We start from the raw sequence: 115,343 nt of genomic DNA, 5'->3' as shown, positions 1-115,343 counted from the left end.
ATAAGATAGGCGCGGCTCCTGTCGTGGTCATGAGCTTCCGCACCTGGCAGCAGAAGTTCGGGCAGGATCCTTCGGTAATCGGCTCGAGCTTCATCATCAACGGCCAGCCCTACACCATGATCGGCGTGACCCCTCCGGGTTACTACGGCGAACGATTGACAAGCGATCCCGCGTCCTTCTGGTTCCCGATATCGAGCGAACCGCAGATCGATGGCGTCATGACGGTGCGCGACCGGCCCGATATGCAATGGCTCAACCTGATTGCTCGCGCCAATCCGGGCATCAACATCAAGCAGATCGAATCACGCATGCAGGTGCAGTTGCGACAGTTTCTGCTGAGCCCGCAGAGCAAGGTGGACGAGCGCGCCAAGCCGCTCGTTCCGAAACAGACACTGCACATCGTGCCCGGTGGCGGCGGCGTGCAGCGCATGCGCGATGAGTATCAGGATGGCCTGCATCTGCTGATGTGGATCTCGTCCTTCGTGCTGCTGATTGCCTGCGCGAATCTTGCAAACCTGATGCTGGTGCGCGCGGCCACTCGCAAGCTGCAGACCTCCGTGCGTTCAGCGCTCGGCGCACCCCGCACACGGTTAGTGCGGCAGGCGTTGACGGAAAGCGTTGTACTGGCCGTGCTTGGCGGCGCCGTCAGTCTCGCGTTTGCTTACGGCGGCACCAAACTGATCCTGCATCTCGCCTTCCAGAAGACGTATGTGCCCATCCATGCTTCACCTTCGTTGCCGGTGCTGGCCTTTGCTTTCGCTGTTTCGCTCGTGACCGGAATTGTCTTTGGCGTCGCTCCGGCGTGGATGACGGCGCATGCCAATCCGATTGAGGCTCTGCGCGGAGCGAATCGTTCAACAGGCAAGGGAAGCTCGATTACCCAGAAAACTCTGGTCGTGGTGCAGGCAGCGGTTTCACTCGTTCTGCTGTGTGCCGCCGGACTGCTGACGCAGAGCCTGCGCAATATGCAGCATCAGCAATTCGGCTTCGATACCAGCAACCGCTACATCCTGCATATCGATCCGCAAATGGCCGGTTACAAGCCGGAACAGATGGATGCGTTTTATCGCCAGCTGCACGACGGGCTGGCGGAGATTCCGGGAATGAAGAGCGTGGCCTATTCGCTGTACAGCCCGATGGAAGGCGACAACTGGGGTACCGGCGTCTACTTTGAAGGACAGCCGCCGCCGCAGCCCGGCAGCGATGAGAACAACGCTTCATGGGTACGCGCAAGCGCCGGCTATTTCGACACGATCGGAACGAAGCTGATTCAGGGCCGCGAATTTACCGATCAGGATACTTCCGCGACGCGTCCGGTTGCGGTGGTGAATAAAACATTCGCCAAAAAATTCTTCAAAGACGGCAATGCCATCGGCAAGCATTTCGGTATCGATCAGAAGACCTCTGGAACCTACGAGATCGTTGGTGTAACGGAAGACACGCAGTACTGGCAGCCGACGAGCAAGATCCGGCCCATGTTCTTTCTGTCTTCGCAGCAGTGGGTGAAATATCAGGACCCGGATATGGGAGTCTTCGAGAATGTCTCCCACACCAAGCTGAATGCGATTGAGCTGCACACAGCCGGTTTTGTGCCCGGCCTGGAGTCGCAGGTGAGACACGCGATCTCGCAGGTGAATCCGAATCTGACAGTGATTGATTTCGAAACTTTCGCCGAGCAGGTGCAGAACAATTTCAACCAGCAGGGAATGATCGCGCAGCTTACATCGCTCTTCGGATTGCTGGCGCTGGTGCTGGCATCGATCGGCCTCTACGGCGTGACGGCGTATTCGGTCGAGCGGCGCACGAGCGAGATCGGTATTCGCATGGCGCTCGGCGCGGATCGTACCGCAGTGCTGAAGCTGGTCCTGGCGGGCGCGTTCCTGCAGGTTGTCATCGGACTTGCTATCGGAATACCCGCAACGATTCTCGGTGGCCGCGCCATGGCGAATCAGCTGTATGGTATTAAGCCGTACGATCCGCTGATCATTGTCATCACGACGCTGGTTCTGCTTACGGCTGCGTTCATTGCTGCCGTTGTGCCCGCGCGCAGGGCTGCGAATACCGAGCCGATGCATGCATTGCGAACGGAGTAGAGCAATTGCCGAAAGCCTAACCCTCGCTCTTAAGAGAGGCTTAAGCTTCGGCGTGATACGCTCAACGTTTGCGTATGTTTCCGAGGTTCGCGGCAATTGTCCTATCTGTTTTCTGTGCAGGCAGATTGCTTGCGCAATCCGCGTCGAATGACGATTGCACCCTCCACTCCATCAAGCCCTGCATCACGCATGTCGCGCAGGATGAGGCCGGCATCGTCACCAGTCCCTTGCGCATCACCGCAAAGGACATGCTCTGGATCGCTCCCTTTGGCGTCGCTACCGGTTTCGCCATCGACTACGACGCGAACATGATGCGCAAGCTGGGCTCGCATCCCAGCCGCGAAGATAAATTCAAAAAGTTTTCCGATTATGTCGGCCTCTACGGACCATCCGCCGCGCCCGTTGTCGGCTATTTTGTTGCAGCCGCAACGCATAACGATTATCTGCAGGAATCGTCCGTGCTCGCAGGCGAGGCAACGCTTGACGCGCTGATCCTGAATGAAGGCTTGAAGTACGCCATCGATCGCGAGCGTCCTAATCAGGGTGACGGCACAGGCCGCTTCTGGCCGCATGGACCCAGCACCTGGCCAGATGGCCAATCGATGCCATCGAATCACTGCATGATCGCATGGTCGTTCGCCCGCGTCATTGCCGGTCAGTACGACACCACACCTACGAAGATCACAGTCTACTCGCTGGCGACAGCTGTCTCGGTGTCGCGTGTTCTTTCGCGCGAACACTTCCCCTCAGACGTGATCGTCGGCAGCACCTTCGGCTATCTCATCGGCGATTATGTCTTCCGCCACCGCTCAAGAGAAGCCAGCCTCTTTTCCCTTTCAGCCGTGAATACCTACAACGGCAAAGGCGTGCAGCTGGACATCAATCTGGGCCGCCGCTAAGGGATTTTTCGAATCTGACTTCTACTCCAATAGTTCGGATTCGAACTGTAGATAAATCTCTTTCTGATGGATCGGGTCGCGATCGGCGTGAAGCGCAGCGATCAGTGCGCTCAGACGCGGCGTCAGAACAATGAGATATCGAGCATCCACTTCGGCAGTGTAAGTATGGGCGACGCCTGCCGGAACGAATACTGTCGTTCCGGGACCCGCAGTCTCCGTCCGATCGGAATAGCGAAAAACCAGTTCGCCTTCCAGGACATGCCACGCTTCGTCGTCGCAATGGTGAACGTGCAGTGTGGCCGGACCACTGCCGCGCCACTCATGTATCTCGAACGACCCGCCGATTGCTGAGAAAGGAGATGATTGCATGACTGTCGATCTTAACCGCCCGGGTGCCCCATCCTGAGCGAATGCGAAGGGTGGGATTCTGCTGGGTGCCCCATCCTTTGCGCAGCAAAGGGTGGGATGCTGGATTCAGCGTGGAACAGTTACTTTGTCTTACGCGGAGCCGGCTTCGAGCTCCGCACACTCTTCTTCGCCGCAGGACGCCCGCGAAAATTATCAGCATGCTTCTTCGGCCTCGACACCGGCGCGGCAACGCTCTTAACAGCAGCCGCCCTCTTAGGCCGAACCGCTCTGCGCAACGCTTCTACTTCATCCGCCGAAAGCTCCCGTACCTCACCCGGAGGCACATCGAGCACCAGCGGCCCATATCCAACCCGCCGAATCTTCTCCACATGGTGCCCGATCTCTTCGAACATTTTGCGGATCTCGCGGTTGCGGCCCTCGATCAACGTCATCTCATACCAGGGATTCTCAGCGTCGCGGATCAGCTTGATCCTGGTCGGAGCCGTCATCACGCGGCCTGCGCGCTCTCCCGGCTTGCCGCGCTCAATCATGATGCCCGAGCGCAGCTGATCCAGCCCCGATTCAGGTGGCTTACCGCTGACCTTCACCAGGTAAACTTTCTCCACCTTCGCTGCAGCGCGTGTCAGAGCATTGGCCAGCTCGCCGTCGTTGGTCATCAGCAGCAGGCCTTCGCTCTGGTAATCGAGTCGGCCCACAGGAAAGACGCGCACCCCGGCACGCTCAACAAACTTCATGACGGTAGGGCGGCCTTCAGGATCGCTCGCCGTCGTGACGTAGCCCTTCGGCTTGTTCAGCATCAGGTAGCGCTGCTGCTGTGCGCCATGCAACAGCTTGCCGTCTACGCGGATATGGTCACGCTCCGGATCGGCCTTCGTGCCCAATTCGGTGATGATCTGCCCATTCACCTGTACGCGTCCGTCGAGAATCAGCTCCTCGGCTTTGCGACGCGAAACAATCCCTGCCTGGGCAATAATCTTCTGCAGCCGAACCGGTTCACTCATGGGTAGCTTCCGCCGCTTCCTCTGAAATAGCTTCGACGTTTACATCTGTCTCTTCCACTTCAATTTCAATCTCGGTTATCTCGACTGCCACTCCCGGAAGATCCGCCGCTTCCTCCGCCGTTTCATCGGTGACTTCGACAGCCGCCTGCGCACGGGCTGCTTCTTCAGCGTCGGCTTCTTCGTCTACCTCGTCCAGCTCGGCCTCTGCATGCGACGCCTGGTGTTGCTGGAACGGCAGATCTTCCGACTCCGCCAGCTCACCCGCCGCCATCTTCTCAAATTCCTCAATCGACGGCAGCTCGTTCAGGTCTTTCAATCCAAAGCGCAGCAGAAATTCCTTGGTCGTCTTATAGAGAATCGGCCTGCCGATTACCTGCTTGCGTCCCGCAGTCGTAATCAGCTTACGGCTGATCAACGATCCAATCACACCCGCCGAATCCACGCCGCGAATCTCGCCCACCTCAGGCGCCGTCACCGGCTGCTTGTAGGCAATCACCGCCAGCGTCTCCAGCGCCTGCAAAGACAGCTTCATCGGCGGCTTCAGACTCTTCACAAATCCGCGCACCGCATCGTGATACTCGGGCTTCGTACCAACCCGATACCCGCCCGCAATCTCGCGGACTTCCATGCCACGGTCGCTGTCCGCATAATCGGCAATCAGCTCGCCCACAGTGCGCCGCAATTCCTCGCGCACCTCGCGGTCCCGCTGCCGCGCCGCCTTCTTTTCGTCTTCCGGTGAAGAAACAGTTTCAGTCGCGGGAACCTCGTCTTCCGAAGCATGGCCACCCATCACCGCAGCTTCTTCCACCGTCAGCGGAGCCGACTCATCCGGAATCAGCCCATCCGCCAGTTCCACCGGCAGCACGCCATCATCCGGCGACACATTGCCTGCGCTGACGACGCCCTCAGGCTCGTTCGCAGGCTCAACCGACTGCGCTGCAGCCTCGCGTGCGCGTTTCTCTTCCAGCGCTTCATCGCCAAACAGCGCGGCAAGCTGCGCCAGCGTGACAGGTTCTTCCGCGGCGTAGATCACCGCCTCAATTTTCGCTTTTAGGCTCATGCTTTCAGGGGACAGGATACGCCCGAACGTAAAACGGCGCTCCGGTTCTCTTTGATACTACCGAAGCGCCGCAGATTACGTCAGGTGCAGGGTGGAAATCAGTGGATAAACTGCCGCAGCAGCCAGAAGAGACATCCGGCAAGCAGCGCCGCAGCGGGCAGTGTAAAGACCCATGCCAGCGCGATATTGCGGATCGTCGCCAGCTGCAGTCCCGATCCATTGGCCAGCATCGTTCCGGCAATGCCTGACGACAGCACATGCGTCGTCGATACCGGCATCTTGAACTGGTCGGCAGCGATGATCGTCACAGCAGCCACAATCTCCGCTGAAGCTCCCTGAGCATAGGTAAGGTGCTCTTTGCCGATCTTCTCGCCCACCGTGACGACAATGCGTTTCCAGCCGACCATGGTTCCCATCCCGAGGGCGAGAGCCACGGCAACCTTCACCCACGTGGGAATGAACTTTGTCGAATCATCAAGGTGCTTCTTGTAATTCACCAGCACGGCTGTTTCGGCCGGGGTATAGGCCGGCGTCTTGGCCTTGGCCATCAGCCGCAGAGTTTCGCTTTCCACATACATATCGTTGCGGACGTTCTGCTGCTGGTTAGCCGGCACTCCTGCCAGCGATTTGTATTGCTGTACTTCATGGCTGATATCGATAGCCAGCTGCCGCGCCGCCAGCGCAGTGTTCGGCGTGTACTGCTTGGTGCGGATGTAATCCGTCAGATCGCTGCGCGCATCGTCCATCACCGCGTCCTGCGATACGTATCCGCTCAGCACATGGGCCGCCTGCTCAGAAACAGCGGCAAAATCCGGCACCTGCGCGAAACCGATCGCGTGGTTGAGTGCATAAGCCGTAGGTACCGTACCGATCAGGATCAGCATGATCAGCCCCATGCCCTTCTGCCCGTCATTCGAGCCGTGCCCGAAGCTCACACCGGTGCAGGTCAGAATCAGCAATCCGCGAATCCAGAACGGCGGCGGTTCATTGCCTTTCGGCGACTCGTACAGCGCCGGATTCTTGACCAGAACCTTCAAGAGCAACAGCAGGAGTGCCGCCAGGCCGAAACCGACCACAGGCGAGATCAGCAGCACGCGAAAAACATTGGTTACCTGCGACCAGTCCACGCCGCTCGTGCCGTTATGGCCTCCGATCAGCTGGTTCGCCAGGCCCACGCCAATGATCGAACCGATCAGCGTGTGCGAACTCGACGCCGGCAGTCCCAGCGCCCATGTGCTCAGGTTCCAGATGATCGCCGAAATCAACAGCGCGAAGACCATGGCAAATCCCGCGCCCTTGCCGACCTGCAAAATCAATTCCACCGGCAGCAGTGACAGAATCGAAAACGCCACGCCACCCGACGACGTCAGCACGCCAATCAGGTTCCACATTCCCGACCAAACCACCGCAATATTCGGCTCAAGCGAATGCGTGTAAATCACCGTAGCTACGGCGTTCGCCGTGTCATGAAAACCGTTGACGAACTCGAAGCCCAGCGCAATCAGCAGCGCCACGCCCAGCAGCACATACGGCCACACACTTAAAAGGCGTGTGCCGGAGAGGTCGTTCGCCAGATGAAATCCGGCGTACCCAACACCGCCCAGCAGGACCGCGCCAAACACCAGCGAGCCAATCAGCCCGGGCGACTTCTTCATTTTTTGATCGAGAATACTTTTACCTGGTGCAGATGCAGGAGGAAGTGCGACAGACGAAACGTCGTTCATAAAAAATTGGCTCCGAATCAGATGCGTGCAAGCACCCTATCAGGGCCGATGGAGGCCATGTGTAAAAACGAACCCAAAAATTCTGTTAATTTTCGGTGAATACGGCTGGCTCACACCTTGTCATCCCGACCGGAGCGAAGCGAAGTGGAGGGACCTGCAGTTTGCATCAGGCAGCGCGAAAAACGGGTGCCCCACCTTCGCGAAGCTAAGGTGGGCTAGTTCTAGGTCCAGTCGTCCCGCATCTGGTTCATGCGCTCCGTAATCACGGCTTCAAAATCAGCGTGTTTTTTGACGAAAATATCGTCGAAAACGCGATCCTGGCGCAGCAAAATGGCCTGTAAACGCACCAATTCCAGCACCGCCAGAAACATCGCCACCAGCGTTTTCTCCGACCGGGCATTCCCCAGCAGCTTCCGCAGGGCTACCGGTTTATCCTCGGTAATCAGCCGCCGCCGCATGTAATCGATCATCTGCCCCACGGTGACCGAATCCTCTTCGAGATCGAGCACCGGACGCTGCTTCAACCGATCCAGAATTTCGCGGAAGACGCGGACCAGATCGACCGTATCCGCCGCAATCTCCTGTTCCGTGCCCTCGTCGTTGCGAAATTCCTTGAGCGACGGATTCGACCAGGTCGATTCCTCAATGAGCTGCTTCTGCGCCAGCATTTGCGCGGCGTTCTTGAAGCGCTCGTGCTCGAGCAGCCGTTCTACCAGCTCGCGACGTGGATCGTCGATCTCGCCCTCCGCGACTTCGATGGGCGAGCGCGGCAGCAGCATCTTGCTCTTGATATGAATCAGCAGCGAAGCGGTGTAGATAAACTCGCCCGCTGTGTCCACGTCAGAGGCTTTCAATTGTTCGACATACGCTAGAAACTGCGCCGTAATCTTGGCGATAGGAATGTCGTAGATGTCGATGTCCTGCTTCCGGATCAGGTCCAGCAGCAGGTCCAGCGGCCCGTCATACACCTTGGCGACAGTAATCGAGAAAGGAGACGCACTCTCTTCTTTAGGCTTTTCCTTCTTGCTTGTCTCCCGGTCTTTCGATTTACCTTGAGGATCGGTGTTCTGTGTAGAAGCCGGTGTAGTTGGCGTCTGGGTAGAAGGCTCAGCAGTTGGTGTTTCGGTAGAAGCCCCGGGCTTCAGCCCGGGGAATACAGTCTCAGCGTCCGAGGGCTTTAGCCCCGGGTCTGATTCAGGCTGTAATTCTGGACTTGCATCCTCGGGTTTCAATTCATCCATCATGACCACTCACCCGATCCCGACCGCAGACCGTACTTCCACCATCGTCTGCTCGGCACGCGCCGCCGCCCGGTTCTTACCGTCCTCTAAAATCTCGTCAACCAGCTTGGGATTCTGCTCATATCCGCTGCGCCGCTGCTGAATCGGCTCCAGCACCCGCACTACGGAGTCGGCGACCCATCCCTTGCATTCGATGCAGCCAATCGAAGCCGTCGTGCAGCCCTCGTAGACCTTCGCCAGCGTCTCCTGCGATGAGAAGACCTTATGCAGATCGCCGACCGGGCAGACATCCGGATTGCCGGGATCGGTCCGCCGCACGCGCGCCGGATCGGTGACCATGGGCTTCAGCTTCTGCCGCACCACCGGCTCCGGATCGGTCAGCATGATCGTATTCCCGTAGCTCTTCGACATCTTGCGGCCATCGGTACCGGGCAGCTTGGGCGATGGTGTCAGCAGAACCTGTGGCTCCGGCAGTATTTCCTTCTCGCGCACCTTGTAGAACTGGTTAAATCGCCGCGCCACTTCACGCGTCAGCTCCACGTGTGCCACCTGATCCTGGCCAACTGGGACAAAGAGTTCGACGATTCGACTGCTGGTGGTATCGCGGCCCCCATAGAGCAGAATATCCGCAGCCTGCAGCAGGGGATACCCAAGGAACCCATACGTCGACAGGTCTTTCCCCGAAATGTTCTCCTGCTGTTCTTTGTAGGTAGGCACGCGCTCCAACCAGCCCAGCGGCGTAATCATCGAGAAGAGCAGATGCAGTTCGGCGTGCTGTTTCACGTCACTTTGGACAAAGAGCACGCTCTTCGCCGGGTCCAGTCCTGCTCCCAGGAAGTCGAGAATCACCTCACGCGTATTGGCCTTGATCTGCGACGTATCGGCGTAATCGGTCGTCAGGGCATGCCAGTCGGCGATAAAGAAGAAGCAATCGTATTCATGCTGCAGCCGCACCCAGTTGTGCAGCGCGCCCATGTAATTGCCCAGATGCAGTTTGCCAGTCGGACGCATGCCGCTCAGCACGCGTTTCAGGGGAGCAGAAGTGGAAATCGACACCGTATCCTTCACGTAAGAAATTACTTTTGCCTATTGTACGGAAGTTTTCTCAGCATTGAGAAATGCACAATGGAGCCAAGCAAAACCGGGTGCCCCACCTTCGCGAAGCTAAGGTGGGTCTTTCAAAAGCTGTCAAGCCCTAAGACGTCTCCCATTCCCCACAAACAGTTCAAATTAAACTACTTAACCCATCAAGATAGTTGGCAGAGAATTACCGCTAAAATTGCTATCATAGAAACAGGAAAGAAAAAGCCCGCTTGAAGCGGGCTTTTTTCTTGGATACGAAACAGGACCCCCAGCTAAGTTATTGAAAACACTAGAGCGCATCTAACTCTATAAGAATCAGCAGGATAGCTGGGGATGATCCCCCGCGAAACCATTGAAAACAAAGGACACGGTGCAAGAGGGAGGGGGAGGGGTACCCCGGGGTCACAGGGCCAGCAGTACGTGGTTGAAGACCGCCCATGCTGGACTGACCATCAGGCTGATCACCGGACCGCCGAAGAAGAGAATCAGGATCAGGCTGATCATCCCCAGCGAGTCGTAAACGCGCAGGGCTTTATAGGGCAGCATGTGCCGGATGATGTGCGAACCGTCGAGCGGCGGCAGCGGAATTAGGTTGAAGGCCGCAAGCAGCAGATTGAGCCAGATGCCCATGTAGAACAGGATGATCATGGGCGAAACGATCGGGCTGGCAGCCATTAGCTGCGGGTCGATACCACCCATCACCGCCAGCTCCTTGATGGCAACCGCGCCCACCGGAGTCACTTTAGCTACAATGACAAGGGCCAGCAGCGAGGCCACGGCGGCAACAAGGTTGCTGGCCGGTCCGGCCAGCGTCGTCAGGATGTCGTCGCGCACAATGCGCTTGAAATTTCGGGTATTGACCGGAGTGGGCCGCGCCCAGCCGATGAGGAAGCCTCGGGAGCCGGGCAGAAAGAGCATGGCCAGCGGAATCAGGATGGTTCCGACCGGGTCGATGTGCTTGGTCGGGTTCAGCGTGACGCGCCCCAGCATGCGCGCCGTCTGGTCACCCAGGCGGGATGCCATCCACGCATGCGCCGCTTCATGCAGGCTCAATGCGAAGACGAGGATGACGAACTGAAAGATTTTGAGGACGATCTCTTGCTGGCTCATACCACCACAACGATCGTATCAGGTGCTGCGCGCACGGCGAAACGCCGCTTTGCCGCCATGGATTATGGTCTTGTTACGCTTCTCTTCTACTGGATCAATTTCCAGCGTCGGGCAAAAGAAGCGTCATTCTGAGCCGTAGGCAAAGAATCTCCAATCATCGTGGCTTGAGATTCTTCGTCGCTTCATTCCTCAGAATGACGAAGGTATTGGCATCAGGAGAACAGTACGTACTATTCGCAGTGTTCACCGGTCGAAGGCGGAGCTTTGTAGGTCTCGCGGTCCTCAAACTGGCGCGCGTCATCCTTGGTCTTGAGCTGTTTTGCCGGAACTCCGCCGACAATCGAGTGATCGGCGACATCTTTCGTAGCCACGCCCATGGCTCCGAGCATGGTGTTTTCGCCGACTTTGACGCCAGCCATGACGGCAGAATGGTAGGTCAGCCGCGCGCCCGGACCGATCTCGGTCTTCCGATTTTCGACGATGCCGGATTCGACCGGATCGTGCGCGTGCGAGTAGACGGCAGCGTAGTCGGAGATGGACGTGCCTTTGCGGATAATGAGCTCGCCACGGTCATCGAGCATGACGTACTTGTGGATGACGCAGTCGTCTTCGATGGTGAGGTTGTAGCCGAAGGTGAACTCGACGCCGTGGAAGATCTTTACGTTCTTCCCGATGTGCTTGAAGATGTGCCTGCCGAGCATGGCGCGGAAGCGGAAGCCGAGCCAGTGGTTCAGGCTTACCGGCGAACGATCGAACATCTGCCAGAAGTAGATGAGCGGCTTGATGCAGGCATATTTCTTCTCGTCGATGTCGCCGTAGTATTCCGGCTCAAGCGTGATGTTGGCTGAGTTGAAGGAGAGCTGCAGCACGTTAAAGGGCAGTTCGCTGGTCAACGTAAAGTTAAGCCTTCCGCCCTTGGGCTGGCCCAGCATCAACTGGTGCAGGTTGTCATGTACCAGCTCGGCGCGCAGCTCCGGCTTGCGGTGCTTGGTGAACTCTTCGTCCAGATACTTGAGCCAGCGCAGATAGACTTCTTCGGCTTCGCGTGTGGGATGCAGATCACGGTATTCATAACGAGGCATGATGGATTCCTAACTCGACTGACGTATCGTTGCTATTGAAGGTCTCATAAACTGGTAGAAGCGCCGGGCTTCAGCCCGGCGACCAAAGGTTGAAAGACAAGGGCTTTAGCCCTGGGCATTTCCGCAAAATGATGCCGGGGCTGAAGCCCCTTTTGAGTTTGCCGGGATTTCACTGGGCTAAAGCCCAGTGCTTCTACCCAAACCATGTTTACTCAATGGCGAAGACCGCGTAAACCGTGGCCGATTCTTCGATCTGTCGCCCAGTGATAGCCAGAGGAGCGACTTTGGCCGCAGACAACCTGCCGTGGACGGACATCGCCATCATCGGCATCGGCCGAACCGGACTCTCAGGCGCCTGATTGCTGGCATAGATCAGTCCGGCGAGCTTCACGTTGAGTCCTTGCGCCATCTGCTGTGCGATGACCTGCGCCTTGGCCAGAGCATTGGCTGCGGCTTTAGCCTGCAGATCATTCATGTCCTGGTATTTCCAGTCGATCTGCCCGCTTTGGTTTGCGCCCGCCTCGACAGCGAGGTGAAGCGTCTTGGCCGCATCGTCGGGCTTGGTCTTTACCGTCCAAGACTGGTTGAGCATGAACTGCTTCTTGGCGCGGTCCATCTGAGATTCCTGCGGATCGTGGAAGTTGTTCGGCTGCAGGTTCTGGTTTTCGCTCTCAATCGACTTCTCCGGAATTCCAGCCTTCTTGAGCGCGTCGATGATGGCGTTAGAGGTTGTCGATCCGGCTGCATACGTGGAGGTCTCATCGGCCCCATAAACCTGGAAGCCGATGTGTACGACGGCAAGATCGGCATCGGTGATGGCCTTGTCGCTGGCGGTGATTGCGATGGTGCGGTTGTTCTTATCGACCTGGATGGTCTGCGCGTGGATGAGTCCGGTGGTTGCGATGACGGCTGCCAGAAGCGATGTTGCATAACGTGCTACAAGCTGCATGCGTACTGGTCCTCCTGTTCGATCAGGCGCTGGCAAAGTATATCGCCAGCTTTGTTGCTGTGTCTGTCTTCAACCGATCTTCTTGGCGAAGTCGCGCAGCCTGCGGAGTGTGTGCTGCACCGCACCGGAGTCGATGGCTTCGGTTGCGCGCGCAACGCCTTCGCTAAGGTTGGCGGCGATGCGGCTCGTGACCAGCGCGGCAGCTGCGTTGAGTACGACGATGTCGCGTCGGGGACCGCGTTCGCCGCTGAAGATGCGCTCGAGGATGGCCGCATTATCGGCTGGATTTTCAGCTGCAGACAGCTCAGAGAGCGCTGCGCGTGGGAGGCCTGCATCCTCGGGAGTGATTTCGGAGAGCTGCACGCTGCTTGATAACTCCCGCACTTCGGCAACGTGACTTGGGCCGGAGATGGTCAGCTCGTCGAGGCCATCGCTGCCATGGACGACAAAGGCATGACGGACGCCGAGCCTTGTCATCGTCTCGGCGACAAGGCTGACGCGATCGCGGGCGAAAACGCCCATAATCTGTGCGGGTGCTCCGGCTGGATTGGTGAGCGGCCCGGCGATGTTGAAGATAGTGCGAAAGCCAAGCGCGCGCCGGATATGTGCGACGCGCTTCATCGCCGGATGCAGAGCCGGAGCGTAGAGGAACATGAAGCCGGTTTCGCGCAGCGATTCGACGGCCAGTTCCGGAGGCAGCGCAACGGCAACGCCGAGGGCCTCAAGCACATCGGCGGAGCCGCACTTCGAGGTGACGGCGCGATTGCCATGCTTGGCGACCCTGGCTCCCGCAGCAGCAGCGACCAGCGCAGCGCCGGTCGAGATGTTGAAAGTGCCGCGATCGTCGCCTCCCGTGCCGCAGGTATCGATAAGCTGGGCGCGCTCTTCGGCTGTGAGCGGAACCGGTATGGACAGCTCGCGCATGGTTTCGGCGAAGCCGGTCAGCTCGTCGATGGTTTCGCCGCGCCGTGCCATAGCGGTGAGAAGCGCTGCGATTTCGGCGTCATCTGCCGCGCCGGCAAGGATTTCGCGCAACGCTGTGCGTGCTTCTTCACGTGTGAGCGGGCGCGGTTCTGCGGCTGGTTCCGGAAGCAGTTCTTTCGGGCTTGCCATCTAGTGTCATCGTATCGAAGTTAAGTGCGTTTCGCAGCCGGGGATGGCGCGACCTGACAAGCGGGCATCGCGGACTGTACTATGAAGTGTCAGCCCCAATTCTCTTTGTAAACAGGCGTTGAAACCGTACTGGGAGAAATCTGCGGCGCATATAAGCTATGAAAATCCACGAGTATCAGGCGAAAGACATCCTTGCGAAACACGGCGTTGCCGTGCCGCGGGGTGAGGTGGCCAACACGCTCGACGAAGCGTTAGATGTGGCTAAGAAGCTCTTTACCGGCGGAGCGAACGGCGTCGTAGTCAAGGCGCAGATTCACGCCGGAGGCCGCGGCAAAGGCGGCGGCGTGAAGGTAGCGAAGAACATCGAAGAGGCCGAGCAGTACGCGAAGCAGATCCTCGGTATGCAGCTGATTACGCACCAGACGGGTCCGCAGGGCCAGAAAGTGCAGCGGCTGCTGATCGAAGAGACGGCGGCGATTGACCGCGAGCTGTATCTCGGCATCGTGCTCGACCGCGCGGTTTCGAAGCTGGCCTTCATGGCCTCGCAGGCGGGCGGCATGGAGATCGAAGAGGTCGCCGCGAAAGACCCGAGCGCGATTCATAAGGCTTATATTGATCCCGCCGTGGGCTTCCAGCCCTACCAGGCGCGCCAGCTTGCTTTTGCGCTGGGATTGAAGCCGACGCAGATCAACGAAGCGGTGAAGTTCATGCTGGGCCTCTACAAGGTCTATATCGATACGGATGCTTCGCTGCTTGAGATCAATCCTTTCATCACGACGAAGGACGACAAGCTCTTCGCGCTTGATTGCAAGATCAATTTCGACGACAACGCGATGTTCCGCCACAAGGAATTGAAGGAACTGCGCGATGTCGCGGAAGAAGATCCGCTGGAAGTCGAAGCTTCGAAGTATGCGCTGAACTACATCAAGCTCGACGGCAACATCGCCTGCATGGTGAACGGCGCTGGTCTGGCCATGGCGACGATGGACATCATCCAGTACGCAGGCGGTTCGCCCGCGAACTTCCTCGATGTAGGAGGCGGCGCGAACCAGCAGCAGATTGAGCACGCTTTTGAGATTTTGCTCTCTGACAAGAATGTAAAGGCTGTCTTCATCAATATCTTCGGCGGGATTCTGCGTGTGGATACATTGGCGCAAGGCGTTGTGGGCGCGGCGCAGAAGTTGAAGGTTGCGGTGCCGATTGTGCTTCGTCTTGAGGGCACGAACGTGGAAGAAGGCCGCAAGATCCTGGCGGATTCAGGACTGAATTTCCAGGTAGGCGCAACCATGCAGGAAGCGGCGGAAAAGGTTGTTGCCGCAGCCAAAGGAGGCAAGTAAACATGGCAGTTCTGGTCGATAAAAACACTCGCCTCATCGTGCAGGGCATCACCGGTAAAGAAGGCACCTTCCATGCGAAGGGCTGCGCCGAGTACGGCACCAAGGTTGTTGGTGGCGTAACGCCGGGCAAGGGCGGAACGATTCACGAAGGCTGGCCGGTATTCGACACGGTTGAGAAGGCTGTCGCTGAAACCGGTGCGAATGCGACGGTTATCTTTGTGCCGCCACCGTTTGCTGCGGATGCAATCCTTGAAGCGAATGAAGCCGGACTTCCGCTGATTATCTGCATCACGGAAGGTATTCCGGTCAACGATATGGTGAAGGTCTGGAGCGTGCTGAAGCACTCCAAATCTACGCTTGTGGGGCCGAACTGCCCCGGCGTGATCTCGCCTGGCAAGGCTAAGATCGGCATTATGCCTGGTCGCATTCACAAAGAAGGTAACATCGGCATCGTTTCGCGGTCTGGAACGCTGACGTATGAAGCCGTGTATCAGCTGACGCAGCGTGGCATCGGACAGTCGACTGCTATCGGCATTGGCGGCGATCCGATCATCGGCACAACTCACATCGATGCTTTGAAGCTGCTAAATGAAGATCCGGAGACGGAGGCGATCATTATGATCGGCGAAATCGGCGGCACGGCGGAAGAGACGGCTGCTGAGTACGTGAAGCAGCATGTCAAGAAGCCGGTGGTTGGATTCATCGCTGGTCAGACGGCGCCTCCGGGACGCCGCATGGGCCATGCCGGCGCGATCATCTCAGGCGGTCAGGGAACTGCTGCCGAGAAGATGAAAGCACTCACGGCTGCGGGAATTCATGTAGTGGAGAGTCCTGCGGCGATTGGCGAGACGGTTGCTCGAGTGATCGGAAAGTAAGAGGCAAAGACAAAATAAAAAGGCAGGGCTTTTTTTAGCCTGCCTTTTATTTTTGAGTGGAGATTATTATTCGGTAGCTGGAACGGTTGCCGTGTTGCGGGCGGTGGTGGTCTTCTGCGAGTCCGTTTTCATGGCTGTCTGTTCCAAGGTTGTAGCCTGTGGCATGTAGCCGAGTGCCTGGTTGATCATCGGGTCCCATGCGGCGCGGACCTTCAGGCCTTCGGCCTGACCGAATTGAGTGGTGAAGATTTCAGCCTTGATGTTTGCCTTCACCCAATCCATAACGGCATTCAGCTCCTGATCGGAGTAGGTGATCTGCTGCGATCCGAGAAACTGCTTGAAATCTGCCATGACGCCGTCATCTACCTGGAAGTCTTTTGTGACGGTGCGGTTCGCAAGATAGTGACCGGCAAAGTTAAAGAAGGCGTAGTGCGCAAGCAGAACTTCCTGGATATGGGTGGATTTCGGCGTGTCGACCTTGTAGTCCGGTGTGATACCGCCGCCACCATAGACTGTGCGGCCTGAGTCAGTCAGTTTGACTTCGCGGTCTTTGGAATCCTGCTGGATCTGGTCGTGGTTGTAGTAGTAGTCGTAGAGTGAAACACCACTATAGTTGCGCTGGATAAGGCGTCCGCTGGGCGTGAAGTAGTGATAAGTGGTGAGCGCCAGGCCGGTGTTGTCAGAGAGCGGATAGACCGTCTGGACCAAGCCCTTGCCGAAGGTTGTTTCGCCTACGACGATGGCGCGGTCATGATCCTGCATCGCGCCGCTGACAATCTCCGCCGCGGAAGCAGTTCCGTGATTGACGAGTATGACGATCGGATACGTCTTGCCGCCATTGCCGTGCATGGCGTGGTAGGATTGCTCCGGGAAAGCGCGACCGCGTTGCGAGACGATGAGCTGGCCCTTATTCAGGAACTTGTCGCAGGTGGCCACTGCTTCATTAAGCAGCCCGCCGGGATTTCCGCGCAGATCGAGCACGAGCCCTTTGATGCCGGGGCCGAAGGAGTCGAGAGCGTCACCAACTTCGCGGCCGGTCGATTCCTGAAACTGCGTGATATGGATGTAGCCAATACCTGGGCGAATCTCTTCTTTCAGGTCGATGCTGGGATGGGGGATTTCATCACGAACGAGGTCGAATGTCAGAGCCGCATTGGCGCCTTCACGCGATACGGTGAGGTGAACATGCGTGCCTTTCGGTCCCTTGAGCATGTTCGCAACCTGTTCGGAGTTCATATTATCGGTAGCCTTGCCATCGACAGAGACGATGACGTCCCCCGGACGAACGCCGGCCTTAAACGATGGCGTGCCTTCGTAGGGATAAAGCACCACAATCCGCTGTACGCCGCTGACGCTCTGCGGCTGGATGGTCATACCGACGCCGTAGTATTTGCCGTGCTGGTCTTCCTTCATGCGGGCGTAGGCTTTGGGATCGTAAAAATTCGAGTGTGGATCGAGCACGCGCAGCATGCCTGGAATCGCACCATCGTAGATGGCTCTGTCCTGTTTATCGCCATCAAGCGGCTCGGCGTAGTTCTGCGCCACCACGTCATAGACGCTGGTGAACGACTTCAGGCTGTCGCGGAACTGTGATTCGTCGGAGCTTGATTGTGCGCCAACCCGCTGGCTGACGACCATGCCCGCAATGCCGCAGGCGGTAAAAAAGACTGCTAAGGAGAAGACGGTGCGTCGAGTACGGGAAGGCATGATCGCTAAGGACCCTCTGGGCATCCTTGTGGAAAGTATAGCAAGGAGGCGGACGAAGAGACGTCGGACTACCGCTTTTTGCTATCCAGTGGCCGATAAAGGCGTCTTTCATTTAGTTCGATTCGCATTCGCCTGCCCGGAGTGTTTAGAATGACGGAAGCGCAATCCGATCTAAAACTGGTACTTGCAGAATTGGGGAGTGCGTTCAAGTTGAGACGTATAGACATGATTTATCGATCCTTATCGCTCCCGGCCGCGTTCGCTGCAGGCATCGTCTTTCTGGCAATTCCATCTGTCGCCCAGACTCCGGCCAAGGCGCCGACGGCTGCCGAGCAGCAATCGCCCTACCAGGGCGCTGTGGTGACCGAGATCGTAGCGCGCGTGAACGATCAGGTAATCAGCAATGCTGACTACAAGCGCGCCGAGCAGGAACTGGTTTCCCAGGGACAACAGCAGGGCTGGTCGCAGCAGCAGATTTTTGAAGCGAAGCACGATTTGCTTCGCGACCTGATCGATCAGCAGCTATTGCTTTCCAAGGGCAAGGAACTCGGGGTTACGGGCGAGAGCGAGACGATCAAGCGGCTCGACGATATTCGCAAGCAGAACCACCTGGACAGCATGGACGACCTGCAGAAAGCGGCCGAATCTCAGGGCGTTTCTTTTGAAGATTTCAAGCAGCACATCAAGGATGGCATTATCTCGTCGTCCGTGATCCGCGATGAGGTAGGACGGCATTTGAACCTCAGCCAGTCGGATGTGCAGAAGTATTACGACACGCACAAGGCAGATTTTGATAGTCCCGAGCAGGTGAAACTGAGCGAGATCCTGATTCCAACAGCGAATCCGGATGATGCGGCGCAGGTAGACGCGGCGCAAAAGAAGGCTGACGATGTTGCTTCGCAACTGAAATCGGGAGCCGATTTCGCGCAGGTGGCAAAGTCGCAGTCGGGCGGACCAACGGCGGCGCAGGGCGGGGAACTAGGAGAATTCAAGCGCGGACAGCTTGCGAAGGTTCTGGAAGATCAGACGTTCAACTTGAAAGCCGGTGAATTGACACAGCCGATTCGCACGAAACAGGGCTTTGTGATCCTGAAGGTGACAGACCATACGCCAGGCGGTGTACAGCCTTTGAAAGACGTGGAACCGCAGGTAGAAGATGCGCTCTACAGCCAGAAGATGGCTCCAGCGCTTCGACAGTATCTGACGAAGCTGCGTGAAGACTCATATGTCGTAGTGAAGCAGGGATACGAAGATTCTGCGGCTACTCCGAACGAAACAAATCCTACGACGACATATACCGCATATACGCCGCCAACGGGCAAGAAAAAACACGTCGAGCGCACACGTTATCGGCAGAAGTCTTCGCATCCAGCGACTACGACACAAACTGCGAGCGCCGCCGCCCCAGCTGCTGCTCCGGCGAATGTGCCCTCGTTAGCAGATATTCCACAGGCCAATGCCACACAAACTGGCGCTGCGACGGAAACGGCTGCAGCTGCTCCAGTTGCAACCACTACAGCACCGGCTGCGAGCGCCCCGGCGCAGAAATCGCAGGTTGCCAGCAATGCTGGTGTCGAGAAGCCGGGCAAGAAAGAGAAGATCCGCTTCGGGCAGGCTCCGCGTGAGACGCTGCCTTCTGCTCAGACAAAGACAGAAGATGCCGGCGCCACGGGCACACAGGTAGCAAGCAACAATGTGCCGCAGAATGTGCAGGTCGTAGGGCCGGATGGCACAGTCGAAAATCAGCACGTAGAAGAGAAGAAGGAAAAAACCCGTTACTCGGCACGGGCCAAGGAGCCGAAGCAGAAAAAGTCAAAGGATAAGACCGATCCATTCGCGCCTTCTCCCGAGAGCCAGGATGAGCTGGCAGCTCGGCAGGAGCAATCGACTCCACTTGGGTTGAATGGCGACACCGGGAAGCCCAAGAAAGCACCGAAGCCGGCAGAAAAGACGCGGCTTTCCGACAAGCCGAAGGAAGAACCAAAGCCCGAGCCAGTGCCAAATCCTGAGGGACCGCGCACCACGGAGCCTGCTACTCCTTCCGCGCCGACGCCCTCAACCGGGGCACCCGCTTCGCAGCCATAGAAACGACTACGATGAAAGACCTGTTCATCGCGGATTTGAACAAATTTGAAAATCAAGTGGTGACGGGCTTTTTTGCCGTCACCACAAAGCAAGTCCGCAGCCGGAAAGATGGCGCGCCCTACTTCGCTCTCACCCTGAGCGACTGCACCGGCCAGCTTGAGACCCGTATGTGGGAAGTTGCCGATGCTCAGGAGTTCGCATCAGGCGATGTTGTAAAGGCGCGCGGACAGGTTTCGCGCTACCAGGACAAGCTGCAGCTTACGCTCGATAGAATTCGCCGTGCGGAGGAAGCCGAGTACGATCTTGGCGATTTTGTTCCCAGGACTTTGCGCGATGTGGAAGAGCTATGGGCGGAACTGAACGGCTATGTCGCCACCTTTACCAATCCTCATTTGCAGGCGCTGGTGCGCGCTTTTCTGGATGATCCGGAGATTGCGGTACCGCTGAAGAATGCGCCAGCGGCCAAGAGTATGCATCATGCGTGGATTGGCGGCTTGCTGGAGCACATCGTTTCACTGCTTGGGATTGCTGATCCGGCGGCGCGCCACTATGCGGAGGTCAATCGCGATCTTCTGCTGACGGGCGTGATTCTGCATGATATTGGCAAACTGCAGGAGTTGCGGTGGGGAACGAGCTTCGACTATACGCTTGAAGGTCAGCTCATCGGGCATATCTCAATCGGCGTAGGAATGATCGAGACAAAGCTGGCGAGCCTGCCAGATTTTCCTGACAAGCTGCGCCTGCTGGTGAAGCACATGATTCTCAGCCATCATGGAAAATATGAATTCGGCTCGCCCAAGCTGCCCATGACTCCTGAGGCACTGCTGTTGCATTATCTCGATGACCTGGATGCGAAGATGCAGACGATGCGCAGCGAGTTTGCACGCGCCGCGACGCAGGGGCGAGCGCCGGGACAGGTGACGGAATGGGTACGCTCGATGGATCGTCCGCTGCTGAATACGGCGGGGTTTCTTGAGGAAGAACCGCCTGCTGTTGTGATAGAACCAGAGCCGGAGGAAGAAGCCAATGCCTTACCTGTTGAAGACCGAGCCATCGGTTTATTCGATGAGTGACCTCGAGCGCGACAAAGAGACCATCTGGGATGGCGTGACCAATCCTGCGGCGGTGAAGTTTCTTCGCGGCATGAAGCCGGGCGAAAAACTGGTGATCTATCACACGGGCGACGAGCGCTCGGCTGTAGGCACGGCGACAGTGGTTTCTGTGGATGCGACGGATGCGAAGCTTCCTCTTGTGCGCATCAAAGCTGGTAAGCCCGTCAAGTCGCCAAAGACGCTGACCGACATCAAGGCGCACAAGCTCTTCGCCGATTCGCCGTTGGTGAGCCAGGGAAGATTATCTGTGGTGCCACTGACTGGTGAACAGTACGCGTGGCTTGTGGAGTGAATATGACGCTCGCGGCTGCGCTACAATCAAAACTGGCACAGCACGCACATGTTACGTTTTTCTACTGCAGGTGAATCGCACGGCGAGAGTTTGATTGCCCTGGTTTCGGGGCTGCCCGCCGGAATCGAAGTCGACACAAATTTCATCAACCGTGAGCTATGGCGGCGGCAACAGGGCTATGGTCGCGGCGGACGCATGCGCATTGAACAAGACACGGCGCACATTCTTTCAGGTGTCCGGCATGGGAAGACCATCGGTTCGCCGGTTGCGATGGAGATTGAGAATCGCGACTGGAAGAATTGGGTGGATATTCTTCCGGTAGAAACTGGCGATCCGGGAAAGCATAAGGCGGTCGCTTCTCCGCGGCCGGGGCATGCGGATCTTGCCGGCGCTCTCAAGTATGATTTTCCCGATGCGCGGTACGTGCTGGAACGGGCTTCAGCCAGGGAATCGACCGCGCGCGTAGCTGCGGGCGCTCTGGCGAAGCTGCTGCTTTTACCGCTCGGCATCGATATTGCCAGCCACGTCATCCGAGTAGGTCAGGCTGAGCTTGATCGGGATGCGAGCTGGGATGAAGTGGCGGCATTGCGTGCGAAGAATGAAGTGCTGTTGGGCTGCGTCGACGAAGAAGCAGAAGCGCTCATGAAGGCTGAGGTCGACAAAGTGTTGCGCACGGGGGATACAGTCGGCGGTGTCTTCGAGGTGGTGATTCACGGTGCGCCTGCGGGTGTTGGCACCCATGTGAACTGGGATGAACGACTGGATGGCATCTTGGCGCAGGCTGTGATGTCGTTACAGGCAGTGAAGGCGGTCGAGATTGGCCGCGGTGTTACGGCTGCGGAGTCGTTCGGTTCGGAAGTGCACGACGCTATCGGCTACAGCAGCGAAGCTGTCGACGGCAGGGCAACGCGCTTTATCCGAGATCACAATAACGCGGGCGGCGTTGAGGGTGGCATTTCGAACGGCGAGGACGTGATTGTCCGGGGCTATTTGAAGCCCATATCGACGCTGCGCAGACCACTGCAGTCGGTGCGCTTCGATACGCGGGAAGAGACGAAGGCTGCTTACGAGCGCAGCGATGTGTGTGTGGTTCCGGCAGCAGGTGTAGCAGCGGAAGCGATGGTCGCCCTGGCATTTGCGCGCCTGGTTCTGGAGAAATTCGGCGGAGACTCGTTGAAGGAATTAAAACGTAACTATGATGGTTACGTGGAGCAGATTCGCGCCTATTGAGTTTTAAGAAGAATGATTCGAGAGATTGTTAAATACCCCGATCCGATTTTGCAGAAGCAAACCGAACTCGTGACTGAGTTCGATGACGAGCTGCGCACGCTTGTCGATGATATGTTCGAGTCCATGTATGCGGCTCATGGTATCGGTCTGGCTGCGCCGCAGGTAGGTGTCTCGAAGCGGTTGACCGTGATCGATCTCAGTTTCAAGAAGGATCCGAAAGACAAGATTGTTCTTATCAATCCTGAGGTCATCTATAAAGAAGGCAAGCAGAGCGAAGAGGAAGGGTGTCTGAGCTTGCCGGAAATTCGGGAAAAAGTTTCGCGGGCCGAGAAGGTGCGCGTTCGTGCGCAGGATGTCAATGGCAAGTGGTTTGAACTTGATGGCGACGAATTACTGGCGCGCGCCTTTCAACATGAAATCGACCATCTCGACGGAATTCTTTTTATCTTCCGTGTGAGCGCACTCAAACGCGATCTGTTGTTGCGCAAAATTCGCAAGATGCAGAAAAATGGCGAGTGGTAGACCATGCGCCTCGTCTTTTGTGGCACGCCGCAGTTTGCTGTTTCCACGCTGAAGGCGCTGCTGCATGCCGGGCATGATATCCAGCTTGTGGTAACGCAGCCGGATCGGCCAAGCGGGCGTGGTATGCAACTTGTGGCTCCCCCAGTGAAGCAAACGGCACTAGAGGTCGGTCTGCCGGCAGTGCAGCCGGAAAAGATCAAGAATAACCAGGAATTTCGTGCGCAGCTGGAGGCGATTCAACCAGAGGCCATCATTGTTGTCGCTTATGGCCGTATCATCCCGAAGTGGATGCTGGATCTGCCTCGCTTTGGCAACCTGAACCTGCATGCATCGCTGCTGCCGAAATACCGCGGCGCGGCCCCTATTCAATGGGCTGTAGCCAACGGCGAGCCGGTTACCGGCGCGACGACCATGCGCATTGACGAAGGGCTGGATACGGGCGACATGCTTCTGCAGCGCGAGATGCCGATCGCCCCCGATCAGACATCGGAGGATATCTTTCCGCTGCTTGCCGAGATGGGCGCGCCGCTGATGGTGGAAACGCTGGAACAGCTGACAGCAGGCACGATAGCGGCGAAGAAGCAGGATGATAAGCAAGCGACGCTCGCTCCTATTTTGAAAAGGGAAGACGGCTCGATTGATTTCACGCGTCCTGCGATGACGATTTACAACCGCTGGCGCGGCTTTCAGCCGTGGCCGGGGGTCTACACGTCTTTTCGCGGGAAAAAATTGTCGCTGCATCATATGCATCCGATGGAGTTGAGTGGAGAACAGAGTATTCCGGCCCAAGTGCGAGTGGATCGTGAGCGGCTTTTCGTCGATTGCGGCTCGAGCAGCCGACTGGAGATTTTTGAAGTCCAGATGGAAGGCAAGAAGCGCATGCCAGCTGCGGATTTTCTGCGCGGCTACCAGTTGAAAAACGGCGATCGACTGGGATGAAAGGCGTTGCTCCAGCGCGCGCGGCTGCTTTTGAAATATTGTTGGCGGTGGAACGCGGTTCGGGAAACAGCGACGAGCTGCTGTATCAACCAGCGATGGAAGATCTCTCGCCACAGGACCGCAATCTGACTATGAATCTCGTGATGGGCGTGCTTCGGTGGCAGATTGCACTGGATGCGCGTATTGCGGCTCTTCTTAGCCGTCCGAAAGCACAGCTCGATACAGCTGTGCGAGTCGCCATGCGTCTCGGTGCTTTCCAGTTGCTATATCTTGATCGTGTTCCCCCCTATGCCGCAATTGGAGAGAGCGTCGAGTTGGCTAAGAGCGACGGGAATAAATTTGCCGCTGGTATGGTGAATGCCATCCTGCGCAAAATTGCGGGCCAGGGTAAAACAAACGATACAGTAGAAGTTACAAATCTATCGACACTCGCCGATCTATCTGCGCATCCACGATGGCTGGTTGAGCGCTGGGGCAGAAATCTTGGATTTCAAGCGGCCAAACTTATCTGTGAATATGATCAGGAGCCTGCGCCTGCATTCGTCCGATTGCTAGCGCCGGATGCAGAAGAACGGCTGCTCGCTGAGGGCATCGAGCTTGCGCCCTCAAGTTATCTTGCAAATGTACGCAGAGTGCTATGGGGAGATATCTCAGCTTCGACCACGTTTCATGAAGGGGTGGCGCGTATTCAGGATGAGGGTTCACAGCTTGTCGCTGAACTCGCAGGCAGGGGACAGAAAATTCTTGATGCATGTGCCGCTCCTGGCGGCAAGACGGCAATCCTTGCGGAACGTAATCCAGGAGCGCAGATTACCGCTTGTGATGTTAGCAAGCGTCGTCTGGATGCAATGCAGCGGATGCTTAGGATAGAACGGTTTGACTGCTCTATAGAGTTTGTAACCGATGATGTTGCAAAAAGAGCGTTCCATCCGGAATTCGATCTTGTCTTGTGCGATGCTCCGTGCAGCGGAACGGGAACACTGGCGCGAAACCCGGAGATTCGCCATCGGCTCAACGAGGATGGACTGAAGCGTCAGCAGACGCGTCAGATAGAAATTCTGACTTCCCTGATGCGCAGTGTAAAACCGGGAGGGAAGCTGCTCTATTCAACGTGCTCTCTCGAGCCTGAGGAGAATGAGGCTGTGGTGCAGGCCGCTCTTCGCAGCCGCGAGGATTTTGAAATCGTTCCATTGGACGGAGAGATTGATCGACTGGAACAGGCTAGAGTCCTGCTACGTGAGGGAGCGCAGCAACTGCGCGATACGGCCGTGGTTGATGGCTGTTTGCGTACAATTCCCGGAGTCCACCAATGCGATGGATTCTTCGCTGCGCTGCTTACACGTCACAATTAGTGTGCAACCGTGAATTGTACCGGTGTGCTCGCATCGATGTGAGATCCGGGCGGTGGCGCTTGACTAATGACGGTGCCTGGGGGTACCGGCGTAGTGGGTGCTTGTCCTGCGTCGGTGGGCGTAATGGATGCAATCGGCATTCTCGCCTCAAGCGGCGGCCCTGTTTTTAAGCCGCTGTGTACGATGGTGGCCGCGGCGGTCGGAAAGAGCTGTCCGGTAAAGTCGGGCATCACGTAGGCCGGCGGTGCGGGTGTTGTTGCATCCGCAACGAGCAGGCTGAGGCTAGGGCGCTCGACCCCTTCCGCGTCTGGCGCAGGGTTCTGTGCAATTACTGTACCGCCAGCCACTCCGGGGTAAGGCATGTGGGCCACGTTGCCGAGGTCAAGGCCGCCTCGCCGAATGGAGATGGTTGCAGTGCGTTCGGGCTGTCCGATTACGTTCGGAATGGCCATGCGTTGCGGGCCGAGGCTTTGTGTGATGCGAACGCGCCACTCGCGACGAACGGTGACGCCGGATGCAGGTGTTTGCGTGAGCACGCGCCCTGAGGGCATTTCAGCGCTATAGAAGCGATTGTCAACGCTGAGGTTCAGATCAAGTGCAGCCGCTTTGCGCATCGCTTCTGCTACCGTCAGTCCGCGAAAATCGGGAACAGACACCTCCGCCCCGTGGATGGCGAAGTGCATGGTGGTGATCGCCGATAGCAGCGCCACCACGCATAGTAACAACGCCACCAGCCCGAGACGGAAGAAGCGGATCATTTGCCCTGCGCCTCGTCGGCATATTCGATGGCGAAGTCGATGGCTGCGCTCTTCTCGAGCATTTTGCTGATAGAACAGTATTTGTCTTTGGACAGCGCTACGGCATCTTCCATCGCTTTTTTTGATACTTTGCCGTCGACCCGATAAATCAGCCGTATGTGTGTAAAGACGCGAGGAGGCGCGGGGGCCTGTTGCGCTTCGGCTGATACGACGAGGCTGGTGAAGGATTCGCGCTTTTTTTGAAGAATGCTGACGACATCGACTGAAGTGCAACCGCAGAGCGCGGCCAGCACAGCTTCCATGGGAGTGGGACCAGCGGTGTGTGCCGGATCTGCGTCAAAGTGGATGGTGTGGCCACTTTCAGAGCGGCCGTCAAACTGCATGCCTGATTTCCATTCTGCGCTGGCGATCATGATCTTCCTTTTAGTGATGATGATTGTCGGTAGCTGGTTCCGGATGAATGAGCACGCGATTCGCTTCGGGGCACTCAACCTTAAAGCGGTCTTCAAGAGCAGTGATGACCTCATGGACGCGCTGCATTCGCATGTTGTCTGGCAAGGTGCAATGACAGGAAACCTGTACACCATCGCCGATGCGCCCGACGACGACTTCATGGATGTCGATAATTTCCGGGAGAATCGAAGCTGCATGGCGCAAATGCTTCTCGATCGTCTGGTCGGTTGCCACACTGAGCGGGCGCTCGATCGTCGCGGGCTCGCTCTCAATGTGCGTCAACACGGATTCGATCTGTGGCAGCTCGTCACGAATCTCCTGTTCAATGAGCTTGACGAAAGTATGAGCTTCACGCAGCGTCATCTTTTCAGCGACTTCAATATGTTGTTCTACTCTCAGCTTGTCGTTAAAAGATTGCACGCTGACATCGTGCAATACGACATTATTGCGCGCAGCGATTGCCCGTATCTTGTCGAAGATGCTTTCCGCAATGCCGGGTCTCGGCACAGTATGGATGACGACATCGGCGTCGGGCAGCACGCGCTGCACTGCTTCAGTGGCTTCTTTTACGAGCTGTTCGGTGTGTTGGAATGTTGATTGACGAGAGAGTGACAGCGTGAGGTCGGCGAAGTAAGAATTGCCGGACCGCCGCATGCGCGCCTGATCGACAGAGAGCACGCCTGGTGTATGCCGGACTTCGGTTAGAACTCGGTGCCGGGTTTCAACCGGAACCGTGTCCACCAATGCAGCAACGGTACGGTATGCCAGCTTGCCGCTGAAATAAAGAATCATCATCGAGACGCAAATTGCGGCGATGGGGTCGGCGAGCCTTAGCCATGAAATATGAAATTGTCCTCCAAGCCACGAGGCGCAGAGTCCGATAAAGACGGCCACGGTTGACCAGATATCTGAAGCAAAGTGCAGCGCATCTGCCTCCAGTGCCTGACTGCGATATTTGTTCGCGACCGCAAGGAGCTGGCGCGAGCGCCATAGATCGACGCCGATAGAAAGTAGCAGAACCAGCAGCGGCCAGAACGAATAGTGAATGGCGACTGAATGAACGAAGATGCGCCTGACGGCCTCGGATGTAATCCAGATGCTTGAGGCCAGCATGAGAAACGTTTCGACAAATGCAGAAACATTCTCGATTTTGCCGTGGCCGTAGGGATGGTCCTCGTCGGCGGGCTTATCGGAGACTCGTACGGAGAGAAATGTCAGCCCCGCGCCAGCCAGATCAATGCCGGAATGTGCGGCGTCAGAGAGCATGCCGAGGCTTCCGGTTAAAAGTCCAGTGATGAGTTTGAGTAGCGTCATCACGCTTGCCGCCAGCACCGAGACCATGGCAACAGAACGTTTTTCGCTCCGGGCGCGAGAAGATGTCGTTGCTGTTGTGGCGTGCATCATCACTGCTAACTAGGGTTTCACACCACGGTAGAGACCTGCAATGCCGAAGCTGTACGGCTGCCAGGAAACATCGACGAAACCGGCGCTGCGCATTTGGTCGAGCATTTCAGCTGGCGGCGGAAAATGATGCACGGAAGCCGGCAGATAGGCATAAGGTCCGGTCGTGCCAGAGATGCGTGACCCGATGGCTGGAAGAACGCGCCGGAAGTAAAAGGCGTAGAGCTTGCCGGTAATGCCGGAAGGCTCGCTGAAGTCGAGGATGCCGAACTCGCCGCCGGGCCGGAGAACGCGGTAAAACTCTGTGAGGCCTGCGAGGTAGTTCGACAGGTTGCGGAAGCCGAAGGCCGAGGTAACGAGGTCGATGGATGAGGATGCCAACGGCAGTTGCAGCGCGTCTGCTTCCACGGCAACGGCGTTGTGTCTTAAGAATTTGCTATTGCCGCGAATCAGCATCTGGTGGGAGAAATCGGCGGCAAGAACAGGCTTCGCGTTCGCAGGGCGATGGCGCAGCAAGGCCATCGTCATATCGCCTGTGCCGCAGCATATATCGAGGATAGTCGTTTCAGGGCGCGCGAGAATATTCTGGAATTTACGAGCAGTGCGCCACCACCACAGGCGATCGATATTCATCGAGAGCACATGGTTCAGCAGGTCGTAGCGTGGCGCGATGCTGTCGAACATGTCACGCACAGCGCGCGCAGCACTCTGCGGATCGGACGTCCCAGCTGGCTGTGCTCCCTGAGTCGGCATCATACCTCTCGAACGCGGGCGAGCATCCAGTCGATCGCCTCGATCAACTCGACGTCTTTTACATCTTCTACCACGGTTGCGCTGCCGATTCCTTCCGGCAGTATGAAACGACGTACTCCGGCACGATTCTTCTTGTCGCGCGAGGCAGCTTCAATCAATTTTTGCGCGGTGGCTTTGAATGGCGGCAGCGGCCCGTAGGCAAGGATGGTCCGTTGCACGCGATCGGCGTCTGCGGAAGAGATTGTGTTACGCGAACGGCCAAGCTGAAGGGCCGCCAGCATGCCCCAGGCTATCGCTTCGCCGTGCAGCAGCTTTCGGTAGTGAGTTGCAACCTCAATGGCATGTCCGACGGTGTGGCCCAGGTTCAGAATCATGCGCAAGCCTGACTCTCGCTCATCAATGCCAACTACTTCAGCCTTCATTTTGATCGAAACGGATATGACGTACTCGAGCGCTTTGCTATCCCGTCTGAGGATAGCTTCGACATTGCGCTCCATGAAGCGGAAAAGGCGCGCATCGCGAATGATACCGGCTTTGATACTTTCGAAAAGGCCCGCTCTCAGTTCGCGGTTGGAAAGCGTCTGCAACAGGTCGATATCTGCATACACCGCGAGCGGATGATGGAAGCTGCCGATTAGATTTTTGCCTGATGCGAGGTTAGCCCCCGTCTTGCCGCCTACGGATGAATCGACTTGTGCGAGCAGTGTCGATGGTATCTGGATGTAGTCGATGCCGCGCATGTATATGGCCGCCAGAAAACCACCCATGTCGCCTACGATGCCGCCACCGAAGGCGATCAGCAGCGAACTGCGATCGGCTCCCGCTGCGGACATTTCGGTGGCGAGCCGCTCCACCTGCGCCATGCGCTTGTGCTGCTCGCCTGCAGGCAAAAACAGGACGCATGGCTGATCCTGCTTCGGAAAAGAGGCGAGAAAACGCTTCGACCAGAGAGCCCAGATTTCCGGAGAAGTGAGGACGAAGATGCGGCTTCGCTTCGGCAGGCGACGGTAGAGAGTTGGAAGAATGCTGCTGCCCACGATCACGGGATATTGGGCCGATGCTGTTTTGACTTGTATCTTACGCACGCTCTTTTCATCGTATCGCAGGCGAGCTTGCTGAAGCTTTTGATGGCTAAAGCGAGTCTAAGAAAGTTGCACACAGGTGGTAGCCTCAAAGTTTATGGAGATTGCTAAACAAACGGACTATGTGATCGTGGGCGCCGGCATCGCAGGCCTGCGGGCCGCGATCGGATTGTCTGATGCGGGCCGGGTTCTAGTCATTACTAAGGAAAAACTGGGCGAATCGAATACCAGCTATGCGCAGGGTGGCATTGCCGTAGCAATGGGCGGTGATGAGGATGTGTCATTGCATCTGGAAGACACGCTGCAGGCGGGTGACGGGCTGGTGAATCGCGACGCTGCGAAGGTTCTGGTCGAAGAGGGGCCGCTGCGGGTCGAGGAGCTTCTGCAGTGGGGCACTGGCTTTGACCGTCATAATGGCGAGCTGATGCTCACGCGTGAGGGAGCGCACAGCCGGAACCGGATTCTACATGCAAACGGAGATGCGACCGGCGCTGAGATTGGTCGCTCGCTGCTGGCTCATGCCCGCGCGATAGAAAACATCACGCTGCTTGAGTGGACGATGTGCGTTGATCTGATCGTTCAAGCCGGGGAAGTGGTTGGTCTCACGGTCATGGATCGCGATGGGCGTCTGCACGATATTTATACGCGTGCCGTTCTGTTGGCCAGCGGTGGGGCAGGACAGGTATATAGCGATACTACGAATCCTGCTGTGGCTACCGGCGATGGCATCGCGATGGCGTACCGTGCCGGAGCGGAAATCTCGGATATGGAGTTTTATCAGTTTCATCCTACGGCGCTGAGTCTGCCGGGCGTTCCACGGTTTCTATTGTCGGAGGCGCTGCGGGGTGAGGGTGCATATCTGCGTAATGCCCAGGGAGAGCGCTTCATGGAGCGGTATCATCCGCTGCTGGAACTTGCTCCGCGCGATGTTGTGGCGCGTGCGATTACTCGCGAGGGAATCGGCGCGAATGGGGAGCAGCTACCGGTTCATCTCGACATGAGGCATGTGCAGGGCATGGATTTTCATAAGCGATTTCCCGGTATCTCTGCTTTCCTGGCGCGGCATGGGTTTGATCTCGGCCGCGACCTGATTCCGGTAAGACCTGCGGCGCACTATCTAATGGGCGGTGTGAAAACTGACGTGGATGGGAAGACATCTTTGAAGCGCCTGTATGCCGCTGGTGAGGCGGCTTGCACCGGCGTCCATGGCGCAAACCGGCTTGCCAGCAATTCGCTGCTCGAAGGTCTGGTCTTTGGTGCTCGCGCAGCGGAAAAGATGCAAGAAGAGCCTGTATTTGCTGCCAAAGACAATATGGCGTCTGATATGCGGACTGCTTCTGAAGGCAATACGGAGGATTTGCTGCGGCAGTTACAACAGATTATGTGGCAGAAAGCGGGGTTACTGCGCGATGCTTCGGCATTGCGGGAGGCTCAATCAGAGCTCAAATATATCTGCACTCTACTTCCAGCAAGCGTGAGCCGTTCTGCTCTGGAGTTGCGAAACCTGCAAGCGATCGCTGAACTGATTGTGCATGCAGCATTAGCCCGGGAAGAGAGCCGCGGAGCCCATTACCGCAACGATTTTCCACGGCGCGATGATGTGCGTTTCCAGAAACATTCGGTCTCGTGTAAGGATGAGGTGGCAGTGCAATTCGCTGCTGACTAGCTAAGCTTCTTTTCTGGAATGAGTTTGCTCGCGATCGCGAAGATTGCCAATGTCGTCAGGATGACAGCCAGGGATATCGTGACGGGAACTTCGATCCAGTGCGCGAGCAGCATTTTAAGAGCGACGAAGGCCAGAATTACTGCGAGGCCGTAGTGCAGCAGACGAAGGCTGTCGAGCATTCGGGCGAGCACGAAATACAGCGAGCGTAGCCCAAGAATCGCAAAAATATTGGATGTGTAGACGATGAACGGGTCACGTGAGATAGCCAGTACTGCCGGAACGGAGTCGAGCGCAAAGATCAGGTCCGTCGCTTCTACGGCCAGGATCACAAATAGCAATCCCGGCATCGCAAGCTTGATCCCAGCCTCGCCTTGATCTTGTACGCTGCGCAGGCAGCAACGCTGCAGCCAGCTCATGATGCCCGGTGCTGAGTCGTCTCCCTGCTTGTGGCGCAACAAGCGGATGGCTGCGATCAGCAGAAATGCGCCAAAGATGTAATTTACCCACGCAAAGCGGTTGAGCAGCGAGACACCGACAGCGATGAATAGCGCGCGCATGACTATCGCTCCGAGCACGCCCCACATCAGCACGCGGTGTTGCTCGTCGGTATTTAACCGGAGCGAGCGAAACATGAGAAGGAAAACGAACAGGTTGTCGATGCTGAGAGAGCCTTCGATCAGGTAGCCGGAGAAAAACTCGAGTCCCGGCTGGCGGCCTTGCGTTTTGGATAAAAAGAGTGCGAAGCCAGCAGCCAGAGTGGCGAGAAAAACTGTCCATGCCCAGGCATTACGTGCCTGGGTGGAGTGGCTTCCTCGTTGCAGAATAAAAAGATCGACCGCGAGCAATACGACCACCAGCACGTGGAATCCGATCCAGTACGAGATGGTCGCTCCGGCGATCATAGGCTAGCGTAGATTCAACAGGCGGATGGTTTCCAATATCGTGCTACCTACGATGGTCAGGCTCTTCGCGCTGATTTTGTCCATCGTATCCTGTGCCGTGTGGTGGTAAGCGTTCTGATAGCCGTAATCGAGATCAATCACGTCCGCCGTAGGGACCCCGCGTTTCACGAAGGCGAGGTGATCGTCTTCCACTTCCGTCTGTTGCTGATAGAAGTAGGACTGGTTGCCATCTTTCGCGGCTGCATGCTGGATCAGGTCGAGCAGCCAGCCTGTCGAGTTCCCATCGCGTTGGATATCGAGGTCCTTGTCACCGATCATGTCGAGCAGGATAAAAGCTTTGATGCGTTTGAGAGTGCCGTCGTTTTGCCATTTTGCCGCGAGATGGCGGCTTCCGTAGGTGCTGTCGGACGCTGACCACTCTTTGAAGGCTTCTTCGCCGTCGAAGAAGACGAGCCATACGCTGTAACCGTCGAGCGTGCGGCCACGGAGGTGGTTGGCCATCTCAATGAGAAAACCCGTTGTCGATCCGCCGTCGTTTGCACCGACGAAGTTGATGTTGCGGAGCGGATAGTTTGTCTCGTAATGCGATCCCAGCACGATCACGCCGTCTTTTTTGCCGGGGAAACGGACGATGAAGTTGTGCATCGTCTGGGGGCCGATGGCCGTGTTCATCGTGAAGGTGTCTTCTTCAAGATTGTCTTTCGCGAACTGCTTCTTGATGAAGTCTTCAGCTTTGACGTGCCCGGGACTGCCTACCCACCGGGGGCCGATGGAGACGAACTCGCGCGTATATTCGAGTGCCCGTGTTCCGTTGAAGCTGTCAGACGTGGCAGCGTACGAACTGTTGGCCTGAAAGAAACAAAAAACCAGGAGTAAAGCCAGCGAAAAGAATTGGGGGATCCCATCTTTTTGTCGAAAGGCACGACAAAAGGATGGCGCACCCTGAGTCTTTGTGAGCCGCGGCATCAGGAGGCGGCCTCTTCTCTCTTCCGTCTGCGGCGGGTGGGGTGGACCATGAAGGCAACGCCGATGCTGATGAGGTAGAGAACCAGCATGGGGGTGGCGAAGACGCACATGGTCAGGATGTCCGGTGTTGGGGTGATGATGGCCGCGATGATGAAGATGATGAGGATCGCGTAACGCAAATTTTTCCATAGAAAGCGTGCGTTGACGATCCCGAAGAGCGCCAGGAACATGACAAGGATCGGCAGCTCGAAGGTGACGCCCAAACCGAGGATGACGGTCAGAAAGAGATCGGTGTATTCATTGATCTCGATGAGCGGGTTGAAATCTTTGTTGAACGTGAATAGAAAGTCGAGGGAGCCGGGGAATACCCAGCGGTAGCCGAAGAAGGCTCCTGCTAGAAAGAGTCCCACCGTAGCCATCATGAACGGGGTAACGAAGCGCTTCTCGCTCTTATAAAGCCCCGGGGATATGAAGAGCCATACCTGATAGAGGATGAATGGCGCGGAGATGATGCAGCCGGCCATAAAGCTGATCTTCAGGTACATGTTGAAGCCGTCGATCGGGTTGTGATAATTCAGCAGCGCCGGCTGGTGATGCTTGGCGAGCGCGTACTTGATCGGCTTTTCCATGAAGCCGTAAATTTTTTCGTGAAAGCCGTAGGCGATGAAGAAGCCTGCCACGAGATAAATGACCGAGTGCACGAGGCGGCGGCGCAGCTCTTCGAGGTGCTCGAGGAGGCTCATGCCCGGCAATTCCGCGCGTTCTGTTACTGCATTTCGGGCGCGATCTAAGAGGTTTTCTTTCTCGCCATCAGCCATGGTGGATGGAGGCCTGCTCGCTTTCGGACGGTGTGGCGGGTGGGTTTGCCGCTTGTTCTTCTTTGGCTACCGCTTCCTGGTAGCCGGGATCGATCTCTGGGACGGGAAGGTCCTTGTTATAGGGCCATTCCGTGGCGCTGACGGGCTCGCCGGTGCTTGGCGGCATGATCGTCGGCTGGGTGGGGGCCGGGATTTCGGCGGGAAGCTGGCTGGCGGGCTGGGAGGCGGCCTGCTCGATCTGCTTTTGCCGTTCCTGCTGCTCCATGGTGCGCAACTCTTCGTCTATCTGCATCTTGAATTCGTTGCTGGCGCGCCGAAACTCGGCGAGAAGTTTGCCGATCTGGCGCCCTATTTCAGGGAGCCGCTTAGGGCCGAAGAGGATCAAGGCCAGCAGAAAGATGAAGATGGAGTCGCCGAAGTGCATCTGATTCCCATCATGATACCTGTCGCGGAGGACGGGTCACAAATATAGCTTTTTCGGCGTCAGACCTACCCCCTGGTCTTTTGTACGGAGATCGTTTATTTTCAATGGTTTACGAGTAAAATCCCGTACGGAGATCGTTTATTTTCAAGGGTTTAGCCTTGTGGCGATCTCTAAGATTTTTAAGATTTATGGTCTCTATATCTATTTATGTAATTACGCCATAAATCTGCCACGCCCTGTGAGCTGCTTGTAAGTCATTGGAATAGATAGATTTATTTTGATTTACGCCGTTTGGCATACTTGACAAGCGGTGAAGCTGAAGACGTTTTTGGCGCCCGGGACTCACTTCGAGCAGTTGTGTCGGATCAGCAAATGACCTTAATGGGGTGAATCTGGTTCCTTTGCGCTCAAAATACTGCACCCTCGTCTGGATTAAGCGCGGAAAAGCGACATTATCGGGAAAATCAGCGCAATCCTAAATGCTCTTTCCAGTACGACTCGGTTTTATCTATGGGTTGGTGCAATTTCGGTGTGGCGAAAGGTGTGACAAGCTGCGGCGAAATAAAGCCTACGCTGTTGTCGGTAAATGGCCCGGAGATTTCGCAATAACTGCGAACCAATCGGAGAATATTGACTCGCCAAACCTGAACCTTAGATACTGAAGCTGCCCCCATTGCTCGCTGATTGATTTGAATCCGAGGACTTCGCTCTACGCATGAAGAACGCGCTTCCGGCATTTTCGCATTCGTTCGCCTGCTCAACCTCATTACACACAATCCTTCTTCTAATTACTGTTGCTGCACTTTGCGGCTGCGGCATTCACGTCGGTCCCGGAGAAGCTACCGGCTCGCAACCAAAACCGCCAGGTGCGAACTTCAGTTTGTCGCTTTCACCGTCGAGCGTCACCATCGCTGGCGGTGCTTCCAAGTCCCTGTCGATTTCCGTTACCGGTTCTAATGGGTTCAACTCCCCCGTAGCGATTCAGATAGCGGGCTTACCCTCCGGCGTAACCATTTCTCCGTCTGGACCGTCGGTAACTCCTGGAATTTTGCAGCAGCTTACCATTACGGCCTCCAATTCTGTCACTGCGTCCACCGCGACGGTGACATTTACCGGCTCCTCCGGTTCCTTGCGGCATACGGCGCAGCTAAGCCTGACAACACAAGCTTCTCTTCCCGTCAGGACCTCCCTTACGCGCACGCGATATGTAAAGACAGATGCGGTGAACCCGTACGCTGTAATTTACGACTCCAACACAAACCGCTTCTTCATGAGTGATCCCGGGACCAACCAGATCATGGTGCTCGACGCCGGCACTCAGAAAGAGATCGGGGCTATTGCTGTTCCGGGCGCTTACGGAATGGACGAAACTCCAGATCATACGACACTCTATGCAGGCACCCAGTTGGGAGATATATATGCGATCGATCCGGTAGCCATGAAGGTCACACGTCGCTATATCGCATCCCAGATTGGCTCGAGCGGATACGATGCCTATTCCGTCAGGACACTCAGCAATGGCAAGCTTGCATTGTTGGGGGGGCAAGGAGGTATTCCAGGCGTCGATGGTTATGACGGCTTTGCTATCTGGAATCCATCCGATAATACGATCGCTGCGTACAGCGGATCCATTCCCAATTGCATTGCAGACGGGCATATCTTCGGATTCACCGTCACCGGCGATCGGGCGCTGGTGGTCATTTATGCTGGCAGTTCTCTTTGTACCTTTAACCCTGTTACGGGCCAATTCAACTCAGCGAATGTGATCGGATCGCAGATCACAACGACTCCCGATGGAAAATCCATCCTGATTATTCAGAACGGCAATCTGGCTTCTCAATTCGGTCAACCGACACAGATCTTTGTGTTTGACGCCCATACGCTTTCGCAAACAGCGTCCTTCCCAGTGACCGATGTCAACGGTCCGTTGCTACTTGTCAGCCTAGACTCAAAAACGCTTTACATCACGCCGGAATTTGGCTCTACTGCGTACGCGTATGACATTGCCAGAGGCAGCAATATCGGCTGGATACCGGATTTCTTTTATGGCCCTACATCCAGCCCGTGGATTCAGGCTGTCGATAACACGGGGCTACTCGCCGGACCGGTGACCGAAGGCATCGGCATGCTTGACACTGCGGCGCTGCGGACGGGTCCTGTCGGCACCCAGTTCGCGAATGCTTATCTCACCCCGCCCACCGGTCCCGTGACTGGGGGAACGCAAACGCAATGGAATGGTTCGGAAACAGGGGCGTTGAGCGCTGTTTATTTTGGGGGCAACAAGGCCTCGTCAATCTCGGGATCCGGAACCTTCTATGGGACAACACCGCCCGGTGCTCCCGGCCTGGTGGATGTTTATTCGCTGATGGCAGATGGCGGCATGCAGGTGATTCCCAATGCGTTTAGCTATGGGCCCACGATCCTCGAAGTAACTGGGGATTCATCGACGGCCGAGGGCGGCGGCATGGGCATGGTCTTCGGGTATGGCTTTGGATCGGTGGACTATGGTGCTGCTATTCCGACGGATCTGCAAATCAGTGTTGGCGGCAAACCAGTAAAAATCAGTCAGTACTTTCCAAATGCATATAACTCATCCAGCCCGCCATCTCTTTTGCAGGCTGCAGCATACACAATTCCTGCCGGCGTCGCAGGAGGATCCGCAGATGTCACTATCACCACTCCGTCAGGAGCGTCTGCTTTTCCCGCAGCCATCCATTATCTGCCACCGATCCAGCAATTCCCGCTGGCAGGCGCGGTGCTGGCGCAGGGTATCTATGATGCAAGACGGGATCTCTACTACTTCACTGACGCGGCGGAGATTCGAGTTTTCTCAAAAACACAGGGACAGTGGCTTACCCCTATCCAGGTTCCAGCTGCCCCCCAAAATACAACGCACCGCCTGTGGGGAATCGCACTCTCTCCTGATGGAAGCAAGCTCGCCGTCTCTGACGCCACCGCAGGAATGATTTATCTTATCGACCCGGATTCGACAAACTCAGTGCGATCCTTCCCCTTCAATGTGCCCTATTTTGCTGGCTTCCCTGAACCATATCAATCCGGGTTAATCACCAATCCAGCAGGTCTTGCTGTCAGCGATTCGGGAATGATTTACTTCGCTGCCTTTACTGTCGGCGGAGAGGGCTTCGATTACTTTTTCAAGCTCGACACAAACTCCGACAAGATCAAAGACTACGGCATTGATGGCTTCGGCGGTCCCTTGTACAAGGTGGCAATCAGTTCTGATAATTCTCGCGTTTTCTTTAACAACGATGGTTCCGTCTTCAGCATCGACACGGCAACGGATACGCTCAATTGGTCCACCGCAGGCCCCGGCTGCTGCTACGGCGACTATGATCTGGCCTTGTCGAGCGATAACAGCCGGGTAGAGGCCACCAGCTACCTATATGATCCTGCGCTGAACGCCGAGTCTTACCTTGTATTGAATGATCGGGAAGCAGATTACTTTGCCTACGTCTACGGCACGAAACTGAGCCCTGATGGAAGCCTGCTATTTCAGCCATCGATCAGCGGGATCGATGTCTTCGACGGTAGATTGGGAATCCTGCGTACAAGGATTTCCTTGCCGGTTCCAATGTCGCAGAACTACGACGCGCTGGTTAGCGACGGGAAAGATAACGTCCTCATTGCGATTACCGGGCAATATGGGAGCGGCATTGCAATCGTAGACCTCGGTTCTCTTCGCGAACCGTCTCACTCGCCATATCCGGGCGCTGATGACAAATCTTTACTGTCTGTCGGTAGTGCTCAGCGAGTGTCAAACCTAAGAAACGTGGTCGGTGCCAATAAAGCGGCCGCAGCAAACAATAGGCCCAACTCACTGATAAAACACGTCGTAAATACCGGCTTGCTGCCGAAACAGTAACGCGATTGTTCAACCATCCTCTTGTCTAAGAAGCAATTGGGAATAAAACACGCCAAGGCACAGTGAGGTATCTCGGATAAAGTGTGTTTCCTGTCGCCTTGGGACTCCAGGCCTTAGCGCTGTTTGACCTTTTAGACTGACGTATTCTCGGTAAGCTGCCGCGTGATGGGCAGCCTGGAGATCGGTCAATGTCGCAGGAAACATGAATCCAGACTGACCTGCCAAAAAAACAAATCAAGACACCGCCGGAACTGCTTTGTATTAAAATCGAATGAAATCGATTTGCCGGCAGAGGCGCATTTTCTGCGACGAATACCGTAACGGCACATCGAATTTACAGGGTTGCAACATCCCCGTGGGTTGAGCGGCTTAGGCCGCGGCGAATCCTCTGCAACCATGATTGCTTTCAACATCCCCGTCCAACGAATTGGACTGAAGGCGGAAAAAGAATTGAGCGTACTTACGGAAGAAGAAGTATTGTCGGCCCCTGCGATTGAGCAGGACGTTTGTTCCCTGGATAACTACCTGGCCCAGCCGGATCACGGCATGGACGAGCGCATTGCGGCGGCGCGCGCCAAACTGGGCAACACCACAATTCTGCTGGGGCACCACTACCAGCGGGACGAAGTGATCTGCTTTGCCGATTTCACGGGCGATTCCTACAAATTATCTAAAGTTGCTGCCGAAACCGAGGCAAAATATCTGGTTTTCTGCGGCGTGCACTTTATGGCCGAGAGCGCCGATGTGCTGGGGCGCGACGACCAGCAGGTGATTTTGCCTGACCTGAATGCCGGCTGTTCGATGGCGGACATGGCGGAGATCGGGCAGGTGGAAGATTGCTGGGATTCGTTGATGGCCGTAGGCCTGAACCCTGGCGACGTTCTGCCTATCACGTACATGAATTCGACGGCTGCTATCAAAGCATTCTGCGGCGAGCGCGGCGGGCTGGTTTGTACTTCGTCGAATGCGGGCAAGGCCTTTGACTGGGGTTTTGCGCGTGCGGAGAAGATTCTGTTTCTGCCCGATCAGCATCTGGGACGGAACACTGCGTTTGCGATGGGGATTCCGCTGAACGAGATGGTGGTGTGGGACCCGTACCAGATCAATGGCGGCCTGACGCCTGCCCGGCTGAAGGCGGCGAAGGTCATTCTGTGGAAGGGCCATTGCTCGGTACACCAGCGCTTTCTGCCGGAGCATGTCGATAAAGTTCGCGCGAAGTATCCGGGGATCCAGGTGATCGTGCATCCGGAGTGCCGCTGGGAGGTTTGCCAGAAGGCTGATGCGCTGGGCTCGACGGAGCGGCTGATTCAACTGGTGAACGATGCGCCTGATGGCACGATGTTTGCGATCGGCACGGAGATCCATCTGGTGAACCGGTTGGCGAAGGAGTTTGCGCCGAAGGGAAAGAAGATCATCACGCTCGACGACACGGGCTGCCTGTGCACGACGATGTACCGGATAAGTCCGCAGCACCTGGCCTGGGCGCTGGAGAACTTGATCGAGGGGAATGTGGTGAATCAGATCAAAGTGCGCGACGATGTGAAGCACTGGGCCCGGGTGGCTCTGGATCGGATGTTGGAGATTCGGGCTTGATGGCGGAGCGGCTCGGTTCTTAAGATTTTTCGGCTTTTAGGAGAAGGACCCAGGTTAGCTTCGCGAACCCTTCGGCTTCGCTCAGGGCAGGCTCTGGGGCACCCGTATTTGGCACCTCCATCACCCGCATTCGGGATGCCGCATTCTGTTACGGTTATTCTTTTCTGGAGAATTAGAATCATGGTATGAAGACGTTCACGCTGGATGAGGCGCAGTCGCTGCTACCGATACTGGAATCGCTGCTGAAGCGGGCGGTCGATGGCAAGCGGCTGGCTGAGGAGAAGGACGCGAGCCTGCAGGAGCTGCGGCAGCGTATCTTTCTTTCCGGTGGCATGCAGGTGAATGTGATAGCGGTAGCGCGCCAGCGGGCTGAAGTTGACAAGCTGGTGCAACAGGCTAAGGACGCTATTGCAGAGATCGACTCGATCGGCGTGCAGGTGAAGGATCTGGAGATGGGCCTGCTCGATTTTCCCTGCCTGATCGATAGTGAGATAGTGCTGTTGTGCTGGAGGATGGGCGAGTCGCGCATCGATTTCTGGCATACGATTGACGCAGGCTTTCGCGGCCGACAGCCGCTGGATGAGCGCTTTGGCCGAAACAGGTCGGAGAGGCCGAACTGAGCGGTCTAGGCTAACTCATCCTTGTTACGTTGAATTGCAGCGGAAAAGGGCAGAAAAATTGTAAAGACGGTACCGCTTTTGCCTTTTGCCTGACTGCTGCGGACACGAAGCTTGCCCTGATGCCGGTCGATAATTTCCTTCGTTACCCAGAGACCTAATCCTGTACCACCGAAGCCCTTTGTGGTGAAGAAGGGTTCGAAAAGTTTTGTGAGCGTCTGGCGGGTCATGCCGGTTCCGGAATCTGCGACGGTAAAGGTCATTCCTTTTTTGCCGGACTTCCAATCCGTGCCCGCGCGGCTGCGTAGAAGGAGACGCCCGCCTCCGGATGGCGCCATGGCATCAATGGCGTTGCTAACGAGATTGCTGATGATCTGTCGGATCTCTCCCTCAAAACACCGCACCGTTTTTTCCGCGCGAAGACGCGTTTCGACTTGCACATGCGCGTTGACGATGCGGCCCTGATAGATGGAGGTCACACTGTCGATGAGACTCTCTGACGAAACTTCCTGCGGGCTGGTGGATTGCTTGTGAAAGCGCAGAGTCTGGTTGCTGATGACGGAGACGCGGCGTAATTCTCGTTCCGCAGTGTCGAGGTATTCCTGAATTTTTGCAAGGTTGTTGCTGTGACGAGCGAGATAAAGAAGATTGGTAACGGACTCGAGCGGATTATTGATCTCATGAGCGATGGAGCTGGCTAAACGGCCTACGGCTACCAGCTTTTCGTTCTGGACGAGAGCCTGCTCTGCCTTTTTCTGCTGTGTTATTTCAAGCGATGCCGCAGTGATGGCCTGAACGGATCCATCGGCGGCATATACGGGGAAGTAGCTTACCGTCCAGTAGCGATACTGTTCCGGATCCGTGACGAGCGTGCCCTCGAGGGGATAGTTGATCACCGGCTCGCCAGATCGCACTTGTTCGAAAAGCTCGCGAAGGCCTTCGATGGGCGCCATTTCAGTGAGGGTTCGCCCGACAACCTGCTCTGGAGCGAGGCCGAAGAACTGCGCCTGGCGATCATTCAGGCGCAGATAGCGGAAATCTTTGACGTCGAATAATGCAAGTCCGATAGGGGCTGTGCGGTAGAGCGTTTCGATCTCGGAGATTTGGCGCTCGGCCTGTGCGCTCTTTTCAAGAAGGGCAATCTGGACCATTCTCTCCTGCGTGATGTCGCGAAAGAAGATCGTGATGCCGTCTTTCGCCGGATAACTTTGGATTCGCAGCCACAAGTTAAGAGACTCAGGGTAGAAGGCTTCGAATTCAGTCGCTAAGCCATCTTCCATGCTTTTGCGATAGTTTTCTATATAGGGCGAATTCTCGTAGACGGTGGCGGGGAAGCTCTCGAAAAGATTTTTCCCAAGCACTTTTCCGTCAGGAGAGATCAGTTCGCGGGCCTGGCGGTTGAGGAATGTAAAGTTATAACTGCGATCGAGAAAGATAATGGCGTCGGTCGTGGCGTCGAAAAACTGCGCCATCTGACTGCGAAGAAGGGCATCGTCCTTTTGATCGACATTGAGAGGATTGTTCAGCATCCACTTTCCTTTTTCAACTTATTTCTGAGATGCAACGCGTTGGCATTTTCTTATTCAAAACTTAAAGATAATGCAAGCCGGGATGGGTCGCAGAGGGTGGGAAGAGTGTAGGGCGGTCTTTGACAAACGATAATTATTATCGTTTAATAGAAATTGATGAGCGCACAGGAAATCAAAGAGTTTCGAGAGTTGTGCGAGCGTGCAGGGCTTGCTGCTACTCATCAGCGGCAGGTAATTTACGAAGTTCTCAAAAACATGCACGGGCACCCAAGCCCGGAAGAAGTGTATGCGCGGGTGAAGCGCAGAATACCTTCGATCTCGTTAGCAACTGTTTACAAAAACCTTCATCTATTTATAGAGAGCGGCGTTTTCCGCGAAGTGAGCCTGCATCACGGCTCGCTTCGGGTGGAGATAAATCATAAGCCGCATCATCATCTTGTTTGCACCTCCTGCAAATCGATCTCCGATATCGATGCGGAGGCTTTAGGACTGGCCACGCAATATGGCAAGCTGCCAGGCGGTTTTCTGGCGCAGCGTTTTGCCGTAGATGTGCTGGGATTGTGCGCCGATTGCCAGAAAAAAGCTGATTAATCTTCAACCTTTCATATCAATTTTCTTACTGAACCAACTTACTTAAAAGGAGTCATACATGCTGAGTGTAGGCGAGAAGTTCCCTAATTTTTCTGTGACCGCAACTGTGAGCCGCGACAAGAACAAGGCGTTTGAGACGATTACGAACGAGAGCTATCCGGGCAAGTGGAAGGTGTATTTCTTCTGGCCGAAGGACTTCACGTTTGTGTGTCCGACGGAAATTGCTGCATTCGGCAAGATCAACAATGAGTTTGCGGACCGTGATACGCAGGTGCTGGGCGGCAGCATCGATTCCGAATTCGTTCACCTGGCATGGCGCAATAACCATGACGATCTGAGGGACCTGCCTTCCCGATGCTCGCCGATGTGAAGCGCGACCTGACGGAGCAGCTTGGGATTCTTGATCCGGCAGCTGGCGTGGCGCAGCGCGCGACGTTCATCGTCGATCCGGAAGGCGTAATTCGCTTTGTATATGTGACGGATCTTTCGGTGGGCCGCAATCCGCAGGAAGTGTTGCGTGTGCTCGACGCGCTGCAAACCGATGAGCTTTGCCCCTGCAACTGGCAGAAGGGCGAAGAGACGCTGGCTGTCTAAGGACTGCTGTCCAGACGGAAATGGCGGGACGTTTGTCTCGCCATTTTTAGAACATTTGTGATGATTTGCTCCGATCGATGAGGAATTCCTAGCCAGATTGGTTTGAGATTCTTCCTCCCGTTGGTCGTCAGAATGACGGCCAGTCTGCAGGTAGTTGCAGATTGCGATTTTGGGGCATGAAGAAAGGATTTGAATATGCAATTGGATCAGTTGATTGATGGATTGCCGAGTCATGCGAAGGATTTGAAGCTGAATTATTCGAGCCTGGTGCGGCAGAATACGGAGCTTACGAAACAGCAGCTTTGGGGCACGGTGGTGGCGAGTGCGATTGCCACGCGCAAACCTGAGTTGACGGCAGCGGTGCTGGAGGAAGGTGCGAAGCAGCTTTCTGCACAGGAGTTTGACGCAGCGAAAGCGGCGGCTTCGGTGATGGGAATGAATAACATCTACTATCGCTTTCTGCATCTCACGTCGAATGAAAAGTACGGCACGATGCCGGCGCGTTTGCGAATGAATGCGATGCGTACGCATGGTGTCGATCACAACGACTTCGAGCTGTGGTCGCTAGCGGTTTCGGCGATCAACGGCTGCGGCAAGTGCGTCGATTCGCATGACAAGGTTGTACGCGACAAGGGTGTGAGCGAAGAAACGGTGCTGGCTGTGGTGCGTGTGGCTTCGATTATTCACGCGATTGGTACGGTGCTGGATGCGGAACGTGTGGCGCAGAGCGAAGCTGTTGCGGTCTAGATTTTCCGGTAGCTATAAACCGCCGTCATTCGGACGACCGAAGGAAAGTAAGAATCTCAAGTAGGCTGGTTGGGGATTCTTCTCCCGTGGCTCAGAATGATGACTTTCGTTCCTGGTCTATACCTAGGAATTTGCTATAGGTTTTTTCGGATGATTAAAGAGGGGGGATATTCCAATGAAATATCCCCCTTTTTTCTGACTGCCGGAATTAATTTTCAGGGAGGACGACGAAAGGCCCTGTTTCATCCGGACGTGCGTTCCGTAGAAACGCGGGCTGATGCAGAGGAGCCGGGAAGGAGAATTCCCATGCGGGAGATTTCAGGTCCGGCAGCGGCTTTGCATGGAAGAGCTTTTTGCATTGTCTTGCCGTCCATCGCGCCCATGATTTGGATTTTTTTCTGCGGGCGCTGTCGGTTGAAATTCCAGTTCCGGCGTACATCTGCCGGTAGAGTTTCGAAAGAAACATAAAAGCGATTCGGGCGCGCAGGGTTGGAGTGCATGCCGATCTCTGCCAGATTGCGGTCCAGTTATAAAACCTGTCCCAGACCTTTTGCGTGCGCTCCCGAATCTCATCGGAGCTCATGGATGGGTGAGGGGTGAACATTTTGGGACGAACTTCGGTCGGAATGAGCCAGTAGCGAGTAATCGGCACATCGCCGACCAGCGTTGGGCTTTTGGCCTGCTCTTTTTCCCATCGAGTAAAATCCACGGTTCCGGGAAATGGGGTCATCATGACGAACTGGGCAAAGGTTACGCCGGCCTTCAATGCCATCTCGACCGTTGCATCAAAGGTTGCGGGCTTATCGGTCGGTAGTCCGAAGATGAATGATCCGAGGACATGGACGCCGTGCTGTTTGAATGTTTGGAGCTGCTTCGCGAGTGCTTCGCCGGAGTAGTTGAAATCTTTGTAGACAGCCTTGAGTCCTTCCGGAGTGACGGCCTCCACTCCAACCAGAGCGCCCTTGATATTGGCTTTGCGCATCGCGTCCAGATATTCGCCGTCTTCGCCTGCTTCCATGGTGATCTGGGTAAAGAAGACCATGTCTTTTGGTAGCTTTGCGAGCTCTTCCATGAGTTGAAAACGCTCTGTGCGGATTGCTGTCAGCTCTTCAAGTTTGGCGAGATTGTTCTGCTGCCTGGCCAGGCGCAGATCGGTCAAGGTAACGGGATAGAAGTTGTCGTCGGCGAGGGCGATAAAGCGGAAGCCGATCTGGCGCAGATGGACGATTTCGTCGATCACGCTTTGGTAGCGTCGCTGACGGGGCTGCTGTCCATCGGTCCGCCAGACGCTGCAGAAGGAGCAGTGCTTCGGGCATCCGCGAATGGTCTGTACCGAGGCCCACATATATTTATCGCGCGGCATGAGGTCCCATCGAGCAGCCAGAAACTGGCTTCCTTCTATCCGTCCGCCCTCGTAGATGCTGGATGGATTGCCGGCCAGGCAATCGGTGACGACCTTGCCCCACGCGAGATCGCCGTCGCCCTTTACGACTGCATGAGCACGACCGCGTTCCAGCGCTTCTTCAGGGAAGAGCGTTGCATGGATGCCGCCGTACACGACCCATGCGCCACGTTCGCGCGCTATGCGTCCGACCTCATATCCGCGCAAAGCATTGCCCGTATGTACGCTGATGCCGACGATATCTCCCGGCAGGATACTTTCCGGGACAATCTGCTCCAGCGACTCATCGACGAGAATGGGGTCTCCCGCTGACCGGGGAGTTGCCGCTGCTAGGACAAACAGCCATCGTGGCGTAATGACGGCCGTGCCAAAAGAATTGTCGCTGGGATTTACTAGATGAACACTCATCGGATCCAACCTTTCCTCGTGCGAGTACGGTGGCATCAGAGAGTGTTTTCTCAATTGGATAAATCACTTGCCCAGGTTCATGTTGTGATTTCCGATCAGGACTTTTCCCACTGGACCTTGTTGCAATCATACATACCGTGAGCGACATTTAGCGCCATATCACGCCATATTTGTTTCTAAATTCACCGCCGGCCTGAAAATCGCAATTTCTTGTAGCAACCCGCCAATAGCGCTAGTGGGCCATATGCTGGTCGCGTCTTCGCTCTCGCCGCTATACCTTAGCGAAACTAATTCGGCAGATATTTTGATGGCGGGAAGCCATGCAGGTGGATGCGAAAACAGGTTCGGGCTTCTTTCCACTCGAGCTGCAGCTTTTTCGAAAGGCTGTATTCCGGAGGCCATTGCGCGGGGTGCGTTTTCCATTGCAGTTGCGGATAGTGATGGAGGATGAGTGCGGTGCGCGGCAGGTGATAGGGAGAGCTGATGACTTCCGTCGTGTGCCAGCCATGCGCTTCCATGATTTTGTTCGAGTAGTAGATGTTCTGGATGGTGTCGTGTGCCTCCACAAACTGATTATGAGCGGCGGTGCCGGTTATGATGATCTCGCTGCTGACGCCCTTTTGATATTCTCGAACGCCTTCCATGACGCGCTCACGCTGTTCCGGCGTGGGTGAGCCGTCGGCCTTTGTGGGGCAGCCGAGGACAATGAGGGCGTCTACTTTATTGAGATTTGCATTTTGACTTGAGGCGAAGAAGTAAAGGCCGAGAACGGTTGCCGGACAGATAAGGCACACAATGATGAGGACGATGAGTATTTTGAGCGTGGTCCGCATGAGCACAGGGTACATCGTGTGCCACACCGCGCCAAAAAGCTGTCTAAACGTGGCGAAGGCGAAGAAGCTCATCTACGGATTGTTTGAGATTCTTCGCTTCGTTCAGAATGACGTTTTATGTTGGTGTTAGTTTTTTCGAGAAAAAATGGCTGTCATGGCTAGGGCTTGCCGTTGGGATTCCAGGTTGGTTTCCAGTCAGTGTTGGCGAGCCAGGTGATGGGTTTCACCATGGATGAGATGACGGTGGTCATGTAGGGTATATCGAGCTTATCGATCTCGTCGCTGGGCTGGTGGTAGTCCTTGTGCAGGTTGAAGCTGGAGACGGTTTGCGCGATGATGCCTTTTTTCGCAAGGGCGTAATTGTCGGACCGGCGGAAGAACTGCTCCTTCGGATGCGGATCACCGGCGAGGTGCGCGCCATGTCCGGCGAGCGTGGGGCCGAGGTTCGAGCGCTCCCAACCGGTGAGCCAGAAATCGCCTGCGGGGACCGCGGGATCGGGGCGTCCGATCATTTCAAATTCGAGATTGGTGACGATGTGATCGAGCGGCACGGGCGGGTGATCGATGAAGTAGCGGTTGCCGAAGCCGCCGATTTCCTCTGAGCCGAATAATGCGAAGATGATGGTGCGTTTGGGGCGCTTGCCCTGGCTGAGCACGCGGGCGAGTTCGATGACGGCGGTGGTGCCGGAGGCGTCGTCGTCAGCTCCGTTGTAGATGGTGTCGCCATTGACGGCGGGGCCGATACCGAGGTGGTCGAGGTGCGCGGTGAGCAGAATGGCGTCCTGCTGCGTCTTTGAGTCGGAACCACGAAGGACGGCGACGGCGTTCCAGGTTTCAGTACGGGGGGTATCCTCGTATTTCGCAAGGCGCTGCTTCAGACGGTCGGGAAGCGGGTCGGGCAGAGGCGCTTTCTGAATGAAACTACCGTTGTCGCCTGCGGGTTCAAGGCCGAAGCTTTCGAATAGCGAGGCGGCCCAGGTGGCGGCGATGTGCTCATCGCGGGTGGCGCTGCCGCGTCCGTGGAGGGAGTCGGAGGCGAGGAAATTTTCATCGGCGCGAACGCACTGATTGCAGAAAGAGGGATGGCTGGCGGCGGCTGCGACGCGACAAAAGGGTACGAGCAGTGATATGACCAAGACTAGGCGGATGGATTTGTGCATAGTGTGTGAGCGCAGTATATCGAAGATAAAAGACACGGCGCGCTGTTCCGCGGGGTTAGTGCTTAGTGAGATGGGGCATGAGGACAAGAGAGTCGAACGAGTGAGATCTGGATTGAAGACGAGGCTTTTTCATTTCTTTTGCATGGCCGGATTGATGCTGCTGTGCTCATGCGGGGGTAAGTTTTTTCCGGATGAGACAGGCGGCGGCGGAAACACGAACAGCGGCAATTACTTGTACGTAGCGAATTCGTCGACCAGCGTGAGCTCTATTGCGGGATTCACGATTGCGAACAGCGCGGTGAGCGATCTTTCAAATTCGCCCTTTGCGACGGGACTGCCGCCGAATGCGATGGCGATTACGCCGAAAGATACGTTTCTCTATATGGGCAGCCTCTCCGGCGGCATCTATGCGTACACCATCAATTCCGATGGAACCCTCACGGTCGCGAACAGTGGCAGCCCGGTTGCGACAGGCGTGAGTCCGGTCACGATGAAGGTCGATCCTACGGGGCAATGGCTGATTGTGGCGGACCTGACACCGCAGGTCTATGTCTTCGGCATCAATGCCAGCACGGGAGCGCTGACGACGCAGGGTAATCCGCTGGCGCTGGACACAGGCACGACGGGCAACCTGTATATCACGCCGAATGGCCAGTATGTGTTTATCTCGCTGGGAACAGGCGGAGTGGATATTCTGACCTTTGCCTCCGCGACAGGCGTGATCAGCAAGAGCCAACTTTTAAGCCCCAAAGCATCGACGAATGCCGACATGGGGCTGGCCAGCGATCCGACCAGCAAGTATCTGTTTGTAACGGAGACAGGCATCAATGCAGTTCGCGTGTTGAGCATCAATACGACCGGGAGTTCCATACTCACGGAGTTAGCGACATCTCCGACGAAGACAGGGCTGGGCCCATCGCAGGTGGTGGTCACCGCGAGTGGAAGCTATGTATATGTGACCAACCGGACGGATGGCACGATCAGCGGCTTTGCGCTTTCCGCAAACGGAGCGCTGACGGCGCTTTCGGGATCACCTTACACGACGGGTTCAGCGCCGGTGGATATCGTGGAGGATAAGACGGGAGCGTACATCGCAGTGGCTTGCGTAGGCGGCAATCCGGATATGCAGGTGTTCACCATTGACACGACGACGCCGGGGAAGCTGGATGCCTTTTCGAGCAAGACAACCGGGACCGATCCTACGCTGGCGAGCGCCATTGTAGCGACGAAATAGACTACCCAAAAAATAGGGGTCGCAGATTTGCGGCCCCTTATTTGGTGCGTGGCTTCATTTCTATTTAATAGTTCCGTTCATTGCATTCGGGTAAAAGACGCCTCCGGTTCCGGCGGCACCTCCTCCGTAGACGATGCTCAACACCTGCGAAGTCGTGCGAGCATACGTCATTCCATTGGCATCGTTGTTGACGATGGTAGCGGCACCGTTGGTGATGCCGACGCCGATGTCGTCGTTGCCAGTTCCGTCGAGTTTGGCGCGCGTGGCGGCGATGGCCTGGGATGCTGATTGCGCTGCGGTTCCGGCCTGAAAGATACGGGTGCGGATGGCTGCGGCGTGATAGGCCTCGACGTTATGAATGCCGACGGCTTTATCGAGATAGGTTTTGCTGGAGATGAGTCCGGCCGCGCCTTGATAGGCAGTGACGCCGACATCCTCAAAGATAAAAGCTCCGAGCAGGAAATTGGTTTCGCTGGCGAAGGGATCGAATGTGGCTCCGAGACCTGCTGCCATGGCGAGCGTATTGAAGCTGGTCATGAGGTCGATGTTCGGCTGCGCTACCGCGTTGGTGGCGAGAGCAGACTGCAGAAACTTCACGTGATTCTGCTCGTCCATGGCGATTTCAGCGGCCAGCTGCGTGAGCAGAGGATCTTTGAAGGGAACCTTTGCATTCGCTTTAACGGTCACGGTGCCGCCGGCTGTGCCGTCTCCACCTTTGGTAGAAATGCCGGCCTGTTCGAGCGTCATGCCAGTTGTGGCAATGGTGTAGAACTGCGCCTCAAGGAATTCGAGATTTAGGGCGAAGTTGAGAATGTCGTTGTCAGTGACGGTGGTTGAGGCCTGGGCGAAGGCCCGGCTACGGCTGAGCGCCATGCCTGCTAAGGCAGCGCCGCCAAGAAGTATGGCGGAACGTCGCGATGACTTCTTTTCCTCAAGAAGAGCGGTGGTGCGATCTTTTTCTTCAATGAAGTCCATGTCCGTGTCTCCTTAGGAAGCCGAAGCTGTGATGTTGCCGTTGAGTCCGTTGGGAAAGAACCCGCCGCTCTTGACGACGCCAGCCGCTGGATTCAGATAGACGATATGCAGCACCTGGCTGGGCGTGCGGTCATAGGAGATGGAGTTGGAGTCAGAGGCCACGATCGTGCTGCCTGAAAGCTGCGTCTCGGCTCCGCCTCCCGCTGTAGCGCGCAGAGTGGAAATCTGGTTCGCGTAGGTCACATAGGGATCGCCAAGCTGGGTGATGAGGGTACGAATTTCGCCGGCGTGGTAGGCCTCGGTAGCGAGGATACCGGCAGCAGCGGCGAGATTATTCTTGTCGGTCAGCAGACTGGCGGCTCCGTGGTAGGCAGTGACGCCGACATCCTCAAAGGTAAATGCGCCGACGAGGAAGCTGTTTTCATCCGCAAAAGGATTGAAGGTAGATCCGATACCAGCGGCCATGGCTGCCGCATTGAAGCTGTTGGTGAGATCGATGGCCGGGCGGCTGACGGCGGCTGATCCCAGGGCCTTGCGGAGAAAGCGCACGTGGGCAAGCTCATCATTCGCAATCTCCATAGCGTATTGCTGGATGGCAAGCGTTTTGAACGCGACCTGCGAACCGCCAGTAACTGCGCCAGCGCTCGATCCGGCGTCGGTGTCAGATAAACCTGATCCGGTAGCGGCGCGGAGATAAAATTCGGCTTCGAGATATTCGAGGTTCAGAGCGAAGTTGAGATAATCTGCGTCGGTAAAGGTGGTGGGCGTGGGTGTTGGGTTTGGCGAGGGGCCGGATGAGGAACTGCTGTTATTGCCGCATCCGATGGCTAATGCAGTAGCCGCTGTTCCTGCGCTGATTCCTACTCCAGCTATGAAGGAACGGCGGGATACGCCTTTTTTAAAAAACTCATCGAGCTTCTTCACGTGAGTGCCTCCTATTTCAACGAAGATCAGGCATGTACATCGTCTGTACGTCTGGGATGGCTTCCCCGGATTTATGAGATCGAAGAATAAAAAATTTGTGTGCCGGATGAAAAATACTTCAAAGAAATTGTGAGGCGTGAACAAGCGAGGCGTGGCAGAGCGGTATTACTGCTTAGTTTCGCGGCAGCCGAAGACCGCAATTTTCAGTGCTATGCTCAAGGAATAAAAGGAAGAAGAGTGGGCTGTTGTCCTCTTGTTCTCCTTTCCTCCAAATGAGCATAGTTCCTCGCCAGTTTTTCTCTCCGTTTGCCCGTGTCCTACCTGCAATTGTGTTGCTTCTGACGATAGGCGGCTGCAATCGGCTGCGGCCCAAGCCTGCCAAGGAGTATGTGTATGTGGTGGCGAAGGAGACGTTTCTGCGTGACCGCATTGCTGCGGTTTCGAACCGCGTGGGCGATGTGGCGAATGGGCAGCGGCTCGAAGTTGTGGAGCACTCGCGCCGCTTTCTGAAGGTGAAGACGGAGAAGGGCGAGATTGGCTGGATCGAGGAACACGGCGTTATCGATCAGGCAACTTATCAACAGTTTGTCGACCTGACAAAGCAGCATGTCAACGATCCTGTGATTGCCACAGCGACGCTGCGGGATGACCTTTATCTGCATGTACGGCCAGGCCGAAAAGAAGACCGATTTTTTCTGCTTCCGGAGAACGACAAGCTGCAAATGCTGGTGCGCGCTTCCGTACCGAAAGACAACCCACCGCAGGCTATGCCTGTAGCGAAGCCCAAGAAGCCGAAAAGCGATAGTGCAAAGGCTAAGGCAGACGCCGCGAAGGTGAAATCGCCCGAAAAGCCGGATACTACTGCACCATCTACACCAACGCCAGTAGCTCCTGCCGTGCCGCCGGTGCTCGAAGACTGGTGGCTCGTGCGGGATAAGCAGGGACGCGTGGGCTGGATGCTGTCGAGGCGGCTGGATATCGATATTCCGGAGTCGATTGGGGGATATGCGGAGAGCCAGCGGATGATTGGTGCGTATCAACTGACGACGGTGAGCGATCCGGGATCGAATTTTCCGAATGGACAGGCGCCGGAGTATGTGACGGTTCTGGGACCGTATAAAGACGGACTTCCGTATGACTTTGACCAGGTGCGTATTTTTACCTGGAATTCACATAAGCATCGGTATGAGACGGCTTACCGGATGCGGAATCTGCAGGGATATCTGCCGGTGCACGTAGGTATGCAGACCTTTGACAAGATCGGCACGATACCGGTGTTTTCATTCAAGACCGCTTCGGACGACACGATATCGATCGACCCGGCCACGGGTGCGGCGCGGCCCGCGAACACGACTCTCCAGACCTACCGGCTGGAGGGGGTGATTGTGCGAAAGGTTGAGCCTCCGAGCGCGGCTCCTGCTCCGCAGACGCCTCAGCCACGGGCTACAACAGCCGCACCGGCGGCCGAAAAAGGGAAAAAGAGCAAGAAACGGCATGAGACGCATGCGAAGCGGCATTCGCATAAATGAGCTTGTTTTTTTGCCACAGAAAAGCTTTTTTTAACGATGATTTCATAAATACCTTTCATAAATACCCTCATACGTGGAATCATCGAAGAGCCAGGGATCCGAAAATTGGCGTAGTCTCTTCGAGTAACGAGGAATAATTGCTCGATCCATCGAAAGGTGGATGTAACGAACGAGCGCGGTGCGTCACTATTCAGGTGGGAAAGAAATTTCTGAAGGTTGTACATCCTTCAAAAATTTGTGGCATCAAACTACGTCTGAGGCGGAATAGGTCTCTCTTCGTCAGGCTGAACGGAATCAGGGCTTGCTAACGAGGCATTGCATGGTTCGGTTTATCCTCAGTATTGTTCTACAACCTTGTATAGCCTTCGGGTATTGAATGCAATTTTAAGTGTTGCAGTTGAATCTACGAGATATATATGACAGGAGATCGGCACATGGATAACAAGCCGGCACAGAACATCCAGGACACGTTTCTTAATACGGTCCGTAAAGACAAGACCCCCATTACGATCTACTTGGTCAGCGGAGTGAAACTGACAGGAAAGATCCGCTCCTTCGACAAATATTCTGTGCTGCTGGAGAACAACAGCCAGGAACAATTGATCTTCAAGCACGCCATCTCAACTGTGGTGAGCTCCCGGTCTGTGCTGCATGCTGACCACAGGCCGCCTGCGTCGCATTCTGCGACCGGCAGCCCGACGGGATCAGCGACCGCAGAACAGAGCGCCTAACTGCGGGAAGAATTTCAGGAACAACGTTTCGTGGGTGAGCTTCAACGCACAGGCACGGATGGCGCAGAAGACCGCGCGCTGCTGGTTGCGGTGGAGTTCGCCGCGCGACGCGCTCCTCTGCCCCCGACAGCGATTCTTGCCCGCGAAGCGGCGCGCATCGCAGCGGAAGGTGAGGCTGGGGAGCTATCCGCGGCTTCCTCGCATCTCGATCTGGATTCTTCTCTCATTGAATTTCGCGAGCTGGTGACAAGCGCCGGTGCGGAGATTGCCGGGGAAATCATTCAACGGCGGCCGAAGCCTGATCCGGCGACCCTGATAGGCAGCGGCAAGGTAGAAGAGCTGGCGGGTTTGGCGGCTTCGACCGAAGCCAGTGTCATTCTCTTCGATCACGATTTGACTCCTACACAGTTGCGGAACCTGGAAGATCGGCTGCCTTGCCGAGTTCTGGACCGGACCCAGCTCATTCTCGACATCTTTGCCCGACATGCGCGCACGCGCGAAGGTCAGCTGCAGGTGGAGCTGGCGCAGCTGGAGTATATGCTGCCGAGGCTGGCTGGGCGGGGTAAATCGATGTCGCAGTTGGGCGGCGGCATTGGTACGAGAGGTCCGGGCGAGACGCAGCTCGAGACGGACCGGCGCAAGATTCAGCGGCGCATTCTTCAGGTGAAGAGCGATCTGGAGGCAGTGCGGAGGGTGCGCGGCCAGCAACGGCAGCGGCGCGAGTCGGTTCCGGTGCCGACGGTGGCGCTGGTGGGCTACACCAATGCGGGAAAGAGCACACTCTTTAATGCGTTGACGAAGGCCGGAGTGCTGGAGTCGGCGCGGATGTTTGCCACGCTCGATCCAAAATTAAAAGCGATTCAGCTGCCGTCGCGCAGGAAAGTGCTGCTTTCCGATACGGTCGGGTTCATTCGCAACCTGCCGCATACGCTGGTGACTTCATTTCGCGCGACGCTTGAAGAGGTACAGAAGGCCGAGGTCCTGCTGCATGTTCGGGATGCTTCCAGTCCCACGCGGGAGGAGCAGAAGGCTGAAGTGGAGAAGGTTCTGGGCGAGCTTGGTGTGCTGAATAAGAGACGTCTCGAGGTGATGAACAAGGTGGACCTGCTTCCGGATGAGGAGCGTGCAGAGCTGGCGGCGAGCGGCGCGATTTTGACTTCAGGCAAGGCTGGGCTGGGGATTGATCCATTGCTGGCGCGGGTGGATGCAGAGCTGACAGCGGATCCGATCATCGAGCAGGCATTCATCATTCCCCAGGCCAAGGGCGAAGTATTGGCTGCCCTCGGAGCTGGTGCGGTGCTGCGTGACCGCAAGTTTATCGGGAACACGGTACGTATGACGGTGGCGGGTCCGGCTTCCTTGCTGGGACGGTATCGTGAGTTTCGGGTAGACGCAAGAACGGGTCGAATGAGTGGGAGCGGTGGAGATTCCCAGGCATTCGACCCGCTGGACCCTGAACCGGGTCATAGGTGATACTTTCAGTCTACCCCCGCTTTGGGGGGAGTCAAGTGTTAATCTGCATAAAATAACGGGTTGTGATACACGTATAAGGTAAGTGTCTGCCCCGCATTGACACTCGAATTTTCACTCTGTTACAACCAGTAGGTTCTGCAAGACCTTCCAGATCAGATTTCCAAGGGTTAAAAGGCAGCTCAAAAGCGCGCCGAAGCGAGTCGCAAAGGCGTTGGAAAAGGTGTGGATAGGGAGGGTAGAAGTGTAGGAGACAAGTTGCCGGACAGGTTTTTCGGCGGCTGAAGAGAACTGCGAAGCATGGATCAGATTCTGCACCAACTCGTTGATCTGTTTGTCGGTAGCATACCGACAGCGATCCTTTTTGTTCTCCTGGTGGTGGCTTACCGGGTGCTCCTGTTTGGCCCGCTGACGCGGACGCTTGCCGAGCGCCGGGAACGGACGCAGGGAGCGGTAGAGAAGGCCGCTGATGCCATAGCCGCGGCGGATGCCAAGACGCAGGAATATGAAGCCCGGCTGCGGGCGGCACGCATGGAAATTTTCCGGCACCGGGACCAGCTTTTGCAGCAGTGGAATACCGAGCGCGAGCATACGCTGGCCTCAGTCCGTTTGGCAGCCCAGGAGCGCGTACGCGTGGCACAGAAAGCGCTCGAGACGCAGACCTCTGAGGCGCGGCAGCAGATTGAAGGCTCGACCGAGCAGCTGGCCACCCAGATTCTTCAAGCCATTCTTCCCGCAGACCTGGCCCCCGTGGAGAGTGCCCGTTGAAGCGTAACTGGAAGATCAAATTTGCGATTTTTTTTGCCGCCATCGTCTTGATGGCTGGTGCGGTTTCCCACGGCTTCAGCCAGGAAAACACTGCGCCGGCACCACCTCCTGGGAACTTCCATTCTCAGTACGAGAAGATGGATGCGCCGGAGACGAATTCCGAGGAAGAGCATTACCGGCATTCGGCGGCTGTCCAGTGGATTGCCAAGTCGATACATACGGACACCGAGACCGCGGCGAAGATTTTTGAAGACTTCAATTCCGCAGTGATGATCATTGCGATCGTCTGGTTCCTGGTGAAGGCGCTGCCCAAGGCCTTCCGTTCACGGTCGGAAAAAATCCAGAAAGAACTGCTGGAGGCGCGCGCGGCTACCGAAGATGCGAGTAAACGCCTGAGTGCTGTAGAAGCGCGGCTGGCGAAGCTGGATACGGAAATCGATGCGATTCGGAAGCAGGCCGAGCATGACAGCCTGGAAGATGAAAAACACGTCAAGGCCACGCTCGAAGAAGAGCGCAAGCGGATTGTGGAATCTGCCGAGCAGGAGATTGAAGCGTTTGGCGCCGCAGCGCAGCGCGATTTGAAGCGCTTTGCGGCCGATCTTGCAGTTGAGCGGGCAGTACAGAAGATTCATCTGGGCGCGGATGCGGACCGGATTCTGGTGGAAAAGTTTACCGCTGATCTGGCCAGCACCCAGGGCAACGGAGGGAAGAACTGATGGCAGCGATTGCCGCTCCCTATGCGCGTGCCTTTGCCGCGGTTGTGTTTGAGGCGCATCTGAACCCAAATGAGGTCCAGCAGCAGCTCGATGATTTTGTTGCCACGTGGAAGGAAGGCGCAGACCTGCGCGAGATTTTTCTCGACCCTTCGTTTGCAGCGGACCAGAAGGTTGGAATTCTGGACAAGCTGAATACGCGACTGGGAATGTCGCAGCTGGTAAGGAATTTTATTGCCGTGCTGATTCAGCATGACCGGCTCAATTTGCTGGACGAAGTGCTGGCTGAGTACCGCAAGGAAGTGAACCGGCGGCTTGGAATTTCAGAGGTACAGGTAACAACCGCGCGGCCATTGGCTGATGATGAGCGCAAGAGCATCGAGCAGAAGGTTGCCGAGATGACTGGAACGCAGGTGCAGGCGACGTATCACGAAGATAAGTCGCTGCTCGGAGGCGTGGTGGTGCGGGTAGGCAGTACGGTGTATGACGGCTCAGTGAAGGGAAAGCTGGACCAGTTGAAGGAACAGCTCGCCAGCTAGCGCGAGTTGCCGAAAGACAAGATTCCGTTGGGAAAGTGAAGCATGGCTCAGATTAAAGCAGACGAGATTACACAGCTCCTGAAAGAGCAGATTCAGAATTACGACGCGAAGATCCGCGTGGACGAGGTGGGAACGATCATCTCCCTCGGCGATGGCATCGCCCGTATCCACGGCCTCGACAAGGTCATGTATGGCGAGATGCTCGAGTTCCCCCACGGCGTGGCCGGGCTCGCGATGAACCTGGAAGAGGAGCAGGTCGGCGCCATTCTAATGGGCGAGTACACCGCCCTCAGCGAGGGTGACCAGGTAAAGCGCACGGGCAAGATTTTGAGCGTGCCTGTCGGCGAGGCGGTGATTGGCCGCGTAGTGAACGCGCTGGGCGAGCCGATTGACGACAAGGGTCCGATCAACACGTCGGAGACGCTGCCTGTAGAGCGCATTGCTCCGGGAGTGGTCGATCGCCAGTCGGTACGCGAGCCGATGATGACCGGCCTCAAGGCCGTCGACAGCATGATTCCGATTGGCCGTGGACAGCGCGAGCTGATCATTGGTGACCGCCAGACAGGCAAGACGGCGATTGCGCTCGACACGATCATCAACAATGCGAAGAACGACCTGATCTGCATTTATTGCGCGATCGGGCAGAAACGGTCTTCGGTGGCGCAGGTCGTACAGACGCTGACGGAAAACGGTGCAATGGATTACACCGTTGTAGTCGCGGCGACTGCGTCGGAACCCGCTCCGATGCTGTATCTCGCGCCCTATGCGGCCACGTCGATTGGTGAATACTTCCGCGACAGGGGCAAGCACGCGCTGGTGATCTACGACGATCTCTCGAAGCATGCCGTGGCATACCGTGAAATCTCACTGCTGTTGCGTCGTCCTCCGGGCCGCGAGGCGTATCCGGGCGACGTGTTCTATCTCCACTCGCGCATGCTGGAGCGCTCGTCGAAGCTGAGCAAGGAAAAGGGTGGCGGTTCGCTGACGGCTCTGCCGATTATTGAAACGCAGGCGGGCGACGTTTCGGCCTACATCCCGACGAACGTGATTTCGATCACGGATGGACAGATTTTCCTGGAGACTGATTTGTTCAACTCCGGCATCCGTCCGGCGGTGAACGTGGGGCTTTCAGTTTCGCGTGTCGGCTTCTCAGCCGCGATCAAGGCGATCAAACAGGTCGGTTCGACGCTGAAGCTTGATCTGGCGCAGTACCGCGAGCTGGCGGCGTTCTCGCAGTTCGGCAGCGATCTGGACAAGGTGACGCAGAACCAGCTGAATCGCGGCCAGCGTTTGACGGAGCTGCTGAAGCAGCCGCAGTTCCAGCCGCTGACGGCGGAACACCAAGTGGCGATTCTGTTCGCAGGCACGCAGGGTCTGCTGGATGACGTGAAGGTACCCGACATCCGCGCGTTTGAGGATGGCTTCCACAAATATCTGGATTCTGCGCAGACGGGACTGTTGAAGGATATTGCAGAGAAGAAGGCTCTGGACGATGATCTGCGAGCGAAGCTGAAGGATGCGGTGAACGAGTTCAAGCAGAACTTCTTTGCGGAGCACCAGTCGGCGCAGGTGGCAGCGCCTGAAACAAAACAAGCCAAGTCCTTGGATAAAAATAAGGACAACAGCAAGGCAAAAGATGCGTCGTCGGACACGGCGCAGCCTGCTGGAGCCAAGAAGTAAACCTGAAGCGAAACCATGGCAAACGTTCTCGATTTACGACGGCGCATTCGCAGCATCAAGAATACGCGCCAGATCACCAAGGCCATGAAGATGGTGGCCGCCGCCAAGCTGCGCCGCGCGCAGGAGAGGGCGCTGTCTTCGCGTCCGTATGCGGCGATGATGACGAGCGTGCTGCAATCGCTCAAACGGCGCATTGAAATCTTCGATCCGGAGACGGGCGAGGTGCGGCATCCGCTGCTGCTGACGCGTCCGGAGAAGAATGTGCTGCTGGTGGTGGTCTCAGGGGAAGGCGGCTTTGCAGGCGCTTTCAATGCCAACATTATCAAGGCAGCGACGAACTTTATCGGCGACCACAACGATCGGCAGATCGACGTGGAAGCGATCGGCCGCAAGGGGCGAGATATTCTGCGGCGGCGTTATCCGGCGGCGAAATATCTGGAAGCGCAGCGGAGCGAGCACGACGAAGAGCGTGCGCCGCGTGGCGAGCGCCAGGAGCGCGTTGCGCCGGTCGAGATGATGGACGACCGCTATCGCAGCATGCTGCTCAAGCTTTCGTTCGACCAGGTGAGCGAACTGGGCGCGGAGATTGTCTCGCTGTATACGCGAGAGCAGATCGATGCGGCCTATATCGTTTACAACGAATTCAAGTCAGTGATTCAGCAGCGCGTGGTGGTCGAGCGAATACTTCCGATTGTTGAAATTGGCGCGCAGGATGTGGCGCATGCTGAGGAGATGTCGAGGGAAGATCGCGAGCGGGCGGTAGAAGCAGCAGAGTCGGCGGGCATCAGCCCTGATTCGGCAGATTTTGCCGAGGCTGCAAAGCAGGCGGATGAAGAAGCCAAGCGTTTTGGTACGGCAGACGTGGATTATCTCTACGAGCCGAATCCGAAGGAGCTGTTTAACGCGATTCTGCCACGTTATGTGACGACGAAGCTATATCACGCAATGCTGGAGTCATCGGCGGCGGAGTTTGCGGCGCGTATGACGGCGATGGATTCAGCGACAAACAACGCGTCGGACCTGATTGACCATTACACACTGTTGATGAACCGCGTGCGTCAGGCAGCGATTACCAAGGAACTGATCGAGATTGTCAGCGGCGCAGCCGCTCTTTAAGAGAGAAAGAATTCTATGGCAGAGAATATTGGCAAAGTAATCAAGATTTCGGGACCAGCAGTCGATGTGCAGTTTGAAGAAGCAACGATGCCGGCGATCTACCAGGCATTGCGCGTCGTAAGCGATGGCTTCACCGTGCCCAACCCGATCAACGTCATTCTGGAAGTGCAGCAGCACCTGGGCGAAGGCCGCGTTCGCTGCGTGGCTATGCAGGCCACGGAAGGCATGGTGCGCGGCATGAATGTGATCGATCTCGGGGGACCGATCACGGTTCCTGTTGGTCACGAGACGCTGGGTCGCGTGCTGAACGTGATTGGCGAACCGGTGGACGAGCTTGGCCCGGTGAATGCGAAGGTTCACATGCCGATTCATCGTCCTGCTCCGTTGTTCGAAGAGCAGTCGACACGCGAAGAGATGTTTGAGACCGGCGTGAAGGTCATCGACCTGATCCAGCCCTTTTTGAAGGGCGGCAAGATCGGACTCTTCGGCGGCGCTGGTGTCGGCAAGACAGTCATCATTCAGGAACTGATCAACAACGTCGCATTGAAGCATGGCGGCTTCTCGGTGTTTGCCGGAGTCGGCGAGCGTACCCGCGAAGGCAACGATCTCTGGATGGAATTTCAGGAAGCCGGCGTTATCGATCTGAAGGATTTCTCGAAGTCGAAGGCTGCTTTGATCTATGGCCAGATGACCGAGCCGCCAGGTGCGCGTCTTCGCGTGGCTCTGACAGGCCTGACAGTCGCTGAGTATTTCCGCGACAACGAAGGAGCGGACACGCTGCTCTTCATCGACAACATCTTCCGCTTTACGCAGGCGGGCTCTGAGGTATCGACGCTGCTGGGACGTATGCCTTCGGCAGTCGGTTATCAGCCGAACCTCGCGACGGAAATGGGCGAGCTGCAGGAGCGCATCACCTCGACTAAGAAGGGTTCTGTGACCTCGGTGCAGGCTGTCTATGTTCCGGCTGACGATCTTACCGATCCTGCCCCGGCGACAACCTTTGCTCACCTGGATGCGACGACGGTGCTTTCGCGTCCGTTGTCTGAACTCGGTATCTATCCTGCCGTCGATCCGCTGGCTTCGACTTCGCGTATTCTCTCACCGCGCATTGTGGGGCAGGAACACTATGATGTGGCGCAAGGTGTGAAGCGTATTCTGCAGCGTTACAAGGATCTGCAGGACATCATCGCGATTTTGGGCATCGATGAGCTTTCAGAAGAAGACAAGCTCACGGTAGGACGCGCGCGTAAGATCCAGCGCTTCCTCTCGCAGCCTTTCCATGTGGCTGAGCAGTTCACTGGTATTCCGGGCGCCTACGTAAAGATTGAAGACACGGTGCGCAGCTTCAAGGAAGTGCTGGAAGGCAAGCATGACAGCATTCCTGAGCAGGCCTTCTATCTGAAGGGCTCGATTGAGGACGTGCTTGCAGCCGCCGAAAAGATGAAGACGACCGCATAAGGGACGACGATGCCAGATCAACTTCAAGTACGGCTGGTAACTCCGGAGCGCATCCTCATCGATACGACGGCGGATGCGGTGGAGTTGCCATCGCGTTCGGGATATCTCGAAGTGCTCTTCGGACATACTCCGCTGCTGGCAGAGCTGGGCGCCGGAGAGGTACGCCTGCACGGCGCACATGCAGGCGAACAGAGGTACAACGTCAACTGGGGATTTGTCGAGGTGCTGCCGGAACGGGTGACGATTCTGGCGGAGAGTGCGTTGAAGCCGGAAGAGATCGACACCGGACGCGCGCAGGAGCAGCTCGATCGCGGACACAAGATGTGGAACGAAGCGGGTGATGACGCCGAGAAGTATGAAGAGGCAAACCGCGTGATCGCGGAGGCCGAGTCAAAGCTGGCGAGTGCGGCTTCGCATTCGTGAGTCAAAGCGAATTATGGGAAGAGGCTGGCCTTGCGCCAGCCTTTTCCTTTGCAGATAAAGATTACTTGGGTGTGAAGAATCGACCATCTTGTGTATCGTGGATAGGCACGACTATTTTGCGATGCTTCAGGAATCGATGCTCATAGAGGCAGCAGCTTTGACGGATGTGGGGCGGGTTCGCTCCGCGAATGAAGATTCCTACGGGCTTTGTGCCGAGGTGGGATTCTTTGTCGTATGCGACGGCATGGGCGGCGCGGCTGCGGGCGAAGTTGCGAGCCAGACAGCTGTCGAGACTTTGCGGGACAAGGTCTGCAGCGCACAAACATTACATGAAGCGCGCAAGATACTGGAGCAGGGAATTGCCGAGGCGAACTGGCGCGTCTTCTCGCACGCGGAACGGGACACCTCGCTGCATGGCATGGGAACGACCATGGTTTCGCTGCTGGTGCGCGACGGGCGTGCCTGGATTGCCCATGTTGGCGACAGCCGCTGCTACCGGCTTCGCGCGGGCGCGCTGGAACGCATGACGCAGGATCACTCGCTGGTCGACGAGCAGGTGAGGCTGGGGCAGATAACGCCTGGAGAGGCGGAGATGTCTCCGCTGCGGAATGTGATTACCAGGGCTATTGGAACGCGCGAGACCGTGTCTCCGGATGTGGACGAAGTTGCGACGGAGCATGGCGATCTTTTCCTTTTGTGTTCCGATGGGCTGACGAAGGAAGTTTCCGAGCCGCGATTGGCTGAGCTGCTGAGCGGCGATGCTTCTGATCTGCAGGCACTGTGCCAGAAGCTGGTGGATGAGGCGAATGCCGAGGGCGGCAGCGACAATATTACTGCGATTGTGGTGCGGGTTTCGTAACGCCGCTTCCGATGTTCGTCACTGCCGGATTCATCTTCGATTCTTCCCCTACGCTCAGAATGACTGCCGTAACTCTGGAGTGGCTGCACCTGATACACTCATTTGTTTTGCTGAGGTGATTTGAGTGGGTGATATCAAGACGGTTGGCGTGCTCGGCGCGGGCACGATGGGTAATGGCATTGCGCATGTTTTTGCGCGCGGCGGATTTGATGTTCGGCTTTGCGAAGTGGAGCAGCGGTTTCTCGATCGCGGGCTCGAGGCGATCAAGAAGAATCTCGAACGCGAGGCTGCGAAGGGCAAACTGACTACGGACGAAGCTGTTGCGTCGCTCGGACGGATCCAAGGGACGCTCAATCGGGCGTCACTGGCAGCGTGCGATTTTGTGATTGAAGCGGCGACAGAAAAATTTGAGATCAAGAGCAAACTGTTTGCTGAGCTGGATTCGATTCTGCCGAAGCATGTGATTCTCGCTTCGAATACTTCTTCGATTTCGATTACCAGGCTGGCAGCGCAGACGAAGCGGCCGGAGCAGGTGATCGGTATGCACTTCTTCAACCCGGTGCCGGTGATGAAGCTGGTAGAGGTGATTCGGGGAATGCAGACTTCACAGGCGACCTATGACGCGGTGAAGGAGCTTTCCGAAAAGCTGGACAAGACGCCGGTTGAGGTGAACGATGCTCCCGGATTTGTTTCGAATCGCGTGCTGATGCCGCTGCTCAACGAAGCGATGTTTGCCGTGATGGAGGGTGTGGCGACGCCCGAATCCATCGACGAGGTTTTCCAGCTGGGCATGGCGCATCCGATGGGCCCGCTGACTCTCGCGGATTTTATCGGGCTCGATGTGTGTCTCGACATCATGCGGGTATTGCATGACGGGCTTGGCGATCCCAAGTATCGGCCCTGCCCACTACTTGTCAGGATGGTGGACGCGGGCTGGCTGGGGCGCAAGAGTGGCCGGGGCTTTTACCAGTACGCGTAGAGTATGTGACGACCGCCCCGGTCGTGCAAGCGGTCAATACATTGGCATAAACAAACATTGAAGGAGATCCGATGGCCGAGCAAACTCCATTGCACTTTGTCTTCTACATCGCCGCAACTCCGGATAAGGTTTGGGAGGGTTTTGTCTCCCCCGAATCCAATCGCGTTCTCTTTATGGGGGCCGAACTGGAAGTCGATCTGAAGCCCGGCGGTTCGATGAACTGGGTCGGTATTGGAGCCGATGGCAAGCGCACTACCTATGTCCACGGTGAGGTGCTCCAGTCTGAGCCTCCAAAGTTGCTGCAATACACATTTGCCATTGGCCCTTCCAGTAATTTCTCACGGGTCACGATAGAACTCGTACCGGAGACGGAGGCCACCAAGGTCTCTCTTGTGCATGACCAGTGGGCGGAGGATAACGAGGCCTACGCATCCACTGCGGATGGTTGGCCACGCATCCTCTCGCGTCTAAAAACACTGATCGAAACAGGCAAAACATTCAAGCCACATTGATGCGTAATTCATTGCTGGCGAATGTCAGATGAAGTTGAAGGAGAAGGTGGCTTGACGGGTGGAAAACGCGATTCGCTCAGTGTACGGGCGGTGGAAGCTGCCGTTGCAGTAGCCCGGACACATGGAATCCTGTGCGATGCGTCGGAGGTTCTGGCAGACGGCAGCAATGTGCTGGTGCACCTGCAGCCTGCCGAAGTAGTGGCACGGGTCGCCACGACGACGGGGCTGGTTCGGAAGCCGGTGGAGTGGTGGCTGGCGCTCGATTTGGATCTTGCGGGGTTCCTTGCGGCGCGGGGCTTTCCTGTTGTTCCACCTAGTAGAGAACTGCCGCCGGGGCCGCATGTGTACGACGGACTGGCGCTCACGTTCTGGGAGTATGTGGAGCATGATTCCGGCTATGCGCCTACTGTCGGAGAGGTCGGACCATTTCTGCGTGAACTGCATGCGGAATTGCGCGGGTATGCGGGCGAGATGCGGGAGCTGAGTCCGGTGAGAGAAATTCCTGCGTGGCTGGATGAAGTCGAGCGGTGGCATGTGGTCGAGGATGACGATCTGGCCATCTTGCGGCGCGGCTATGCGGAGATTACGGCGCAGGTGGATGCGCTGGGTTTGCCGGAGCAGCCTGTGCATGGAGACGCGCACAGGAAAAATGTTCTCAAGACGAAGCGCGGACTGTTATGGACGGATTTTGAAGATGCCTGCCGCGGACCGATCGCATGGGATCTGGCTTGCTTTGTTCGCACTTCAGGGGAAGACTACAAGACCGCGGTCAAGAGCTATGGCGGCGATTTTGATCTGGCTCAGTTGAAGCCGTTTTTCGATGCGCGCGACCTGCAGGGTGTGCTGTGGGGTGCGATTCTTTCGACCCGATTTGAAGACCGCAGAGAACGCGCGGCGGAGTGGATGGCGGTTTGCCGAGAACGGTATGGGTGATGTGGTATCAATGATTTTTTTCGGCGGTAAATTTCGCTCTTATCCCACCCTTTCGCAAGAACGCGAAAGGATGGGGGCACCCGGCATTTACTGGAATCCAGGCGTTGACGCGGGTCCTCGAGGGGGTTCAAAGGAACGGAGGTTTTTATTATCATGGAGATGTTATGCCGTTTCCTGTCAAAGTCTGTGTCATCTGCAAAGAGGAATTTGAATTGAAGCCGGATAAGCCAGGATTTGCGAATCGCTGCCCGGAATGCAGCAGCGAGGAAGCAAATGATCCGGTGATGCAGCATCGTGTCGGTGCCGATGAGCGCAAGGCCGAGAGCGAAGTGAATGCAGAGCGTCGGAAGGCGATTCGCGATCTGCTTTACCGCAAGGACAGCTAGTGCTGCTGGATGGCTATCTTCAGCCTCATTCCTGATTGCTGAGGGCTGTAGTCGAGGTTGATTCCTGCCCAGGGAATCGGACCTGTCTTCCACATGCTTCGGGCGTATTCTGACAGATATGGTTCGGATGACGGTGCTCGCCAGCGGTTCGAAGGGCAATAGCACGGTTGTCTCCAGCACGCGGACGCGGATTCTGGTGGATGCCGGGATGTCGTGCCGCGAGATTTTCAAGCGCATGCGCTCCGCGGGGGAAGACCCGGAGACGCTGGATGCGATTCTGATTACCCATGAGCACCAGGACCATGTGCAGGGCCTGCAGGTGACGGCCCGCAAGCTGGGGATTCCTGTCTACTTTACGGAAGCGACACACCGGGCCTGGATGCGCTGGATGACACCCCGCAAGCGGTTGACCTATGCCGAATGGCTGGTGCAGCGGCAGCAGGAGGCAGCCCGCAAAAAGGCGGAAGCGGAGGCCAGCGCGGCTGCTCCGGAGGCGGAGCTCGAAAATCCGTTTTATCGCGAGGCGGAGTTGGCGGAGTGCGCTGCCGAGGAAGAGGAATTGACGGCTTCGGCCGGGAAGGCCGAGGCCGATCCGTGTGCGCTGCCGGGGGTAGAATATTTTCGTGCCGGAGCGAGTTTTTCGATCGGCGATATCTCAGTCAGCGCCTTCACGATTCCGCACGATGCTATTGATCCTGTTGGGTTTGTCTTCCAGGCAGAGGGGATTCGGATTGGCATTGCCACGGATTTGGGATATATGCCGCCCAATGTCAGTTTGCAGCTGCGCGGCTGCGATGTGTTGATGCTGGAGTCGAATCATGACTTGGAGATGCTGCGGGATGGGCCGTATCCGTGGTCGGTGAAGCAGAGGGTGATGTCGCGGGTTGGGCACCTGTCAAATGACGCCGCCTCCAGTTTTCTGGAGAAACACTATGACGGACAAGCGTCTTATGTGGTGCTGGCGCATCTATCAGAGAGTAACAACCTTCCAGAACTGGCCCGGGTTGCTGCGGAATATGCTTTGCGGGACCGTATGAGCTTGCTGGGAAACAGGTTAGTTCTAGCTGAACAACGAACGCCAACAGAGTCTATTGTGTTGTAACGCAAGTGATTTATACTGGATTGAGATTCCCTGGCCGCTCGTGGTTTTTGTCTTCCGGTCCGATTGGATCTTCGGAGGCTGTTACCGGTAAGTCAGCACGTTAAGGGCGGAGAACGGATTCACATGACACTTTGCACCGACCAAGTCATTGGCGACATACTTTCCAGCTGGAGATATGACATTTCCGGGATTTCGCCGGAAATGCGCGTCGATTACGAACAACATCTTGTGGAATGCCAGCACTGCCGTTCCCGGCAGCGCCTGCACCGCACTGTAGATGTAACGCTGATCGGTTTATCGACCCTTTCGACGCTGGCTTTTCTTTTGGCGCTGGCGGTGATTCACCACGTTGAGCCGCTGCGGAACTGGGCGATTGTGAACCTGCATCTGCGGCAGATTGATGTCGTTCTGACGCTGCAGGCGGCAGCGGTTGCCGGATTGCTGGTTTCGGCTCTGGCCTGGATTTTGGTGGCGATTGCTACGCCCGCACCTATGTATCTGACAGATATGGCCATGGCCCAGGCCCGGGTACTGCAGAATCGCCGATTGCCGCGCAAAGCTGCCTAAGCTGAGTCGTTAATTTTGAGGAAAAGCCCTTGTCGAAAGACGAGGGCTTTTTCTTTTGGGTGTGGATTTCTGTGAATGGATGTTTTTTGCAATCCCACCCTTTCGCAAAGGGCGCGAAAGGATGGGGCACCGGCACCCGGATTTTCTGCCACGCGAGATATCTTATGGATTCTCGCTTCGCTCAGAATGACGGCGCTATGGGAAGGCTGAGACGGCATTGTCCGAAGGCGGCATCAGACGGCGCGGAGGATGCGGCCGGGCAGGAAGATGATGGCCGCTACCAGTTCGAGCGCGCCTTCGACAGCGATGCCAACGATGCGGAAGGGCAGGAGCAGCAGCCAGACGAATGGGTAGGCGATAATCGCCAGCAATGCCAGCGGCCAGCAGAAGATAAAGAGGATGCACCAGAGAAGAAATTTGATCATCGGGCGGGAGCTCCTTTGCTGCTGAGAAATACGGAACAGAGGTAAAAAATGTTCCTTTTCGCGCACCCGAAAAAGTGAAAAAAAGACGCTCCAAAACTTGACAGTTTTTGTGGCTGGTAACTATCGTTTCGGTGCGAATGGAATCGTTACCACTCCGGTCTATTGCTCGCTTTGCAGACTCCCCCATTCTCGCTGAAGCAAAGGAAGAGCTAATGCCATTTACACGCAGGAAGTTTCTCGCCCTCGGCGGCGCGACCGCTGGTGCTGGTCTGCTGCCATTTTCCGCAATTTCTCAATCTTCAAGCTGTATCGGGCGATGCAGGCTCAGCCTGAAGCGAAGAGTTGAATAGGATTGAGTTTTTTTCCGTCCGGCCCTTTCGCAAAGAGCGCGAAAAGGATGGGGCACCCGGGTATTGTTTCTTCCCGCTCTTATTTCTCCGACGGGGTGGTGTCGATGGTGCCGATCAGGCTGGTGACGCGCTCGATGTGATGGCGGGTGCACCAGTGTTCGAGGCCGTGGGCGATGCGCTCGACGGCGCGCGGGTCGGCGTAGCTGGCGGTTCCCACCTGGACGGCGGTCGCTCCTGCCATCATGAATTCGACGGCGTCTTCCGGCGTGGTGATGCCGCCCATGCCGATGACCGGAATCTTTACTGCTTTGGCTGCTTCCCAGACCATGCGGACGGCGATGGGCTTGATGGCGGGGCCGGAGAGTCCTCCGGTGATGTTGGCGATGCGCGGGCGGCGTGTTTTGATGTCGATGGAAAGCGAAACGAAGGTGTTGACGAGCGAGATGGCGTCGGCTCCGGCGTCTTCTGCGCAGCGGGCCATGGCTGCGATGGAAGTGACGTTGGGCGAGAGTTTGACGATGATCGGGCGCTTTGCGATTTCTTTGGTGCGGAGGACGAGTTCGCCCAGCAAACGCCAGTCGGTGCCGAAGACCTGGCCTCCGTGCTTTGTGTTGGGGCAGGAAGCGTTCAGCTCGTAGGCAACAATGCCGCGCTTTTCATTCAACGCTTCGATGACCGCGATGTAGTCTTCGACTTCGTAGCCGAAGACGTTGGCGATAACGCCACAGGAGGGATAGCGGGCGAGCGCGGGCAGCTTGGTTTCAAGGAATGCCTTGACGCCGATGTTCTGCAGGCCGATGGCGTTGATCATTCCGGCTGCTGTCTCGATAATGCGCGGAGCCTGGTTGCCTCCCATCGGCTCACGCGAAAGACCCTTGGTGACGAAGCCACCGATGCGGTCGAGCGAGACGATCTCTTCAAATTCAATACCGTAGGCGAAGGTTCCGCTGGCAGCGATGACGGGGTTGCGCAGCTCAATGCCAGCGAAGCGAACTTTCATGTCTGGCTTCACGGTTGCGGCTGCTCCGTTGCTGGCTTTGTAGAGGCTGCAGGCTTCGTTGCTCGTACCGGCTTCGTCGCTTCAGGCGCTGTGGACGCGGATTTTCTTGTGGTCCCGCGTGGGCCTCGGCGTGTATGGACCACCGGTGGCTTGGGGTAGGTTACTTCTGCCGCGGGCTTTAGGGCCTGGGTGAGGATGTGACCCACTGAGGCTGACGGCTGGTTGACTCCGAGGAGCGAGGCGAAGGTAGCCGCGAGATCGACCGGCTCGACGCGACCGTGGTAGATGCCGGTGTTGAAAGGCACTCCATAGAACCCGAGCGGTACGTGGCGGTCATAGGAATAAGGCGTGAAGTGGGTGGTGCCGTTGTCTTTTTCGAGGCCCATCTGGAAGGCGGCGGGAACGACGCGGATGTACCATCCTCCGTTGGGAGTGTAGCTATGCGCCAGAAGATCGCCGAACTGGGTGTGCGGCAGGTCGCCTCCTGCCAGTTGCATGCGGGTGTAGCTGCGGTAGAGGACGGGATGCGGAGGCAGCTTTGCCTGCACAGGCAGCTTGGCATCGCTCGGTGCGGTGAGGGTGTCGAAGGCGGGCTGCAAGGCATCCTGTACGGCCTGCTCGGCTTCCTGCTCATTGATGCCGGCGCGATCGAAGGAAGGGCGGTTCAGCGAGAGATAGGGTAATTCCTGGTGCGGGAGGATATAGACGACTTTTTCGCCGGGCGAGAATTTCTGGTTGATGGCATCGTTCAGGTTGGCGATGAGTTTGGTGACGTCGATCTGCGCTGCGTTCATGCCCAGGGTCGCAGAGACGGCGGGCGACGGGGCTACGCCGTGGTCGGCGGTGACGGCGATCCAGACATTGCCGAGGCCGCCTTCGACGTTCTTGTCGAGCCATGTGAAGAAGCTGTCGAGATCAGTGTCGAGGGCATCGACCATGACTCGCTGCTGGTCGGCATCGGGACCGATCTGATGGCCGAGAATGTCGGTACCGGAGATGCTGAGAGTCAGCATGTCGGTGACGTCGTGCTTACCCAGTTCTTCGCCGGTGATGAGGGCCTTCGCGAAGTCGAGTTCGTAGCTGATGCTGGCGGGTGTCGCTCCAACTTGCGATTCAAAGTTTGTGATGTTGGCGAGGCCGCTTTCCTGCTTGGCCTGATCGAGACGTCCGCTGGAGTTGAATTCCGTGGCCCAGTCGGGGAGCTGCGGCATGTAGTAGGTGGAGGTGGTGTAAGTGCCGGTGGCCTCGTCGACCCAGAAGGCTCCGTTGGCAGCTGCGCCCGCGGGCAGGATGGCGGCGCGGTCTTTAAGGGAAACGCCGAACACCTTCGCTTCGCCTTTGGTATCGAGGCGGAGCTCGTCGCCAACTGTGGAGGCAAGCAAATTGCGTGGCGAGCGGCCGGGGCTTGTTTTCGCGCCTGCTGGCATGCCGACGATGGCATAGCGCTCATCCTCGACGGAGGTGACGGGACGCTCCTTGTTGCGATCGAGATCCCACCATGCGTTAGAGCCGATGCCATGACCGTCGGTGTAAGCTCCAGTGCCGATGGTGGAGTGTCCGGGAGCTGTCAATAGATTGGAGTAGCCGTAGTAGCAATCGGGGAAGTAGGCGCCGTGATCGAGGAAAAGGCGGAAGCCTTTGGGCTTGAAGTCGGTGCGGTAGCGCTCCAGATAATCTTCGCGGAACTGGTCGATGACGAGAATGACGACGAGTTTCGGATGCGCGTCGTATGCGCTGGCGTTGGCGCGCGGAGCCAGCCCTGTGGTGAGGGCGAAGACCAGGATGAGAGAGAAGAAGCGCTTCAGCATCGGCATGTCGTTTTCACTATTTATGGTAACAAGTGGGGTGATCAGACTGTATCTGTGTAATTTTGGTATTGTGGCCCGGGCTGAAGGCCCCTGGCTTTTCAAGTCGTTTTCAACGGGCTTAAGCCAGCTGCTTTTTCTAGAAATCAAGAATTAGTCTTGATTTGAATTAGAGTAATTTCATCGTGATCATCAACCTGGCGCGGCGCGCGCATAACCATAACTGGGAGCTGGATCCGATTACGCGCTCCCTGCTGGATACGGATTTCTACAAGCTGCTGATGCTGCAGTTTATCTGGAAGCATTTTCCCAAGACACATGTTTCGTTTTCGTTTATCAATCGCTCGGCGCAGCTGCGCCTTGGCGATGCGATTGATATCGATGAACTGCGGGAGCAGCTGGAGCAGACGCGGAAGCTGCGCTTTCATAAGTCGGAGATTATCTGGCTGGCCGGCAATACGTTCTATGGACGGCGAGGAATTTTTGAGCCTGCGTTTCTAGAGTGGCTGGAAAAAGATTTCCGGCTTTCGGATTATGAGCTTGGGGTTCAGGATGGCCAGATATCGCTGACATTTCGCGGGCTTTGGACGGAGACGACGCTGTGGGAGATTTATGCGCTCTCGACCGTTAATGAGTTGAGGACGCGTGCGGCGTTGAAGGATTTGAGCGAGCTTGAGATGGACATTCTTTATGCGCGTGCGAAGACGCGGCTCTGGGAGAAGATGGCGCGGCTGCTTGGGGTTCCTGACCTGCGGGTGAGCGATTTTGGCACGCGCAGGCGGCACAGTTTTCTGTGGCAGGAGTATGTCGTCAGGGCGATGAGCGATGTGCTGGGCACGAACTTCACGGGCACGTCGAATACGTATCTGGCTTACAAGCATGATCTCGAAGCGATCGGCACGAATGCGCATGAGTTGCCGATGGCGCTGGCAGCGATGGCCGACACGGATGAAGAGCTGAAGACGGCGCAGTATCGGCTGCTGGAGCTGTGGCAGAAAACGTATCAGGGCGAGTTGCTGATTCTGCTGCCGGATACTTTCGGGACGACGCAGTTTTTGCAGGGCGCTCCGGACTGGGTTGCAGATTGGACGGGGCAGCGGGCAGACAGCAAGGATCCTTATATTGCTGGTGATGAATACATAGCGTGGCTGGAAGCGCGCGGGCGCGATCCGAAGCAGAAACTGTTTATCGCATCAGACTCTCTAGATGTAGATGAGATTCTTGGCTTGCATGCTTATTTTGGGGGAACGATTCGCCAGGGACTGCTGCCAGCGGATTTCAAGCAGGCGAGCGATTTTGAGGATGCGAAAAAGTGGACACCCGAGAGGCGGATTCGTTTCAGCGCTGGATGGGGCACCCTGCTGACGAATGATTTTCGCAACTGCAATCCGCGCGGGGATGACGGTTTCGATCCGGCTAGCCTGGTTTGCAAGCTGAATGATGCGGAGGGACGGCCCGCGGTCAAGCTCTCGGATAACTTCCAGAAGGCGCTGGGACCGCAGAGTGAGATTGAGCGCTACCGGCGCGTCTTTGGCGTGGCTGGAGTTGCTGACGCTCCGATTGTGACTTAGTTTACACTCGTTCCAAACCATCAGATCGTCATTCTGAGCGCGCGATCCGCGCGAAGAATCCATGGGAAGTGAATGCGGTTGGATTCTATAAGGTTTCACGATTGAACCCTTATGGTGCTTATGTAGACCGGGCCTTCTCTGGATTCTTGGCTTCGCTCGGAATGACGTTCTTCTTCATGGAGGTTTTTCTGTTATTGCACACCGTTGCGAGCGCGCCAGAGTGCTCCGATGACCGGGTCGACGGCTTCGGGCAGCACTTTCACGGTGGGCAGGCTGCGGTGGATAGTGTCGGTCATGCTTTCGCGAACAAATGCTACGCCCTTGAGGATGCCTCCCACATAGGCGACGCCAGGCATGGGGGCGTCAGGTTCAAGAGCGCGAAGCCTATGGACGGCGTGGGCTGCGTTTTCGCCGAGCATGTGGCCGCCCAGGTGTAGGATTTCGAGCGCTACAGCATCGCCTTGCTCGGCACATTCGACGATGAGCGGCGCAAGCTGGGAAAAGTCGGGCAGGGGCGTTTCATTGCCGATATTGGTGACTTCGCCTAGATTGTCCGCTTTCCAGAAGCGCATGACTTTATCGAGGATCATGGTGGGCTGCTGGAAGTCGTGCGCGCGGAGAGCCATTTTGAGGCCTTCGTGGCCGATCCAGTAGCCGGATCCTTCATCGCCGAGGGCTGGGCCCCATCCGCCGACGTTGAAGGTTTCGCCAGTGCTGGTGCGACCGAGGATGTTTGAGCCGGTGCCGCCGATGACGAGCACTCCGGCCTGTCCGGGAAAAGCAGCGTCGAGTGCGGTGGTTTCATCGCCGACCACGAGAATTTCGCCACCGGCGTGGCGCGAGATGATCTGCTGCATCCACTCTTTTGTCTGCGGGAGGCGCAGGCCCGCTGTTCCTACGCAGGATACTGCTACCTTCTTGAGATCGATGCCGCTCTGGCGCGCGATATCTTCGAGCAGGGCACGCATGTTGGCTTCAGCTTGCGCGGCGGTGACACGCAGTGGCTTGATGCTTCCGTTCTGTGTGCGGGCGATAATTTGAGTTTCGTCGGCGAGGGCGCAGTCGGTTTTGGTGCCGCCTGCGTCGAATCCAAGATAAAAGGCCATTCGTGCTGCTTTCTTTCCCAGGTATTTAACTGTTGTCTTTCTGATCTGAAGGTGAAGAATTTGCTGCGATATCGGTTAGAGATTCTTCCTCCTGTTGGTCGTCAGAATGACGGTAATGGATAACGATACGCAATGATTTCTTTCATTCGCGATCGGCCTCGATGAGGGCGCTGGAGAGAACGTTGAGACTGCCATCGGTGGGCGGAGCCTCCAGTCGCAGGATGCGCGCAACGAATGGGTAGACGTTCACGTTTTCAAAGGGTTTGAGTGTGATTCCGGAGCGGATGTCGGGACCGGTGGCGAAGAAGATGGCCTTCATCTCGGGCATGTCGCGTGGATCGTAGCCGTGAACGCCTGCATTGGGCGGATGGTCTTGTTCATCAGTTGAAGGGGCGTGGGCGCGAATCGCGTAAGGCCCCTTAGGGACGATGATGGGATCTCCGGCGCGCGGATTGCTGTTGTAGTGCAGCCATGCCGGCATGTGAGCGCGGCGGTAGACCATGAATTTGCCGTCGGCGGCTTTGAGCTTTTGGTAGGCGCGGTCGGTGTCGGCTTCAGATTTTCCATAGAGCAGTGCGCCTACGGTCGTGAAGTTGGAGAGGTCAGTGTACTGATCGAGATCGATCCAGGGGCCTTCTTCCTTAGCCATGCCGTGATCGCTGACGATGATGAGATCGATGGGCATGTGCAGGGCGTCGATCGAGGCATGCAATTTTCCGATGAGCGCATCGACGTGTTTGACGGCAGCGGCGACCTGCGGGCTGTCTGGCCCATATTGATGACCGGCGTGATCTACGTTTGAGTAGTACAGAGTGATGAAGTGGGGGCGGTGGTCTTCCGGCATTTTGAGCCAGTCGATGACCTGATCGATGCGCTTTTCGTCGGGGAACTTGTCGTCGTAGTGCAGGTAGTAGCTGGGGCGGACGTTCTGAATCGCGGCCTCGGAGCCGGGCCAGAAGAAGCAGGCGGAGCGCATGCCCTGCTGCTCAGCGAGAACCCATAGCGGTGTTCCGCCATACCAGGAGCCGTCGCTGTTGGTCTTGGGATCGTTGTAGGAATAGAGCTCTTTACGCTGCTCGTCATAGAAGCTCATAGCGACGATGCCGTGGTGCTCGGGATAGAGACCCGTTACGAGCGTGTAGTGATTGGGAAAGGTGATGGATGGATATGACGGAATCATGCCCTCGGGTGCGCTTGTACCTTGTTTGGCCAATGCCAGCAGATGGGTTGCACCGTATTTCTTTGCGTAGTCATAGCGGAAGCCGTCGAGCGAGACGAGCACGACGTAATGTTTCTGTTCCTGTACGAGAGCGTTGGGGCCATTGTCGGCGGTGACGACGGGCGCGATCTGCTGGGTATGAGCAAGTGGAAGTATGCAGAGCAGAAGTGCCGACAGGAAAAGGCGGGTGCGGGTGCGCATGGTTTTGTCCCTTGAACAGATTACTTGATCGTTGGCCAAGGGTGCATGGACGGCGTGATAATCAATGCGTAGTTTTTCAGGGGGCGGAATGACACGGTTGTCGCGTCGGGGATTTTTGAAGGCCGGGACTGTTGCGAGTGGAGGGATCCTGCTGGGGCGCAGAGCGGTGATCTATGCCGAGGGAAATGCGCCGCTGGAGCAATTTGGATATGGCGATGTGCAACTGCTTGAAGGGCCGATGCGCGAGCAGTTTGACACGAATCATGCGTTCTTTCTGGCCATGGATGAGGATAAGCTGCTGAAGCCTTATCGCGAACGTGCCGGCCTGCCAGCGCCAGGCGAGGATATGGGCGGCTGGTACGACAACAATCCGGATTATGACTATCAGCATAATAATGAGCGCGGATTCGCGACAGGACACAGCTTTGGGCAGTATGTGTCGGGACTGGCGCGGGCTTATGCGATTACCGGGGATAAGGTGACGCAGGCGAAGGTGCAGCGGCTGGTGCAGGGGTATGCGCCGACGATCAGCGACAGCTTCTATGAGAATTTTCGTTTTCCCGCTTACACATATGACAAGCTGGTGTGCGCATTGATCGATGCCCATCAGTTTGCGGGGGACTCCGAAGCCTTTGCTGTTCTGAACAAGACGACAGATACGGCGATGAGGCATCTGCCGGAGAAGGCTTTGTCGCGCGCGGAGCAGCGTGCGCGTCCGCATAAGGATTTGTCGTACACGTGGGATGAAAGCTATACGCTGCCGGAAAATCTTTTCATTGCGTACACTCGCGGCGCGGGAAGCCGTTATCGCGAACTCGGCGTGAAGTATCTGGAAGATGATACATATTTCAATCCGCTGGCGAATGGCGAGAACGCGATGATCAACGAGCATGCGTACAGCCATGTAAATGCGTTGAGCTCGGCGATGCAGGCTTATCTTGTTCTGGGCAGCGAGAAGCATCTGCGCGCGGCGAAGAATGCTTTCGAGATGCTGGTGACCGAGCAAAGTTTTGCTACCGGAGGCTGGGGCTGGGATGAGAATTTCTGGAAGCCTGGAACAGGAGCGCTGGCCGCGAGTCTGACCAAATCGCACAGCAGCTTCGAAACGCCGTGCGGCGCGTATGCACATTTCAAGCTGACACGATACCTGCTGCGCGTGACGCGCGACAGCCGCTATGGAGACAGCATGGAGCGTGTGCTCTACAACACGATTCTGGGCGCAAAGCCGCTGCTTGAAGATGGATCGAGCTTCTACTATTCCGATTACAACGACGCAGGAAGCAAGGTCTACCACCCGGATAAGTGGCCATGCTGCTCGGGAACGTTTCCACAGATCACGGCGGATTATGGCATCAGCTCTTATTTCAAAGATGCGCAGACTGTGTACGTGAATCTTTATGTGCCGTCGCGAGTGACGTGGGTCCAGGGGAGCACGCGGTGCGGACTGCGGCAGGAAACGCGGTATCCATGGAGCAACCAGACGGCGCTGTCGCTCTCGCTGACAACTCCGGAGATGTTTGGTGTGGCGCTGCGCATTCCAGCATGGGCTGGCGCAAAGACGCGTGTTTCCATCAACGGACAGAAGGCTGATGCTGAAGTTGTGCCGGGACGATTTGTTACGCTACGACGCACATGGAAGGATGGCGACCGGATCGAAGTGGAATTCGATATGCCACTGCGCACAGAAGCCGTGGATGCGCAGCATCCTGACCTGGTGGCGCTGATGAACGGGCCGGTTGCGTTGTTTGCGTTGCGGGAGACGGGCTCTGTATCTGGTTTGCGGCAGGCCGATCTGCTGCAGGCGCAGCCCATGGGCATGGGAAGCGAATGGATGGTGAAGTCCGGCGCCGGTGAACTGCGGTTGAAGCCCTTTATTGACATCCGAACAGAGCCTTATCGGCTCTATCAGCAGGTCATCGCATAGTGCTGGGGATGCGGCGTGCGGTCTGATATGATCGCGCCACACCTCAAGCCTGTGGGGAGGCCCGTTTCGAAATGCGTGAACGTTGCATTGCTTTGTTAGGAATATTTGCCATGGCTTTTTCTCCGTTGACCGCTGTCGCAGCAGAAGCACCTTCGAAGCTGAAGGTTCCCGAAATCAAATATGAGAGTTACACGCTGCCGAATGGTCTGCAGGTGATTCTGGCGGAAGATCATCGGCTGCCTATCATCGGTGTCGATCTGTGGTATCACGTAGGGCCGGTGAAGGAGCGTGCGGGGCGCACGGGTTTTGCGCATCTCTTTGAGCACATGATGTTCGAAGGCTCGAAGCATGTGGGCGAGAAGGCGCACTTCAAATATCTGGAGGCGGCTGGCGCTTCCGGTATTAACGGAACAACTTCGTTTGATCGCACGAATTATTTTGAGACGGTGCCTTCGAATCAATTGGAACTGGCACTGTGGCTTGAGAGCGACCGGATGGGCTTTTTGCTGGACACGCTCGACCGGCAGAAGCTTACGAACCAGCGTGACGTGGTGCGCAACGAACGACGGCAGAGTGTGGAGAACCAACCATACGGAGTGGTGGATGAAGCATTGGTCCATGAGCTGTTTCCCAAGGATCATCCTTACCATGCGGACGTGATTGGATCGCACGCGGACGTGGAGGCTGCGAGGCTCGAAGATGTTCGGCAATTCTTCAAGCAGTATTACGCGCCGAATAATGCAACGATTGCAATTGCCGGAGACATTGACAAGGCAAAGACGAAAGCGCTGCTGGAGAAATATTTCGGGCCGATTCCCAAGGGTCCTGAGGTGCCGAAGGTAGATGTCGTCACACCACCGATTACTTCGGAGCGGCGCTTGACTGTTACAGATGCCGTAAAGCTGCCGAAAGTGGAACTGGCATGGCTGACGCCCCAGGCATTTATGCCGGGTGATGCGGATGCCGATGTTGCTTCTTATATTCTGGGCGGGGCCAAATCGAGCCGACTCTACCGCAACCTGGTTTACGAGCAGCAGATTGCGCAATCGACGGATTGCTATAACCAGTCGCAGGCGCTGCAATCGTGGACTACGTGTGAACTGGTAGCGCGTCCGGGTGTGACAGCAGAGCAGCTGGAGAAGGCGGCGAACGCGGTTATCGACGAGTTCCTACAATCGGGGCCGACGCAGGCTGAGATTGATCGCGCACGTAATACAACGGAAGCGAATAAGTTTCGCGGGTTGCAGCGCGTAGGCGGCTTTGGCGGCGTTGCCGACACGCTGAATTATTACAACCAGTACACGGGCGATCCTGGGTATCTGCCGAAGGACATCGCACGCTACGACGCCGTGACGATTGCAAGTGTGCAGAAATATGCGAAGTCGAATCTCACGCAGAATCAGCGCGTGACGGTGTATGGAATTCCGGGCAAGAAAGTTGTGGAGGATGTGCCGCGGAGCCCTGACGATACGGATGCGAATGTGAAGATCGAGCCGGAGTATTCGGCTGATTTTGACCAGGCACAGACATGGCGCAAGACTGCCCCGCAGCCAGGACCGCAGCCGAAATTGTCGCTGCCTGAACCGAAGGTCTTTACGCTGGCGAATGGGCTGAAGGTGTATCTGGTGGAATCGCATAATCTCCCGGTGATGAGCGCTTCGCTGATTACGCTGGGGGGCAGTGAAGGTGATTCGCCGAAGAAACCGGGTGTGGCTGGATTTACCGCGGCTATGCTGACGGAAGGTACGGCAAACCGCTCAGCACCGCAGATTGCCGATGATATTGACCAGATTGGCGCAACGCTCTCCAAGACCGCGGGCAACGATAACGCGTTTGTGAGGATCAGCGCGTTGAGCAACGTAACGGATCCGGCGATGGACTTACTGGCTGACGTGAGCTTGCATCCTGCATTCAGCGACAAGGAAATTGAGCGAATTCGCAAGGAGCGCCTTACAGCGCTGATGCAGATGAAGGACCAGCCGGTGCAGGTCGCGTTCATGGTTGCGTCTCGCGCATTGTACGGAGCGGACAGCCCATATGGATATCGCAGCATCGGCACGGAGGCCTCGATCAAGGCGACGACGCGCGACGATCTCTCCGGTTTCTGGAGCGAGCGATATACGCCTGCCAACTCGGCGCTGTTCTTTGCGGGCGACCTAAATGAAAAGCAGGCACGCGATCTGGCGGAGAAGTATTTTGGGAGTTGGTCGGCGAAGGGCACAGTTTCGCAGCCACCGGCTGCACCTGCGCCACCGACACGCCGGGTGATTCTTGTGGATTTACCGGGCGCTCCTCAGACTGCGATCTGGGCTGCTGGACTGGGCGTGCCTCGTTCGACGCCGGACTTCGCGCAGCTGAATGTATTGAATACCATGCTGGGTGGACTGTTTTCGAGCCGCATCAATATGAATCTGCGCGAGCGCCATGGCTACACATATGGCGCATTCAGCCTGTTCCAGTTCATGCGTGGCACGGGGCCATTTCTTGCCGGCGCTTCGGTGCGGACGGATGTGACAGGGCCTGCGGTGCATGAGCTGTTTTCAGAGCTTGACCGCATCCGCACGACGCCGCTGAGCGGGGATGAGCTGGCGATGTCAAAAGATCATCTGATCCGCTCGTTGCCCGGAGATTTTGAGACGGTGGAACAGACCAATGGCAAGATGGCGGATATCTTCACCTATCAGTTGCCGCTGGATTATTACCGCGCATATCCAGCGAAGATTGAGGCGGTGACATCGGAGCAGACAGCAAGTGCTGCCCTTAACTATATCCATCCGGAAAACATGATGTTGATTGCTGTAGGGGATAGAGCCAAGATTCAGCCGGAGATTGAAAAGCTGAATCTTGGACCGATCGAAGAATGGAACACCGACGTCGAGCCGGTGAAGAAATAGTTACAAAGAAAAGCCCGCTACACCGTGGGCTTTTTGTTACAAGTGCAGCAGCAGTACTGTGATGCAGACGGTAAAGCCTGCGGCTCCAAAGCCGATGCCGAGATACCAGTAGGCGCGTTGCCGCGTGAGTAACGTGATCGACGTGATGACGAGACCGATTTCAAGAAGGGCTTCTCCTAAATCGAAACGGTTCGCTTTGCGTTCGGCGTGACGTACTTCCGCTTCATAGTCATGAGCTTTTTGCTGTTCTTCTTTCAGATCGTCAGACCATTTGCCGGCGTGGGTTTTGTAGGTCTCCATGAGCTTGCGCGCGGCGTCGTCGTGGACGGCCAGCACGGAGAGCATATCTGAGCTCAACTGCGTTTCGTTCAGGCGAATCTTCTTTGCCTGATATTCATTCCATTGATCGCTGGCTTTGGCCTGAGAAAGTACAGCTTCCGTATGGGTGCGATGGCCGAGAACGGTGGATATGGCTACCAGCACGGCCAGCACGCTCATAGTGAAGCTGACCGGACGAAGACTGGGGTTTTTGGCTGCCTGTTCGTGCTCTTCCTGTAATTCCTGAGCTTCATTTGGTTCCATGTAAGGCGAAACTTCCATTCCAAAAAAATGATGATAGTTACTGATTGATTGTTGCAGGAAGTGGCGTGGCCGGGAAGTCTGAGCGCAATTGAGACAAGGGATGTAGACAAACTACCGCCCAGATAGTAATTTGTCTACATCCTTATGGCGCCGAAAGAAAATTACAAAAACCGTATTGAATTGTTGCAGGGAACGCTCGATATGTTGATTCTGCAAACGCTGCAGTGGGGCGCGCAGCATGGGTATGCCATCAGCCAGGCGATTCGCGCCAATTCCGGAGATGTGTTGCAGGTGGAGACTGGCTCGCTGTATCCGGCTCTTCATCGACTGGAGCGGCAGAAGTGGGTCAAGTCGGAATGGCGGCAGACGGAGAGCAATCAGCGAGCGAAGTATTACCAGATTACGGCTGCTGGCAAGCAGCAGCTTGCCTCGAACCGCAGCCGGTGGGCACAGATGGTTGCCGCGATTGGCGGGGTGTTGGAAGCGGAGCCGGAGTAAGGATAAATCCCACGCTTTCGTAAAGTGAGCGAAAGGATGCGGCACCCAGGTTTTGCAGTCTGCGGAGGGATGTGATGCGGTGGTGGCGGAAGAAAAGCGAATTGGATGCAGAGATCGAAGCGCATATCCGCATGGCTGTCGAAGATCGCGTGGCGCGCGGAGAAGATGCGGCGACGGCACGGCATGAGGTGGAGCGTGAGATGGGCAACGTGGCTTTGACGAAAGATGTCGCACGCGAAACGTGGGGATGGGTGTGTCAGGAGCGTCTGCTGCAGGATGTGAAGTATGCAATGCGGCAGCTGCGGAGGTCGCCCGCGTTTGCGGCGACGGTGATCACTACGCTCGCGCTCGGAATTGCTGCTCCGGCGGCGATGTTTACGGTGGTGGACCGAGTGATGCTGCGTCCGTTACCCTACGCGGATGCGGGACGTCTGATGCTGCTCAATGCCGCCAGCCAGCGCAACGAACAAGGAGGAAATTCCGGCGCGCCGTATCTTGATCTGCAGGAATGGCGTAAGTGGAGCAGGAGTTTTGAGGGCATCGGTTTTTATGCACAGGCCAATGGGCGCAATTTCCTTGAAGGTGCGACCGGCACGGAAGCTGTTGGCTTTTACAAAGTAAGCGCGAATTTATTCGCGGTGCTGGGTGTATCGCCGGCGCTGGGTCGTGACTTTCGCAATGATGCGGATGGGTTCGCGCAAAGCCCGGATGCAAACAGCGTCATTCTGAGCGACGCGGCATGGCGCTCGATGTTTGGAGCCGACCCGGGCATTGTAGGCAAGTCGGTGAAGGTCAGCGGAACTCCGTATGTCGTCGCGGGTGTGATGCCGCGCGGGTTTACGTTTCCCTATGCTGCGGGAAATTCCTTGTTTGGAGGAGGGCTGGATGCGTGGACGCTGGCGCAGTTAGGAGATGACGACAAGGGCCGCACCGATGGGACACCGGACTATACCGTTGTTGGAAGGCTGAAGCCGGGTGTAAGCGAAAAGCGCGCGGAAGCCGAACTGGCGACGCTGCAGAAGCAGATTGCTGTCGGGTATGTGGATCCTGAGGCACGGCAGAAACATTCCGGTGCATGGATTGAAAAATATGGCGATTCGCTAGTGGAGACGGACACGAAGCACGCTTTGTTCATGCTGCTGGCTGCGTCCGGCGTGCTTTGGCTGATTGCCTGCGTAAATACGACGAACCTGCTGCTGGCGCGGGCGATGGCGAGGCAGCGCGAGATTGCCGTGCGCGGGGCTCTTGGGGCGGGACGCTGGCGCATCATGCAGCAGTTCATCGTGGAAGGGCTATTGCTGAGTTTTTGCGGCGCGGGCTTCGGACTAGGGCTGGCCTTGCTCGCAGTGAAATTATTTGCACGCGGTATGAAACATCATTTGCCGTTGCCTGTGTCTGCTGCTCCGGATTGGCGCATTTTGATTGCATTGCTGGGATTGACGCTTGTTTCGGCACTGGTTTCTTCTGTCTGGCCGGCGTGGATGTCGGCGCACGCTCCGGTTGAGCCAGCGCTGAAGCAAGGCGGACTGCAAAGCGGTGCTGCGCGAGGACAGAACCGCATGCGCAGCGTGCTGGTAATGGTGGAGATTGCCCTGTCTATGACGTTACTGGTTGGCTGCGGATTGTTGCTACGCACGCTTTATACGCTGCGACATGTGCCACTTGGCTTTCGTACCGATCACATCATTGTGGCAAATATGCAGATTCCGGGGTACAAGTTTGCTGGCGAGAACATGACGAACAATTTGTATATGCCACTGCTGGAGCGGGTGAAACATCTGCCTGGCGTGCAGTCGGCTGGCTTAATGTCGGAAGTGCCATTGGGAGGAACTTTCAATATTCATCTTGAATTGAAGATGGATGCGGCCCAGTCTCCGACTCGGAAGTCATGGAAGGTTGACGCTCTTCTCAACGCTGCTACCCCTAACCTGCAGCAGGTGTTCGGATTCAAGATGCTGGCAGGCCGCTTCTTCAATATGCAGGACACGCCATCGTCGCAGCCGGTATTCGTCGTCAACCGCGCTTTTGCCCGTGAATATTCGCCCGATCAGCATGACCTGAGCAAAGTCGTTGGCATGAAGCTATGGCATATCACCTCAGGCAAGGATGCGGAGATTGTGGGCGTGCTCGATGACGTGCATCAGAGCGCTATCGCTCAGCCGTCTCAGCCCGAAGTCGAAGTCGCTATTTCCCAGGTCACTCCCGAAAGTGGAATTTACAAAACGATGGAAGGCATCGCCATGGATATTGCGGTGCGTACCGATCGCGATCCAAAAGCCGTCATTCCTGAACTGCGGGAGGTACTGCGGCAGGCTGATCCGGCGCTGGCGGGGAGCAATTTCACTACGATGGACCAGGTAGTTGAGGACTCATTCGGCAGTCAGCAGCTAGCAGCACATTTGCTTGAAATCTTTGGTGGCTCGGCTTTGCTTCTTTGTGTCGCGGGCTTGTATGGATTGCTGGCCTATGTTGTTTCGCAGCGTACTCGCGAACTCGGTGTGCGGCTTGCGCTTGGGGCGCAGCGCGGCGATCTGCTGTGGCTGGTAATGCGACAGGCGAGTGTGATGCTGGTGTCTGGCGTAGTCATCGGATTAGCGCTGGCGATTGCTTCCGGACGTGTCGTGCGCAGCTATCTTTACGGTGTAAGCGCGCGCGATGGATGGACGCTGGGCATTGTGGCTGTGACTCTGCTTCTGGTTGGATTGCTCGCGGCTTATCTGCCTGCACGGCGAGCGGCGATGGTTGATCCGATGGAAGCGCTGCGGGCGGAGTGAAGTCGGCGCTGGATATCTTTCTTTCCCATCCTTTCGCAAGATGCGCGAAAGGATGAGGCATCCGTTCGGTGGCGTTCAATTCTAGTAGGCCTGCAGTTGTTCGATGGGCAGGCGTATCTGGAAGCAGGTGGCGCCGGGTTCGGATTGCACGCGGACGTAGCCGCGGTGTTTGCGAACGATGCGCTGCACGGTGTCGAGGCCGAGTCCTAGGCCGCTTCCAGGAGCTTTCGTTGTGTAGAAGGGCTCGAAGATGCGGTCCTGCAGGTCGGGCGGGATGCCGGGACCGTTGTCCCACACTTCGATCAGCAGCATGTCGCCGGAAACCTGTACGCCGAGGGTGATCTTGCCTTCGTCGTGAATGGCGTCGAGAGCGTTTTCGAGAATCGCCATCCAGACCTGGTTGAGTTCGCTGGCATAGGCGCTGATATGAGGCAGATCGGGCGCGTAGCGGCGTGCCACGTCGACGTGCTGGAGGCGCGATTGCAACATGGCCAGTGTATTTTCGAGGCCCTGCGGGATGTCGATCTCCTGAATCGGCGCCTGATCCATGTAGGAGTAATCCTTGATGGCGCGGATGAGGTCGAAGATGCGAGCGGTAGAGTCGAGCATGGCGTTGGCCATGTTTTCTGCCCGCAGCGAAGAGGAGAACTGTGTGAGCACGACCGTGAGTGCGCTGCCATCGAGGAAGCCTGCTAATGGCTCGAGCTGCTCCGGAGTGACGCCTGACTCTGTCAGCTCGGGCGAGATTTTCCATGGCGTTTCAATATCGTGTCCACGCATCCACGTGAGCAGAGCATCTTCGCGGGCAGAGAATTCCAATTGATTGCGAGCTTCTTTTGCCTGCGCGCGAATCGTATCCTGCCACTTGCGCACATCAGCGAGATGTTTCGCGGAAAGACAAAGACTGCCGAGGCGATATTTTTCATGCCCGTAGACATGCAGCTCATCGAGCAGGCCGGAGGCAGCGCGTTGCGCCGCCGATGCTGGATTGTTCAGCTCGTGAGCGAGATTGCCGGCCAGCTTACCAAGTGCGCTGAGCTTCTCCGCCTGCTGTTCCATGCGTGTGACTTCGCGCACGCGATCGAGCAGCACGCTGACGCACCGTTGGGTCATCGACGGTACGACCTCAAGCATCTCTGGGAAAAGATCTTTGGGATACGAAAGAGCCCAGGTAGGAGCTGTAGCGTAGCCATGGCCGCCATAGGTTTTCATGCGCGAGAAGGGAAGCAGGCCGGAGAGGATGCCGGAGCGTCCGACCCAGATAGCCGTAGGGCCAGCGTGCTCGCGGCGAACATGAATCTCGCCCTTGAGCATAATCGTCATTTCATTGGCAGGTTCGCCTTCGCGGAAGATGGTCTCGCCTGCGTCGGCAAAACGCTCGGTGCCATGCTCGGCAAGCCACATGTATTCAAACTCTTCCATGCCCTGCAGCGGAGCCACACGCTTGAGGGCAGCGACGATCTCCTTGAGCGGTGTGGGGCCTTGGGGGATAAGTCGTTCGGGGGTGGGGGCGATGCTGGCTGTATTCATAAGACCCTACCTGACTTTGATGGTACATCTTAGCCCAGGATGCATTGAACACATGTCAAGAAACTGTTGAATGGCACTAATTCGAGTGCGGACGCTCCATTTCGACCTTTCGATCGGGCATGGAGTCAATCAGGGAATTGAGCTTTGCGATACTCACCGGCACATCGCTGCGGAGCTTGATTTCTCCATCTTCTCCCAAAAGGAAAATAGCAAATTCATCTTCCGAAATATGGAATCGGTTACGGATTGCGATGATTTCTTTCGCTCCGATGATTGCATAGGGAGTATCAAGCGGTGCCTGGTATTTAGCTGATTTTGCGAGGATGGGAACGAACATCACGAAGCGATCATCATATCGTCAGCAGCTTCGTCGAGTGTCGATTGCTGTTTTTTCAGGCGCGGATCGGTAGCGTCTGGACAGAAGACGAGCAGCGGCCGGTAACAGCGGCGCATCTGCGCAAGAGTTGTGGGGCGCAAGGCACAGCTTGAGTGCGCCTGTGCGAAGAGAAGCGCAGGAGTGCAAAGGAGTATGGCGAGAGGGAGGCTGCGGATCGTCATACGCTTCTATTTTTTATGATACAGGTGCTGCTTTGGAGGTTAAAAAGAAACCCCCCCACCCTTCGCCTTCGGCTCAGGATGGGGCACTCAAGTTTCACCGTGGCTTTGTGATCGTTACGCCTTGATAGTGACCGGATCGAGAAAGGGCATGGCTGCGCGGAGCTCTGCACCGACCTCTTCGATCTTGTGCTTGGCCTCTTCTTTGCGGATTGCATCGAACTTCTTCTTGCCAGTCTTGTTCTCGTCGATGAAGTTCTTGGCGAAGGTGCCATCCTGAATTTCGGAGAGCAGTTTCTTCATCGCGGCACGAGTTTCGTCGGTGACGATGCGCGGGCCTGCGGTGTAGTCGCCCCACTCGGCAGTGTTCGAGATGGAGTAGCGCATGTAGGAGAGGCCACCGCGATACATGAGATCCACGATGAGCTTCAACTCGTGCAGGCATTCGAAGTAGGCAAGCTCGGGCTGGTATCCAGCTTCGACCAGCGTCTCAAAGCCAGCCTTGACGAGAGCGGCAGTGCCTCCGCAGAGGACGGCCTGCTCGCCGAAGAGATCGGTTTCGGTCTCTTCCTTGAAGGTGGTTTCAAGCACACCGGCACGGGTGCAGCCGATGCCCTTGGCGTACGAGAGTGCGAGTTCGAGCGCTTTGCCGCTGGCATCCTGTTCCACCGCAACGAGGCCGGGTGTGCCGCCGCCTTCGGTGAAGACTTCGCGCACGCGATGGCCAGGGGCCTTGGGCGCAACGAGGAAGACATCGACGCCTGCGGGCGGCTTGATGGTGCCATAGCGAATGTTGAATCCATGGGCGAAGACGAGAGCTTTGCCGGGCTTGAGGTGAGGCTCAACTTCTTTCGTGTAGACCTCGGCCTGCGTCTCATCGGGCGTGAGGATCATGATGACATCGCCCCATTCGGCTGCTTCGGCGATGGTGGAGACTTCGAGGCCTGTCTTCTTCGCTTTGTCGATGGACTTGCTGCCGGCGGGTAGACCGACGCGCACATGCACGCCTGAATCCTTGAGGTTGAGCGCGTGCGCGTGTCCCTGCGATCCGTAGCCTATGATGGCGACCTTCTTTTGCTGGATGAGCGAGAGATCCGCGTCCTGGTCGTGATACGTCTTTGCCATTCTTTCTTTCCCTTCGTGGTGTAAACCGGGGCTGAAACCCCGTATTTGTGTGATCCTGGTTCACCGGGCTAAAGCCCGGTGCTTCTAGCTAAAAACTCGAATTGATTCCCGGACGAACGACGTCCTTATTTCTGGAAATTGGATTCTTCTTCGACGAGATCGAAGACAGCAGCATTCTTTGTCTCGTTCTCTGAGGCAGTCGCGACGCGCATGGCTTCGAGGACGCGGCTGGTGTGGTGGCCACGGCGCATGACCATGCGTCCGGTGCGTGAGACTTCGAGGATCGGATCGCCGCTTTCGATAAGGACCTGAATCAGCCCTTCGATCTTGCTTTCGACGCCGGTGATCTCGATCATCAGCGATTCGGGAGCGAGATCGACAATACGCGCGCGGAAAACCTCGACCAGCTCGAAGATATGCGATCGCGTCTGCGGCGTGGCCCCCACCTTGATGAGCGCGAGCTCGCGGCTGACGTTCGCTACCTGGTCCATGTCGTCGACTTCAAGCACATTTTCGAGCTTGTAGAGGCTGGCCACAATGCGATGACCGGCGGAGGTGGACGAGAGCGCAACGATAGTCATGCGCGAGACGCCGGGTCTCTCGGATCGGCCCACAGTGAGCGAGACGATGTTGACGTTGAGACGGCGGAAGAGCGATGCGACGCGCGTGAGCACGCCCGGTTTATCTTCTACGAGTGCAACAAATGTATGCAGCATGGTTACAAATTATCCTTATGCGTCTTCCGCTGTTTCGATCATTGGATTGTCAGGGCGGCGAATCATTTCGTGCAGCGCCGAGCCTGCGGCAACCATCGGGTAAACGGAGTCTTCTTTTTCTACGAGGAAGTTGATAAGAAATGGTCCCTTGGATGTACGCGCAGCGCTGACTGCTGATGCAACTTCCGTACGCGTTCTAGCGGTTGCGCCGGGGATGCCGTGAGCGTCAGCCAGCTTTACAAAGTCAGGGCTGAGAATGGGCGACGAGGCGTAATTCTTGTCGTAGATGAACTCCTGCCACTGGCGCACCATGCCGAGGAAGCCATTGTTGATGATGGCGATATTGATGTCGAGATTCTCCTGCGCGATGGTGGAGAGTTCGGCTGCGGTCATCTGGAAGCCGCCGTCACCGGCGATGACCCAGACTTCTTTTTCCGGGCAGGCGATTTTTGCACCGATAGCTGCGGGCAATGCGAAGCCCATCGTGCCCAGGCCGCCTGATGTGACGAGCGAGCGCGGCGCATCGTGCTTGTAGTATTGCGCTTCCCACATCTGGTGCTGGCCTACGTCGGTGACAACGATGGCCTTGCCGTCGGTCGCGTTCCAGAGATCATTAATGACATGCGCGGCGTAGAGATGGCCGTTGTCAGGCAAATTTTTGATGTCGCGTACGGAACATTCGCCTTTCATCTCGCTGATCTCGCGTATCCACGGCGAGCTTGCGCGCGAAGAGATGTGAGGCAGCAGGATTTCTAGGACCTGCTTGAGATCGCCGACGAGTGCGACGTCTACCTTTACATTCTTGTTGATTTCAGCTGGATCGACTTCGATGTGTATCTTCTTTGCGTTAGGCGCGTAGGTGGCGAGCGTTCCGGTCACGCGGTCATCGAAGCGCATGCCGCAGGCTATGAGCAGATCAGCTTGCTGGATGGCCTGATTGACCCAGGCTTCGCCGTGCATGCCCATCATGCCAAGTGAGAGCGCGTGCGAAGCAGGGAAGCCGCCGAGTCCGAGCAGGGTGCAGGCAACGGGAATCTGTATGCGTTCAGAGAGGGCGCGCACCTGGTCGACAGCTCCGGACTGGATGACGCCATGTCCGGCAAGGATGACGGGCCGCTTCGCTTCGCGGATGAGTTTGGCTGCATCGGTGACCGAATCGGCGCTGTGGCTCTGCATCGGATGCGGACGGTAGGTCCTGGGTGCGGCGGCTTCAAAATCGAAGAGCGCTGAGTTCTGCTGCGCGTCCTTGGTGATATCGACAAGGACGGGGCCAGGACGTCCGGATTTTGCGATGAGAAAGGCTTCGCGGAGCGCGGGGGCGATGTCTTCAGCGCGCGTCACCAGAAAATTGTGCTTGGTGATAGGCAGCGTGATGCCGGTGATATCGACTTCCTGAAAGGCGTCGGAGCCAAGCACTTTGCTCGAGACCTGTCCGGTGATGCAGACGATGGGAATCGAATCCATCATGGCCGTAGCGAGGCCGGTGACGAGATTGGTAGCGCCCGGACCTGATGTTGCCATGGCAACACCGACGCGGCCCGAGGCGCGCGCATAACCATCGGCCATATGCGAGGCGCCCTGTTCGTGGCGAACGAGGATATGGCGGATCGGGAATTTACGCATCGCGTCGTAGATTGGCAGAATGGCCCCGCCGGGATATCCGAAGACATCGCTCACGCCTTCCCCGACGAGCGTAGCCCAGACAATCTCTGAGCCGGTGAGGCGAGTAGCGTCTGTTGATGGTGAGTCGTTTTGTGAGCTTTGACCCATGATGTCTGACTCCTATGAGGTGCTGCTGAGCGATAAAACTGCAGGTCCTTCGACCACGCGCTTTGCGCTCCGCTCAGGATGAAAACCTGAAACTCATTCGTAATGCGAGGACTGAAGTCCTCGCGTCCTTTTAGTTCGTAACTGCGCCTAACGATGCCGATGAAACTGCATCGGCGTACTTGCGGAAGACGCCGCGTTTGTACTTCGGCTCGGGGGCCTTCCAGTTTTGTAACCGTGACTGTAACTCTTTTTCCGGTATCTCTACTTCGAGCTTGCGGTTCGGGATATCGAAGTGAATGATGTCACCTTCTCGGATGGCGGCGATGGGACCGCCGACTGCGGCTTCCGGCGCAACGTGTCCGACCATGAGGCCGCGGGTGGCTCCTGAGAAGCGGCCATCGGTAAGCAGGGCGACGGTTTCCGATAATTCGGGAATGGCAACAAGCGCAGCCGTGATCTGAAGCATCTCTCGCATGCCGGGACCGCCTTTGGGGCCTTCGTAGCGGATGACGAGGACTTCATTCGGCTTGATGCTTCCGGAATCCACGGCGCGGAAGGCATCTTCTTCGCAGTCGAAGACGCGCGCGGGCCCGCGATGCTCGAGGCGATTGTGGCCTGCGACCTTGATGACGCAGCCTTCGGGCGCGAGATTGCCTTTGAGAATGACCAGGCCGCCGGTGGGCTTGATCGGCGATGAGGCGGGATGGATCACATCCTGATCGGGCGCTTCGACGGCTTCGGCTGCTTCTTCGGCGATGGTGCGGCCGGTGACGTGAATACAGTCTTTATGCAGAAGACCGGCATCGATGAGTCGCGCTGCGAGCAGACGGCTGCCGCCTGCGTTGTGGTAGTCGGTTGCGACGTATTTGCCGCCGGGCTTGAGGTCGCAGAGCAGTGGCGTGTTGCGGCTGATCCGGTCGAAGTCATCGACGGTGAGCTTGATGCCGACTTCATTGGCGATGGCGATCAGGTGGAGAACAGCGTTGGTCGATCCACCGGAGGCGGCAACCGCGGTGATGGCGTTTTCGAGCGACTCACGCGTGATGATCTGGCTGGGGCGCAGGTTTTGGCGGGCGAGTTCCATGACCATCGCTCCGGCCAAGCGCGAGGCAGCGTGCTTTTCGGGAGATAAGGCGGGCACGCCCGACAAACCGATGGGCGAGATGCCGAGAAATTCGCAAGCCATGGCCATGGTGTTGGCAGTGAACTGGCCACCGCAGGCTCCCGCGCCGGGACAGGCATTGGCTTCGATAGCTTCGAGTCCGGCGTCGCTGAGCTTACCGGCGGAGTGTGCGCCGATGGCTTCGTAGACATCCTGAATGGTGATGGCTTTGTTGTTGAGATAGCCGGGCGCGATGGAGCCGCCGTAGAGCATGAGGCCGGGGATGTTGAGGCGCGCGAGCGACATGACGGTGCCGGGCATGTTCTTATCACAGCCGGCGATGCAGACGAGGCCGTCGAAGAGATTGCCGCGCGTTACGAGCTCGACTGAGTCGGCAATCACCTCGCGGCTGATGAGTGAGGCCTTCATGCCCTCGGTGCCCATGGTGATGCCGTCGGAGATGGTGATGGTGTTGAACTCCATCGGAGTGCCGCCTGCTTCGCGGATGCCCTGCTTTACAGCTTCAGCGATGGTGCGCAGATGGAAGTTGCAAGGGCCGATCTCCGTCCACGTATTGGCGATGCCGATGATGGGCTTATACAGGTCTTCTTTCGTGAAGCCGATGCTGCGCAACATGGCACGCGCTCCGGCACGATTGGGGCCTTCTGTGAGAGCGTTGCTGATTCTCTTTGCGTCGTCTTTGCCGTTCTGACTCAATGTGCTTCTCCGAGTGGTTAGGCGCGTCGTGGTTTATGTTCTGGGCGCGAGCCAGTGTTTGGTATTGTGGGCTTGTTCGAAATTGTCGAGCTTGTCGGCATGACGCAGCGTGAGGCCGATGTCATCCAGCCCTTCGAGCAGGCAGTAGCGGCGAAAGGGATCGATAGAGAACTTCGCCGAGAATCCCTGATCGTCGTGGACAGTCTCGTCTTCGAGTGAGACGTGTAGCTTGTAGCCTTCCGTCTTCGCAGCGCGATCAAGCAGCGCCTGTACCTGTTCTTCTGGCAGTGTGATGAGCAGAATGCCGTTCTTGCCGGCATTCGAGTGAAAGATGTCCGCGAATGAAGGCGCGATAACGCAGCGGTAGCCGAAATCAGAGAGCGCCCAGGCTGCGTGTTCGCGCGAGGAGCCGCAGCCGAAATTCTTAGCGGCAACGAGAATCTGCGAGCTCTTGTGACGTGGCTGGTTGATTTCGAAATTCGGGTCCTGCCGCCAATCAAAGAAGAGAAACTCGCCGTAGCCGGTGCGCTCGATGCGCTTCAGGAACTGCTTTGGAATGATCTGGTCGGTATCGACGTTGACGCGGTCAAGCGGCGTAACGACGGATGTGAGCGTGCGGAATGGCTGCATTAGGCCAGAACCTCCTCGCCTTTGAATTCCCACTGGCGGATGTCGGTGAAGTGGCCGGTGACGGCTGCGGCCGCGGCCATCTCGGGGCTGACGAGATGTGTGCGTCCGCCGCGTCCCTGGCGGCCTTCGAAGTTGCGGTTACTGGTGGAGGCGCAGCGCTCGCCGGGTTGCAGGATGTCGGGATTCATGCCGAGGCACATGGAGCAGCCAGGCTCGCGCCATTCGAAGCCTGCGTCGAGAAAGATTTTATCGAGGCCTTCTCTTTCCGCTTGCTGCTTCACCAGGTGCGAGCCGGGAACGACCATCGCGCGAACGTGCGGGCTGACGTGATATCCGGTGACAACTTTCGCGGCGGCGCGCAGATCTTCAATGCGCGAGTTGGTGCAGGAGCCGAGGAAGACGCGGTCGACAGGAATCTCCTCGATGGCGACGCCGGCTTTCAGATCCATGTATTCGAGCGCCCGCTCAAAGGCGCGGCGGTCATTGTCGGATTGTGCTTTGGCTGGATCGGGAACGCGGTCCGTGACCGGGATGACCATGCCGGGGTTGGTTCCCCAGGTGACATAAGGGGCGAGGTCTTCCGCCTTGATGATCATCTCGCGGTCGAACTTTGCATCGGGATCGGTTTTGAGCTTGCTCCACGAGGCAACGGCCTCGTCCCATGCTGCGCCTTTGGGTGCGTGTCGGCGGCCTTTGAGATAGGCGAAGGTGGTTTCGTCGGGAGCGATCATGCCGGCGCGCGCACCTGCCTCGATGCTCATATTGCAGACCGTCATGCGACCTTCCATCGAAAGCGAGCGGATGGCGGAGCCAGCATATTCAACCACATAGCCAGTTGCGCCGTCGGTGCCAATGCGTCCGATGATGCCGAGGACGATATCTTTTGCGGTGACGCCCTGAGCCAGCTCGCCTTCGACGGAGATGCGGAAAGTTTTCGGCTTCGATTGCGGCAGGCACTGTGTCGCCATGACGTGCTCGACTTCAGAGGTGCCGATGCCGAAGGCCAGCGCGCCGAATGCTCCGTGGGTTGAGGTGTGCGAATCGCCGCAGACGATCGTCATGCCGGGCTTGGTAAGGCCGAGTTCAGGCCCGATAACATGGACGATGCCTTGCTCGATATCTTCCACGTCATAGAGCTCGACTCCGAACTCTTTGCAGTTTTTGCGCAGCGTGTTGATCTGCTTGTCGGCGATGGCGTCTTCAATGATGAGGCGATTGGTCGTAGTCGGAACATTGTGATCGACGGTGGCCACAGTGCGGTCGGGGCGGCGGAGTTTGCGTCCGGCCAGTCGCAGGCCGTCAAATGCCTGCGGCGACGTGACCTCGTGGACAAGATGCAGGTCAATGTAGAGCAGTGTCGGCTCGTTTGCCGGTTCGGCTACGAGGTGCTGCTCCCAGACTTTTTCGAATAAAGTTTTTGCTGCCATTCTGACTCCCGTTTTCAATCGCCGGGCTAAGAAACCCAGGTTAGCTTCACGAACCTGGGGCACCCGATATGTTCCCTTGGTAAATCGAAAATCATTTATCCGTCATTCTTCGTCGGACTAAACGGCGTGCATGGCTTGCCGTCTGTCGATGATCTCGTTCAACGTTTCGTGTACCTGCTTGCCCATCTCCTGCGTCGAGAGCACCATCTTCTTGTCCTTCTCACTGCGGGCAAGGTCAGCGGTGCGGTAGCCCTGCTCGAGAACTTTGCGGACAGCGGTTTCAATGGCGGCTGCGTCCTGTTCAAGATTTCCTGAGTGGCGGAGCAGCATCGCTGCCGTAAGAATCGCTCCTAATGGATTCGCGAGTCCTTTGCCTGCAATATCGGGCGCGGAACCGTGGACCGGCTCGTAAAGATTCACCTGTCCGCCGATGGTGGCCGAGGGCAGCATGCCGAGCGATCCCGTGATGACGGCGGACTCGTCGGAGAGAATGTCGCCGAAGAGGTTTTCGGTGAGCACCACGTCATAACTGCGCGGTGTATTCATCAGGTGCATGGACATGGCGTCGACGTATTGATGATCAAGGGTCACGTCGGGATAATCCTTGGCGACTTCGGTGACAGTGGCGCGCCAGAGCTGTGAGACTTCGAGGACGTTGGCCTTATCGACGGATGTCAGTTTTTTGCGGCGCTTCTGCGCGAGTTCAAAGGCGACACGGGCCACGCGGATGACTTCATCACGGGTATAACGCATTGTGTTCCAGGCCGAACCGGCTTCGCGATCCCATTGGCGCGGCTCGCCAAAATAGAGACCGCCGAGCAGTTCGCGGACAAAGAGGATGTCGGCACCGTCGATGACTTCCGGCTTCAGGGGTGAATTCGCTGCAAGCGCCGGATGTGCGAAGGCCGGGCGCAGATTAGCGAAGCCGCCGAGCGCCTGGCGGATCTGCAGTAGACCGGCTTCGGGACGCTTGTCGGGCGGAAGGGAGTTGAACTCATTGCCACCGACCGCTCCGAGGAGCACGGCATCGCTTTCCAGTGCGCCATCCAAGGTTGCCTGGGGCAGGGGCGTGCCTTGTGCCTTGATGGCCGCGCCACCGATCAGCGCTTCGCGAAATTCAAACTCGTACCCGCCGAGTTCTGCGACCGAGCGCAAAATGCGCGATGCTTCCGCGGTGACTTCGGGGCCAATACCATCTCCGGCAACAACAAGAACCTTCAGCTTCATCTTTATGCTTTCTCCCAAGAGCTTCCGGGGCTCAAACCCCTCTCTTCTGTGCTCGTTTCACTGGGCTGAAGCCCGGTGCTTCTACTTTTCCCTATCTCTCTGCTAGCGATGCAATCACAGTCATTGTTTATCTTCAGCGCAGCGAAGTCGGAGGATCTTGCGTTCGCCTTCTCAACTGGCTTCGCTGACTGGCTCAGCGGAGATCAGATCATGATGGCGCTTGTGGTGTGCGACAAGGTTGATCAGATCCTGGTCATAGACAGACTTCTTTTTATCGGCCAGTTCTGTGAATGCGCGGTAGGCTGCGTCGAGATCGGAAGCTTCCAGGTGATACCCAAGATCGACAAGACGTGAGCGCAATGCGTGGCGGCCCGAATGCTTACCGAGCACCATGCGGTTTGCCGGAACGCCGACAGAAGCAGGCGTCATGATCTCGTAAGTCAGTGGATTCGACAGCACGCCATGCTGATGGATGCCCGCCTCATGCGCGAAGGCATTGCTGCCGACGATTGCCTTGTTGGGCGAAGGGGCGAAGCTGATGACTTGCGCCAGGCGCTGGCTGGTAGGATACAGCTGATCGAGCTTGAGATTGTGCTCGACTGGATATTTGTCGCGGCGCACGCTGAGAGCGGCTGCAATCTCTTCGATAGCTGCATTGCCGGCGCGCTCACCGATGCCGTTGATAGTACATTCCACCTGACGCGCACCGCCTTCGATAGCTCCCAGGGAATTGGCGACGGCCAGACCCAGATCGTTGTGACAGTGCGAGGAGAAGATGACCTTATCCGCACCTGGAACTCGCTCGCGGACAGTGCGGAACATGGCAGCGTACTCATTAGGCGTGGCGTAACCGACCGTGTCCGGCATATTGATGGTCGTGGCTCCGGCTTCAATGGCCACGGAGACGATCTTGCAGAGAAAATCGATATCGGTGCGGGTTGAATCTTCGGGCGAAAACTCCACGTCATCGACGTAAGTGCGTGCGAGCGCTACGGATTGTGCCGCCTGTTCGAGCGCTGCTTCGCGGCTGATCTTCAGTTTGTACTCTAGGTGAATATCAGAGCTGGCGAGAAAGATATGAATGCGCGAATGCTCTGCGTGCTCAAGAGAAGCGGCGGCCCGTTCGATATCTTCGCGCCGGGCGCGTGCGAGCGAGGCGATACGCGGCTTGCGAATCTCTTTGGATACGGCCTGAATGGCGGCGAAATCGCCGTCGGAGGAAATCGCGAAGCCGGCCTCAAGAATGTCTACGCCCAGGTCTTCAAGCGCATGAGCCATCCAGACCTTTTCGTCGTGCGTCATGCTGCAGCCGGGCGATTGCTCACCATCGCGAAGGGTCGTATCGAAAAACAGAACTCGGTCCTGTGCCATATCGGGGCCAACCTCGAATGAAGCTAGTTTCTCAAAAGATAAGACATAATTCAAATTTCTAATTTCTTGATTTATTATAAATTTTAGTTATGATGCTAGAAACCGGCCTCTTCTAGCTCTTTCATCCTTATGGAATTATCCCAACTTGAAACTTTTCTGACCGTAGTGAAGGAGCGCAGCTTTTCTCGTGCTGCTGTCCGACTGCATCGCACGCAGCCTGCGGTGAGCCAGGTGATTCGGAAGCTTGAGGATGAATTTGGCGAACCGCTTTTTGAGCGGGCCTCGCGTGACGGAACCCTGACAGCAGCTGGCGAGGTGTTGCGCGAGTACGCGGAACGCCTTTTGAATCTGCGGAATGAGGCTACCAGCGCGCTCGAAGAAGTGCGGTCGCTCGAGCGGGGACGGCTGACACTGGCGGCGAATGAGTATACCTGCTTGTACCTGCTGCCGGTGCTGGATGAATTTCGGCGGCAATGCCCGCAAATTTCTATCCTGGTGCAGCGGTCGTTAGCGAGCCGAATTCCTGACGATGTACAGCGACGTACGGTGGAGCTTGGCATTGTTTCTTTCAAGCCGGAGGATGAGCAACTCGATGCGATCGCTGTCTATTCGGATGAATTGACGTTCGTAGTGCACCCGAAGCATGTGCTGGCACGTGAGAAAAAGGTACGCATCCGCGATCTTGGCGCGGAAAATTTCATTGCGCACAATGTCACATCGCCACGCCGGAAGCTGGTCGAGGAATCGTTTGCAAAGCACAAGACACCGCTCAATATTGGCGTGGAACTGCCCAGCCTGGAGGCGATCAAACGCTTCGTCGCCAGCGGCAATGGCGTGGCTCTGGTGCCGGCGTTATCCGTGCAGACGGAAGTGGCGCGCGGCGAGCTGGTAACGGTGGCTGTTCCGGAACTGGATTGCGCGCGGCATCTATGGCTCGTCTATCGCAGGCATGGAACATTGTCATATGCGGCGCTGGCCTTAATGCGGGTGGTTCGCTCACTGGCTGCGGACCGCGGTAGGCCGTTTCTGTATGACGAGAAGAACGTTGGCGCGTCTAAAGACGTGAAACGGTAGCTGTGCAAATGGCCTCCGGCAGGTACAATGACGAGGTGGGCTTTCGAGTCCATTCAAAATTTTAATTTGACGAGCCCGAGAGGCGTTGTGCCTGCGGAGCTTTTAGCAGGCGAGAGGTTCACGAACGGATGAAGAAGATTTTGTTGTCTTTAGCGTTGCTGTCATTTTCGACAGTGGCTGGGTTTGCACAGGAAAGTAGACAGGATGTCAGCTTGAGCCTCGCAGGCTTGATTCCTCCACACGTAGTTGGCAACACGGTGCAGCAGGACGCCACCATCGGCATATGGGGTGCGCTGGGCAGCTACCGTTATATGCTGACACCGCGCAGTGGGCTTGAGGCGAATTACCAGTACAACCAGGACGTGCAGAAGTATGTGACCAGCTTCAACTCCATTCGCATTCACACTCGCATGCAGGAAGTCTCAGCCGCATATGTTTATAACTTCAGTTTCAGGAATTTTAATCCGTTCGTCGAGGCTGGTGTGGGTGGTTACATCTTTTCACCTATCAAGGACCAGAAAACGACCGATCTAGACGCCAAACAGAGCACTGACGTAGGTGGGTTTTACGGCGGTGGGATCGCTTATGAGCTGAGCCCGAGCTGGGATATTCGAGTGGAGTATCGCGGGATCGTGGTGAAGGCTCCGAATTTCGGGCTTACTGACTACCGCACGAATCGGTATTACAACATCAATAATCCGACGATTGGTGTGGCCTACCACTTCTAATCGCTTAGGTTTGTAGAAAGAAAAAGCCCCGGAGCAATACTCCGGGGCTTTTTCTTATGCTTAATTCCTTGCAATTTAGAAGAGGTGGTATGAAACGCCAGCGCTGAAACCGTTTGGCGTGAGTCCGCGGCTTGGCCTTGGGTATGTGAACGCAAGGCCAGGCGCGGCGGGCCAGGTCTGATATTCGTAGTCACCCCGTACGGCCCAGTGATGATTTAGGTGGTACTCTACCGTGCCTCCGGGGACGTAGGCGAAATAACTACCAGTACCAATCTTATTGGGATAGGTAATAAAGCCACCGCCCATCAAGAATTTAGCATAGAAACTAAACTTATGATAGCGGTAAAGGCGGTAACGGGGACCGATCAAGTAATTCTGTTCTGTCTCGCCAGATGGTTGGTTGAAGTTCAACCACCTGGCTTCCCCTTCAATGCCGAGATTTTTCAGGAAAATTCCATCTAAATCGCCAACAACCGCTATACCTTGCAGCCGAGTATGACCCCAGTCAGGACTAAAATTGGAGTATTCTGCGCCGAAGGAGAGACCCTGTCCGCCGCCTTCGGTGGCTGTAGCCACTTGGGCAGTCAAAGACATAGGAAGAAGCAGAAGTACAAAACCAGCGAGTTTTTTTAACACGTTGCGATCTCCAAAATAAGCGATCTGCCAAGAAATTCATGAAGCTATTGCAATTTTTATTTACCTTTGCTCATACCCTACTGAGGGTTTTGTTGCGGCTGTGCCTGGGGTTGAGCATTGTTATTGTCTGGTGCCGGAGCATTGTTATCTGCCGCTGGCGGCTGCGCCTGTCCAGTTTGAGGAGCGTTTGCAGGAACTGCAGATGCCGCCGCAGCAGGCGCCTGATAGCGCTGCAGCCGGAAATAGACCGGCGATAATTCGAGTGGCATCTTGTCACCCGGATTCAGGATCTGATCGGCACGCAAATTCAACGCATATACCCGATCGTTCCAGGGATCTATGCGCAAGTGGCTGCCGATGGGCAAGGCAGCGCGATCCTGGGCCACATCTTCGATGTTCAGCTTTGGTCCATGATTAAGGAAGCCAGCCATCCACGGTGTTCCATCCGCCTTGAGCAGGGAATCGCCTAAACGGGGTGTCACCAGGGCGGGCAACGATTTAGCGCGAACTGCGAGTTGCTGATAAAAGAGGCTGACGGTGGCGTTTTTATCGTGATAAATGGAGCCATTGAACAGGTCCATCCCCCTTTTGGCCGCTGCTTCGTTGTCAGCTGGGGTGTGATTCATCTCAATGCGTTCCAATGTCGCCTCGTCAGGAAAGAGCAGACGGTCATTGAAGGCGTATCGCGTGTCAATATGGTGTCCGAGCACAATGTGCGCCAGCTGAAAGCTCAATACAGCAGCCAAATCCTCTTCCTGCGGCAGCACATCAACCAGCCCTTTGCTCAGCAGAATGGTATTGCCGATAGCCAGCGATTCGAGCGGGGTAGTCATCATGACGCGGCAATGAATATCGCCGGGAAGGTTGAGCTTGTTGCCGATGATGATGTTGTTCGTAACTTGCTCGAGCACTTTGTCGAAGTCGCTGGGCGGCGCCAGCAGGCCAGCCTGCACGAGACGGTCGAGAACGTTCGATTCCGCTTGTGAAACCCACTCACGCCTGGCTGCCAATGGACTGACATCCTGAGAGTTTTCGCTTTGGTCCTGAGCGTTCTCGATTGTCATCGATTCCGCATCTGATTCCCGGGTGGGAAGCTTGAGAGAGTAACCCCAGAAATGGGACTGGGCGCGGAAACCGCCATTTTTCTTGCCCGTGCCGCCCTTCGATTCTTCTACATAGATTGCTGCAGGTAGCCAGATGTCCGGCTGTACATTCAGACGCCAGCTATCAAAGTGGTAATAGCGCGTCACGTCATCGTTCGGATTGCTGCTGTAAGTACCGTTGAAGCGAACAATGTTGCCGTCCTGATCCTCAATCCAGATACGCCCGAAGAATCGGCCAGCCCCGGTTTTTGGCTTGGGACGCACATCGAAAACGAGGGTGCGGATGCTGCCCAGGAACTCGCGGCGGACATACACGAAATCGTAATGCTGCATGTCGAAGCTGACCGGATCGAGGAACATCATGTCCATGAATCCAGTGGGCGAATAACTGAGGTTGAAGCTCTTGGTCAGACCGCTGACATATTTGAACGAGCCTTTAAAGAAGCCGTGGGAAGCTGACTTTTCCTCGTAGCCCTTATTACTGAAGGTCTTGCCGAAATCCACGCGACCGAGCATATATTGGTCCGATTCCGGAACAGAATAAAGCTTTGGGTCAGGTCGCATGTTCTGGATGTAGGTCTGCACGACTGGCGTATGCGACTCGATTGCCTTTACGGTTACTTTTTCCTGAGCGATCGCTTTCTGAATCAATGCGGTCTGCTCGGGAGTGAGAGGAACCGGGGGCGTGAATTTTGGCGTCTTCGCCTGGGCGGTCAAAATCGCCAAAGAAACCGATAAACCGGTCATCCATAACTTGCGAAAGGGCATTTCCTGACTCCTGTGTTCTTTCTCTCGTGTGCTTTGAAACAACAAAATCAAAATTAGATTCAGTCAAACTTCTCTTGTCGACAGCTCAAGCAAGCTGAAAACTGATATGAATTACGCTTACCTGGTCGACCGCCGCTCCATTCTTCGTGGCGGGCTTAAAACGAATTCGTTCGGCTGCCAGTTTAGCCTGCTCATCCAGCCCGTGTCCCAGTCCCTGAACGACTTTCAGCACTTCAACCTGGCCAGAAGCAGTGAAACGGACTTCGAGGGTGACATCCCCCTCAATCTTGAGCTGTTTTGCTTCCTGAGTGTATTGCGGAAGTGGCTTGTTTACGACCACGATCGGCGTGGAAGCCGGTTCTTTGACCTTTGCGACTGGCTGACTGGAGCCGCTGCCTGTCGTCTGGCCGAAACCGCCCGCCGCCACCGCCGCAGTTCCGTGGCTGCCGGGCGCGCCCGTTCCGCCTACGACGCCGTTGCTGAATCCGGCTGAGGCGACTGTGCCATGGTCTTTGCCGCCCGGGACGCCGTTGGCGACTCCGGAACCGAAAGCTGTACCTTGAACACTGCCCTGCCGGGCAGCGCCAGCACCCTGGGCAGCGCCAGGCGCAGCCCCAAAAGCACCGACCGCCGCGATATTTGCTGGACGGCTGGCGCTGGGATTGGGCGTTACGCCTACGGGGTCGCCGAATCCGCCAGTTTTCAGGGATGGTGCGGAAGTATTGTTGGCGACCGCTGTCGGTGTCGCGCTCTTGAACAGGCCTACCTTCGGCTGCGGCGGCGGAGCAACTGCCTTTGGTGGTGCAGCGACTACAGGATGCACGTCGGGGGTCGGAATTTTCACCGCAACCGGTTTGGGTGGTTCAGGCTGAGGCTTGGGGATAGAGATCTTCGGGGGCTGGTCGATCTTCGGCGGAGGAGGAATGACCTTCACCTTGGGGGCAGGCGGAATGTATGGCTTGGGCTGTTCCACCGGGAAAACGAGCTGCGTAGCTTCGTAGCGGCGCACTTTCTCCTTATGCACCTGGGCCATGGTAAGCAGAATCAGGATCGCACCTGCCACGCCATTCACAATTGCGCTGATGCCGAAAGACCCAAGGCGTCCCTTAGGCTCTGGAAGGAGGCCAAAGGTGGATTGATTTAGCGGATCGTTACTTGCCATAGAGTCAGTAGATCAAAATATCCGGGTAAATTTGATATCGCATTATTAAAGACGCAATTTATAGCGACTGCGCACCGCGTTTGTTTTCGTTCGGTGAGGATTACGTACCTGTTCGGTGCCAAAAATGCACTTTTCAAGCTGCTCCCGAATTAATGTAGCAAGATGGCTTCCAAATGTGCTCGATTGATAGTGATCGTACGATATTCCTGCAAAAGCGCAGAAAGGTCGAACTACTATCCTCTTTCATGCATGTTACAAAAGTAATGATTTTGGTAACATCCCCCTTAATTCCATTGAGGCGGGGAGAACCGCGTAAGTATTACCGCAGAAAGCGGTTGCGTCTGTGTAAATTTGTTTGTCAGACCTTCTCCACCATAATGTTCGACTGCCAAAGAGCCCGCTTCGGTTGCCTCAGTCCCTGCAATGGAAATAGCTATAATTCAAAGCGATACGAGGAGATAACGTGAGACTTTTGGTTACGGGCGGGGCTGGCTATATCGGCGGCACGGTCGCAAATCTTCTGCTGGACAACGGTCACGAAGTCACAATTTACGACAACCTCTGCCATGGACACAGATCCATGGTCCCCGAGCGAGCTGAATTCGTGGAGGGAGATATCGCTGACCGTTCCAAATTGGAACAGCTCTTTTCTTCCAGGAAATTTGACGGAGTGATGCACTTTGCCGCTCTCATTGAGGCCGGCGAGAGCATGAAGAAGCCGGAACTTTATTTTCGCAACAACTCATCGTCCACGCTTGTATTGCTGGAAGCGATGCTGGCGAAAAGCATCAACCGGCTGGTTTTTTCATCGACGGCGGCCGTTTATGGAGAGCCGGAATCGACACCTATTCGGGAAGATGCGCCGCTACGCCCGACGAATGCCTATGGGGAATCGAAGCTGCTGGTCGAGCAGATGCTGACGTGGATGAACCGTGTGCATGGCTTCCGTTATGCCAGCCTACGATATTTCAACGTAGCTGGCGCTATTGAGGGACGAGGCGAAGCGCACGAGCCGGAATCTCATCTCATTCCGCTGATTCTGGATGTAGCACTCGGAAAACGCAAAAATATAAAGATTTACGGCCGAGATTATCCGACGCCGGACGGAACATGCATTCGGGATTACATCCATGTGCAGGACCTGGCACAGGCGCATCTGCTGGCATTTGAGGCGCTTGCCGAACGAAACCGGTTGATTTACAACATTGGCAACGGTCAGGGCTTTTCCATTCTGGAAGTGATTGAATCGGCGCGCCGCGTCACCGGGCATCCGATTCCGGTGGAAGAGACGGAGCGGCGTTCGGGCGATCCGGCTGTATTGATTGCGAGTTCACAGAAGATCGAAAGCGAACTCGGCTGGAAGCCCTCGTTTGCCAGGCTTGACGACATTGTGGCGAGCGCATGGAAATGGCATCAGCTGCGTTATCAGTAGCGGTCACGACCGAGAGGACTCTTTAGCGGTAGTTTTCCAGCGACCGCTCAAAGAAGAGTGTCATCGCACTCAGCTATGGATTATGCAGTGTGACCGGACTTCCTTCAGACTGTTGATCTGTCGGGGAACGCATGTCCTTAATGGCGTATCCCTGCGGAGGCTGGAAAGTCGCGGGCTGGGTAGACACCAACTTCAACTCCGAGACAGAAAAAATCTGCGTGCCGTGACGGGGGTCGACACGTTTGACCAGCAGATTGATTCCCAGCTGAGGTGAGTACCAGAACTCCTTGGTGACAGACAGCGGTTGGGAATTGCCGATCGTACCCTGATTGAGAGTAAGAGTTTCCCGTGTCCCGACAACTTCCACGCCGTCCAGTGTGTTTTTACCCAGATCTTCGCGGGTCAGGTTGCCCTGGTGGCTAGGCAACTCGCCGGGCTGGGGAAGGTGAAAATCCGCTGGTACATAGTAGTCACGCAGAGAGCATGTATGCGCGGATGGGAAGCAAATATAGAGTTCATGCTGATTTGGATCGCTGAAGTCGAGTTCAGAGATGGGAGAGGTTTTCTGGTCGCCGCCAGGTACTAGCAGCCTCCGCTCCTGAAAGACGCGTCCACTGCTATCGCGCGCGACCTGTCGATGATTTGAAATGGTAATCGTGCCGCCGTCCTCAAGCTTCCGTATCCATTCGGCACTTACCGTCGCAGTAAAAGGAGCATTGGCGACGGGCGGGATGTCGATATTATTGATTCGCTCAAATGTACCTCCATCTGGGGCGTGCGGAGCATCCTGAGGAGCTTGCTGTCCGGCCGCGAGGGAGGATGCAAACACTGCCTGCAGAAGCACTACGAGGAGGGCGACTCGTTTCATTGTGCGATCCCTTAAGAACACAGCTAAAATAGCACGATTTTTCTTGGCACGAGGCTACAAATGGCACCATGTATACCTGTCTATACAGAAAAGCCCTTGCCACTTCCAGTAGCCAGCCTTTAACGTGATTGCGGGAGAAGAATTGTTTTTTCTTCGTTCTCAATCTCCTTCGAGCCCAAAGAGGTACAGCTAGAAGCATGTCTTTAACGACCGCAAGCCATGATCCCCATCTTGATTCCACGCTACGCGAAAACCGTGTCTTTCCTCCGCCTGCCGAATTTGCCGCTAAAGCGCATGTCAAAAACCTCGCCGAGTATGAAGAGATTTACCGGCGATCTGTAGAAGATCCGGAGAGTTTCTGGGCGGATGCTGCACGAGAGTTGCACTGGTTCAAACCGTGGGACAAGGTGCTGGAGTGGAATGAGCCATGGGCAAAGTGGTTTGTCGGCGGGAAGACAAATCTCTGCTACAACTGCGTCGATCGGCACGCGCTGGGCGACAAGCGAGATAAGGTCGCGATTGTCTGGGAAGGCGAGCCAGGAGAGATCCGTAGATTGACTTTTGGCGATCTGCACGGCGAAGTGCAGCGCTTTGCCAATGTGCTGAAGGGCCTGGGCATCAAGAAGGGCGACCGGGTTGCTGTCTACATGGGCATGACGCCAGAGCTTGCAATTGCAGTGCTGGCCTGCGCACGTATTGGCGCGGTGCATTCAGTGATCTTTGGCGGTTTTGCGGCGCATGCGATCGTTGACCGCGTGAACGATGCGGAATGCGTAGCGATTCTGACGCAGGATACGGCGTATCGCCGCGGTAACGAAGTGAAGCTCAAGGCGACGGTCGATGAGGCTGTTGGGCAATGTCCGACAGTGAAGGACGTTGTGGTATATCAGCGGTCGGGATCGCCAGTAAACATGCAGGCCGGACGCGACTACTGGTGGCATGAACTGATGGCGAAAGCTGCTCCGGATTGCCCGGCTGAAGAGCTGGACTCTGAAGATCCGCTTTACATTCTTTACACCTCGGGAACAACAGGCAAGCCGAAAGGCCTGGTGCATACCACTGGCGGCTATTCGGTGCAGACGTACCTTACCAGCAAGTACATCTTCGATCTGCGCGAAGATGATATGTACTGGTGCTCGGCGGATATTGGCTGGGTGACGGGACATTCTTACGTTGTGTATGGCGTGTTGCAGAATGGCGTGACAACGCTGATGTATGAGGGCGCTCCGAATTTTCCGGAGATGGATCGCTTCTGGAAGATTATTGACGATCACAAGGTCACGATTTTCTATACGGCACCGACGGCAATCCGTGCCTTTATAAAATGGGGCGAGAAATATCTGGAAAAGTACAAGCTCGATTCGCTGCGGTTGCTGGGGACAGTGGGCGAGCCGATCAATCCTGAGGCGTGGATGTGGTATCGCGATAAGGTCGGCAAAGGGCGCTGTCCGATTGTCGATACGTGGTGGCAGACGGAGACGGGCGCCATCATGATTGCGCCGATTCCGGGTGCAGTGCCGACAAAGCCGGGTTCAGCGACGCGACCTTTCTTTGGAATTGTGCCTGAAGTAGTTACAAAAGAAGGCCAGCCGGTTCCGGCAGGACATGGCGGGTTGCTGGTGATTCGCAAGCCGTGGCCTTCAATGGCGCGAACGATCTACAACAACCCGGAGCGCTACGTGAAGGGTTATTGGTCGGAGATTCCGGGATCGTACTTCACCGGTGACGGCGCGCGCGTGGATGAGGATGGCTGCTACTGGCTGATGGGGCGCGTCGATGACGTGCTCAATGTGAGTGGTCATCGTCTTGGCACGATGGAAGTGGAGTCGGCGCTGGTGGCTCACTCCAAGGTTGCCGAAGCCGCGGTGGTGGGACGTCCGGACGAGATGAAGGGGCAGGCGATTGCTGCGTTTGTCACGCTCGAGAGCGGCTATGAGCCATCAAAAGAATTGAAAGACGAGCTGCGTGCCTGGGTGGCCAAGGAGATTGGAGCGCTTGCGCGTCCTGATGACATTCGCTTTACCGAACAGCTGCCGAAGACGCGGTCGGGCAAAATCATGCGGCGGTTACTGCGCGAACTGGCAGCAGGCGGGGATATCAAAGGAGATATTTCGACGCTGGAAGACTTCAACGTGATCGCCAAACTGCGCGAGCAGGATGAGTAGTTCAGGTTTACAAGATTCGTAAGCCCGGCTTTTTTGTCGGACTTATTTTTTAGGGCACCTTGCAGCAATCGCCTGCTGAGGGCGGCTCTTCGCTGCTGGAGTCGAGCGTGACTTTCCATTTTCCATCGGACTGTTTCTTCCAGATAGTCAAATAGCGGCCACTGGTGACGACGGCGTTGCCGTTTTTATCTTTGGAATGGCCTTCATAATGTCCCCAGGTGTAGCCCATGTCGCCTGCGGCAGACATCTCGCCGCCCTGCGGCGTCCAGGTCAATTGATATTCTTCCGGGCTCCACGTGGTTTGCGCTGCGATGGCAGCGTGGCCCATCACTGGCGCCTGCTTGTTGCCGAGTGTTACGGCATCATCGGCGAACCACGAGGCGAAGGCTTTGCCGCCAGCCTTTGCCGTATCTGCCGCAAACTGGGCCTCAAGCTGAAAGAGAAAAGCCACGCCGGGCGAGATGCCGGGATTCGTCAAAGCGCTCGACATGTTGGCAGATGGCGAAGGTTTCGCCAGCGGGTCGAGTTGCAGTTGCTGAGCGGATGCAGAGACGCAGAGAATCAGGCTGGCAAGTGAAACAGGCAGGGCAACGAATCGCATTTCCGAACCTCTCGAAACTGTCTGGCTTTATGCTAGCAGTGCCATATGGTTGAAATGAACCCATGACATCTTCAGCAAAGATAAAGCGCAGCAGCTGGCTTGGCATGGCCGGCGCAGTTCTCTACGTCGTCGGAATTGCGCTGCATGCTTCTCATGTTGGGCTGTGGCTACGTCTGCTCGGGCTGATTGTATTCACGGTTTTTGCGTTCAGGCGGAGATCGCTTACGGCATGGATCATCTGGGGGATGCTGGCCGGCGTGGAGTTTGGGCTGGATCTGCCGAGTGCGGCCTTAGAGGCGCGTGTTTTCAGCGATATTTTTCTGCGCCTGATCAAGGCGATCGTTGCGCCGCTGATTCTGGGAACGCTTATCACCGGGATTGCGGGACACGGTGAAATGCGTAGCGTCGGCAGACTTGGGCTGAAGTCGCTGATCTATTTTGAGGTGTTGACGACGGTCGCGCTGGTGATCGGGCTGGTATCGATCAATGTATCGAAAGCGGGAGTCGGACTGGATGCGGTGCAAAACGCGCCGATCCACGGGCACGCTGAGATGCGTATGGAGACTGGGCCGCCGCACGATACCGGGCTTTCATGGCAGCAATTTCTGCTGCACGTATTTCCGGAGAATATCGCGAAATCGGTCGCAGAGGATCAGATTCTGCAGGTTGCGGTTTTTGCGCTGATCTTTGGCCTTGCACTCGCACGGTTGAAGGAAGAGCAGCGTGCGCCATTGTTGCGCATAGCCGAATCGCTGACGCAGACGATGTTCGCCTTTACCAACATTGTGATGTACTACGCGCCGATCGGCGTGGGCGCGGCTCTGGCTTACACGGTGGCGCATGGCGGGCTGGGCGTGATGGCGAGCCTGGCGAAGCTACTGGTGACGCTCTATGTCGCGCTAATCGCGTTTGCATTGCTGGCAATGCTGCCTGCGCTGCTGATTGCGCGCATTCCGCTGCGCGGATTTCTGGCTGCTATTGCCGAGCCTGCCACCATCGCTTTTGCTACCAGCACCTCAGAAGCTGCGCTGCCGCGCGCGATGGAGGCAATGGAGGCCTTTGGCGTGCCGCGCAGGATCGTCGGTTTCGTGATTCCGACGGGATACAGCTTCAATCTTGCCGGGTCGGCGCTTTATCTGGCCATTGCTTCAGTGTTCGTGGCACAGGCAGGCGGCATGCATCTGGGCTGGAAGCAGCAGATATTCATGCTGGCTGTATTGATGCTGACAAGCAAGGGCGTTGCCGGGGTGCCGCGTGCCGTGCTGGTGGTGCTGCTGGCTACTTCGTCGGTCTTTCATCTGCCGGAGGAGCCAATTTTTCTCATTCTTGGAATTGACGCGTTGATGGATATGGGGCGGACCACGGTGAACGTGGTGGGAAACTGCCTTGCTTCTGCCGTGGTGGCGCGCTGGGAGGGCGAGTTTCGCAAAGAGACGCCGCCAAAGGAAGCATTACGGGCACTGGTGGAGTAGCCGGCTCCTGCGGGCTTATTCGCAGATGTCTCGAATGCGGCCGGCATATTCCAGCGGATTCGCGGAGAGCTCGAAGCAGACCGAAACGTGGCCGCCGGTCAGAGCAATTACCAGCTGATAAAAGTTTCCGTAACGTACGACGACAAACTGAGCTCCGCCGCAGTCCACGTTGCCGCGTTGCCGGATGAGTGTGAGAAGCGTGGGGTTCACGAAGAGCTCTTCGTAGCGATCCGACTCGTTCGAAGAGGCCCCAGCAATCTCATCCCGCTGGCGGGAAACGAGGTGATCGTCGCGATAAAGTGCAGCGTAACGCACAGACTCTGATACGTCGAAAATCTGGTCCAGAAGGGCTTGAGATTCACTCATCGAATGGCCGGTCTCCCACGGGTGCTATGCACGATTCATATAAATGTTATACTTAGCTTTCAGAGGAATGACCTTCGCTCTGCTGTACAAGGCCCTTCAGGGGGTCTTTTTTTGATGGCTCAAAAGGAGCAACTGGTCGCGCGCATCTGAGTCTATAAAGACGGGCGCTTTATCACTGAATGGGACATTTACTCGACACCATCCAATCGCCGGCTGATATCAAGAAGCTTTCCGTTGCAGAACTGGAATCGCTGGCGCAGGAAATCCGCGAAACTCTGATCCAGTCGCTATCGAAAACCGGGGGCCACCTTGGGCCAAATCTCGGTGTAGTAGAGCTGACGCTGGCCATGCATTACGTCTTTGATACTCCGGCGGACAAGTTTGTTTTTGATGTCAGCCATCAGGCTTATATCCATAAGCTGCTGACAGGGCGTCGCGACCGCTTTGAGACGATAAGGCAGCCCGGCGGCCTGAACGGCTTCATGCTGCGCACCGAGAGTGAGCATGATATCTATGGCGCTGGACACGCCGGCACCGCTCTCTCTGCCGCTCTGGGTATGGCGGTAGCGCGTGATCTTGCAGGGGGCAAGGAGCACGTGGTTGCGCTGGCTGGTGATGCGGCTTTTACCAATGGCATCTCGTTTGAGGCGTTGAACAATATCGCGGACCAGACGAAGCGGCTGATCGTGGTTCTGAACGATAACGAATGGTCGATCGATCGCAATGTCGGCGCGATTGCGCGTTATCTGCACAAGATTGTTACCAACGAGCATGTGACTCATTTGCACGACAGCGCAGCGCGATTGCTGGAACGCCTGGGCAAGACCGGTAAAACAGCAGTGAGCGTCGTGCGGCGAGCCGAGGAAGCGGCGAAGGGCATGCTGTGGCCTTCGGTCTTCTTCGAAGAGTTTGGGCTTACGTATTACGGGCCGCTGGATGGGCACAATATCGGGCTGCTGATTGAGACATTTCAGTTTCTGAAGACGCAGGACCGCCCTGTGCTGCTGCATGCGATTACGCAAAAGGGTCGCGGTTTTCAACCGGCTCTCGACAAACAGAAGAAGTTTCACGGGCTCGGGCCATACGATCCTGAGACCGGCGAGACCAAGTCTGCAGGTCAGCCGACGTACTCAGAAGTCTTTGCGAATACGCTGGTCAAGCTGGCTGACAAGAATGAGAAGGTCGTCGCAATTACGGCAGCGATGCCGAACGGCACGGCGCTTGATCTCTTCCGTCCGCACCATCCGAATAGGTATTTCGATGTAGGCATCGCGGAAGAGCATGCGGTGATTTTCGCTGCCGGCATGGCGACGCGCGGTTATAGACCCTACTGCGCGATTTATTCGACATTTCTGCAGAGGGCTTTCGATCCCATCGTGCATGACGTATGCCTGCAGAACCTTCCGGTAGTCTTCTGCATGGACCGTGGCGGCCTGAGCGGCGATGACGGGGCGACGCACCACGGGCTCTTCGATATCAGCTATCTTCGCGGCATTCCGAACATCATCCACATGGTCCCGGCGAATGAAGATGAGCTAGCCGACATGCTCTTTACCGCCATGTTGCATGATGGACCGAGCGCGGTGCGTTATCCGCGTGGTACCGGACCCGGAACACCGGTGAAGGAGCAGTCCGCGGCATTGCCGATCGGTAAGGCCGAAGTCATTGCCGATGGCGACGACATTGCCATCTTTGGTCTGGGTGCGCTGCTACCGATGGCACAGGATCTGGCTGAGAGATTGGCAGGTCAGGGATACTCTGCGGCCGTGATCAATCCGCGCTTCGTCAAGCCGCTGGATCGGGAGATTCTGGCGCAATACGCCAAACGAGTGGGCGTCATCGTCACATTTGAGGATCATGTCTTGATGGGTGGCTTCGGCAGCGCCGTGATGGAGGCCCTGGGAGAGATGCAGCTGCAGGTTCCTGTTGTCCGCATCGGGTGGCCTGACCGCTTTATAGAGCACGGCAAGGTCGAGCAGTTGAGGGCACGCTACGGTCTAAGCGTCGAGGCGGCTCTTGAGAAGCTTGCCCCCTTTTTGAAGAGGATGCATCCCGCCAGAGCAGCGGTCCGTTAAAAGGCCGCATCGGAGTCTTTAGCAGACTCTAAGATGGGAACAGGATCCATTATCGCAGTGCAGAACGTTCAGACCGCATCGACCAAAAAAGTCCGTCACCATGATCGCTGGATCATAGTGATTGGCGGATTCAAGTTGCTCAAGGGTATTCTGTTCGTTCTGCTCGGCATCGGCGCCCTCAAGCTGTTACACCGTGATATCGCCGATATCCTCTCTCATTGGCTGATCGATATGCACTTCGATCCGGAGAGCAAATTCGTCAATTTGCTGCTGGATAAAGCTGCGCTGATCGACGCGCATAGAATGAAGCAGATTACGATTGCGATTTTTTGCTATGCGTGCCTGGATTTTATCGAGGGAACCGGCCTGGTGCTGGAAAAAACCTGGGCGGAGTATTTCACGCTGATTTTGACCGCATCGTTTCTGCCGTGGGAGTTTTTTGAAATCGTTCGACACCCCTCATGGGTCAAGGCCGGACTTGTTCTGGTGAATGTGCTGGTGGTAGCGTACCTGGTGTTTTATGTTCAGCGCCGGCTTCGTGAACGCAATGGAGTTTTCCATTAGGCGAAGATAGGGCGAAATTGCCTATCCTGCCCCGGCAAATATGGCAAGTATGGAAATATGGCCGGGAATCAAATTTGCAAACACTATCTGCGGTATGGGATGCGATCTCCCTGTACTAGATAATGGGCTTTGAGCATCGCCAAAATTTCAGGTCTTTTGCTCTTCATCTTTTCCGTGAATCTCCACAAGAAAACAACTTTTGACGGGTGCATCTACTGGTTTACGATGTCGGTGGAGCAAAGTAGTCAAAAATGGTCCATCGGGAGCGATTCTCGAAGATTTTTGATTTTTACTCCTGAATCGGACCCGTCAACCGATAAAGGCATTGACGGAATCCGGTCAGCAGGAAATGAGCGGCTATGTTTCGTGGAAACCATCCAGCGCGCGTTGATGAAAAGGGGAGGCTCAAGCTCCCGGCGGAGTTCAAGCGTCCGCTGACGGAGAACTACGGCTCGCTCTTTTACATCACCAGCAAGGATGGCAAGGTAGCCGAGATTTATCCGCTGAAAGAGTGGGAAAAGATTGAAGAAAAGCTCAAGGAGATACCGAGCTTTCATCCAGCAAAGAAGAAGCTGATGGACCGGATCAACTATTACGGCCAGACAGCAGAAATGGACGCGCAGGGCCGGCTGCTGCTGCCGCAGATTTTGCGGGAGACGGCGAATTTGATGACAGATGTGGTGGTTTTCGGCATGCAGAACTATCTGACCGTGGCCAACCATGAAGATTTCAAGCGGAATATGGACGAGAATCCGCTGACACCGGAAGACGAGCAGGCTTTGGCAGGATTTGGGCTTTAGTTTTTGGGGTTGTAACCAGGCCCCCAAGGGGGTAGCACATGACGGAACGTGAACGGCATGTGCCGGTTCTTTTACAAGATGCGATCCGATACCTGAATGTGCGGCCGGGCGGCACGTATGTGGATGCCACTCTCGGACTTGCTGGACATTCGACGGCAATTGCGCGACAGCTTGGCCCTCGGGGCAAGCTGATTGCGTTTGACCGCGATCCGGATGCGATGGCCATTGCGCGCAAGCGGCTCGATGATCTGCGCGAAGTGCTGGGACCGGCGATGCCGGAAGTCGTCCTGCACGATGTGGAGTTTTCACAGGCGGAGAAGCTGCTGGAGGCGGAGAGCCTGGACGGGCTGCTGGCGGATTTTGGCGTCAGCTCACTGCAGTTCGATGAGGCGCATAGAGGATTTAGTTTTCAGGCGGACGGCCCATTAGACATGAGGATGAATCCTCGCGTGGGCATGTCCGCCGAACAGGTGGTAAACCAGGTCGACGAAAAAGAGCTTGCCGATCTGATTTACGAATTCGGAGAGGAAAGGAGGTCGCGGAGAATCGCCAGAGCCATTGTCAGGGCCCGGCCGATCACGACAACGGCACAACTTGCCAAAGTCATATCGGCTGCGGCCCCGATAATGAAATCAGACCGCAGTCGACATGCTCTGCACCCTGCGACACGAACCTTTCAGGCCCTCCGAATTTACGTAAATGCCGAGTTGTCTGAGATCGAAGCGCTGCTGGATGCAGCGCCGAGGCTATTGAAGCCGGGAGGAAGGCTGGTGGTGATCAGCTTTCACTCTCTCGAAGACCGGCGAGCCAAAGATTCGCTGCGCGAAGGCGCGCGGCAAGGGATTTATGAGGTGTTGACGCGGAAGCCGGTGACGGCGGAAGCGGAGGAGACGGATCGCAATCCGAGGTCGCGCAGCGCGAAGCTGCGGGCAGCGGAAAAGAAGAAAGCTGGAAGGTTTTCATGAAGTGAAAGGATCGGGCCGGGGTCGTCCCACCGTAGTACAAGGCGAAAGTTGGCAAGACGACATTCAGTTCAATCCTTCCTCAGAAATAGCGGCTCTGGCCCGGTCGTTTGAGGAAGGCAAATAGGGAATAAGAAGCAGAAGTGGAGAAGACGAGATGGCAACACAGGTAATCGCAAGCAACGGAATGATGACGGCCTCGCGCAAGAGTGTGGAAGCGACGGCCGCTGAGCGGAACCTGTCCCTGTTTGCGCAGCAGCAGCGCGCGCGCCGGGGGCCGACACCTGAAGTCTTCTTTGCAAAGCGTTTTGATAACTCGCGGCTGGTGAAGGCCGCCGATCCGCAGCGCGTGCGCGAGATGCGAACGTTTGCCTGCGCGATGGCCATGCTCTTCGCCCTGGTGATGGTCTATGGCTGGCAGCACTTCAGCTCCATCGAATATGGCTACCGGGTGGAATCGGAGAAGCAGCAGGTGGTGCAGCTTGAAGAGCAGAACCGGCAGCTTCGCCTGACCGAAGCTCAGCTCGGCGATCCTGCCCGCATCGACCGCATGGCCAAACATCTGGGTCTGGATGCACCCCGTCCTGGACAGGTGGTTCGTCCGGATGCCAGCGTCGATCCAAATGGGCCTGTTTTGGCGCAGATGACGCCTGCTATGCCTCTTCGCTAAACTTGAATTTCTGCCGGAAGGTAGCGTGCGGTGAAGCGGTTCTCATTTCAGCCCCAAATCAATCCGGCATCGCAGAACACACAAGCGGCGCAAACGGGTGTCATTACCCCGATGCGCCGCTTGCGCGTGGTCTATGTGCTCGCGTTTTTTGCCCTGTGGGTGGGGGCGATCGGCATGCGGCTGGTATGGTTGCAGGTGATCCGGCACCACGAATTTGTGGAGCGCGCCGCCCGGCAGCAACAGCGAACATTTGAAGTAGCTCCGCGCCGCGGAGTGCTCTACGACCGGAACCTGCACGAGCTGGCGATGACCGTGCTGGCAGACTCGATTTATGCAGTGCCTTCGGAAATCGGGGATGCGCGGCCTGCGACGGCGGCGGCCCTGGCAAAGGTCGTCCATATCGACCCGACCGATTCCTTTACTTCAGAAAAGCAAATTCGGGCACGGTTCAACGCCTCAAAGAATTTTGCCTGGGTCTCACGCAAGCAGGACCCGGCGGTTATCGCTAAAGTAAAGGCGCTGAACCTGAAGGGCGTGTATGTCCAGAAGGAGTTCAAGCGTTTTTATCCTGATAACCAGCTTGCCTCCGAGGTGCTGGGCTATGTCGGCCTGGATGATAGCGGACTCGGCGGCCTGGAGCAAAACTTCGATGATGAGCTGCACGGTACGCCAGGTCGCATGTTGACGGCGCTCGATGCGCGCAGGCATGTGCTCGGCAGCGAGGAGCGCGAGCCGCTTCCGGGTGACAACCTGGTGCTGACGCTCGATGCGAATATCCAGTTCATGGCCGAGCAGGAGCTGGATCGCAATATGGAGCGCACCAAGTCGATCAACGGAACCATCGTCGTACAAGACCCGCATACCGGGCAAATTCTGGCGCTGGCGATTCGTCCTACATTCAATCCCAATGATTTTCGCCATGCAACGACTGACCTGCTGCGCGACCACGCGGTGAGCGATGTCTATGAGCCGGGCTCGACCTTCAAGCTGGTGGCCTATTCCGCCGCGCTTGAAGAAAAGGTCGCCACGCCCGACTCCAAGATCGCCACAGATGGCGGCAGAATCACAATCGCCGGGCGAACCACGCACGATGACAATGACGCCATTCGCTACGAAGCCCGCTTTGGAAATGTAATTTCAACGAGCCAGGCGCTGTGGGAGTCGAGCGACGTGGCTGCGATCAAGCTGGCGCTGCGCATGGGGCAAGATAAGTATTACCAATACATTCGTTCCTTCGGTTTTGGCCAGCGCTCGGGCATCGAGTTGCCCTCGGAAACGCGCGGCCTGCTCAAGCCTGTCAAGCGCTGGGAGCCGACTTCGATTGGCTCCATTCCTATGGGGCAGGAGATCGGCGTAACGCCGATCCAGCTCATCACCATGGTTTCCACCATTGCTAATGGGGGCGTATATCTGCCGCCGCACATTCTGATCAAAAGCACCGACCTGCGCAAGGGCGATCCGAAGCTGCAACCCATCTCGTTTCATCCGAATGGTGATCTGCCGAATCCGCTGCCGGACGGGGCGCACCGCGTGATTTCGACGATGACCTCGGCGGAGATGCGCAAGATGATGGAAGGCGTGGTGGAAAACGGCACAGGCCGCTTCGCGCAGCTCGATGGCTATAGCGCCGCTGGCAAGACGGGCACGGCGCAGAAGATCGACGTGCGCACGCACACCTATTCCAAGACAAAGTACGTTGCCTCTTTTGTGGGCTATGCTCCGGTGAACAATCCCGCGATCAGCATTGCCATTGTGATGGATTCGCCCGAAGCCGGCGGCCACCACGGCGCGCAGGCCAGCGCTCCTGCGTTTCATGATCTGGCGCAGCAGATTCTCGAATACCTTGGCGTGCCGCACGATCAGGATTTGAAGCCGCAACCGCTGATTGCGAAAGACCAGCAGCCGGTAGAGGACGACGACAGGCCCGCCGAAAGTGATGAAAATCTGAACTCGCTTTTTGCCGATGTGAATGATCTTCCGGCGGATGATCCGCTGCGCGCTCCACCGGTGACGGCACAGGCTGCTCCGGTAGCGAAGGATGCTGCACCTGTGCAAGTCGCGACGAATACACCTACACCACCTCTTCATGCGGCTGTAACTACTCCAGTAGCCGAGACGACACCACTGAAAAAGCTCTCCGATGATCCAGCTCCGCCGCCACCATCAATCTCTGCGACCGCGCCAGCTCCGGTCGTGAACGGATCGGTGGTAGTCAATGCGTCCAAACGTGTCGCAGTGCCTTCCTTTGTTGGGCAGTCTGTACGCCATGTGATTGAGCAGGCGGGCACAGCCGGACTCGGAGTGCAGGCACTGGGCTCGGGAATTGCACGTCAGCAGGCGCCCTCTGCCGGTACGATGGTGCCGATGGGTACAGAGATTGTGGTGCGCTTCACCCGCTGAAGCTAGAATCGATTTATTCCTATGCACATGGATGAGGTTTTGCGGGGAGTTCGTCTGGTGCGACGAGCTGGCCCCTTGGCGGACGTGACAGGCGTCGAATACGATTCGCGCAAAGTCGCGCAAGGCTCGCTATTTGTTGCCATGCAGGGCGGCACGGCGGATGGTAACAGGTTTATTCTCTCGGCTATCGAACGTGGCGCCCATGCCGTTGTCACGGATTCCGCGATGGCGTTTCAGGAAATTGCTGCGGGCTCACCTGATATTGCTGTTGCTGAGGTCGCGCACGGTAGACGCGCGCTGGCAGAGATCTCTGCGAACTACTTTG

At 56.5% G+C, this 115,343-nt stretch carries 104 protein-coding genes (1 of these 104 only partly in view); 55 read left to right on the top strand and 49 right to left on the bottom strand.

Annotated features, from left to right (window positions below):
• Both GSQ86_RS18375 and GSQ86_RS18370 read left to right on the top strand, forming a co-directional pair.
• Nucleotides 1-2,093, top strand: the 3' portion of a protein-coding gene (locus tag GSQ86_RS18375; protein ID WP_254062479.1) for an ABC transporter permease. The gene continues 451 nt to the left of window position 1, outside the view; the window shows 2,093 of its 2,544 coding nt (coding positions 452-2,544); its start codon lies beyond the left edge, outside the window; its stop codon occupies nt 2,091-2,093.
• A 125-nt stretch (nt 2,094-2,218) separates the two neighbouring features.
• Nucleotides 2,219-2,992 (top strand): phosphatase PAP2 family protein, encoded by a 774-nt coding sequence (locus GSQ86_RS18370; RefSeq protein ID WP_158751465.1) that lies wholly within the window; start codon nt 2,219-2,221, stop codon nt 2,990-2,992.
• A 21-nt stretch (nt 2,993-3,013) separates the two neighbouring features.
• Here the strand turns inward: GSQ86_RS18370 and GSQ86_RS18365 are convergent, their stop codons facing one another.
• From GSQ86_RS18365 to GSQ86_RS18335, 7 genes are all read right to left on the bottom strand, one after another.
• Nucleotides 3,014-3,361 carry a cupin domain-containing protein gene (locus GSQ86_RS18365; protein WP_158751463.1) on the bottom strand — a complete coding sequence of 116 codons (348 nt, stop codon included), beginning with the start codon at nt 3,359-3,361 and terminating at the stop codon, nt 3,014-3,016.
• Nucleotides 3,362-3,480: 119 nt separating this feature from the next.
• The gene (locus GSQ86_RS18360) at nt 3,481-4,362 is read right to left on the bottom strand and encodes a pseudouridine synthase (RefSeq protein ID WP_158751461.1); all 882 of its coding nucleotides are present in this window, start codon (nt 4,360-4,362) and stop codon (nt 3,481-3,483) included.
• Nucleotides 4,355-5,422, bottom strand: a complete 1,068-nt coding sequence (gene scpB, locus GSQ86_RS18355; protein WP_158751459.1) for an SMC-Scp complex subunit ScpB — start codon at nt 5,420-5,422, stop codon at nt 4,355-4,357. The genes GSQ86_RS18360 and scpB overlap by 8 nt, the downstream gene beginning before the upstream one ends.
• Nucleotides 5,423-5,520: 98 nt before the next feature.
• Nucleotides 5,521-7,146, bottom strand: a complete 1,626-nt coding sequence (locus tag GSQ86_RS18350) for an inorganic phosphate transporter (RefSeq protein ID WP_216841195.1) — start codon at nt 7,144-7,146, stop codon at nt 5,521-5,523.
• A 221-nt stretch (nt 7,147-7,367) separates the two neighbouring features.
• Entirely contained in the window at nt 7,368-8,390 is a 1,023-nt protein-coding gene (locus GSQ86_RS18345) for a ScpA family protein (protein ID WP_158751458.1), read from the bottom strand.
• A 6-nt stretch (nt 8,391-8,396) separates the two neighbouring features.
• Entirely contained in the window at nt 8,397-9,443 is a 1,047-nt protein-coding gene (gene trpS / locus GSQ86_RS18340) for a tryptophan--tRNA ligase (protein ID WP_256366847.1), read from the bottom strand.
• Nucleotides 9,444-9,872: 429 nt separating this feature from the next.
• The gene (locus GSQ86_RS18335; RefSeq protein ID WP_254062478.1) at nt 9,873-10,493 is read right to left on the bottom strand and encodes a site-2 protease family protein; all 621 of its coding nucleotides are present in this window, start codon (nt 10,491-10,493) and stop codon (nt 9,873-9,875) included.
• 6 nt (nt 10,494-10,499) lie between these two features.
• Here GSQ86_RS18335 and GSQ86_RS22875 point away from each other — a divergent pair, with 6 nt between their 5' ends.
• On the top strand, nt 10,500-10,712 hold the full coding sequence (locus tag GSQ86_RS22875) for a hypothetical protein (RefSeq protein ID WP_174239983.1): 213 nt from the start codon (nt 10,500-10,502) through the stop codon (nt 10,710-10,712).
• A 98-nt stretch (nt 10,713-10,810) separates the two neighbouring features.
• On the opposite strand, the gene GSQ86_RS18330 is transcribed toward GSQ86_RS22875, so the two are convergent.
• The 3 genes from GSQ86_RS18330 to trpD form a co-directional block, all read right to left on the bottom strand.
• On the bottom strand, nt 10,811-11,662 hold the full coding sequence (locus GSQ86_RS18330) for an acyltransferase (RefSeq protein ID WP_158751453.1): 852 nt from the start codon (nt 11,660-11,662) through the stop codon (nt 10,811-10,813).
• A 208-nt stretch (nt 11,663-11,870) separates the two neighbouring features.
• Nucleotides 11,871-12,611 carry an SIMPL domain-containing protein gene (locus tag GSQ86_RS18325; RefSeq protein ID WP_158751452.1) on the bottom strand — a complete coding sequence of 247 codons (741 nt, stop codon included), beginning with the start codon at nt 12,609-12,611 and terminating at the stop codon, nt 11,871-11,873.
• A 69-nt stretch (nt 12,612-12,680) separates the two neighbouring features.
• Complete coding sequence (gene trpD, locus GSQ86_RS18320; RefSeq protein ID WP_158751450.1) at nt 12,681-13,724, bottom strand: anthranilate phosphoribosyltransferase; 1,044 nt, start codon at nt 13,722-13,724, stop codon at nt 12,681-12,683.
• 158 nt (nt 13,725-13,882) lie between these two features.
• Between trpD and sucC the strand changes: the two genes are divergently transcribed.
• Complete coding sequence (gene sucC / locus GSQ86_RS18315; protein WP_158751447.1) at nt 13,883-15,061, top strand: ADP-forming succinate--CoA ligase subunit beta; 1,179 nt, start codon at nt 13,883-13,885, stop codon at nt 15,059-15,061.
• Between the two features lie 2 nt (nt 15,062-15,063).
• Nucleotides 15,064-15,936 (top strand): succinate--CoA ligase subunit alpha, encoded by an 873-nt coding sequence (gene sucD / locus GSQ86_RS18310; protein ID WP_158751445.1) that lies wholly within the window; start codon nt 15,064-15,066, stop codon nt 15,934-15,936.
• Nucleotides 15,937-16,002: 66 nt separating this feature from the next.
• Here the strand turns inward: sucD and GSQ86_RS18305 are convergent, their stop codons facing one another.
• The gene (locus tag GSQ86_RS18305) at nt 16,003-17,643 is read right to left on the bottom strand and encodes a S41 family peptidase (protein WP_158751443.1); all 1,641 of its coding nucleotides are present in this window, start codon (nt 17,641-17,643) and stop codon (nt 16,003-16,005) included.
• Nucleotides 17,644-17,868: 225 nt separating this feature from the next.
• Here GSQ86_RS18305 and GSQ86_RS18300 point away from each other — a divergent pair, with 225 nt between their 5' ends.
• The 7 genes from GSQ86_RS18300 to rsmB are packed head-to-tail and all read left to right on the top strand — an operon-like array spanning nt 17,869 to nt 25,175.
• Entirely contained in the window at nt 17,869-19,728 is a 1,860-nt protein-coding gene (locus tag GSQ86_RS18300) for a peptidylprolyl isomerase (protein WP_158751441.1), read from the top strand.
• An 11-nt stretch (nt 19,729-19,739) separates the two neighbouring features.
• Complete coding sequence (locus GSQ86_RS18295; RefSeq protein WP_158751439.1) at nt 19,740-20,801, top strand: 3'-5' exoribonuclease YhaM family protein; 1,062 nt, start codon at nt 19,740-19,742, stop codon at nt 20,799-20,801.
• Nucleotides 20,755-21,132 (top strand): EVE domain-containing protein, encoded by a 378-nt coding sequence (locus tag GSQ86_RS18290; RefSeq protein ID WP_158751437.1) that lies wholly within the window; start codon nt 20,755-20,757, stop codon nt 21,130-21,132. Before GSQ86_RS18295 ends, GSQ86_RS18290 begins: the two co-directional genes overlap by 47 nt.
• A gap of 48 nt (nt 21,133-21,180) precedes the next feature.
• Nucleotides 21,181-22,362 (top strand): chorismate synthase, encoded by a 1,182-nt coding sequence (gene aroC, locus GSQ86_RS18285; protein WP_158751432.1) that lies wholly within the window; start codon nt 21,181-21,183, stop codon nt 22,360-22,362.
• A gap of 12 nt (nt 22,363-22,374) precedes the next feature.
• Nucleotides 22,375-22,884: a peptide deformylase gene (gene def, locus GSQ86_RS18280; protein ID WP_158751430.1), complete on the top strand. Its 510-nt coding sequence runs from the start codon at nt 22,375-22,377 to the stop codon at nt 22,882-22,884.
• Nucleotides 22,885-22,887: 3 nt separating this feature from the next.
• Nucleotides 22,888-23,823, top strand: a complete 936-nt coding sequence (gene fmt, locus GSQ86_RS18275; RefSeq protein WP_158751428.1) for a methionyl-tRNA formyltransferase — start codon at nt 22,888-22,890, stop codon at nt 23,821-23,823.
• Nucleotides 23,820-25,175 (top strand): 16S rRNA (cytosine(967)-C(5))-methyltransferase RsmB, encoded by a 1,356-nt coding sequence (gene rsmB / locus GSQ86_RS18270; protein ID WP_158751426.1) that lies wholly within the window; start codon nt 23,820-23,822, stop codon nt 25,173-25,175. Before fmt ends, rsmB begins: the two co-directional genes overlap by 4 nt.
• Here rsmB and GSQ86_RS18265 read toward each other — a convergent pair.
• Genes GSQ86_RS18265 through aroB form a run of 5 tightly spaced genes read right to left on the bottom strand, consistent with a single transcriptional unit; the run spans nt 25,172 to nt 29,625 of the window.
• Nucleotides 25,172-25,933, bottom strand: a complete 762-nt coding sequence (locus GSQ86_RS18265; protein WP_158751424.1) for a PASTA domain-containing protein — start codon at nt 25,931-25,933, stop codon at nt 25,172-25,174. The two genes, rsmB and GSQ86_RS18265, sit on opposite strands and share 4 nt — an antisense overlap.
• Entirely contained in the window at nt 25,930-26,346 is a 417-nt protein-coding gene (locus tag GSQ86_RS18260; protein WP_158751423.1) for an OsmC family protein, read from the bottom strand. Before GSQ86_RS18260 ends, GSQ86_RS18265 begins: the two co-directional genes overlap by 4 nt.
• A gap of 10 nt (nt 26,347-26,356) precedes the next feature.
• Complete coding sequence (locus tag GSQ86_RS18255) at nt 26,357-27,790, bottom strand: cation diffusion facilitator family transporter (RefSeq protein WP_174239989.1); 1,434 nt, start codon at nt 27,788-27,790, stop codon at nt 26,357-26,359.
• Between the two features lie 9 nt (nt 27,791-27,799).
• A complete protein-coding gene (locus GSQ86_RS18250) occupies nt 27,800-28,543 on the bottom strand; it encodes a ubiquinone/menaquinone biosynthesis methyltransferase (protein ID WP_158751421.1) in 744 nt (247 codons plus the stop codon).
• Entirely contained in the window at nt 28,540-29,625 is a 1,086-nt protein-coding gene (gene aroB, locus GSQ86_RS18245; RefSeq protein ID WP_158751419.1) for a 3-dehydroquinate synthase, read from the bottom strand. The genes GSQ86_RS18250 and aroB overlap by 4 nt, the downstream gene beginning before the upstream one ends.
• Nucleotides 29,626-29,719: 94 nt before the next feature.
• Between aroB and nadB the strand changes: the two genes are divergently transcribed.
• A complete protein-coding gene (gene nadB / locus GSQ86_RS18240) occupies nt 29,720-31,288 on the top strand; it encodes an L-aspartate oxidase (RefSeq protein ID WP_158751417.1) in 1,569 nt (522 codons plus the stop codon).
• On the opposite strand, the gene GSQ86_RS18235 is transcribed toward nadB, so the two are convergent.
• From GSQ86_RS18235 to GSQ86_RS23695, 4 genes are all read right to left on the bottom strand, one after another.
• Nucleotides 31,285-32,190, bottom strand: coding sequence for a TerC/Alx family metal homeostasis membrane protein (locus GSQ86_RS18235; RefSeq protein WP_158751415.1), 906 nt, complete (start codon nt 32,188-32,190; stop codon nt 31,285-31,287). The genes nadB and GSQ86_RS18235 overlap by 4 nt on opposite strands.
• A 3-nt stretch (nt 32,191-32,193) precedes the next feature.
• Nucleotides 32,194-33,156, bottom strand: a complete 963-nt coding sequence (locus GSQ86_RS18230) for a M28 family peptidase (RefSeq protein WP_158751408.1) — start codon at nt 33,154-33,156, stop codon at nt 32,194-32,196.
• Nucleotides 33,156-33,899 (bottom strand): twin-arginine translocase subunit TatC, encoded by a 744-nt coding sequence (gene tatC, locus GSQ86_RS18225; protein ID WP_254062477.1) that lies wholly within the window; start codon nt 33,897-33,899, stop codon nt 33,156-33,158. Before tatC ends, GSQ86_RS18230 begins: the two co-directional genes overlap by 1 nt.
• A 67-nt stretch (nt 33,900-33,966) precedes the next feature.
• Nucleotides 33,967-34,398 carry a twin-arginine translocase TatA/TatE family subunit gene (locus GSQ86_RS23695; protein WP_158751404.1) on the bottom strand — a complete coding sequence of 144 codons (432 nt, stop codon included), beginning with the start codon at nt 34,396-34,398 and terminating at the stop codon, nt 33,967-33,969.
• Between the two features lie 715 nt (nt 34,399-35,113).
• Between GSQ86_RS23695 and GSQ86_RS18215 the strand changes: the two genes are divergently transcribed.
• The 3 genes from GSQ86_RS18215 (at nt 35,114) to GSQ86_RS18205 (ending at nt 40,494) form a co-directional block, all read left to right on the top strand.
• Nucleotides 35,114-38,281 (top strand): YncE family protein, encoded by a 3,168-nt coding sequence (locus tag GSQ86_RS18215; RefSeq protein WP_158751402.1) that lies wholly within the window; start codon nt 35,114-35,116, stop codon nt 38,279-38,281.
• Between the two features lie 342 nt (nt 38,282-38,623).
• Complete coding sequence (nadA, locus tag GSQ86_RS18210; RefSeq protein WP_254062476.1) at nt 38,624-39,874, top strand: quinolinate synthase NadA; 1,251 nt, start codon at nt 38,624-38,626, stop codon at nt 39,872-39,874.
• Between the two features lie 185 nt (nt 39,875-40,059).
• Nucleotides 40,060-40,494 (top strand): DUF2203 domain-containing protein, encoded by a 435-nt coding sequence (locus GSQ86_RS18205; protein WP_158751401.1) that lies wholly within the window; start codon nt 40,060-40,062, stop codon nt 40,492-40,494.
• 5 nt (nt 40,495-40,499) lie between these two features.
• On the opposite strand, the gene GSQ86_RS18200 is transcribed toward GSQ86_RS18205, so the two are convergent.
• Entirely contained in the window at nt 40,500-42,020 is a 1,521-nt protein-coding gene (locus tag GSQ86_RS18200; RefSeq protein WP_254062475.1) for an ATP-binding protein, read from the bottom strand.
• Between the two features lie 156 nt (nt 42,021-42,176).
• Between GSQ86_RS18200 and GSQ86_RS18195 the strand changes: the two genes are divergently transcribed.
• The 4 genes from GSQ86_RS18195 to GSQ86_RS18185 all read left to right on the top strand — a co-directional run bounded on the left by GSQ86_RS18195 (nt 42,177) and on the right by GSQ86_RS18185 (nt 43,952).
• The gene (locus GSQ86_RS18195) at nt 42,177-42,611 is read left to right on the top strand and encodes a Fur family transcriptional regulator (RefSeq protein WP_158751400.1); all 435 of its coding nucleotides are present in this window, start codon (nt 42,177-42,179) and stop codon (nt 42,609-42,611) included.
• A 58-nt stretch (nt 42,612-42,669) separates the two neighbouring features.
• Nucleotides 42,670-42,981, top strand: a complete 312-nt coding sequence (locus GSQ86_RS23735) for a redoxin domain-containing protein (RefSeq protein WP_305782165.1) — start codon at nt 42,670-42,672, stop codon at nt 42,979-42,981.
• Nucleotides 42,966-43,205 (top strand): redoxin domain-containing protein, encoded by a 240-nt coding sequence (locus tag GSQ86_RS23730; protein WP_305782164.1) that lies wholly within the window; start codon nt 42,966-42,968, stop codon nt 43,203-43,205. Before GSQ86_RS23735 ends, GSQ86_RS23730 begins: the two co-directional genes overlap by 16 nt.
• A gap of 195 nt (nt 43,206-43,400) precedes the next feature.
• A complete protein-coding gene (locus GSQ86_RS18185) occupies nt 43,401-43,952 on the top strand; it encodes a carboxymuconolactone decarboxylase family protein (protein ID WP_158751398.1) in 552 nt (183 codons plus the stop codon).
• Between the two features lie 208 nt (nt 43,953-44,160).
• On the opposite strand, the gene GSQ86_RS18180 is transcribed toward GSQ86_RS18185, so the two are convergent.
• The 3 genes from GSQ86_RS18180 to GSQ86_RS18170 all read right to left on the bottom strand — a co-directional run bounded on the left by GSQ86_RS18180 (nt 44,161) and on the right by GSQ86_RS18170 (nt 47,791).
• Nucleotides 44,161-45,762 (bottom strand): radical SAM protein, encoded by a 1,602-nt coding sequence (locus GSQ86_RS18180; protein WP_158751395.1) that lies wholly within the window; start codon nt 45,760-45,762, stop codon nt 44,161-44,163.
• A gap of 287 nt (nt 45,763-46,049) precedes the next feature.
• Nucleotides 46,050-46,667, bottom strand: a complete 618-nt coding sequence (locus GSQ86_RS18175; protein ID WP_254062474.1) for a YdcF family protein — start codon at nt 46,665-46,667, stop codon at nt 46,050-46,052.
• Between the two features lie 86 nt (nt 46,668-46,753).
• Entirely contained in the window at nt 46,754-47,791 is a 1,038-nt protein-coding gene (locus GSQ86_RS18170) for a M28 family peptidase (RefSeq protein WP_254062473.1), read from the bottom strand.
• 76 nt (nt 47,792-47,867) lie between these two features.
• Here GSQ86_RS18170 and GSQ86_RS18165 point away from each other — a divergent pair, with 76 nt between their 5' ends.
• Nucleotides 47,868-48,989, top strand: coding sequence for a beta-propeller fold lactonase family protein (locus tag GSQ86_RS18165; RefSeq protein ID WP_158751393.1), 1,122 nt, complete (start codon nt 47,868-47,870; stop codon nt 48,987-48,989).
• A gap of 60 nt (nt 48,990-49,049) precedes the next feature.
• On the opposite strand, the gene GSQ86_RS18160 is transcribed toward GSQ86_RS18165, so the two are convergent.
• Nucleotides 49,050-49,964 carry a ferritin-like domain-containing protein gene (locus GSQ86_RS18160; RefSeq protein ID WP_158751391.1) on the bottom strand — a complete coding sequence of 305 codons (915 nt, stop codon included), beginning with the start codon at nt 49,962-49,964 and terminating at the stop codon, nt 49,050-49,052.
• A 12-nt stretch (nt 49,965-49,976) separates the two neighbouring features.
• A complete protein-coding gene (locus GSQ86_RS18155; RefSeq protein ID WP_216841194.1) occupies nt 49,977-50,888 on the bottom strand; it encodes a ferritin-like domain-containing protein in 912 nt (303 codons plus the stop codon).
• Between the two features lie 272 nt (nt 50,889-51,160).
• On the opposite strand from GSQ86_RS18155, the gene GSQ86_RS18150 reads away from it, so the two are divergent.
• From GSQ86_RS18150 to GSQ86_RS18070, 17 genes are all read left to right on the top strand, one after another.
• Entirely contained in the window at nt 51,161-52,417 is a 1,257-nt protein-coding gene (locus tag GSQ86_RS18150) for an SH3 domain-containing protein (protein ID WP_158751389.1), read from the top strand.
• A gap of 434 nt (nt 52,418-52,851) precedes the next feature.
• Nucleotides 52,852-53,148 carry an RNA chaperone Hfq gene (gene hfq, locus GSQ86_RS18145; protein ID WP_158751387.1) on the top strand — a complete coding sequence of 99 codons (297 nt, stop codon included), beginning with the start codon at nt 52,852-52,854 and terminating at the stop codon, nt 53,146-53,148.
• Nucleotides 53,149-53,178: 30 nt separating this feature from the next.
• Nucleotides 53,179-54,621, top strand: coding sequence for a GTPase HflX (gene hflX, locus GSQ86_RS18140; protein WP_158751385.1), 1,443 nt, complete (start codon nt 53,179-53,181; stop codon nt 54,619-54,621).
• Nucleotides 54,622-54,918: 297 nt separating this feature from the next.
• Nucleotides 54,919-55,386, top strand: a complete 468-nt coding sequence (locus GSQ86_RS18135; RefSeq protein ID WP_158751383.1) for an ATP synthase F0 subunit B — start codon at nt 54,919-54,921, stop codon at nt 55,384-55,386.
• Nucleotides 55,383-56,102 (top strand): ATP synthase F0 subunit B, encoded by a 720-nt coding sequence (locus GSQ86_RS18130; protein ID WP_158751381.1) that lies wholly within the window; start codon nt 55,383-55,385, stop codon nt 56,100-56,102. The genes GSQ86_RS18135 and GSQ86_RS18130 overlap by 4 nt, the downstream gene beginning before the upstream one ends.
• Nucleotides 56,102-56,638 (top strand): ATP synthase F1 subunit delta, encoded by a 537-nt coding sequence (gene atpH / locus GSQ86_RS18125; RefSeq protein WP_158751378.1) that lies wholly within the window; start codon nt 56,102-56,104, stop codon nt 56,636-56,638. The genes GSQ86_RS18130 and atpH overlap by 1 nt, the downstream gene beginning before the upstream one ends.
• A 42-nt stretch (nt 56,639-56,680) precedes the next feature.
• Nucleotides 56,681-58,318 (top strand): F0F1 ATP synthase subunit alpha, encoded by a 1,638-nt coding sequence (gene atpA, locus GSQ86_RS18120; protein ID WP_158751376.1) that lies wholly within the window; start codon nt 56,681-56,683, stop codon nt 58,316-58,318.
• A 15-nt stretch (nt 58,319-58,333) separates the two neighbouring features.
• Nucleotides 58,334-59,434 (top strand): F0F1 ATP synthase subunit gamma, encoded by a 1,101-nt coding sequence (locus tag GSQ86_RS18115; protein ID WP_158751374.1) that lies wholly within the window; start codon nt 58,334-58,336, stop codon nt 59,432-59,434.
• Nucleotides 59,435-59,449: 15 nt separating this feature from the next.
• Nucleotides 59,450-60,892, top strand: coding sequence for a F0F1 ATP synthase subunit beta (gene atpD, locus GSQ86_RS18110; protein WP_158751372.1), 1,443 nt, complete (start codon nt 59,450-59,452; stop codon nt 60,890-60,892).
• Nucleotides 60,893-60,901: 9 nt separating this feature from the next.
• The gene (gene atpC / locus GSQ86_RS18105; protein ID WP_158751370.1) at nt 60,902-61,315 is read left to right on the top strand and encodes an ATP synthase F1 subunit epsilon; all 414 of its coding nucleotides are present in this window, start codon (nt 60,902-60,904) and stop codon (nt 61,313-61,315) included.
• 136 nt (nt 61,316-61,451) lie between these two features.
• Complete coding sequence (locus tag GSQ86_RS18100; RefSeq protein ID WP_254062472.1) at nt 61,452-62,174, top strand: Stp1/IreP family PP2C-type Ser/Thr phosphatase; 723 nt, start codon at nt 61,452-61,454, stop codon at nt 62,172-62,174.
• Between the two features lie 124 nt (nt 62,175-62,298).
• Complete coding sequence (locus GSQ86_RS18095; protein WP_158751367.1) at nt 62,299-63,153, top strand: 3-hydroxybutyryl-CoA dehydrogenase; 855 nt, start codon at nt 62,299-62,301, stop codon at nt 63,151-63,153.
• Nucleotides 63,154-63,224: 71 nt separating this feature from the next.
• On the top strand, nt 63,225-63,665 hold the full coding sequence (locus tag GSQ86_RS18090) for an SRPBCC domain-containing protein (protein WP_158751365.1): 441 nt from the start codon (nt 63,225-63,227) through the stop codon (nt 63,663-63,665).
• A 51-nt stretch (nt 63,666-63,716) separates the two neighbouring features.
• Nucleotides 63,717-64,598 (top strand): phosphotransferase, encoded by an 882-nt coding sequence (locus tag GSQ86_RS18085; protein ID WP_158751363.1) that lies wholly within the window; start codon nt 63,717-63,719, stop codon nt 64,596-64,598.
• Nucleotides 64,599-64,762: 164 nt separating this feature from the next.
• Nucleotides 64,763-64,984: a hypothetical protein gene (locus tag GSQ86_RS18080; protein WP_158751361.1), complete on the top strand. Its 222-nt coding sequence runs from the start codon at nt 64,763-64,765 to the stop codon at nt 64,982-64,984.
• 118 nt (nt 64,985-65,102) lie between these two features.
• Nucleotides 65,103-66,086: an MBL fold metallo-hydrolase gene (locus GSQ86_RS18075; protein ID WP_158751359.1), complete on the top strand. Its 984-nt coding sequence runs from the start codon at nt 65,103-65,105 to the stop codon at nt 66,084-66,086.
• A 123-nt stretch (nt 66,087-66,209) separates the two neighbouring features.
• Nucleotides 66,210-66,653, top strand: a complete 444-nt coding sequence (locus GSQ86_RS18070) for a hypothetical protein (RefSeq protein ID WP_254062471.1) — start codon at nt 66,210-66,212, stop codon at nt 66,651-66,653.
• Nucleotides 66,654-66,886: 233 nt separating this feature from the next.
• Here the strand turns inward: GSQ86_RS18070 and GSQ86_RS18065 are convergent, their stop codons facing one another.
• The 3 genes from GSQ86_RS18065 to GSQ86_RS18055 all read right to left on the bottom strand — a co-directional run bounded on the left by GSQ86_RS18065 (nt 66,887) and on the right by GSQ86_RS18055 (nt 70,242).
• Nucleotides 66,887-67,078: a hypothetical protein gene (locus tag GSQ86_RS18065; protein ID WP_158751357.1), complete on the bottom strand. Its 192-nt coding sequence runs from the start codon at nt 67,076-67,078 to the stop codon at nt 66,887-66,889.
• Nucleotides 67,079-67,507: 429 nt separating this feature from the next.
• Nucleotides 67,508-68,428, bottom strand: coding sequence for a dihydroorotate dehydrogenase (locus tag GSQ86_RS18060; protein ID WP_158751355.1), 921 nt, complete (start codon nt 68,426-68,428; stop codon nt 67,508-67,510).
• Nucleotides 68,429-68,436: 8 nt separating this feature from the next.
• Complete coding sequence (locus tag GSQ86_RS18055) at nt 68,437-70,242, bottom strand: alkaline phosphatase family protein (protein WP_158751354.1); 1,806 nt, start codon at nt 70,240-70,242, stop codon at nt 68,437-68,439.
• 176 nt (nt 70,243-70,418) lie between these two features.
• Here GSQ86_RS18055 and GSQ86_RS18050 point away from each other — a divergent pair, with 176 nt between their 5' ends.
• Nucleotides 70,419-71,804, top strand: coding sequence for a nicotinate phosphoribosyltransferase (locus GSQ86_RS18050; RefSeq protein ID WP_158751352.1), 1,386 nt, complete (start codon nt 70,419-70,421; stop codon nt 71,802-71,804).
• Nucleotides 71,805-71,995: 191 nt separating this feature from the next.
• Here GSQ86_RS18050 and GSQ86_RS18045 read toward each other — a convergent pair whose 3' ends face one another.
• Together GSQ86_RS18045 and GSQ86_RS18040 are read right to left on the bottom strand one after the other, a co-directional pair.
• Nucleotides 71,996-72,910: an N-acetylglucosamine kinase gene (locus GSQ86_RS18045; RefSeq protein WP_158751351.1), complete on the bottom strand. Its 915-nt coding sequence runs from the start codon at nt 72,908-72,910 to the stop codon at nt 71,996-71,998.
• 142 nt (nt 72,911-73,052) lie between these two features.
• Complete coding sequence (locus GSQ86_RS18040; protein ID WP_158751349.1) at nt 73,053-74,330, bottom strand: ectonucleotide pyrophosphatase/phosphodiesterase; 1,278 nt, start codon at nt 74,328-74,330, stop codon at nt 73,053-73,055.
• 88 nt (nt 74,331-74,418) lie between these two features.
• Between GSQ86_RS18040 and GSQ86_RS18035 the strand changes: the two genes are divergently transcribed.
• Entirely contained in the window at nt 74,419-76,254 is a 1,836-nt protein-coding gene (locus GSQ86_RS18035; RefSeq protein WP_158751347.1) for a beta-L-arabinofuranosidase domain-containing protein, read from the top strand.
• A 71-nt stretch (nt 76,255-76,325) separates the two neighbouring features.
• Nucleotides 76,326-79,148, top strand: a complete 2,823-nt coding sequence (locus GSQ86_RS18030; protein ID WP_174239988.1) for a pitrilysin family protein — start codon at nt 76,326-76,328, stop codon at nt 79,146-79,148.
• Between the two features lie 36 nt (nt 79,149-79,184).
• On the opposite strand, the gene GSQ86_RS18025 is transcribed toward GSQ86_RS18030, so the two are convergent.
• Nucleotides 79,185-79,730 carry a DUF4337 domain-containing protein gene (locus GSQ86_RS18025; RefSeq protein ID WP_158751345.1) on the bottom strand — a complete coding sequence of 182 codons (546 nt, stop codon included), beginning with the start codon at nt 79,728-79,730 and terminating at the stop codon, nt 79,185-79,187.
• A gap of 144 nt (nt 79,731-79,874) precedes the next feature.
• On the opposite strand from GSQ86_RS18025, the gene GSQ86_RS18020 reads away from it, so the two are divergent.
• Both GSQ86_RS18020 and GSQ86_RS18015 read left to right on the top strand, forming a co-directional pair.
• Nucleotides 79,875-80,228 carry a PadR family transcriptional regulator gene (locus GSQ86_RS18020; RefSeq protein ID WP_158751343.1) on the top strand — a complete coding sequence of 118 codons (354 nt, stop codon included), beginning with the start codon at nt 79,875-79,877 and terminating at the stop codon, nt 80,226-80,228.
• 74 nt (nt 80,229-80,302) lie between these two features.
• Nucleotides 80,303-83,002 carry an ABC transporter permease gene (locus tag GSQ86_RS18015; RefSeq protein ID WP_158751341.1) on the top strand — a complete coding sequence of 900 codons (2,700 nt, stop codon included), beginning with the start codon at nt 80,303-80,305 and terminating at the stop codon, nt 83,000-83,002.
• A gap of 81 nt (nt 83,003-83,083) precedes the next feature.
• On the opposite strand, the gene GSQ86_RS18010 is transcribed toward GSQ86_RS18015, so the two are convergent.
• From GSQ86_RS18010 to GSQ86_RS17960, 11 genes are all read right to left on the bottom strand, one after another.
• Nucleotides 83,084-84,532 carry a sensor histidine kinase gene (locus tag GSQ86_RS18010; protein ID WP_254062470.1) on the bottom strand — a complete coding sequence of 483 codons (1,449 nt, stop codon included), beginning with the start codon at nt 84,530-84,532 and terminating at the stop codon, nt 83,084-83,086.
• A 76-nt stretch (nt 84,533-84,608) separates the two neighbouring features.
• Complete coding sequence (locus GSQ86_RS18005) at nt 84,609-84,869, bottom strand: DUF4174 domain-containing protein (RefSeq protein WP_158751340.1); 261 nt, start codon at nt 84,867-84,869, stop codon at nt 84,609-84,611.
• Nucleotides 84,869-85,090: a hypothetical protein gene (locus GSQ86_RS18000; protein ID WP_158751338.1), complete on the bottom strand. Its 222-nt coding sequence runs from the start codon at nt 85,088-85,090 to the stop codon at nt 84,869-84,871. The genes GSQ86_RS18005 and GSQ86_RS18000 overlap by 1 nt, the downstream gene beginning before the upstream one ends.
• A 114-nt stretch (nt 85,091-85,204) precedes the next feature.
• Nucleotides 85,205-86,212, bottom strand: coding sequence for a ketol-acid reductoisomerase (ilvC, locus tag GSQ86_RS17995; RefSeq protein ID WP_158751336.1), 1,008 nt, complete (start codon nt 86,210-86,212; stop codon nt 85,205-85,207).
• A gap of 125 nt (nt 86,213-86,337) precedes the next feature.
• Nucleotides 86,338-86,928 carry an acetolactate synthase small subunit gene (gene ilvN / locus GSQ86_RS17990; RefSeq protein WP_158751334.1) on the bottom strand — a complete coding sequence of 197 codons (591 nt, stop codon included), beginning with the start codon at nt 86,926-86,928 and terminating at the stop codon, nt 86,338-86,340.
• A 15-nt stretch (nt 86,929-86,943) separates the two neighbouring features.
• Nucleotides 86,944-88,698, bottom strand: coding sequence for a biosynthetic-type acetolactate synthase large subunit (gene ilvB, locus GSQ86_RS17985; protein WP_158751328.1), 1,755 nt, complete (start codon nt 88,696-88,698; stop codon nt 86,944-86,946).
• Between the two features lie 130 nt (nt 88,699-88,828).
• Nucleotides 88,829-90,517, bottom strand: coding sequence for a dihydroxy-acid dehydratase (gene ilvD, locus GSQ86_RS17980; RefSeq protein ID WP_158751326.1), 1,689 nt, complete (start codon nt 90,515-90,517; stop codon nt 88,829-88,831).
• A gap of 33 nt (nt 90,518-90,550) precedes the next feature.
• A complete protein-coding gene (gene leuD, locus GSQ86_RS17975; protein ID WP_158751324.1) occupies nt 90,551-91,147 on the bottom strand; it encodes a 3-isopropylmalate dehydratase small subunit in 597 nt (198 codons plus the stop codon).
• Nucleotides 91,147-92,574: a 3-isopropylmalate dehydratase large subunit gene (leuC, locus tag GSQ86_RS17970; protein ID WP_158751322.1), complete on the bottom strand. Its 1,428-nt coding sequence runs from the start codon at nt 92,572-92,574 to the stop codon at nt 91,147-91,149. The genes leuD and leuC overlap by 1 nt, the downstream gene beginning before the upstream one ends.
• A 117-nt stretch (nt 92,575-92,691) precedes the next feature.
• Complete coding sequence (gene leuB, locus GSQ86_RS17965; RefSeq protein ID WP_158751321.1) at nt 92,692-93,801, bottom strand: 3-isopropylmalate dehydrogenase; 1,110 nt, start codon at nt 93,799-93,801, stop codon at nt 92,692-92,694.
• A gap of 171 nt (nt 93,802-93,972) precedes the next feature.
• Nucleotides 93,973-95,172 (bottom strand): 2-isopropylmalate synthase, encoded by a 1,200-nt coding sequence (locus GSQ86_RS17960; protein WP_158751319.1) that lies wholly within the window; start codon nt 95,170-95,172, stop codon nt 93,973-93,975.
• Nucleotides 95,173-95,301: 129 nt separating this feature from the next.
• Between GSQ86_RS17960 and GSQ86_RS17955 the strand changes: the two genes are divergently transcribed.
• Together GSQ86_RS17955 and GSQ86_RS17950 are read left to right on the top strand one after the other, a co-directional pair.
• Nucleotides 95,302-96,246, top strand: coding sequence for a LysR family transcriptional regulator (locus GSQ86_RS17955; RefSeq protein ID WP_158751317.1), 945 nt, complete (start codon nt 95,302-95,304; stop codon nt 96,244-96,246).
• Between the two features lie 128 nt (nt 96,247-96,374).
• The gene (locus GSQ86_RS17950) at nt 96,375-96,974 is read left to right on the top strand and encodes an acyloxyacyl hydrolase (protein ID WP_158751315.1); all 600 of its coding nucleotides are present in this window, start codon (nt 96,375-96,377) and stop codon (nt 96,972-96,974) included.
• 75 nt (nt 96,975-97,049) lie between these two features.
• Here GSQ86_RS17950 and GSQ86_RS17945 read toward each other — a convergent pair whose 3' ends face one another.
• From GSQ86_RS17945 to GSQ86_RS17935, 3 genes are all read right to left on the bottom strand, one after another.
• Entirely contained in the window at nt 97,050-97,610 is a 561-nt protein-coding gene (locus GSQ86_RS17945) for an outer membrane beta-barrel protein (protein ID WP_158751313.1), read from the bottom strand.
• A 77-nt stretch (nt 97,611-97,687) separates the two neighbouring features.
• The gene (locus tag GSQ86_RS17940; protein ID WP_158751311.1) at nt 97,688-99,481 is read right to left on the bottom strand and encodes a hypothetical protein; all 1,794 of its coding nucleotides are present in this window, start codon (nt 99,479-99,481) and stop codon (nt 97,688-97,690) included.
• A gap of 85 nt (nt 99,482-99,566) precedes the next feature.
• Nucleotides 99,567-100,643, bottom strand: coding sequence for an energy transducer TonB (locus tag GSQ86_RS17935; protein ID WP_158751309.1), 1,077 nt, complete (start codon nt 100,641-100,643; stop codon nt 99,567-99,569).
• A gap of 463 nt (nt 100,644-101,106) precedes the next feature.
• On the opposite strand from GSQ86_RS17935, the gene galE reads away from it, so the two are divergent.
• Nucleotides 101,107-102,075 (top strand): UDP-glucose 4-epimerase GalE, encoded by a 969-nt coding sequence (galE, locus tag GSQ86_RS17930; RefSeq protein WP_158751307.1) that lies wholly within the window; start codon nt 101,107-101,109, stop codon nt 102,073-102,075.
• 73 nt (nt 102,076-102,148) lie between these two features.
• On the opposite strand, the gene GSQ86_RS17925 is transcribed toward galE, so the two are convergent.
• Complete coding sequence (locus GSQ86_RS17925; protein ID WP_158751305.1) at nt 102,149-102,943, bottom strand: hypothetical protein; 795 nt, start codon at nt 102,941-102,943, stop codon at nt 102,149-102,151.
• 197 nt (nt 102,944-103,140) lie between these two features.
• On the opposite strand from GSQ86_RS17925, the gene acs reads away from it, so the two are divergent.
• On the top strand, nt 103,141-105,108 hold the full coding sequence (acs, locus tag GSQ86_RS17920; RefSeq protein WP_158751304.1) for an acetate--CoA ligase: 1,968 nt from the start codon (nt 103,141-103,143) through the stop codon (nt 105,106-105,108).
• Nucleotides 105,109-105,157: 49 nt separating this feature from the next.
• Here the strand turns inward: acs and GSQ86_RS17915 are convergent, their stop codons facing one another.
• Nucleotides 105,158-105,709, bottom strand: coding sequence for a DUF4440 domain-containing protein (locus tag GSQ86_RS17915; RefSeq protein WP_158751303.1), 552 nt, complete (start codon nt 105,707-105,709; stop codon nt 105,158-105,160).
• Nucleotides 105,710-105,771: 62 nt separating this feature from the next.
• Between GSQ86_RS17915 and GSQ86_RS17910 the strand changes: the two genes are divergently transcribed.
• Complete coding sequence (locus tag GSQ86_RS17910) at nt 105,772-107,181, top strand: dicarboxylate/amino acid:cation symporter (RefSeq protein ID WP_158751302.1); 1,410 nt, start codon at nt 105,772-105,774, stop codon at nt 107,179-107,181.
• A 15-nt stretch (nt 107,182-107,196) separates the two neighbouring features.
• On the opposite strand, the gene GSQ86_RS17905 is transcribed toward GSQ86_RS17910, so the two are convergent.
• Nucleotides 107,197-107,547: a hypothetical protein gene (locus tag GSQ86_RS17905; RefSeq protein ID WP_158751300.1), complete on the bottom strand. Its 351-nt coding sequence runs from the start codon at nt 107,545-107,547 to the stop codon at nt 107,197-107,199.
• Between the two features lie 179 nt (nt 107,548-107,726).
• Here GSQ86_RS17905 and dxs point away from each other — a divergent pair, with 179 nt between their 5' ends.
• The 7 genes from dxs to GSQ86_RS23160 form a co-directional block, all read left to right on the top strand.
• The gene (gene dxs, locus GSQ86_RS17900) at nt 107,727-109,622 is read left to right on the top strand and encodes a 1-deoxy-D-xylulose-5-phosphate synthase (protein ID WP_158751299.1); all 1,896 of its coding nucleotides are present in this window, start codon (nt 107,727-107,729) and stop codon (nt 109,620-109,622) included.
• A gap of 33 nt (nt 109,623-109,655) precedes the next feature.
• The gene (locus tag GSQ86_RS17895; RefSeq protein ID WP_158751297.1) at nt 109,656-110,186 is read left to right on the top strand and encodes a DUF2127 domain-containing protein; all 531 of its coding nucleotides are present in this window, start codon (nt 109,656-109,658) and stop codon (nt 110,184-110,186) included.
• Between the two features lie 359 nt (nt 110,187-110,545).
• The gene (locus GSQ86_RS17890) at nt 110,546-110,986 is read left to right on the top strand and encodes a division/cell wall cluster transcriptional repressor MraZ (RefSeq protein WP_158751295.1); all 441 of its coding nucleotides are present in this window, start codon (nt 110,546-110,548) and stop codon (nt 110,984-110,986) included.
• A 38-nt stretch (nt 110,987-111,024) separates the two neighbouring features.
• Nucleotides 111,025-111,951 (top strand): 16S rRNA (cytosine(1402)-N(4))-methyltransferase RsmH, encoded by a 927-nt coding sequence (rsmH, locus tag GSQ86_RS17885; RefSeq protein WP_158751293.1) that lies wholly within the window; start codon nt 111,025-111,027, stop codon nt 111,949-111,951.
• 154 nt (nt 111,952-112,105) lie between these two features.
• Nucleotides 112,106-112,618 carry a cell division protein FtsL gene (locus GSQ86_RS17880; protein WP_158751291.1) on the top strand — a complete coding sequence of 171 codons (513 nt, stop codon included), beginning with the start codon at nt 112,106-112,108 and terminating at the stop codon, nt 112,616-112,618.
• Between the two features lie 30 nt (nt 112,619-112,648).
• Entirely contained in the window at nt 112,649-115,018 is a 2,370-nt protein-coding gene (locus tag GSQ86_RS17875; protein WP_371720674.1) for a penicillin-binding transpeptidase domain-containing protein, read from the top strand.
• A gap of 57 nt (nt 115,019-115,075) precedes the next feature.
• A partial coding sequence (locus tag GSQ86_RS23160) for a Mur ligase domain-containing protein (RefSeq protein ID WP_254062469.1) occupies nt 115,076-115,343 on the top strand: 268 nt, incomplete at its 3' end.

Origin of the sequence: Acidobacterium sp. S8 (genome assembly GCF_009765985.1) — a bacterium.
Classification (GTDB): Bacteria; Acidobacteriota; Terriglobia; order Terriglobales; family Acidobacteriaceae; genus Alloacidobacterium.
The sequence above is the reverse complement of the archived record's forward strand: the minus strand, read 5'-3'. Positions and strand labels throughout refer to the sequence as shown.

Bases quoted from the DNA above. Each gene is read 5' to 3' on its own strand.
- GSQ86_RS17890 (WP_158751295.1), top strand. From the start codon at position 110,546: ATGTTTCGTGGAAACCATCCAGCGCGCGTTGATGAAAAGGGGAGGCTC.
- leuD (WP_158751324.1), bottom strand. From the start codon at position 91,147: ATGCAGCCATTCCGCACGCTCACATCCGTCGTTACGCCGCTTGACCGC.
- GSQ86_RS18005 (WP_158751340.1), bottom strand. From the start codon at position 84,869: ATGTTCGTTCCCATCCTCGCAAAATCAGCTAAATACCAGGCACCGCTT.
- ilvC (WP_158751336.1), bottom strand. From the start codon at position 86,212: ATGGCAAAGACGTATCACGACCAGGACGCGGATCTCTCGCTCATCCAG.
- GSQ86_RS18195 (WP_158751400.1), top strand. From the start codon at position 42,177: ATGAGCGCACAGGAAATCAAAGAGTTTCGAGAGTTGTGCGAGCGTGCA.
- GSQ86_RS18265 (WP_158751424.1), bottom strand. From the start codon at position 25,933: ATGATCCGCTTCTTCCGTCTCGGGCTGGTGGCGTTGTTACTATGCGTG.
- GSQ86_RS18150 (WP_158751389.1), top strand. From the start codon at position 51,161: ATGAGCATAGTTCCTCGCCAGTTTTTCTCTCCGTTTGCCCGTGTCCTA.
- GSQ86_RS18215 (WP_158751402.1), top strand. From the start codon at position 35,114: ATGAAGAACGCGCTTCCGGCATTTTCGCATTCGTTCGCCTGCTCAACC.
- GSQ86_RS18330 (WP_158751453.1), bottom strand. From the start codon at position 11,662: ATGCCTCGTTATGAATACCGTGATCTGCATCCCACACGCGAAGCCGAA.
- GSQ86_RS17880 (WP_158751291.1), top strand. From the start codon at position 112,106: ATGGCAACACAGGTAATCGCAAGCAACGGAATGATGACGGCCTCGCGC.
- aroC (WP_158751432.1), top strand. From the start codon at position 21,181: ATGTTACGTTTTTCTACTGCAGGTGAATCGCACGGCGAGAGTTTGATT.
- GSQ86_RS18045 (WP_158751351.1), bottom strand. From the start codon at position 72,910: ATGGCCTTTTATCTTGGATTCGACGCAGGCGGCACCAAAACCGACTGC.
- GSQ86_RS18040 (WP_158751349.1), bottom strand. From the start codon at position 74,330: ATGCGCACCCGCACCCGCCTTTTCCTGTCGGCACTTCTGCTCTGCATA.
- GSQ86_RS18185 (WP_158751398.1), top strand. From the start codon at position 43,401: ATGCAATTGGATCAGTTGATTGATGGATTGCCGAGTCATGCGAAGGAT.
- GSQ86_RS18035 (WP_158751347.1), top strand. From the start codon at position 74,419: ATGACACGGTTGTCGCGTCGGGGATTTTTGAAGGCCGGGACTGTTGCG.
- GSQ86_RS17935 (WP_158751309.1), bottom strand. From the start codon at position 100,643: ATGGCAAGTAACGATCCGCTAAATCAATCCACCTTTGGCCTCCTTCCA.
- atpA (WP_158751376.1), top strand. From the start codon at position 56,681: ATGGCTCAGATTAAAGCAGACGAGATTACACAGCTCCTGAAAGAGCAG.
- trpD (WP_158751450.1), bottom strand. From the start codon at position 13,724: ATGGCAAGCCCGAAAGAACTGCTTCCGGAACCAGCCGCAGAACCGCGC.
- GSQ86_RS17960 (WP_158751319.1), bottom strand. From the start codon at position 95,172: ATGGCACAGGACCGAGTTCTGTTTTTCGATACGACCCTTCGCGATGGT.
- GSQ86_RS17950 (WP_158751315.1), top strand. From the start codon at position 96,375: ATGAAGAAGATTTTGTTGTCTTTAGCGTTGCTGTCATTTTCGACAGTG.
- leuB (WP_158751321.1), bottom strand. From the start codon at position 93,801: ATGAAGCTGAAGGTTCTTGTTGTTGCCGGAGATGGTATTGGCCCCGAA.
- fmt (WP_158751428.1), top strand. From the start codon at position 22,888: ATGCGCCTCGTCTTTTGTGGCACGCCGCAGTTTGCTGTTTCCACGCTG.
- GSQ86_RS18020 (WP_158751343.1), top strand. From the start codon at position 79,875: ATGGCGCCGAAAGAAAATTACAAAAACCGTATTGAATTGTTGCAGGGA.
- rsmB (WP_158751426.1), top strand. From the start codon at position 23,820: ATGAAAGGCGTTGCTCCAGCGCGCGCGGCTGCTTTTGAAATATTGTTG.
- nadB (WP_158751417.1), top strand. From the start codon at position 29,720: ATGGAGATTGCTAAACAAACGGACTATGTGATCGTGGGCGCCGGCATC.
- hfq (WP_158751387.1), top strand. From the start codon at position 52,852: ATGGATAACAAGCCGGCACAGAACATCCAGGACACGTTTCTTAATACG.
- GSQ86_RS23735 (WP_305782165.1), top strand. From the start codon at position 42,670: ATGCTGAGTGTAGGCGAGAAGTTCCCTAATTTTTCTGTGACCGCAACT.
- def (WP_158751430.1), top strand. From the start codon at position 22,375: ATGATTCGAGAGATTGTTAAATACCCCGATCCGATTTTGCAGAAGCAA.
- dxs (WP_158751299.1), top strand. From the start codon at position 107,727: ATGGGACATTTACTCGACACCATCCAATCGCCGGCTGATATCAAGAAG.
- GSQ86_RS18235 (WP_158751415.1), bottom strand. From the start codon at position 32,190: ATGATCGCCGGAGCGACCATCTCGTACTGGATCGGATTCCACGTGCTG.
- GSQ86_RS18060 (WP_158751355.1), bottom strand. From the start codon at position 68,428: ATGAAAGTTCGCTTCGCTGGCATTGAGCTGCGCAACCCCGTCATCGCT.
- GSQ86_RS18080 (WP_158751361.1), top strand. From the start codon at position 64,763: ATGCCGTTTCCTGTCAAAGTCTGTGTCATCTGCAAAGAGGAATTTGAA.
- GSQ86_RS18350 (WP_216841195.1), bottom strand. From the start codon at position 7,146: ATGAACGACGTTTCGTCTGTCGCACTTCCTCCTGCATCTGCACCAGGT.
- GSQ86_RS23695 (WP_158751404.1), bottom strand. From the start codon at position 34,398: ATGCACTTCGGCGACTCCATCTTCATCTTTCTGCTGGCCTTGATCCTC.
- GSQ86_RS18070 (WP_254062471.1), top strand. From the start codon at position 66,210: ATGACACTTTGCACCGACCAAGTCATTGGCGACATACTTTCCAGCTGG.
- GSQ86_RS18010 (WP_254062470.1), bottom strand. From the start codon at position 84,532: ATGAATACAGCCAGCATCGCCCCCACCCCCGAACGACTTATCCCCCAA.
- GSQ86_RS18200 (WP_254062475.1), bottom strand. From the start codon at position 42,020: ATGCTGAACAATCCTCTCAATGTCGATCAAAAGGACGATGCCCTTCTT.
- GSQ86_RS17895 (WP_158751297.1), top strand. From the start codon at position 109,656: ATGGGAACAGGATCCATTATCGCAGTGCAGAACGTTCAGACCGCATCG.
- GSQ86_RS18180 (WP_158751395.1), bottom strand. From the start codon at position 45,762: ATGAGTGTTCATCTAGTAAATCCCAGCGACAATTCTTTTGGCACGGCC.
- GSQ86_RS18025 (WP_158751345.1), bottom strand. From the start codon at position 79,730: ATGGAACCAAATGAAGCTCAGGAATTACAGGAAGAGCACGAACAGGCA.
- GSQ86_RS18205 (WP_158751401.1), top strand. From the start codon at position 40,060: ATGAAGACGTTCACGCTGGATGAGGCGCAGTCGCTGCTACCGATACTG.
- scpB (WP_158751459.1), bottom strand. From the start codon at position 5,422: ATGAGCCTAAAAGCGAAAATTGAGGCGGTGATCTACGCCGCGGAAGAA.
- leuC (WP_158751322.1), bottom strand. From the start codon at position 92,574: ATGGCAGCAAAAACTTTATTCGAAAAAGTCTGGGAGCAGCACCTCGTA.
- atpD (WP_158751372.1), top strand. From the start codon at position 59,450: ATGGCAGAGAATATTGGCAAAGTAATCAAGATTTCGGGACCAGCAGTC.
- rsmH (WP_158751293.1), top strand. From the start codon at position 111,025: ATGACGGAACGTGAACGGCATGTGCCGGTTCTTTTACAAGATGCGATC.
- GSQ86_RS18360 (WP_158751461.1), bottom strand. From the start codon at position 4,362: ATGAGTGAACCGGTTCGGCTGCAGAAGATTATTGCCCAGGCAGGGATT.
- GSQ86_RS17910 (WP_158751302.1), top strand. From the start codon at position 105,772: ATGACATCTTCAGCAAAGATAAAGCGCAGCAGCTGGCTTGGCATGGCC.
- GSQ86_RS18260 (WP_158751423.1), bottom strand. From the start codon at position 26,346: ATGATCGCCAGCGCAGAATGGAAATCAGGCATGCAGTTTGACGGCCGC.
- GSQ86_RS18175 (WP_254062474.1), bottom strand. From the start codon at position 46,667: ATGAGCTTCTTCGCCTTCGCCACGTTTAGACAGCTTTTTGGCGCGGTG.
- GSQ86_RS22875 (WP_174239983.1), top strand. From the start codon at position 10,500: ATGCGCCGCTTCATGCAGGCTCAATGCGAAGACGAGGATGACGAACTG.
- atpH (WP_158751378.1), top strand. From the start codon at position 56,102: ATGGCAGCGATTGCCGCTCCCTATGCGCGTGCCTTTGCCGCGGTTGTG.
- GSQ86_RS18115 (WP_158751374.1), top strand. From the start codon at position 58,334: ATGGCAAACGTTCTCGATTTACGACGGCGCATTCGCAGCATCAAGAAT.
- GSQ86_RS18075 (WP_158751359.1), top strand. From the start codon at position 65,103: ATGGTTCGGATGACGGTGCTCGCCAGCGGTTCGAAGGGCAATAGCACG.
- GSQ86_RS18000 (WP_158751338.1), bottom strand. From the start codon at position 85,090: ATGACGATCCGCAGCCTCCCTCTCGCCATACTCCTTTGCACTCCTGCG.
- GSQ86_RS18065 (WP_158751357.1), bottom strand. From the start codon at position 67,078: ATGATCAAATTTCTTCTCTGGTGCATCCTCTTTATCTTCTGCTGGCCG.
- GSQ86_RS17925 (WP_158751305.1), bottom strand. From the start codon at position 102,943: ATGAAACGAGTCGCCCTCCTCGTAGTGCTTCTGCAGGCAGTGTTTGCA.
- GSQ86_RS18100 (WP_254062472.1), top strand. From the start codon at position 61,452: ATGCTCATAGAGGCAGCAGCTTTGACGGATGTGGGGCGGGTTCGCTCC.
- GSQ86_RS18250 (WP_158751421.1), bottom strand. From the start codon at position 28,543: ATGATGCCGACTCAGGGAGCACAGCCAGCTGGGACGTCCGATCCGCAG.
- GSQ86_RS18255 (WP_174239989.1), bottom strand. From the start codon at position 27,790: ATGATGCACGCCACAACAGCAACGACATCTTCTCGCGCCCGGAGCGAA.
- GSQ86_RS17915 (WP_158751303.1), bottom strand. From the start codon at position 105,709: ATGCGATTCGTTGCCCTGCCTGTTTCACTTGCCAGCCTGATTCTCTGC.
- GSQ86_RS23730 (WP_305782164.1), top strand. From the start codon at position 42,966: ATGCTCGCCGATGTGAAGCGCGACCTGACGGAGCAGCTTGGGATTCTT.
- GSQ86_RS18055 (WP_158751354.1), bottom strand. From the start codon at position 70,242: ATGCCGATGCTGAAGCGCTTCTTCTCTCTCATCCTGGTCTTCGCCCTC.
- GSQ86_RS17905 (WP_158751300.1), bottom strand. From the start codon at position 107,547: ATGAGTGAATCTCAAGCCCTTCTGGACCAGATTTTCGACGTATCAGAG.
- GSQ86_RS18090 (WP_158751365.1), top strand. From the start codon at position 63,225: ATGGCCGAGCAAACTCCATTGCACTTTGTCTTCTACATCGCCGCAACT.
- GSQ86_RS18230 (WP_158751408.1), bottom strand. From the start codon at position 33,156: ATGCCGCGGCTCACAAAGACTCAGGGTGCGCCATCCTTTTGTCGTGCC.
- GSQ86_RS18305 (WP_158751443.1), bottom strand. From the start codon at position 17,643: ATGCCTTCCCGTACTCGACGCACCGTCTTCTCCTTAGCAGTCTTTTTT.
- GSQ86_RS17940 (WP_158751311.1), bottom strand. From the start codon at position 99,481: ATGCCCTTTCGCAAGTTATGGATGACCGGTTTATCGGTTTCTTTGGCG.
- GSQ86_RS18290 (WP_158751437.1), top strand. From the start codon at position 20,755: ATGCCTTACCTGTTGAAGACCGAGCCATCGGTTTATTCGATGAGTGAC.
- GSQ86_RS18160 (WP_158751391.1), bottom strand. From the start codon at position 49,964: ATGGACTTCATTGAAGAAAAAGATCGCACCACCGCTCTTCTTGAGGAA.
- GSQ86_RS18335 (WP_254062478.1), bottom strand. From the start codon at position 10,493: ATGGCATCCCGCCTGGGTGACCAGACGGCGCGCATGCTGGGGCGCGTC.
- GSQ86_RS18365 (WP_158751463.1), bottom strand. From the start codon at position 3,361: ATGCAATCATCTCCTTTCTCAGCAATCGGCGGGTCGTTCGAGATACAT.
- GSQ86_RS18030 (WP_174239988.1), top strand. From the start codon at position 76,326: ATGCGTGAACGTTGCATTGCTTTGTTAGGAATATTTGCCATGGCTTTT.
- GSQ86_RS18295 (WP_158751439.1), top strand. From the start codon at position 19,740: ATGAAAGACCTGTTCATCGCGGATTTGAACAAATTTGAAAATCAAGTG.
- sucD (WP_158751445.1), top strand. From the start codon at position 15,064: ATGGCAGTTCTGGTCGATAAAAACACTCGCCTCATCGTGCAGGGCATC.
- tatC (WP_254062477.1), bottom strand. From the start codon at position 33,899: ATGAGCCTCCTCGAGCACCTCGAAGAGCTGCGCCGCCGCCTCGTGCAC.
- ilvB (WP_158751328.1), bottom strand. From the start codon at position 88,698: ATGGGTCAAAGCTCACAAAACGACTCACCATCAACAGACGCTACTCGC.
- GSQ86_RS18325 (WP_158751452.1), bottom strand. From the start codon at position 12,611: ATGCAGCTTGTAGCACGTTATGCAACATCGCTTCTGGCAGCCGTCATC.
- GSQ86_RS18135 (WP_158751383.1), top strand. From the start codon at position 54,919: ATGGATCAGATTCTGCACCAACTCGTTGATCTGTTTGTCGGTAGCATA.
- ilvN (WP_158751334.1), bottom strand. From the start codon at position 86,928: ATGCTGCATACATTTGTTGCACTCGTAGAAGATAAACCGGGCGTGCTC.
- GSQ86_RS18345 (WP_158751458.1), bottom strand. From the start codon at position 8,390: ATGATGGATGAATTGAAACCCGAGGATGCAAGTCCAGAATTACAGCCT.
- atpC (WP_158751370.1), top strand. From the start codon at position 60,902: ATGCCAGATCAACTTCAAGTACGGCTGGTAACTCCGGAGCGCATCCTC.
- sucC (WP_158751447.1), top strand. From the start codon at position 13,883: ATGAAAATCCACGAGTATCAGGCGAAAGACATCCTTGCGAAACACGGC.
- GSQ86_RS18015 (WP_158751341.1), top strand. From the start codon at position 80,303: ATGCGGTGGTGGCGGAAGAAAAGCGAATTGGATGCAGAGATCGAAGCG.
- GSQ86_RS18300 (WP_158751441.1), top strand. From the start codon at position 17,869: ATGATTTATCGATCCTTATCGCTCCCGGCCGCGTTCGCTGCAGGCATC.
- GSQ86_RS17955 (WP_158751317.1), top strand. From the start codon at position 95,302: ATGGAATTATCCCAACTTGAAACTTTTCTGACCGTAGTGAAGGAGCGC.
- acs (WP_158751304.1), top strand. From the start codon at position 103,141: ATGTCTTTAACGACCGCAAGCCATGATCCCCATCTTGATTCCACGCTA.